The organism is Clostridium sp. BSD9I1 (assembly GCF_900185645.1).
Lineage (GTDB): Bacteria > Bacillota > Clostridia > Clostridiales > Clostridiaceae > Clostridium_AK.
In genome coordinates, this window is sequence record NZ_FYAM01000023.1 from 979679 (window position 1) to 1095021 (window position 115343).

A 115343-nucleotide genomic window follows, 5' to 3' on the forward strand; every position below is an offset into this window, starting at 1 on the left:
TCGTATACTGCTTTATTACATTTCATTTCTTTTATAAGCTCTTCATAAACATCCTGAACTACAATGGCTTCTTTTTCAGCTATACATGGCAGATTGTTATCAAAGCTACATCCAGCAATTATATCTCTTGCTGCTTTCTTGATATCTGCAGTTTTATCAACAACTACTGGAGGATTTCCCGCACCAGCTCCTATAGCCTTCTTTCCTGTAGAAAGGGCCAATTTAACTATAGCAGGTCCTCCTGTTGCAACTATCATCTTTATCTTTTTATGATTTAATAATATATCAGTATTTTCTAATATAGGTTTATTAACTGCTGTAATTAAATTATTTGGTCCGCCTGCGTCTTTTATGGCTTTGTTCAATTCCTTAATCATAGTTAATGATGCATTGAAAGCTCCTGGATGAGGTGAAAATACTACAGTATTTCCTCCTGCAAGCATTCCTATCGCATTGCAAGCAACTGTAGCTGCCGGATTTGTAGATGGTGTAATTGATCCTATAACACCAAAGGCACCATTTTCTACAAGTGTAAGTCCTTTATCACCTGAATAAGCAGTTGTATTTAAAACTTCAGTTCCTGGGGTTTTTTCTGCTGTCAGCTTTAGCTTTAAATATTTGTGATCAATCCTTCCCATGCCTGATTCATTAACGCAAAGTGTTGCAATGTTCATGGCATTATCAATTATCGCCTTTCTCATAGCATCTATTAATTTTTCTCGCTGTTCAATTGAGTACTCAGAATACTTTTTTTGTGCCTCATAAGCCGCTTCTATGGCTTCTTCCATGGTATCAAATATTCCATCACTTACATCACTTTTAATATCTCTTTTACTCATTTCCTTTAAGACTTTTTCTATTATAAGTGATAACTCGTTACTTTCTAATTCCACTTTTTACTACCTCCTCAAAAGCATTTAATCCACATTGGGCAATCAACATATCCTGCTCAACTGTACCGCCGCTAACCCCTATTGCACCAACTATTTCTTCATTTATTCTTAGAGGAAATCCGCCACCAAAAGCAATTATTTTCTTATTATTATCAATTCCATAAAGTTCTCCAGTTGGCAATGACAGTTCTCTTAAGTCACCTGTGGATATCTTAAGCACTGCAGCTGTATATGCTTTTTTTTCAGCTATTTCTATACTGGCTAAAAGAGAATTATCCATACGGGTAAGAAGTATAATACTTCCATTAAAATCTGTTACACAAATAACCATGGGTACTCCCACTTCATATGATTTTTGTATACACCTTTTAGTTACATATTCAGCGGTTTCTCTATTAATAGCAATTTTACTTATGGTAATTTCATTACTCTTTTGCGCCTCTGAATTATTCAATACTTTATTATTTTGTGTAAAGTTCTTTATATTTTCTTCTGTCTTTTTCATTATGTCTTTATAATCAAAATATCTAGCTATAGCATAAATAGTATCAGATAGTCTATTCACGTATTTCATTAAATTTTCATTAACATCATAGTGGGCAGTAAGCTCTGCTATATACCTCTCAGCTCTTCTTATATCTGTTCTTGCAACATCAAGATAAGCTGATTCCACAGTGCCTCCTGGAACTATAAATCCAGTTTGTGAAGGCTTAAGTTCATCCATGCTATCTATGGTCTCTTCAAGAAATCTTATATCTTCATCGCTTATTCTTGTTTTAAAATAATCCGTTCCTATAGAAGCAAGTTCAGCTCCAACTTCAAATAAAGTCTTTTGAATCTTTAGGAGTTTATCTAAAGTATTTTTTTCTTTAATATGAATTTTCGCCATGCCAATAGACGAATTTGCTTCATCTATACTTCCATAAGCCCATACTCTTAGATCATGCTTTTTTGTCCTATCTCCACCTACGAGACTTGTACTTCCTTTGTCTCCAGTTTTAGTGTATATCTTCATTTTCCCACCACCCTAATAACCTAAATCCCATTCAATAGAGTCTACAATCCCTATAATAGATGCATCAGCAGGTATTACCTTATCTGAGATATCTGTATATCTTGCACCGCTTCCAGTGACTACAATTACAGTATCATTTATTCCACCGCCTACTGTATCTATGGCAACTATAGGTTCTCCAATGGTTTTTTCATTTTCATCTATATGTTTAACTATCAATAGCTTGCTTCCAATAAACTTTGGATCCTTTTGTGTTGATACAACATTTCCAACAACTTTCGCTAAAAACATATCTGTACTCCTTTACTTTTGTTAACAATAGTTAACATTAATTCCATTGTTGTATATATAGTCCTTTGCCAGTGGAGTTAATAAAGAACCTTCTTTAACCCAAATTTCTTTTGAATTATTAGCGGCTAACATAATATCTTCTATAGTTAAAATTCCTGATAATTTTTTAATATTGCAGGTTTCTTCTTTATTTACAACAGTATTTTTTATTACACTTTCATGATTTAAGTTCTCGTTTGCATTGCTCATAATACTAAACCTTGCATTTATAGTTCTTTTTATGTCACCAGCATTTATAAACTTAACTCCAAAGCTTGTCAGTTTATCTTCATAGCCTAAAATAAGCTTATTATATGCTGCATTTTTGTTAAATCCTAAGCTTATATTTACTTGATTTTGAGGATCAAAACTATCTTTGACAGCAATAACCTCTTTGTTCATCATAATGGCCTCAGCTATTCCCGTTGTTACTAAGTTATCCTCAATGCCTGCAGCACATTTAGCTAAAGTGTTTCTGGTCATTATTGGAACTATTATTATGTCGTCTTCTCTCACTGCTTTAGTAAGCTCCACTTTGCAATCTATTAACTTACCATTCAAATTAGCAATATATTCTTCTGGTATAACCTTTTTAGATGCTTCTGTCATTACTATGTCATATTGAAGCATTTGCATAGAAGATAGTGTCTCAAAAATGCCTTTTAAATTTACAGCACCGCCAGATATAAATAAAAGTATTCTTTTATTCATCTTATTTACTATTTCAGCAATTATAGGCCTTAGTAAATCTTCAATATTCATTTACTCACCTCGCTTAATTGACACTGTTCATAGCTATTCCTATAGGAGTCACTAGAAGTGGATTATATGGTTTTATTGTTCTGATGCCTGTATATTTTTCAACTATCTTTTCCATATCCCTAAGGCAGCAGGTTCCTCCTACAAGATAGATATTATCTACATCATAGCCTTTTGTATGTTTTGAAATTATATCGGCCATTTTTTCTATTACCGGCCTAACTAAAGGAAATACCGTATTATAGTTACTATAAGCAATTTTAAATTTTTCCGCTTCTTCATACTCCATCCCTAAACTTCCAGCTATAACCAAACTCAAATGGTGTCCTCCTGTAGGTTCGTCAGCTGTATAAATCACTTTGCCATTTTTCAATATAGATATTCCCGTAGTACCTCCACCTATATCTACTACTGCACCATTTTGTATGTTCAAAACTGAAGATGCGGCAGTGGGTTCATCAATTACATTAGTTACATTAAAATCAGCTGCTTCTACTACATTACTTATAACCTTTATATTTCCCCTGCTTATTCCTGGTGGTATTGCTGTAGCCGCATAATTTAATGTCCTATTTAGTTTTATCTCTAATCTTTCCTTTAACTTCCTTACTATAGTTACAGCTTGTAAATATTCAACTACTATGCCGTCTTTAACAACACTTGCTGGATATATTTCTCCAGCTATTGGAATATTATTTTTATCTAATACTGTTATAACTATATTAGATGTACCCAAATCCACACCTACTTTAAGCTCTTCTTTTTCATGTATTTTAATTGGCTTTAAAATAGTATCTTCCATTTCTTTGATTAAAGCATTAGCCTCATTTAACATAACCATCACCTGCTCTTACCTAATATCTTAACAAATTCATTGTTTCTTACTTCACAAGCATTAGCTTCATCTGTATCCAAGTGAATTTCAAGGGCTGATTTACTATTAGCTCTTATAAGAACATTTTTCAGTATTATTCCTTTATCTCCGCATGTTTCTACATCCACTAGTTCCCCATCTTTCACACCATAGTTTTCTGATAGTTCTGGAGTCATGTGAATATGTCTCTTAGCACAGATAACCTTATTTTTAAAAATCAATATACCCTTGGGCCCAATAACAGAAAGACTTTCTGAATCCTCAAGCTCTCCTGAGTTTCTAGTAGGCGGCTTTATCCCTAAAGCAAATGCATCTGTTCTAGATATCTCAATTTGGCTGTATTTTCTTACAGGACCTAAAATTCTTACATTTTGAAAAGAACTTTTAGGCCCTGCAATAGTTACCGTTTCATTAGCTGCAAACTGCCCCGGCTGCTTTACAGCATTTTTTATCGTCAGCTGATATCCATTACCAAATAGGCATTCTAAGTCTTCTTGTGTAACATGAATATGTCTATTTGATATACCTATAGGTATTGAAAAGTCTCTATTTTTTATATCAGCTTTTCTCATAACATCTAATATAATATCCTTTATCAGGGTATCATTTATATCTATCATATATATCACCTTCAAATTTGTTTATGATGAATACATAAACCTCTTGATTGTCCTTTTCTTCTTGAACATTTTGGGTCATGGCATATATTACATATATCCTCATTTTCCTCATCTTCCATAAGTTCAAGTTCTTCTTTACTATCATCCTTATTATCTTCAAATGAGATACTTTCAACATGCTGTACACTTTCACTATCACATTCCTGAGTATCTTCAACGTTACTTTCAATATCATCTTTTACATTTTCTTTTACTTCGCTTTTATTAAGTTCAATTCCTATAGTCATATTAGATTCAATAATACTCTCTAAGCTTTTAGCTGGCCTTGGTATAACAACTGATGCATATACCTTATTGACTTTGCTCGAACTAATCTTTGCTGCTTCAATTGCTGCCTTAACTGCTCCTACATTTCCCTTTATCTTAATAGTTACAAGTCCAGAGCCTTTTGTTAGCTCGTATCCGATTAGTTCCACATTTGCTGATTTTACACAAGTATCCGCTGCCTCTATTGCCGCAGCCATTCCAATAACTTCAATAATGCCGAGGGCTTCTCCATTCATTAAAATCCCTCCCTATGAATTTCTATATCAAAGTTTTTCAAAACAGATATCACTGTCTCTGTAATTTTTTCTCTAAGTTTATCTTCTAAATTATCTATACCTTTAAGAGGCATTACTTTATATAGTCTTGCCGCATTGGCTCCTATTGTTCGTGCCTTTTCTTCTTTATCGTAGAAATTTAAATTTATATCTAAAAGCGGTTTTTCTTGTCTTAATTTATTATGCTGAAGTATTATTCTATTATTTATGATTGCAACAGCTATCCCTATTCTTGATTTTTGGGATGCTTCGTGTAAATACTTAAGTACACTACTTTCATTAAAAATTATATTTTTCACATCATAAGGAATGCCTTCTTCTTCTATCCCTGCAAGAAGTTCTTTTACAACTGCCTTTTCAGCATTATTCGTTATTACAAAGATAGCAGGCTTTTCTACATTACTTCCTATCATATGTTATTACCTCTCAAACTATTGTAATATGAAATTACAAGTCCTGTAGCAACAGCATTTCTAGGTCCTTCAATTCCCCTTATATTGCCGCCGCCGCAGACAACTCCATAATGAGATAATTCGTCTGATATCATTTCTGGAACTTCAAAATCTAATGCAGATCCCCCTACTAGCACAACAAAATCAATACTTCTCAAGTCATGATTAGGTGCAATATCCTTTAATGCTCTAATGGCATTTGTTACAAAAACCTTCCTTTTTGCTTCCCTTCTTACCATTCTTATCTTTTCTATAGCATGTTTAGTAGGAATTGGAATCATTTCATCTTTTTTTACCACTATGTTTCTTGCAAATAAATTTGAGTCTAAAGGCTGCTGAAAGAAACATACACTCCCATCTTCATATCTTATATTGAAAAGACTTTCTACTTTTGCAAGAGGAAACTTTTTAATATCTTCCGCTAAATTATAGTCCTCAAGACCTAATTCAGACTTTATAAGCATTGTAACCATTTCTCCTGCACCAGCATGATGGATGGACTTGACAGTATTATTTTTATCAATATAAGCTGAATCTGTGGAACCTCCTCCCATGTCTAATATGACAAGAGGTTTATCAGTTCCAGGGGTAGTTAAAGCTCCTAGTACTGCCATACCTGCTTCTACTCCACCTATTAAAACTTTTACGTTAGTTTCACTTTCTAATTTTTGAGCTATATTTTCCATAGGAAGTTTACTTGTCTTTACCATAGCTGCAAGAGCTACAGCATTTTCTAAGGCAAATTCCTCTGCTAATCCCCCTTGAACCTTTTGTGGTATAAATGTATCCACAGCTAAAACATCCTGAATTTTAATTTCTTCTGTATCCTGATTTGTAAGTTCACTCATTACTTGTCTTACTCTCTCTATCATTCCACCTACATTAGTACCGGGCTCTCCACTTACATCTTGTAAAGGCCATACCTTATCTAAACTGTTCATTATAGCTAAGGCCCCTTCTTCTATGCTGATCCTGCTTTGCTTAATTCCCATAAGAATAAGTTTACCTGCAGGTATAACCCTTTCCTTTACATCCCCCTCAGGGGTTCTTATAACAACAGCCGACCTGTTGCCAATAAGAGCCCTTGAAATTGGGATTATATGTTTTGTTTCTTCAGGTGAAAGTTTAAAGACAGTGGCAAGTCCATAAGGATTAGATAAAACCTTTATAGTCCTTCCTGGCGTTGCTACTTCTACTGCAGCAATCATGCCCATGGGAACTTTATCAATATAGGCTACTTCATCTACAATAGGAATTTGCTTAACTAGTCTATTTGATATTATTACTCCATCATCCCCCTGCGCTACTGCAGCAGTAATTTGTATATTTTTATTAAAGGCTTCATTTAATTTTTTAGCTGCTATTTCAAAATTTGTTGATTTTGGAATTATACAAATCACATCTTCATTACTATGAAGATATTCCAATTCATCCAGAAAAACCGTTCTCCCTATTCCTACTCCTATGCCTCCTGGAGTATCTGGATTATGTCCAATCATTGTAGATTCTGTAATTATGGTTTCAGTGATGGTTTCCATAGCTACATCACCAATAACTGGAGTTGCTTCATTAATGCAAATAACATCTAGGTTTTCTAGTGAAATATTTATATTTTTACATGCTTCCTTTAGTCCTAAAAGTACACCAGCAACATTGTCTGTTGTTCCTTTAATTCCAGTAGTTTTAACTATGCTGCTTGTAATGAAATTTAACTTATTACTAATATCTGCAATAGCAACTTCTGTAGTTGAATTTCCTATGTCTACTCCTGCCACAAGCTTCACTTGTCCCACCTACCTAAACTTTTAATCTACCTCTCTTTTCATATATCTCAGCTGCTTCTCTAACTAGTCTTGCATTCATTTTTGCATTATACTTGTTTTCTAATTCATCCACTATATCAAGAAGTTCTTGTTTTGTTGATCTATAAGGTCTTAGTGCATTATAGATTTCAAGAACTCTTGCATCTGGAACTGATGTTAACTCAGCAGCTCTTCTTAAATTTGTTGCAAATTGATTTCTTCCTACGGACTCTGCAATTTCAGCTTGATATAATAATACCTCTGGAGTTATTTTTATATCTTCTGGAGTCACACTTCCATTCAAAACTTCTTCAATAGTTATGCCTTCTAAACTTTTTCCTGTTTTTGTCTTTATAAGATCTTTTCTCTTTTGTCCCAAAGGATAATCACTTTGAGTAAGCTTTTTTTCACTTTTAGTTTGTTCAACTATAGTTTTAGCTTCCACCACTGACTTCTCCTTACAATTTCCCATAGTCTTTAATACTTGATTTACTATTTCTTCTATTAAAACATTATTATCCATAATTTCACCCCTATTCGAAAACTGCTTTTAATTCTATAGGTTTAGCATTTGCTACTACATGCTCAGTTTCTTTTATATGCAATACCGCTGCTTTAGCTTGATATTTTGGTCTTGCCATTTGATCATTTCTAACAGGCACTGGATCTGGAGATTCCCCTTTAGCGTACTTAGCTGCATTCTTACCTATAGCTCTAAAAGTCTCCCTGTCTATTAAAGGAGCCTGAGAAAATAACTCAAGGTTATTTAATGGTTCTAAGTCTTTTTGATGTATAACTGTTGTACCCTTTGACTGGATACCTATACCAATACCTGAACCACTTATTTTTGCAGCATCATGGCTCATAAATGCCACATCAGAAGTACGTAAAACCCTTATTACTCTTGGAGTAATTCCTTCTTCTTCTACACCAGCCATAACTTCTCTTAAAACATCATCATGAGGTATTCCAACTATAGTTTCTGTTTGATGTATTCCAAAGGAAGGTGCAAGTGCTATAACAACTTCATCACTTCTCTTTCCATACTCTGCAGTCCCTACTTCTTGTAAACTCATTCTTCCAACTTTTGAAACAGAATTACCATCTTTCACATCTTCACAACTATTATTTTTTGCTAATTGATTTAAAACCTGTTTTGTTATTAGTTCTATTAATTCCTCATTGGACATTGAATTAACCATATACTAATCACTCCCCGTTACATTTTGTCAGGATCTAAAGCATGAGTTATGTTCTTTATTTCTTCCCATCTCTCACCTTCAACTCTGTATCCTGTTCCAGGTCCCATGTAATCATTTCTATCATTAACACCGCTTACAACGTTAAAGTCTTTATCAAATATAGATGATGCATGAAGATAGTCTCCAACTATTCTTTGTTTCAACAATTTTAAAACTCTTTCCGCAACTTCTTTGAAGCCGCCTTTGTAAAGTGCTTTAACAATATCAAGGCCAGTAACCTCACGACTTAACAGTTCTTGGGCTGCCTTTAAATCTTCTACTACGTTTCTCTTTGGCATATCATTACTGCCATGAGCATAAGTTGCAGCTTCTACTTCTTCATCTGTAATAGCTGGTAGTCCTAGTTCTTTAAACACAGCTTGTAGAGCTCTTGCTGCTTTATTTCTTATAGATATAACATCCTCTTCTTTTACTGGTTTTAAGCCTCCATCTACTTTCAAGTCTCTTTGAAGAACTAAATAATCATCATAATCTTCAGCATCAAAGTTTGAGCCTGCAAACATGTTATCATAATTTGGTGTAGCACTATATCCTGAGAATATAAAATCAGTTCCCGGTAAGAATTGCATCATAGTTCTTGCAGTTCTTCTTATGTCAGAATGAGTAAAGGTTTGGTCGTTTCCTGATGCAACTTCCATATCCAGCATAGTGGTAATGAGATTTTCACCAAGTACCGCTCTTATACCTCCTGGTACTGCACCTGGAACGCCTATACAACTAATAGAACCATTTTGTAATCCTTGAACTCCTGCTCCCTTGGTTATCATGATACATCTTGCCTCAAGATAAAGCATTGATTTGCCATCTGCATATCCCATTTGAACTTCAGAGCCTGTACCTGATGTAAATCTCATCTTAAGACCTCTTGATGCATAAGCTGATGCCAAGAAGGATTTTGACCAAGGTGTGTCATCACCATCTACAAATACCTGCTCAGTTCCATATACAGAAATAGTTTCTGCATAGGCTGTATAAGCAAGCATTCCTAATCTAAGCTCTGTAGCTTCTTCTAATGCACACTGTGTTAATACTCCGCCTCTTCCAGTTTGAGCTCCTACTAAAAGTGAAAGAGCATTAAAAGGTGCATATCTTACTATACCTACTGTAGTTTCCATTTCATCAAAGCCTCTTAGAGCTGACTCTGCTGCATCTGCAGCAATCTGCACTGGATTATCACGTACATTAGTGACATGGCATTGATTTGATGGAGTTCTTCTTGCTCTCATCTTTTGAAGTGCCATCATCATTTCAACTACATTTAATTTGTCTACTATTTCTACAAGCTTTGCAGGAGTTAACGCAGTAGTTATATCTATAATGTCATCTCTTGAAACATTTATATCCGTAAGCATTCTAGCTATTTCAAGCGAATCCATAGCCATTGCTTTCTCTGTATTTTTTATATTAATGGAATGGTCTGCTAAGAATACATCTATAAAATCAAAGTCTTCCCTTTTCTTCCCATCCATTTCAACTATCTTTCCATTTTCAACCTTTACACTTGCCTTTGGGTCGCTAGGACTGTCTACAGCTATAAGCCCAACTTCTGGCCATTCCTTAACAAACCCATCGTTATGCACAGGTTTATTTTCTAATATTTCAAATCTCTTAGATCTTTTCACAGTAACACCACCTTCTGTTAAATATATGGCTTGGTATCAGTTTTAGGATCTTGTCCCATTGATCTTAAAATTGAAAGGCCCACTTCTCTAGCTGCTATTACAGATTGTCTTACAGCACCAGAATCTCCAGTAATAGTTATTATAACCTCATTAGAATGAGCTGTACCTGCATTAGGACTTGCATAGGTAACCATTTCTACGTTGGCTGTTTTCATTGCTGCATCTGCCATTACTACACCAATTCCAGCTGGAGCTCCTACAATTATTCCAAAAGCCTTCCCAATAGGTGCACCAAATGCTTTTTCTAGTGCTAAACTAGCTCTTGCAGTATATTGAAGTTCAAGATGTCCTACATCACATCCATAAACATCGCCAAAGGTTCTATCCAGTTGTGCTAGAGCTACTTCCACAGCCCTTCTAGCATCTGATACATCTTCAGCTGCTAGAATTATTAATGAGCCATGTCCTGCTCCACCTTTTGTATCTCTTGCAAGCTCTATGCTCACTACTTCAGTATTAGTAGCTTTTACAGCTTCATCTGCTGCCATTATTTGAGGACCTGCTCCTGTTCTTGAGCTAATTATTCCTATAGAACGATATTTTTTATCTAATTTCATACTTTCATGAAGACTGTAATCTACGTTAGCTATAACTAATCCAACGGTGTCTCCCCTTGCTGCTCCCACATATTCTGTTACTGCTGACGGTGCACTCATAACTTGTACCTCCTCTTTACCTTCTACAATACTATTTTCTTGACTTTCTCTACTAATTTCTTGCTCTATTATTTTTGAAGCTGTGGATTCAATAATTTTACTCATTTGCTCACTGTCTACATTTTGTAAATCTAAATGCTTTCTAATCTCAATTAAAACCTTTTCAATAATTTCATCATTCATATCAATTACCCCTTAAGCTTATTATTCTGATAACTTAGGTAATATTTTTTCTACATCTGTGTGTGGTCTTGGAATTACATGAATTGATATAACTTCTCCAACTCTCTTAGCTGAAGCAGCACCAGCATCCGTAGCAGCCTTTACTGCTCCTACGTCCCCTCTAACCATAACAGTAACTAATCCTGATCCTATTTTTTCATATCCTATAAGTGCAACATTGGCAGCCTTTACCATAGAATCAGCGGCTTCAATTGCAGCAACTAATCCCTTTGTCTCAACCATTCCCAACGCTTCTTGTCCCATAAAAATACCTCCTAAAATAAAAATTTATCTTACCAATATCTATTCTATAATATTATCAAAACAAATTTACAGAATATTTTGCTTGTTTTATGGTTTATATAACCCTTGTAAATATGTAATTTTTTAACTTATTTTTGTACTTTTTTTACATTCAGTAATATATCTTATTTACATTATTGTTAATAATTTGATTTAAATGATATAATTATTTTATGCTGATTATTAAGCTTATGGGGGTGATTTTATGGAAAATTTGAATCAATATACGTTAGATAAAATTATAGATATACCTTCTCTTCAGAATATACAGGATAAATTCTCCAAAATGACAGGCTTATCTTCTATAACAGTTGATAAGTTTGGAACTCCAGTAACAGCACCTAGTAATTTTTCAAAATTTTGCAATGTACTTAGGGATTCAAAAATAGGCTGCTCTAGATGCATTACCTGCGATGCAGAAGGCGGGTTGAGATCTATGTTATCAAAACAACCCATAATTTATACCTGTCATGCTGGGCTTACAGATTTATCTGCTCCAATCATTGTAAATAACACTTATTTTGGTTGCATGCTTTGTGGACAAGTAATGATCAAAGAAGGGAAAAATAAAAATTCTGTTAACATAAAAGAGCTTTCAGAGGTTACAAGTATTCCAATTGAAAAACTTCAAGATGCTTTAAATGAAGTGAAGGTTGTTGAGTATGATGCATTGATAGATTCTGCTGACTTTCTTTCCTTATTTGCTAATTTGATTACAGAAATGGGTGTTGCAACTATAACACATTTTCACCTACTTAAAGAAACAGAGGAAAAAATGAAATACCAGGAGTTAGCTAAGGATACTCAGTTCAAGGCCCTTCAATCTAAAGTTAATCCGCACTTTTTATTTAATACATTAAATACTATTGCTGGCATGGCTCTTATGGAAAATTCTCAAAACACAGCTGACCTTATATATGCTCTTTCTGATTTATTAAGATATGGCATTAAAAATTCTGAAGACATGGTTGAAATAGGCGCTGAATTAGAAAGTATAAGAAAATACTTATTTATTGAATCAGTAAGATATAGTGATAAACTTAGTTTTGATATAAAAATTTCTGATGAGATATTAAAATATAAAGTTCCAGTTATGACATTACAGCCTATTATTGAAAATGCTATCATACATGGTTTAGAACCTAAGAAAAACCCTGGCAAGATAACAATCTCCGGAAAGATATTACCAAACAAAGATGTTTTAATTAAAATAAGTGATGATGGAATTGGTATGAGCAGTGAAAATTTAAATACGCTAATTCAAAATATAAATTCCTCTTCCAGCAGAAATTGTATAGGTATGAAAATTGTTCAGGATAGATTAACATATTATTTTGGATCTAAATATAAAATTAAAATGGAGAGTTCTCTGGGCACTGGAACTACAGTTTATATTACAGTGCCTCTTATTAATTAATATATCGGGAGGCGTTTTAATTATGTATAAGCTATTAATTGCTGATGATGAAGCTTTTGAACGTAAAACCATGAGATTTATCCTTAAAAAAAGTTTTGCTAATTTAGAAATAATTGAAGATGCTAAAACTGGGGATGAAGCTGTACAGTTATCAAGAAAATGCAAGCCTCACATAATCATTATGGATATTAAAATGCCCGAAAAAAATGGATTAGAAGCGCAAAAATCAATTATTAAATTTCTACCAAATATAAAAACAATTATTTTAACTGCTTACGACAACTTTAGCTTTGCTCAAAGCGCTATTAAGCTTGGTGTAGTTGATTACATATTAAAGCCTGTTAAACCAGATGAACTTAAAGAATCTCTAAATAAAGCTATATACTTATTGAAAAATGAAGATGCAAATCTTAATTCTTTCAGTGATTCATCTAATGATAGAGATTCTATTCATGAGGCACTAAAATTTATAAATAAAAATTTTAGTGAAAATATTACTTTGGAATCCGTATCAGAACATGTTCATTTAACTTCCCATTATTTTAGCAGATATTTCAAAAATAGTACCGGTGTAAACTTTATAGAATACTTAACTAAGCTGCGCATAAAAGAAGCCAAACGGCTATTGGTGTCTACAAGTAAAAGTATAAGCAGAATTTCTCTTGATATTGGCTATGTAGATTCTGCATACTTTTCTAAAGTCTTTATGAAGTACGAAGGAGTTTCTCCCCATAAATATAGACTAAATGAAAAAAGGCATCCTCTTGATTTAGAAATGCCTTGATACTTAGTAATTGCCATTAAGTTTTAATCATATAATTTGTAATGTCATTTAGTAGAAATAAGACGGCTTATTTTTAATGTTGAACGGGTCCGTATGGAATTTCGCTTTGGCGAAAGTTCCTTTTAATAAATTGACACTTATCAAAGGGCTGGGAAACCCGCAGACCGATAGGTCGTAAACTATTAATTATTCTATTTTTTATCAGGAATCTTTTATTGTACTACCTTATCTTCAATTTATAAATTAAGTTGCTCATTTAATTTAGCATAAGTTCTTATAACGTTCCCAGGCTGCCGCCCTAAAAGATCTTTCTGTGTTAATTTCTAAAATATCTTAGAAATTCAGTTAGCTGAATTTCTTCCTTTAGCAGTTCACATGAAGAATTTTTTAATGCTCTGGAAGCATAGAATTTTCATCGTAGAAGGCATTGAATGAGCCTTAGAACGGCTTTATTTATAAATTTAAAATACCGTTAAGAGCCGTCTACTGTCTGAGCGACAGCGAGTTTAGGCGGCTTAGGGATTTTGAATTTATAAATATTAGCCGTTCTTGGCGAAATGAACGCCTTCTTAGATGAAAATTCCATACGATCCAGAGCATTAAAAACATCGGAATTTTCTTTATTTATGAAACTTGATCAAACTGCATATTGTAAAGATTCATGTATTCACCTTTTTTATTCATAAGTTCATCATGATTCCCTCTTTCTTTTACACCTTCATCAGTAAGAACAATTATCTCATCTGCATTCCTTATAGTACTTAATCTATGAGCAATTACAATAGTTGTACGATTCTTGGAAAGAAGTTCTAATGATCTTTGTATTAGTCTCTCACTCTCATTGTCAAGAGCAGATGTCGCCTCGTCCAATATTAGTATCTGAGGATTCTTTAAGAAAACTCTGGCTATTGATATTCTCTGCTTTTGTCCGCCAGATAGCTTGACTCCTCTCTCTCCTACATAAGTATCATATCCTTCTTCAAGTCCCATTATAAATTCATGTGCATTTGCCATTTTAGCTGCTTCAATTATTTGTTCATCAGTAGCATTCGTATCGCCATATGCAATGTTTTCCTTAATTGTTCCTGCAAACATATATACATCTTGTTGAACAATACCTATATTACTTCTAAGGGATTTTATCTTAATATCTCTAATATCAATACCGTCTATTTTTACTGACCCTTCATCTACTTCATAAAATCTTGGTATTATACTGCAAAAAGTAGTTTTACCACTTCCTGAAGGCCCTACAATCGCAACTGTTTTTCCTGCTTCCATAGATATATTAATATCTTTGAGAACTGAATTTCTATTATCGTAGCTAAAGGATACATTTTCAAGAATAATTTCTCCTTTTGGATTCTCTAACTCTATAGCATCCTTTTTGTCTATAATATCTGGGTGTGTGTTAATAACTTCTAAAAATCTTTCAAAGCCAGTTATTCCTTTCTGATATTGTTCTGTAAAGTTTACAAGCTTGTCTATAGGATTAAGGAAAATATTTATATATAGAATATAAACCATTAGATCTTTAGCTTGAAAACTTCCATTACTTATAAATATACCTCCAAAAATCACTACTGAAAGATATAGTATCCCTTGGAAAAATCCATTCATACTAAAGAATTTTCCCATAATAGTGTAACTATTCTCCTTTGTTTGTAAAAAAGCATCGTTTCCTATTTCAAATTTCTTATTTTCTATCTCTTCATTTGAGAATGACTTTACAACTCTTATACCTGAAAGGCTATCTTGAATTTGAGCATTTACATTTGCTATCTTTTCTTTATTACTCTTAAATACTGCTCTCATTTTTTTATTATAAAAAAGTGAAGAATATATCATAAATAGAGTTATAAATAATAATATAATTGTTATCCTTGCATCAATACTCATAAGTATCATAAAAGAACCGACAATTTTAAGCAAAGATATAAATAAATCCTCAGGTCCATGATGAGCAAGCTCTGATATATCAAATAAATCTGTAACTATTCTAGACATAAGTTTTCCTGTATTTGTATTATCATAATAAGAAAATGATAATCTCTGTAGGTGGCTGAATATATCGCTTCTCATATCAGCCTCCATTCTTGCACCCATAATATGTCCCCAAGAAGTTATATAGTATTGACAAAAATATCTCACTATATACATTAAAAGTAAGCCTGTACCAATTAAAGTTATATACTTTAATATCTCACTTCTTTCTTTTATATATACATTGTTTAGCATGAAGCTGACGATAATAGGGAACATTAAATCTATAAGCGATAACGTAAATGCACAAAGCATATCCATATAAAACATTTTTTTATATGGCTTATAGTAACTTATAAATTTCTTTAAAGTTTTCATTAATTATAATCTCCTTTCTTTACCTATAGTTTTACTCAAACACTATCATTGCTAAGGTTTATATAAAGAATATCTCATATAATCAAACTCTACATGAACCTAATAATCAATTGATATACAAACTAAGATAACATTTTATTTGCTATTTATCAACATAATATTCTACATATTTTTTATCTATAATTAATTTTTTCAATATTTAATTACAGATAAATTTGTACAATATTTACAAACTTATATTCAGTATATTACTTTATATTAAAGGTAAAAATATAATTAGCCTATCTTTGCATGATTTATAAAAATCTTTGATTTCTTATAAATCATTATATCTCAATTCATTGAGATTTTCCTGGCTTAATTTATAGAAATCTTTGATGGAGAAAGGATGGTGAATCCTGATTATTTCAGGAGATACTATGGATAATAATAAAAGCCATTTAAAAACCGATGTTAAAACCAATGCAGAACTTAGAAAAATGTATCCACGGGATGGAGCTAAAATCGGTATAGAAAATGGAGAAAAAATTGGAGCTCATTCTATTGGTAAAAAATACACAAAACGCTCTAAACTTTCTCATAATAATTAATAAAATGGGTGGTGGAGATCGGCTCCACTGCCCATTTTGTATTTATTTTATATTGAAATCACAATTTTTACATTTTCCATTGGCTCTCCAGTCTTTAATTTCATATCCTTCTCTTTTAATTACTAGCTCATTACACTTAGGACAATAAGTATTATTATTTATTCCAGGTACATTACCAATATACACATAGTTTAAATATTTATCTCCTACTTCTTTTGCCTTTAAAACTCTTTCAACAGGAGTTGGTTCTTCTTTAAATTGATATGAAGGAAAATATCTAGAAAAATGTACTGGAATATTTTTATCAACAGATGCTATCCATTTACATAACTCTTCAACTTCTTCTTCCGAATCATTATATCCATTTACAAGCAGTGTAGTTATTTCCACATGAGTTTTTTCACTGCAGAGCTTTATATTTTCTAGTACCTCCTTGATATTCCCCTTACAAACATCCTTATAATACTCATCCTTAAATGCTTTAAGGTCTATATTTATCGCAGATATATAAGGCAATAATTCATTTAATGGTTCTTTACTAATGTATCCATTACTTACAAGAACTATATCTATATTTTTATCTACAGCTTTCTTGCTTACATCCCATATATACTCATACCATATTGAAGGCTCATTATAAGTAAAAGCGATTCCTACGTTGTTTTTCTGCTCAAGGGCTAAATTTATCAAATCCTCAGGCTCCAAGTATCTAGTATCTACGTTATGTTGAGAAATACTATAGTTTTGACAAAACCCACATTTAAAATTACATCCAAAGCTTCCTACAGAAAGTATATAACTTCCTGATTTATAGTGATATAATGGCTTCTTTTCTATAGGATCCAAAGAAATAGAACTTATTTCTCCATAATTTGAATTGTATAGCTTTCCATCATGAACCTTTCTAGGCCCACATAGTCCTCTCCCTCCATCTTTTATATGACAGTTATGAGGACACAAATTACATATAACGTAATCATTATCTATTTTTTTATAAAACATAGCTTCCTTAAGCACGCTTTCTGCCCCCTTTACCTTTCAAAGATTACCTATACCTTAATACTTCAAATCTTTGCAGAGAGTATTGTTCCCCAGAATTTATGCCCGCTTTTTTGAGTACCACATCTAATTGCTCTTCCACAGTATCTATTCCCTCAAGGTCTGGAAGTAATAAAGCTCCCTTATATCCACTATTTACTATTACCCCATACTTTTTAGGATCTAAGTCTTCCCTCTTAGTATCCTCCGCAGGCATAAGCACATCAACAGAATATATAATTTCATCTAATTCCTTTTCTTGTAAGGGAGCAAATCTTGGATCTCCTACCGCTGCCTCCACTGCATTTTTTATTATCTCTTCTACTATATTATTTGTTGTAGGCGCTGTTGTACCAATACATCCCCTAAGATCTCCATTCTTTTTTAGAGAAATAAATACTCCTCTTTTTTCTTTTAACATTTCCTCAGGTAAATCTTCAGGAATCTCAATATATTTTTTATTTCTTATATACCCTTCAATGCTTTTTCTAGCAAGTTTTACATATTCACTTTCTCTATCCTTTATCTTCTTTAATTTTTCTTCTTTTTTTGTTTCTAATTCCTTTAGGATATCCCTTTCTTCATCCCCTACTGCTTCTATTTTCATTACTCCATACCCTATTCCAAAAGGTCCTTCGTAAGAAAGAAGTTTCCCTTGTATTTTTTTATCATACAATGTTCCAAGTAAAATATAAAAAGATCTAAGTCCACACTCTCCAGCAACTTCACACATATTGCTATTCAAATTGAAAATTTCTTTTACATCTCCACTTTCTAAAAGCGTTATTATTTTATCATCAAATTCTGGTCCTTCCTTTGCATATCCATAGGGACTCTCTTCGCTTAATTTATGAGATAAGTCACCTGAGGCTATTAAAACCGCATCTATGGAAGAACTCTCTACAGTACTTTTAATTATCTTACCTACTTTATAAAGTTCTTCTGAGGATAATAATCCATATGTTATATGTACTAATTTGTAATTTTTATAATTTTTATTTATAAAATACAGCGGAACCATAACACCATGGTCTAATTCTAATTCTATATCATATAAGCTAGAATTTATTTCATCTATAGCTACAGACATTATATCCTCATTACCCAAATTCTTTAATAGATTGTTTGATGTTTCTCTATCTATATTTACTTGAAAACTTACATTTGGGGTATTAAAATTCCTAAAGTCCCCTTCTATACTCTCTGAATTCATTATTGCCACAGCATCTCTAAAAAGCGGTCCATGAGGAGTAATTATAATTATAGTTTTAGGCTTTTTTTCTGCTATATCCTTTGAAATTTCAATACATGCATCTATGGTCTTTTGGATCTTTTTTTCTTCCCCTTTTCCTACCTCCGCTACAGCAATAGGTGGATGCGGCATTATGTAATGTGATAAAATTTTACCCATTTATATTCTCTCCTTAATATAAAATTCACTATGTACTAATATATTTCTCTAAACTACTCATATTTAAACACTATAATTTAATTCAAAAATATCTTAGAGAATTACAGTGTATTAATAATCATAATTTAACCATTATTTTTGCAAATCATGAATATTATACATACATAATAAATCTAATAAGACAAATGCTAACTTATGAAGACGTAACTTTTGAGGTGATTAAATGAAAAAATCTTTACTTGTATTTTCTGCCTTAATACTAACTTTGTTAAGTTTAATCATAAATGTCATTCATCCTGTTAATGCCCATTCCGCAAAACTAAAATCAAGTTCTACGCTTTTATATGATACAAATAATACACCTATAAGCACTACAAAGATAAATTACAAGGAAGATTATATTGAAGTGGATTTGAATATACCTACATTAAATAATTTAAAGGACAAAAATATTCAAGATAAAATAAATAAATATATATTAAATTCTATTTGTGATCTTAAAAATAAAACAGAAAAACTTGCTAAAACTGATATGAACAGTAGCATCTTAACTAACCCTTATACTGTACAAACAACTTATGATGTTCATTATGCAAATGCCTCATTCTTAAGCCTTACTATTATGTATTACGAATATACTGGCGGCGCTCACGGCATTTCATATAAACTACCTTATAATTTCAACTTAAAGACTAGTGAAAACATTACTTTAGGAAAATTATTTAAGCCAACCACAAATTACATTGACTTAATTAATAAGGAAATACAGCTTCAAATAAACAAAAAAAATTCTGTTCCTGGAGCTATTCCAATAACAGAATTTAAAACTATAAGTAATACTCAACCTTTTTATATTGATGGTAGTAACCTTGTAATTTACTTTCAACCTTATGAAATAGGTCCCTATGTATTAGGCATTCAAGAATTTCCAATTCCTCTAAGGAAATTACGATATTTTTAATGCTCTGGGTCGTATAGAATTTTTATCTAGGAAGGCGTTCATTTCGCCGAGAACCACTAATATTTATAAATTTAAAATCCCTAAGCCGCCTAAACTCGCTATTGCTCAGACAGTAGGTGGCTCTTAACGGTATTTTAAATTTATAAATAAAGTCGTTCTAAGGCTCATTCAATGCCTTCTACGATGAAAATTCTATGCTCCAGAGCATTAAAAAATTCTTGATGTAAACTACCGAAGGAAGAAATTCAGTCAACTGAATTTCTAAAACACTTTTAATAAAAAATAGAATGATTAATATTTTACGACCTATCGGTATGAGGGCCTACCAGCCCTTTGATAAGTGTTAATTTAAAAGGAACTTTCGCCAAAGCGAAATTTCCTCCTTTAGTTAGGTAAGCCTAAATGATATTTTTAATGTTGGACATAGAGTATGGGTTCTGCATTGTAGAAAGCATTGAGCAAGCATTAGAAGCTCTTTATTTCAGAATTTAAATCACCGTTAAGAACTTTTTACTGTCTGAGCGACAGCGAGTTTAAAAAGTTTAGGTGATTTAAATTCTGAAATATTAGAGCTTTTCTGCACAGCGAACCGCTTTCTTAAATGCAGAATCCATACGGTACGTTCAACATTAAAATGCCGTCTTATTTCTAATATGCGTAAACCATTTTACCTATCTTAGCTTTTACAGGCTTGGACAATAACCATTTACTTGTACAACTTGTATCATAAAAAAACAATGCACCATTACTTGGATCTTTTCCATATAAGGCTTCCTGTACTGCTTTTTTATTAGCATCTGTTGCAGGTTTATTAATTTGTCCATTTTGTACTGGTGTAAATTGATTGTTACTGTTTATAACTGCAGTTATCGTATTTGGAAACTTTGAGCTTTTAACTCTATTTATAACTACTGCTGCTACAGCCACCTGTGCACTATAAGATTCTCCCCCTGCTTCTGCTCTAACAAGTCTTGCAAGAAGATCTAACTCTTTTGCATTATATGATATAGCTGCCTTAAGATTTCCTCTACTTGCAGTAACCTTATTTGATGCTTTTGCCTTTGGTTGTGCTTTTGAAACTGTACTAACTGTTTTAGCATTCCTCTTATTTGAACTATTTACATTTTGCCCCTTATTCTTATCTACATTTCCAGATTCATCTGCATTATTAAATCTTACAGTTTTTAAATTTGTATTTTCCTTATCTTCATTAACTGCCTTATGCGTATTGTCTTCATTATTAGACAATGTTACCATTTCTTGATTTTGATATTTCTTCTCCTGACTATTAGCCATTTTATCATTAGTATTATAAATCACAACACTTAATCCTAAAACTAAAATCATAGATAAAGCAAATACCTTTAATTTTTTCATAATTTTATACCTCCATTTTGCCTCCGAGGTTAGTTGACGGGTTCGGGTTAGAGGTACCCTACTTTAAAAAGATTCACCCCATAGGATATCCCCCGTACTCCATAAAGGAGATTCGGCATCTTTGTAAGTTACATTTTATAGTCTATTATACAAGTTGTCTATATGAAATTACTGGTATACGGCCTTACCCCATTGATTTTACTGGTATTGTTTACAGTATATCTTCCTAATAAAATATATCCAAAAACTTAAATTTTATATAAGTTTTTTGCTAAAATAAAGAGACATTTACATAAATGCCTCTTTAAATAAATCATTCTTATTAAAATATAATATGGTATTTTAATAAAAAACTTATAATCAAAACCCACTGCATAATCATAAGAGTTGGAAAGCCGTATCTGAACTTATTATGCAAAGTTTTATGATGAAATATCTTCATTCCCAGGTACGCTCCAGTACCTCCAAATAAAAATGCCCATCCAAATAACACCTTTTCAGACACTCTCCATTTATCCTTTCTTGCACAGTACTTATCCCACCCCATAAGTGAGTGACTTATTATGTTTATGACTATAAAAATATAAATATAATACATATATATCTCCTTATATGATTTGAATATCTATTAGTAATCTTAATTTTTAGTATAAATCAGTAAACTATTAGAACGTCTCCTGTATCTATTTATAATTATATCACTTTTTATAAAAATATGTCTTAGTCCATTTAGAAGTTATCTGAATTTAAAATAATTTATAATTTTTTCTGAAATAAAGTGGCTGTCTCAAAATAAAATTTTGAGACAGCCACTTAGGAATTATGATAGTTTTTCAATTTTTGATTTTAATCTACTATTGGATTGCTCCATTGAATTAATTATTTTATCAAAACTAGATTTTACTTGTTTTTCATCCTTTGAATCCACAGCCTTTTCAAAGTCTTTCCACATAGCTTTCTTTTCTTCTCTCATCTTATCATGCTCTTTTTTCATTTCTTCTCGTTTTTCTTTATTTTCTTCTTTGCAGTCTTTTTTATTTTCTGCATTATCTTTTACCATATTTCCTTCCTTGTGCTTTTTAATTAACGGCTTAAATTGCTCCATTAATTCTTTTCTTTCCTTTATAGTCTTATCCCATTGTGCCTTTGTCCCTGGAACTATTTCATCTGCTTTTTCTACAAGCTTAGATTGTTTTTCTAAGCTTTTGTTTATTTTTTCTTCTCTCTTTTCAAAATCTTCTTTCTTATCTTGTTTCTTATCTTCCTTTTGGCTTTCTATTATATTATTGGGTGACTTTTGTTCATTTGAAGGTGTTTGTTTAGCCAAAACGGCTGAAGGCATCATAGATGCTGCAATAGTTAATGCAACTATAAACTTCTTAGATTTCAACATAATACATTCTCCTTTCCGTGTCATTTGTAAAACTCTTTCATGTTATTATAAGTTTACATACTTTGATTTTATGGTATGTTCTTTATTAGTATTGGGAAAAAAGGCGATATAAATTCAGTAAATAATTTCCATTTTACTCATATCTCAATGCATCTATAGGATCCATTTGGGCTGCTTTTTTTGCAGGGTATATTCCAAAAAAAATACCCACTGCCGAAGAAAACAATATTGTACTAGCTACAACTACCCAGGATACTTCCGGTACGATATTTGCAAAGGAACCTATTATATTTGCACCTATTACGCCCAAAAGCATTCCTATTATTCCTCCCACAACTGAAATTATCACAGATTCTGTTAAGAATTGAAGCAAGATTGTACCTGTGGTTGCACCTATTGCCTTCCTTATACCTATTTCTCTAGTTCTTTCAGTAACTGATACAAGCATAATATTCATAACGCCTATACCTCCAACCATGAGAGAAATAGCAGCTACCGCACCTATAAATGCAGTAAATATTCCTATTACCTTATTTATTTGTTCTAATTGTTTCATAAGTGCTTCTGCTTTATATATGTCTCTTCCTTTATTATTATGTCTGCTTTCAAGCATATTTAGAGCACTATTTCCAGCTGTTTCGCTTAGCTCCTTAGAAGTTGCACTTATAAGTATTGAATCTATTAAATTATCACTTCCATACAATTCTTGTACAAGTGTTACTGGTGCCATAACCATAGCAGGTATATTTTCATCATCTCCTCCAAACATCTCCATTTCACTTTTTATAACCCCTATGATTAAAGCTTGCTTAGGAGAATTTTTAGGGCCAACCTTTATTGTTTTGCCAACCACATCTTCATATCCAAAAAGCTTTCTAGCCGCTATTTCATCTACTACGATTACAGACTTTCCTTCTATGTGCTCTCTTTCACTAAAAAACCTACCATATACTATTTCTAAGTTTCTAACATACTGTAATTCTTCATTGCCTCCGGTAATATATGCCCTCTTAGACTCTTTATCTGATGTTATTACTCCCTGCTTTTGTAATGTAGGAGTTATATATTTTACAGAAGATATTTTATCTCTGATTTGATCTATGTCTTCCATAGTTATATAATCACTTTTATTTGCCTTTTGAACATCAACTCTTATGCTTACAGATGTAGAACCTATCTTTTCAAATTCTCCTGTAATGGTACTTTGACCACCCTGCCCTAAAGAAACTATTGTAATTACGGAACTTATACCAATTATTATACCGAGCATTGTTAAAAGTGACCTTAACTTATTAGCCCTTATGCTATCCAAAGCTATTTTAAAGTTTTCAAAAAAACTCATTTTATTCTCTCCTCAAATGACGCTCACACTATAAGCCTATTTTTTACAGCTTCATCAGATACTATTTCCCCATCTCTAAATCTTACAATTCTTTTTGTATATTTAGCTACATCTGGCTCATGGGTGACCATTATTATGGTAGACCCTTCATTGTTTAAATCTTGAAATATTTTGAGTATCTCAAAGGTAGACTTGCTATCTAAATTCCCCGTAGGTTCATCTGCCATAATAACAGAAGGATTATTAACTATTGCCCTTGCTATTGCCACTCTTTGCTTTTGCCCTCCTGATATTTCAGTAGGTTTATGTGTAATTCTATCAGATAGTCCAACCCTTTCTAATGCATCAAGTGCCTTTTCTATTCTTTCTTTTTTAGAAATTCCTGCATACACCATTGGTAGTTCTACATTTTCAAGTATTGTCATACGCGGAAGAAGATTAAAGGCCTGAAACACAAATCCTATTTCTGTATTTCTTATTTTAGCAAGTTCATTATCTTCTAAATCAGATATATTTTTATTATTTAATATATACATACCACTATCCATTTTATCAAGGCACCCTAAAATATTCATAAAAGTGGACTTACCAGAACCCGAAGGCCCCATAATGGATGTAAATTCTCCCTTATCTATACTTAAATTTATTCCCTTTAAAGCTGTAAATTTAAGCGCTCCTGTATCATAGGTTTTATAGACATCCTTTACTTCAATTATCATATCGTTTCTCCTTATACTACCCTAACCTTAGTTCCAGTTTTAAAATTTCCAGATGGATTTAATACAACCTTTTCCCCTTGAGCTAATCCTGATTTTATTTCAGCTTCCATATCTGACTGAAGCCCTAGTACTACTTCCTTTTCACTTAACACTTCATTTTCAACTACATACACAAAGTTTTTCCCACTTTTATCTGTTCTTATAGCCTCTGTTGGTATCTTTAATACCTTTTTTACTTCTCCAAGCAGTATATCTACATCTGCATCAAAATCTATCTTTAAATCTTGTGGATTTCCTAGAATATCTATATCACAATCCAAAGTTTTATCCACTGCATCTACTACGCCTACCCCCATAACATTTTGCCCCTTGCTTGCTGAAGGACTTATAAAAGAAACCTTACCCTCATATATTTTATCTCCATTTTTAATTATTGCACCTTGACCCAACTTAACCTTGAGTACATCGTATTTCCCTAAAGAAACCACTGCCTTTAGTGATTTTATATTCTCAAGAGCTGCTGCAGGTTGTGTTGGATTCCCCATGGAACCTTGTGATGCATTTAATGAAGTTATAACCCCATCAAAATCAGCTATTATTCCTTCTGAAGCAATGCTTAGCTTACTATATGCTGTATTAAGTGCAGTTTTAGCTAATGCAACTGAGTTATCTAAAAGCTGAAGCTGCTCATCAGATATGCTTTTAAAAGAATCCCTTTGCTGCTTAAGTGTTCCTAAAGTGATTTGATCCTGTGGATTTTTACTTTCCTCTAGTCTTTCAATTTCCACTTCTATATCTTTACGCTTGCTCTCCACCATCTCTCTTTGATTAACTGCATCTCTCTTTTGCAAAATAGCATTGTCATATTGAATTTGTGCCTGCCTAACTTGCGCATTTATGTCTGTTATATCATAATCTAAAATTTTATCTCCCTTTTTTAAATCGCTCCCTACTTTAACATAAACTTTATTTATTTTAAGTTGAGCTGCATAATAATCCTTGCTTTCTTTTGATTTAATTACTGCAGTAGTTGACAAATAAGACTTTATATCTCCCCGACTTATTGTAGCCACTTTCACTTCCTTAATCTTTGATTTTGCAATTCTCTGTCCTTGAAAATATATTCCGCCAACTAATAAAATTCCTATAATTAATAAAATAATTGCAGTTTTCTTTTTCATATTATTTCTCTCCTATATCAACTCTGCATTTTGAAAATTTTATAATATAGTATTTGAAATAATAATAAAATTAATACCAATAAAAAAAAGTTGCAAAGCAACTTTTTAGGTAATAGTTTAAAGCTAAAAATCAATCTTCTAAGAAGTCCACTGCAAACTGTGCATACAGTGCTGCTCCTCTTTTTAAAACATCTTCATCTACCGTAAATTTATCACTATGGTTAGAATATATTGCTCCTATAGCTTCGTTTTTACATCCTAAAAATCCATATACTCCAGGAACTACATCCATGAAGTATGCAAAATCTTCTGACCCCATAAGTCTATCCATTGAAACTAAGCTTTCTTCTCCATATAATTTTATTGATGCTTTCTTTGCTATTTCAGCAAGTTTTTCATCATTTATCACTGGGGATGGATAATATGAATATTCAAATTCCACTTCTGCATTTAAGGCCTTAGCTGTGTTTTCTATTATATTTCTTAAGTCCTTTTCTAAATATCCTCTAAGCTCCTTTGAAAAAGTTCTTATAGTTCCTTCCATTTCAACTTTATCTGCAATTATATTAAATCTATTTCCACCATGTATAGTTCCTATACTTATAACAAGAGGATTCAATGGATTGTTTTTTCTGCTCACATAAGTTTGAAGATTCATTATTATTGAAGCTGCTGCAACTACTGCATCTTCCCCTAAATGTGGTGCAGAACCATGGGCTGCCTTCCCCCTTACAGTTATTTTAAAGTTATCACAGGAAGCCATGCGTCCACCTGGCTCAAAGTTTATCTTAGGCGCATCTAATGTCCCCCATATGTGCATTCCAAATATAGCATCCACTCCTTCAAGAATTCCCTGCTCTACATAGTACTCTGCTGCATGGCAGGTTTCTTCTGCTGCTTGAAATATAAACTTTATATTTCCATTTAACTCTTCTTTAATTTCCGCAAGTATTTTTACAGCTCCTAAAAGCATGGCAGTATGACAATCATGACCGCAAGCATGCATATTTTTGTTAGTAGATTTAAAAGGTAACTCTGTATGTTCTTCTATGGGAAGTGCATCTATATCTGCTCTTAGAGCTATGGTTTTTCCAGATTTCCCACCTTCTAAGTACGCCACTACTCCAGTCTTACCCTCAAACCTTTCAGTTTTCAATCCAATATTCCTTAATTCTTTTTCAATTTTATCAGTTGTCCATTCTTCCTCCCAGCTTAATTCTGGATGCTGGTGAAATTCTCTTCTCATGCTTATAATATAATCATTATACTTCTCTGATAACGCTTTAATATCCATAAAAAATCTCCCTTCCAATAAATAAAATCCCTACTCTTTATTTATATTAAATGTAGGGATTAATTTATCCATCATATTGGATTATTTATATATTTTTTATTATTAAATGCACTTTTTAACCATAACATCTAATATAACACTATCAGTATGATCCATACCTTCATTAGAAACCCTGCCTAAATTTTGTATGGTTTTTTCTACTGATTCATCTAATATACCATTATTTGACGGTATAACTACATCATTAAGGGCAAGTTCGCTAGCATCTAAGGCAGAAGCTACGGATATAGCAAGCTTATAAGCACACCCTATCTTTGCTCCATCACATATCATTCCTGTAAGACCTGCAATCATGTTACTTATAGCACCCTCTATTTGTCTTGTGTTACCTCCTAAAAGATAAGTAAGTCCAGCACTAGATCCTACACCTGCTGCTACTCCACATCCGCATACTGGAGTTAAAGAACCTGTATAGCTTTTTACAAATATAGTAACTAAATGACTTAATGCAACTGCTCTTATTATTTTCTCTTCTTCTATTCCTTTTTCCTGCCCTATAAATGCAATTGGAAGTATTGCTACAAGTCCGTGATTTCCTGAGCCTGCACTACTCATTACAGGAAGTGGATATCCAGACATTCTAGCTTCAGATGCCGCTGCTGTTAGTGCCTTTGCCTTATTTTCTACTCCTTCTAATTTACTATAAAACTTTGCAATACCAATTCCACTTTCTCCTTTAAGTCCAACATTCCCCATTGCCATGTTCATTTGAATTCCATCATCTATAAATTTTATTTTTTCATAATCTATTTCATTAACAAACATAATCAAATCTGAAATTGTAAATTCTCTTATCCTATCTCTTAAATTTGAAGTATCTTCCTTCTTTTCTTCATTATCAGATAAAACTTCTTCTTTTTCAAATAATATCTCTTCATTTCTTGATACACTTACTAAATTCAAATGAGTATTTCTAATCTTTGATATAGATATATTTCCTATTCCCTTTGCTATAACTTCTATATATAATCCTGAAATATCATCTTTAAGATTTAATTTTATTACCTTTTCATTAACTATCTTAAATGCTTTTTGTATATCTTCCTCAGATATTCCTTTAAGCGCCTCCAATTTATATTCGGATTTTCCCATTACTAGTGAAAGTGCTGCCGCAAATATAATTCCCTTTTCCTTCGTTCCCGGTATTCCAACTTCCATACCATTTTTTAATATATTTTTATCTACTATAATTTCTAAAGATTTAACTTCCTCGTGAAGTGCTTCTTTAGCTACTGCCACCGCATAAGCCACCGCTCCTGGTTCTGTACATCCTAGAGCTGGTGTTACTTGATTTTTTAATATATTTAATAATAATTCCTCATTCATAAAATTTCCTCCCTTTATTTCTATCACTATTTATTCTTATCAATATTTATAAGCAATAACCATGCCAATAGCTAAAGTGCCCTCTTATTATACTTTATTTTAAATTTTCTTTTTATAATTCTCATATTTGATAAACATAAGTATGTAAACGTATAAACACTTGTGTTTATTCCTTATTTAAGGTATTATCAGAAATGAGAACTATATTATCATTTCTGATAACATAGTTCTATTATAGTTTAGTAAATTTTTTTCGATATTTTAATTATACTTGGAGTAAAATAAAGAGGAGATATATTATGTTAAATACCTTTCAAAAGGATCTGCAAGAAATTTGCGAAACCACTAAAGCCATAACTGGAATAGATATAACAATTGTAGATAAAAATCTTCAAAGAATATGCGGAACAGGGGAATTTAAAGAAAAAATAGGTGGATTTATTCCCCAAAATTCTGTTTACCATAAATCTCTTGAAACAGGAAAGAACTTTTTTATTACAGACCCTACTAAAGATTCCTTATGCCAAGGGTGCTATGCTCAGGGTACCTGCAAAGAACAAGCTGAACTCTGCATGCCTATAGTAGTTGATGAAAATATAGTTGGGATACTGGGAATGAGTATTTTCAACCACGATATAAAAGGTCTATTTGTAGATAAAAAAGATGATTATGAAGCCTTTGAAAATAGACTTAGCAATCTAATAGCCTCTAAAATACACGAAAGACTTTTAGGAAGTATGGCTGAATATAAGTTATCTGAATTCAATACTTTAATAGATTCTATAAAAAACGAAGGGGTTATCACTATAAACAATGATGGGCAAATAATAACGGTAAATAAATACCTGAAAGAAAAGTACTTAGATACCTTAAAAAATTCATCCGACATAACCTCTTTACTCTCTAAAAGCGCCATAAAAAGTTTAAAAGAAATAAATTTTAATGGTGAAATAGGCCCATTATCTATAGGCAAAAATTACTTTATAATAAACTCTTCTCCTATACTTGTAAAAGATAAACGTGAAGGAGCCGTATTGTTATTTTCAGACTTTAATAAAATGCAGAAATCCGTTTTTAAAGTAACTGAAAACCCAAATATAACTACCTTTGAAGATATACTTGGAGAAAGCGAAATCCTACTTAAAGCAAAGCTTCAAGCTATGCAAGTTGCCGAAAGTGATGTATCCGTACTTCTTTTAGGAGAAAGTGGTACTGGAAAAGAAGTTTTTGCAAGAGCTATTCACTGCTCTAGTAAACGTCGTGAAGATATATTTATGCCTATAAATTGTGGAGCAATTCCTGAATCTTTAATTGAAAGTGAACTTTTTGGATATGAAAAAGGCTCATTTACTGGCGGAAATCTTCAAGGAAAGCTGGGAAAGTTTGAAATAGCTAAAAATGGCACAGTATTTCTAGACGAGCTTGGCGATCTTCCTCAAGATTCTCAAGTAAAGCTTTTGAGAGTACTTGAAGAAAAGGAAATAATGAGAGTTGGCGGTCTTAAGACTATAAAAGTAAATCCAAGGATAATATCTGCCACAAATAAGGACTTACATAAGTTGGTAAGCGAAGATATCTTTAGAGAAGATTTATTTTATAGAATAAATGTAATTCCTATAAGAATACCTCCCCTACGTGAAAGAGGTTACGATATAATACTTTTGGCTAGATACTTTTTAAAGAAGTTTTGTACCATTTATGAAAAAGATATTAAAGGCTTTACAAACGAATGCGAGAAAGCCCTACTTTCATACTCTTTCCCAGGAAATATACGAGAGCTTAAAAATCTCATAGAATATGGAGTTAATTTTGCCACCGATAGTAATATATCTTTAGATGTGTTGGGCGCAAAACTCAAAAATGGGAACATAAAAACTGCTGAATCTTCCATGGATTTAAACCATATGGTGAAGGACTATCAAAAGGCATTGGTTTTAAATGCCCTAAATATTTACGGAAATGACCTAAACGGGAAAAAAGCCGCTGCAAAAGCCTTAGGCATAAGTATGGCAACACTTTATAGAATAATTAATGGCCAATAAATAATAGTTAAGGGAGAAATTCAATTTACTCTGAATTTCCCCCTTAATATTATTACCTGCTTTCTTACTACAGTAATTGATAACTATTCATATATACTGGCATATTAAGATTATTAAGTACGTTTTCTAGAAGTACTCCTTCTCTTTCTGGATAATCAAATCCATAACTTGCCTTTATTGCCGAATTTACAAATTGAACCGCCCTATCTATGGCTACAGGAATGCTTTCTCCATTTAAAAGACTTCCTACTATAACACTACTAAATATATCTCCTGTTCCTGGATAATGTGCAGGTATAAAAGCACAGCTAACTTTCCAATACTTATCATGCCTTTTGTCATAAGCAATTACACTTGTGAACTTTTCATCCTTATCTTCAGGCATACTTGTTCCTATAACTACTTCCGGACCCATATCAGACAATTCTTTTAACCATAACTTTAGTTCTTCTGTACTTATATTTCTATTATACTCCTTGTCTAAAAGCAGCGCCATTTCAGTAAAATTGGGAGTTATTATTTGTGCTTTTTTAATAAGTTGTCTCATGTTTTTTACCATTTCATCATTCATGGTGCTGTACAATTCTCCATTGTCCGCAAGTACTGGGTCGACTACTACTAATGTATCCTGTTTCTTAAATTTGTCTATAAAACCTTCTACAATTTCTATTTGCCTATTAGAGCCTAAAAACCCACTGTATATTGAGTCAAATTCTAAATTTAAATCCTTCCAGTGTTTTATATATGCCTCCATGGTATCTGTTAAATCTACAAAAGTATAATTATCAAATCCTCCAGTATGGGTAGACAATATAGCTGTAGGAAGGGGACATACTTGAATTCTCATAGTAGACAATATAGGTATTATTGCTGTAAGAGAGGTCTTACCAAAACCAGACATATCATGAATAGCTGCTACCCTTTTAATATGTTTTTCCATAGTATCCCGTCCTTTATATTAATCTAAAAGTTTTATAACCCTTATAATTAACTACTTCTACCTTACTATCTTCTTCTAATCCTTTTACTATATCATCTATATTTTCAGCATTTCTATCAGTTAAAAAGCTAATAATCTCATGCTGATTCATTGGATGTCTTTTTATTATATCAAGTATAGCCTTATAACTATCCTTTTCTTCACTATAAAAACTTCCTTCAGTTAAGGTATCTATCGCAATTCCTTCAAGTATCTCTGAAGCTTTTATCATTGTATCCTTAGATACTTGACCTGCATATCCTTCTGCTGGAGGTCTTACAGGGGTGTTTATATATAATCTATCATACCTTAAACCTTTTAAAAGCTCTCTTAATTTTTTAAGACTTTCTTCACTATCATTAAATCCCTTCACGAGCATAACTTCTACCCACAATTGTCCCTTATATTCTCTGCAAAATTTAGCCAATCCCTCATATATATTTTTAAAGTTAATTTTTTTAATTGGCCTATTTACCTTTATAAATTCTTCCTCGTCGCACGCATCAAAGGTAGGAAGTACTATATCTGCTTTCATTAAGTCTAGTCTAACCTCTTCCAAGTCAAAAAGTCCTCCATTTGCAATAACTGCTACAGGTTTCTCAGTTAAGGCTTTAAGCTTATCAATAAGCTCTCCAAGTCTTGAATAAAGAGTAGGTTCTCCTTCTCCTACCACTGTTACCACATCAAAATTATCATTGTTTTTTATGTACTCTTTAAATTCTTCTACTATACCTTCAAGAGGGAAATATTCGCGTCTTTCATTGGTCATTTTATCCGTTCTACCTAATTGACAATATATACAGGAATAGTTGCAAGTTTTTTTAGGTATAGGACTTACTCCTAAGGATAATCCCATTCTTCTAGATGGTATAGGTCCAAATATATATTTATATTCTTTCATTAATTTAACCCCCATGTTTCATGAATTAGTTTTATATTAAAGTAATTTATATTTTATTATTTCATATTTCTATAAATATGGCAATTGTACCGATACTTATAATGGCATAAAAAACAACAAGAATAACAAAATATTCTTGTTGTTTTTTAAAAAGTGTTTTATTTATAGGAATTTAAGTTAAACATATTTTAAATTAAATTTAATCGGTGCATCCTTAAAGTTTCATTATTATCTAGCTACACCGCCAACTTCTGATAACTCCTCATAGTAATCCACCACAACCTTACCATTTTCAAATTTAAGCACTGCTTTTGTAGATGGATACTGTTCATCATACTCTGAGTAACCTGACCAAGTAATATATAATTTATTACCTTGTACTTTTTTATCAATTATTTTGGATTTTGAAAGTTGAAAAGCCATGCCCGGCTCCCCAATTACTATATAATACTTGCCATTAACTTTTTCATAGTACAAACTATTTATCAACTTACTGCTATATTCCTTGGAAAAGTTCTTATTGAGTAAACTTAAAAGCCCTTCTCTAGTTGAATACTCATCTTTAAGTTCATGGTAGTAAGTATCATTTATTATTACTTCGTCATCATGCTTTAAAATATCCTTATTGAGCCCCACTGCAGACTTTATTATAAAGTTCCATCCATTTTCCACATAATTTTTTATTTCACTTTCACTTAAAGAAGCTAATATTTCTTGTGGTCTTGCTTTTTCCCCTATGGCATAGCTATATGCATCTTCACTTACACCGCTTAGTCCGCCTAATATAGTTATTTCTTTTAATCCATCATTATTTCCCTTTAAAAAATCATCTGTGGCTTTGCCTGGATTATCATTTAAAAGTACTAATGGAGTTTTATTTATAGCTGCAAGCATTGAACCTGAAAGGGCATCTGGAAAATTTTCTCCTGAAGCCAATATAGATTTAGATAAATCTAGTTCATCTCTAAAGTGATTTATTATATTTATATTGGTTTCATATCTAGTATTCCCATATAATCTTTCTACATTTGGAAGTTTATTTTTAACAGCATCCGTTATTACACCAGGACCACCTATTAAGTATACCTTATCTACATTATGATTTTTTATGAATTCCTCTGTTTCCTTAGGAATATTATTTTTATTTACTAAAAGTATAGGCATTGATTTCATAGCTGCAATAGGAGCTATAGATAATGCATCTGCAAATAACGAACTGGTTGTAACTACTACTTCATAGCTTTCATCCATTTTTTCTGCTATTTTTACTGAGGTTCCATACCTAGTTGTTCCACTAATTCTTTCTACTTCTATGTTTAAAGCCTTTATTTCATCCTCTACATTTTTGCTAACAGACCCATTTCCACCTATTATAAACACCTTTTTTACGTTTAGCTTAATAAGCCTTTCTTTAACATTAGAATTTAACTCATTCTTACTTGTAAGTAATATCGGTGCATTATACTTCTTTGCTAAAGGAGAAGTACAAAGTGCATCTGGGAAATTTTCTCCTGATACCATAAATGCAACCTCAGCATTATTTGCAAATTCGCTATCGCATATCTTTGCTGAAGTCTCATATCTATCCGATCCAAAAATTCTTTCCTTATTAACATTTGAAGCTAAAACTGCTGAGGTCAAAGAAAGGCTTAAGGCTAAAGTTAATGTACATATTGCTTTTTTATTCATATAGATTCCCCCTAAATTTTTTTCAGTAGTATTTATATGAATTTATGTCCAGTTTGTCTTTAAATATACCAAACAAATTTCATCAAATTAATTTATATCCTAATAAAAAACTTATATATTTATATAAATATATAAGTTTTTTGTCTACACTACTTTACTTCTTCCATTGGTCTTTCTTTATCACCCCATACATAATCAAGGGCATTTTGGCTTAATACAGCAGTTCCACCTAATACAAGAGTATCTTTTATATTTTCTTTATTCTGACTAATAAACTCATCAGTAAGACTGCCTGGTTTTTCGCTTAAAAGCATTAATGGTGCTTTATTTACCGCTGCAAGTATTGAACCTGAAAGAGCATCTGGAAAATTTGCTCCTGAAGCAATTACAAGTTTTGATAATTCTAATTCTTCCTTAAAATTATTTATTACATTTATATTTGTTTCATATCTTGTATTTCCATATAATCTTGTAGCATTAGGCAGTTGCCCCTTTACATTGTCACTTATTACTCCAGGTCCACCTATTAAGTACACCTTGCTTATATCATGGTTTGTAATAAAATCAGCCGTTTCCTTAGGTATCTCATTCTTGTCCACCAATAGTATAGGCATAGATTTCATTGCAGCAATAGGAGCAATGGATAATGCATCTGCAAAAGCAGAACTCGTTGTCACTACTATCTCATTACTTGCACTCATGTTTCCTGCTATTTTAGCTGAAGTTGCATATCTATTAAGTCCATATATTCTTTCAGTATACATTCCTAAAGCCTGTATCTCTTCTACAACATCCTCAGATATAACTCCAGTTCCCCCTACTACAAAAACCTTTTGAGCATTAAGACTTTGAAGCCTTTCTGTAACTTTAGGATCAAGCTTATTTTTTCCACTTAAAAGTATTGGTGCATTATACTTTTTAGCTAAAGGTGCCGTACATAATGCATCTGGAAAATTCTCTCCTGATACTATAAACACAACCTCACTACCCTTTGTAAATCCCTTTTCACTTATAGCAGCTGAAGTCTCGTATCTATTTAAGCCAAAAATTCTCTCTGTATTTACAGTAGCCGCTGCTACTATAGAAGATATTGAAAAACTTAATGTTAAAGCTAATGCACATATTCCCTTTTTATTCATGTGTATTCCCGTCCTTTACTCATTTTATTCTATTACTTAATCTATTCTCTTTATACTATAAAATTCCTTGTAGTATTTGTAAAGGGATTTAAAAAAATCAAGAATATTTTCAGACTTTGTATCCTAACCACTATATGGTAAAATGTTCATGAGAAACAACTTTCACAGGATAATAAGTCAAAATAAATATTAAGCTTTATGGCCAAAAGGGTACAGAGATATATACTGCAAACTAGAAAACTATATACGTAATTTAGTTAAAGGAGGTGCCAGTATGAAAAAGAAATTACTTGTTATATTCCTGTTATTAATTAGTGCTTTTATGACCTTTTGCTATAAGAATTCCATTTCATATAATGATATTAAAAACAATATAGCTCAGTATCAAATACCTAAAATCAAATATTTATTTAAAAAGCCTGTAAAAGTAGAAAAAGTGTCTGTAAATAATGACAAAGATAATGATGGAAAATTGGATTTAGAAGATATAGTAGAAGGCGCAAGACTTGATGCTAAAAATAAACCTATATATAAAAGTGTTTATTATCAAGGTGGTTATCCTCCAAGTACTGAAGGAGTATGCACCGATGTAGTATGGAGGGCACTTAAAAATGCTGGGTATAACTTAAAGGATATGGTGGATGAGGATATAAAAAACAATATAACCCTATATCCTCGAGTAGAGGGAAAGCCAGACACTAATATTGATTTTAGGCGCGTACCTAATTTACATATATTTTTTACAAGACATGCTGAAAGTTTGACTATAGAACTTAAGCCTGGGGATGTTGAAAATTTAAAACAGTGGCAGGGTGGGGATATTATAACCTTTGATAATCCTCAGCATATTGCTATAGTTTCAGATAAAAGAAGAAAGGACGGCGTACCCTTTATAATCCATAATTCAAGTCCTTACACTACTGAAGCTGATGTTTTAGATTATTGGTATCCCAAAATAACTGGCCACTTCAGATATACTAAAAATATAAATAATGATTAGCATCCAAATATAGAAAGTCCCTTTAAGGGACTTTCATTTAAAATTAATAATTTATTTATTATTCAATGTTGCCTTTATAAAATCTGTAAATAACGGATGAGGCTTATTAGGTCTTGATTTAAGTTCTGGATGAAATTGAGTTGCTACAAACCAAGGATGGTCTTGAACTTCTACAATTTCAACTAGCTTTTCATCTGGACTAACCCCTGTAATTTTAAGTCCTGCATCCGTAAGAATTTTTCTATACTCATTATTAAATTCATATCTATGTCTATGTCTTTCATAAATCACTGATTTACCATATGCCCTAAATGCATTAGACTCCTCTTCAAGCTTGCAAGGATACAATCCAAGTCTCATAGTTCCACCCTTTTCGTTTACATCCTTTTGATCTGACATTAAATCAATTACTGGATGAGTAGTATTTTCGTATATTTCTGAACTATTAGCATCTGTATATCTTAATACATTTCTTGAAAATTCTATAACTGAGCATTGCATTCCAAGGCATATTCCAAAAAATGGCACCCTATTTATTCTTGCATACTTTATAGCTTCAATTTTTCCTTCTATTCCCCTATCTCCAAAGCCTCCTGGAACCAATATTCCACTTACATCCTTTAAATAACTATCTACATTTTCAAAAGTAACATTTTCTGCATTGACCCATTTAATATTCACTTTAGAATTATTAGCAAAGCCTCCATGGCTTAAAGCTTCTACAACTGATATATATGCATCATGAAGTTCTACATATTTGCCAACAAGAGCTATCGTTGTATTTTCTTTTAAATTCTTGATTTTATTAATCATATTTAACCACTCTTCATTATGTATCTCATTTTCGGTACAATTTAGGTTTAATTTATCACAAACCAGTGTATCTAGTCCTTCATTATGCAGCATAATGGGAATTTCATAAAGATGCTCTGCATCTAAATTTTGAATTACCGCATTAGCATCCACATTACAAAACAAGCCTATTTTTTCTTTTACATCCTGTGAAAGTGGTTTTTCACTGCGGCATACTAGAATATCTGGCTGAATACCTATGCCCCTTAATTCTTTAACTGAATGCTGAGTTGGCTTAGTTTTAAGCTCTCCTGCCTTTCCTAAGTAAGGTATTAGCGTTACATGAATAAAACATACACTTTTACGTCCAACTTCGTACTTGATTTGTCTTATAGCTTCCAAAAAAGGTAATGATTCAATATCTCCAACAGTTCCACCTATTTCAGTTATAACCACATCTACATCTCTTTCTTTAGATATTCTATATACTCTATCCTTAAGCTCATTGGTTATATGAGGAATCACTTGAACTGTTCCACCTAAATAATCTCCACGTCTTTCTTTTTGTAGAACGGACCAATATACCCTGCCTGTTGTAACATTATTATTTTGACTTAAATTTTCATCTATAAATCTTTCATAATGTCCTAAATCTAAATCTGTTTCTGCACCATCATCTGTAACAAAAACTTCTCCATGTTGATATGGGCTCATAGTACCTGGGTCTATATTTAAATATGGATCCAGCTTTTGTATAGAAACCTTAAGTCCTCTATTCTTCAATAACCTTCCGAGTGAAGCTGCTGTTATTCCCTTTCCTAGCGAAGATACAACTCCTCCTGTTACAAATACATATTTAGTATTCATTTAAATTCCTCCTTACTTTATATTCATAGACTATTGACAAACTACAATTTTGTTATTATAATAGAAATTACCCTGTAAAATGGGTTATCTATATCATGTTTTAAAACATACTTAATATCATATCATATTTTCTCTAGCTATGCTAGGGCTTTTTGGCGTTGGTATCTTTTTGAATCATTTTATAATATTACTTTCTCCTAACAGAAAAGCATCCCATATATTGGGATGCTTTATAAATTACATTATCGAAATTATCAGTAAGTAGGGGTAGCCGGCAGACTTTCATCTAACCGGCATTGTGGGAAAGAAGATTTTTTATCTTCGTGAATATATAATTCTACACAAATTAATTTTTTCCTTCATACTTTGCAGATTTTTTTATTTATTTTAATACTTTACAATGATATTTTAATATTATTGTAAAGCACCGCTTCTTACTTCGCCAGATTTACTAAAGCTCTAACTGCTATCTTAATAATTTTCTTTTCAACTTCATTATAGAGCTTATCCTTTTCTTCTAGTGTAAGCTGATTTTTTTGAAGTATATTAGAATCAGTACCCACTATAGCACCCACCCTATAACCTCTTTTGGAACCCACAATAAACGCTGTAGCACATTCCATTTCAGATACTGCAACATCAGTGTTTGATAACTTTTCATTTAATTCAGTATCTTGCATATAATAAGCATCTCTCGTAAGGCTTGTGCCCATAAAAACTTCTTCCTTTAATTCGCAAGCAGCTTCCCTAAGCGCTAATGTTACATCAAAGTTTGCAATTGCAGGGTATATTTCTGGAAGGTACACTTTACTTGTTCCTTCAGCTCTTACTGCTGCATTTACTATAACAGAGCTTCCTATTTTTAAATCTTCTCTTCTCCCTCCAGCGGAGCCTACTCTAATAAAAGTATGGCATCCAATTTTTGCAAGTTCCTCCATTGCAATTGCTGTTGAAGGTCCACCTATTCCTGTAGAACACACAGTAAGCCTTACTCCATCCTTTTCTCCTGTATAAACTACATATTCCCTATTTTCTGCTATCTTTTCCACAGCATCAAAGGTTTCAGCAATTCTCCTTGCTCTACCAGGATCTCCTGGAATTAATACATAAGGTGCTACATCTCCCTGTTTACATCTTATATGTTTTTGCAAAGTTATATCGTAATTCATATATTATTCCTCCACTATTAAGTTTACTATTTTTGCATCTTTAACTTTTACAAGTCCCTTATCCGTTATTTTAAGCTCAGGACTTACAGGAAGTGAATTTGTACTAAAGGACATTACTGGATTGTAATGATTATATCCTAAATCTTTCATAGCTTCTTTTACCTTTGAAAGTTCAAGGCCAACTTCTTCTACTGACTTTTCTGAAAGTATTCCTGCCACATTAAGCTTAACGCTTGCTAGGATACTTTCATTTTCACAAACACAGTATCCTCCCTGATTTTCTATGATAAAGTTTGCAGCACATACTATATCTACTGGGCTTTTTCCTATCACAAGTAAGTTATGATGATCATGAGCGTAGGTTGTTGCAACTGCTCCTCTTTTAATGGTATCTCCTGAAGCTAATGCCAAGGTTACATTATCTGTACCCTTATGTCTCTCAAACACACCTATAAGAGCATAGGGTGAACTTTCCCAATCTATATATCCATTTACTACATCTAAATAATCAAATATCTCTTCTGTAAAAGTGCTTCCGTTTTTTACATTTATAATTCTGCACTTAACTTTTCCATTTTCTATATTTGCCTTTATTTTCAAGTCTTCTTTACTTATCTTTGCAAGTTTAACACTGTTATAAAAGTCATTTGGAAAATTATTTTCAGAGGATGTATATTCATATTTTTTACCATCTTCATAAACACATTCCCCATTTTTATATACTGAATTAATATTAAATTTCTCTACATTATCTAATATTATAAAATCTGCTATTTTACCTGGGGCAACGGCTCCTCTGTCCTTTAAATCCATTCTCAAAGCTGGGTTTAATGTACCAAAAGTTATTGCCCTTTCAGGTTTCATACCAAGCTTAATTGCCTTTTTAATGATGTTGTTTAAATGTCCTTCATTTATAAAGTTATCTGCCATTACGTCATCTGTTACAAAACAAAAATTATTATAAATATCATTTTCTTCAATGAACTTTATATTTTCCTCTGTTAATGACTTATCTTGAATTTCTACAAACATACCATTTAAAAATCTGTCTTCCATAGTTTCTGGAGTATGCTGAGTATGATCTGAATCCACTCCATTAAATATAAACTTATATAAATCTTCTCCCGCAATCCTTGGGCAGTGTCCTTCGATAATAAGCTTTGGATATTTGTTTTTTATATAACTTAAAAACTTGTTTATCTTACTTTCTGGATTTTTAATCACTTCCACATAATTCATAACTTCCCCAAGGCATATTACCTTAGGATTTTTTATAAGCTCTTCAAATTCTTCTATACCAATCTCCGCTCCTGAGGTTTCTAATTCTGTTGAAGGAACAGAACTTGGAATTCCATAAAAGATATCAGCAGTGCAGTTTTCATCCCTTTTTATCATTTCCTTTATTCCAACAATCCCAAATACATTAGCTATTTCATGAGGTTCTGCAACCACTGTAGTCACACCATTTTTGATAAGCTGGTGAGAAAAAGCTTCTGGCGTTACCATTGAGCTTTCTATATGAAGATGTATATCTATAAGGGAAGGAATTAAATACTTTCCTTCCCCTTCTATAATACTATTAGCCCTTATATTCTTTACATCCTTCAAAGTAGTGTATAAAAACTTTCCGTTCTTTACAACAACTGAAGACTTTATAAACTTTTTTGAATACACATTAAATACTTGTATATCCTTTATTATTAAATCCATCATATATTTAACCCTTCTTATTTTCCAGAGGATATTTCCTTATTCCAAGTATCTATCCACTGCTTATTTACCTCATTTACATATTGCCAATTTACAGACTTTAACTTTTTAATCATTTCTTCTCCATAAGTTTGACCTTTAGCTTCTTCTTCAGTTAATTTTACATTCTTATTTGATGGCGCTTCTACTTTAGCTTTACCAGTTGCAGTTTGAACTTCTTCACTTAATGTAAAATCTATAAACTTTTCAGCAAGCTCTTTGTTCTTTGATCCCTTAACTACATTTATTGTATTAAGCCCTACATAACTTCCTTCTGAAGGAGTTACAAATTTAGCTCCTGGGCATGCCTTTAATATATTTCCGTAAGCAAAGTCTTGAATAACTGCTACAGCTATTTCACCTTGATTAAACATATTTGCAAGCTCTGAGGATTTTCCATAATATTTAACAACACTTGGAGCAAGCTGTTTCATCTTATCAAAAGCTTTAGCTTCATTTCCCTTTATATCTACTCCAGCTTGATCACCTGCTACCATCATCATAAGTGGTCCTGCAGTTACCGTTATATCTGGAATTGCAATTTTTCCTTTAAGTTCTGGTTTCCAAAGATCTGCCCAGGATGTTATAGGAGTTTTAATAACTTCTGGATCATATACTATTCCAAGACTATTTATAGTGTATGCTGGTCCATATCCTTCTCCTTGAGGAGCTTTTGCTAAATCATATACATTGTTTAAGTTTGGAATATTTGCTGTATTTATCTTTTCAAATAATCCTTCTTTTATTCCCTGCATGGAATACAAATCTGCAAGATAAATTAAATCAATTCCTTCTTTCTTTTGCTTAAGTTTTGTAAGTCTTTCTCCATTGTTACCCTTTTCTAAAACTATTTTTACATTGTATTTTTTTTCAAATGGTTCATATATATTCTTCTTTAATAAATCCTCATTAAACCCCCAAGTGGAGATTGTGAGTGTTTTTGGTTCTTCCTTGGTATTTGTTGAAGCCTCTTTAGATCCACAACCTACTAAAAGTGTAGTTGCAGTAAGTACTGATGCAAGTAAAATACTTAATTTTTTCATTGATTTTTCCCCCTTAAACTAATATTAATTTATCTTTATTAAATTTAATATTTACCTTTTCACCATTTTTAAAGTTATTTTCAAAACTTGTATTTACAATATAATCACCAAGCTTAGTGCTTACTATATACTGAATTTGCTTTCCTAGGAATGTACTTATCCCAACAATTCCTTCTAGGGTATTTTCTGAATTTCTTCCATCAAATCTTTGAATTTCTATATCTTCCGGTCTTATAGTCCCTTTTACATCTGATCCCTTTACATAGCTTGTATAGAATATTCCGCTATTTTTTGCTTTATAAACTCCTTGACCATTTTCTTCACTTATAAGATTTAAGTCTATGAAGTTTTCAAATCCCACAAACTTTGCAGTAAATTCAGTTAGTGGATTATTATATATGTTAATTGGATTATCTAACTGCTCAATTATACCGCCATTCATTACTGCAACCTTGTCTGAAATGGAAAAACATTCTTCCTGGTCATGAGTTACATATATTGCAGTAATTCCAAGTCTTTGCTGAATCTTTCTTATTTCAACTCTCATTTTCACCCTAAGTTTTGCATCTAAGTTGCTTAAAGGTTCATCAAAGAGCAATAAGCCTGGTCTTATAACTAGCGCTCTAGCCAAAGCAACTCTTTGCTTTTGTCCTCCTGAAAGTTCATCTGGAAATCTCTTTTCAAATCCCTTAAGGTCTACTACCTCAAGCATTTCCATAACTCTTTTATTTATTTCTAAATTATCAACTTTTCTAAGCTTTAATCCAAATGCCACATTATCAAATATACTTAAATGAGGAAACAATGCATAGTTTTGAAATACATATCCAAAGTTTCTTTTATGCACAGGCACTTTAGTATAATCCTCACCGTCAAATATAAATTGCCCTTCTGTGCTGTTTAAAAAGCCTTGAACAAGTCTTAAAGTTGTTGTTTTTCCGCATCCGCTTGGCCCTAAAAGAGAAACAAGTTCTCCCTTTTCAACTTGGAAATTAAAGTTTTTAAGTATCATATTATCGCCATAACCTGCAGTTATATTTCTTAATTCAAGTAATGCCATATATTATCACTCCTATTTAGCAAAATAACTTAACCCTAAAGTCTTTTCTACAATTACCATTAAAACTATTGTAAATACCATAAGCGCAACAGATAACGCTGCAATAGTTGGGTCATAATTGTACTCTACATAACTTAGCATTTGTATAGGTAATGTGCTTACCCCTGGTCCCGATAAAAATACTGAAAGAGGTACATTATTAAAGGAATTTATAAATGCAAGTATAAATGCTGCTATTACTCCTGATTTAATATTAGGAAGTACCACCTTGAAGAATGTCCTTCCTTTACTTAACCCCAAACTCATAGCTGCTTCCTCTATAGAATAATCAAAATTACTAAGACTTGAAGAAACTACCCTTATAGCATAGGGAAAAAGTATTATAGCATGTCCGATAAACAAGCTTAAATAAACCGGAAAATCATTTTCTACCATTAAAAATTTTAATAATGCAAACCCTAAAACTATTCCCGGTATAAGTACAGGTGATACAAATATTCCATTGAGAACATTCTTACCCTTAAAGTTATATCTGTTTATAGCATAAGCTGCTGGAATTCCCATAATAAGTGCTACCATAGTAGCCAAAAAAGCAATTCCCAAACTAATTTTTAAAGTTTCCATAAACATTTCTACATTTAATATATTTTCAAACCATTTAAGAGAAAATCCCTTTGGAGGGAAAGCTAAAAAGTTTTCACTGCTGAAAGAAGCTCCGATTATTATAAGCAGTGGTCCTAGTAAGAAAATATATACCATTAAAGTGAATATCACCAAAAATTTATTCTTTTTCACCTTGTCCTACCCCCTTCTATTTAAAGCTTTAGCCCCTCTATTCATGATGGAAGTAACTATAATTGTTGTAATTATCATTATAACAGCTACAACAGATGCGCTATTCCAATCAGATAAAGTCATTGCATTTTGATATATCAATGTGGCTAAAACCCTTGTCTTAGTTCCTCCTAAAAGCTGTGGAGTGGTGTACGCAGTAAGGCATCCAGTAAATACAAGTACACTTCCTGTCATGAGTCCTGGCACGCTTAACGGAAATACCACTTTTAAAAACGCCTTAAACTTAGAAGCTCCAAGACTTTCTGCTGCAAGCATGTAGTCTTCTGTTATATTTTCCATTACACCTATAAGAGAAAGTATCATTAAAGGCAGGAACAATTGCACAAATCCCACTACAATAGAAAATTCATTATATAACATGCTAACTGGGCTATTGATTAAGTTAAGATTTAAAAGAATTGTGTTTAAAAGTCCTTTCTTACCAAGTATTACAATCCAACAAAAAGAACGAACAACTGGAGATGTAAGCATAGGAAACACTGCTAGCGCTATGTATAATCCTCTTCTTTTAACACCTATTTTAGATATGTAATATGCAGTAGGCAATCCTAAAACTGCACATATTATAGTACTTATTAAACTTAGTTTCATAGTTCTTATAAATACATCTTGAAAAAAAGAATCCCTAAGTATGTTGGTATAGACTTCTATAGATAATGTACCTTCAGCTTGAAATGTAGAAATACATATTTTAAATACCGGAATTATAGCAAACAAAGTCAAAAATATTGCAGCAGGTATCATTAAATAAAAGCCAGTTCTCTTTTTCATATTTGTCACCTCCTAAAATTTACACATTAACTACGATAATTCTTCATTTTACAATTGTATAGAAACCCGGATATCACGAACTAAATATTTATTTTTAAAACTATTATTCGTGTTTTACAAAATAATAATATCTCACTTTGTAAATATAGTCAATAGTTTATAAATAATAAATGGTGGTATAATAATATGTATCACTGAATACGGAGGTGTTTTTATGCAAACATTAAATTTTTTAGGAAGAGGTTCTGCTTTTAATACAGAAGAGGGAAATACTTCAGCTTATATAAAACGCGGTGATAAACTTCTCTTAATAGACTGTGGAGAAAGCATATTTGAAAGAATAAAACAAAAGAGGCTATTAGAAAATTCTAAAGAGATAACAATACTAATTACTCATTTACATTCTGACCATGTAGGAAGCCTTAGCAGCCTTATTTTTTACTGTTACTATATGCTAAATAAAAAGGTTTCTATAATATACCCCTCCTCTTATGCCTTAAAATCTCTTTTTAGCATAATGAACAATAAAGATAATATGTACAACTTAATAGAAAGCTATGAAAATACTCGTATTGCTTTAGGTGATATAGAAGTTATGCCCGTAAAAGCTTCTCATTCTAAAGAAATGTATTGCTATGGTTATTTTATTTACTATGATAATAAAACGATTTACTATAGTGGTGATTCTAATGCCATTGAGGAAAACACATTAAATCTCTTTAAGAACGGAAAAATTGATGAGTTATATCAAGATACCTGCTACCCTGACTATACGGGAAGTGGTCATTTATCCATTAGTAAACTGTCTAATTTGATTCCTGAAAATCTAAGAAAAAAAGTTTATTGTATGCATATAGATGGAAATGAACTTATTAAAGAGGCAACAAAGCTTGGCTTTAATATAGTAGAAATCAATATTTAAAGAAATTTCGTTAAACGAAATTTCCTCCTTTAGCAGGTAAGCATGAATAATATTTTTAATGTTGAACATAAGCAGGGAATTTGCATTGTAGAAAGCATTGAGCAAACAATTAAAATCTCTTTATTTCTTATTTTAAGGCGCCGTATAGAGTCTTCTACTGTTTGAGCTATAGGCGAGTTTAGAAGGCTTAGGCGCCTTAAAAGGAAGAAATATTAGAGCTTTTTCGTGCAGCGAACGCTTTCCTAAATGCAAATTTCCTGCGAGCGGTTCAACATTAAAAATGTCGTCTTATTTCTATATTTTTTTAAGAATGTTATTTATTCCTTCGCTTGCTTTTAAACGCTGTTCTTGAATCCATTCTTCGTCAAATTCCAAATGGAACAACTTTGAAAAAGAGTAATATAAATTTAATTTTTGGTAGTAAATCTCTAATTCATATAAGTCGTTAAACCTATATGAAGGCTTTGAAAGTTTTTCTTGTTTTGCTACAAACAATTCATCTACATAAGTTAAAAATGTGTGCATAAGATCTTTATCACTCACATCAAAAGGTACTTTCAAAAGCTTCCATTGGATTGATTCATCTAACTTATAAAATTTTAAGTTATCAAGTATAATTATATATTCATTTATATCCATCTTTCTGTAAAAAGATACTTTTTCTTCTCTTGTGCTCCATAATGCTAACTTTTCTCTTAAAGGTAAACTTTTTACCTTTAGTATTGCATCACTAGGCCCTATTACCCCTTCATTTATCTCCCTATCTTTTACCATAATCATCTCATCTATAAAGTCTTGGGTATGCCCATGGGATGCTACATATCCTATATCATATATACCCTTTCTACCTGCTCTTCCTGCAATTTGTTTCACCTCTTGAGAAGTTAAATATCTTACTTCACTGCCATCAAACTTTTTAACATCCATAAATACTATTCTCTTTATAGGCAAATTTACTCCCATACCAATTGCATCAGTAGTTATAAGTATAGAAGTTTCTTTATTTATAAATTGTTCATACTGCTTTCTTCTGACTTCTGGAGGTAAATCTCCATATATAAGACTTGCTTTTATGCCTAAATCAGCATAATGATATGCAAGATTTAAAACTCTCTTTTTAGAAAATACAACTAATGCATCTCCCTCTTGAATATCCTTATATGCAAAAGGATTTTCTTGTATCTCTAAAGGTATATCCCTTGTATATTCTCTAAACTCGTATTCATCTTCACAATCCTCTATTATTTCTATTAAAAGCTCTTTTGCATTTAACGCACCACACACATGAATTTCCTTACAATTTAACGCCAACATAGCTCTTGTCCATGCTGCTCCTCTTTGATCGTCATTTATCATTTGCACTTCATCTATTATTGCTAGGTCATAGTTTTCTCCTATATTCAACTTTTCTATAGTGCATGAAGTATGGGTTGCACCTTCTATGATTATCTCTTCTTCTCCTGTAAGTAAGTTGCACTTTACTCCTTCACTGTTAAGCCTTTCAAAATTTTCTAATGCTAGTATTCTTAAAGGTGATAAATATATTCCTTTAGTAACTTCTTTTAACCTTTGCATAGCGTTGTAAGTTTTTCCAGTATTCGTTTCTCCCAAGTGAAGATAAAACTTTCTTTTAAGTCTTCGTGCATCTTCATATTCATCCTTTGGATTTTTAGGAAATATTGTTTCAAATTCATGATATATAAGCTTTGGAATATGCTTAGTTATAAGTACACTCATAGCACCTGATTTTAAATAAGCGCCATAATTCCCCTTCACTATTTCGTCAAATCTATAACTTGTATGATTTTTTCTATTGTAATCCTCTATGAGTTTTTTAGATATGTACTCTAAAATTTCTGAATATCTTTCATGAACTACTCTAAACTCTTTATTATCAAGACCTTCAAACTCTTTTAATTGCTTTATTTTTTTACGAACTGATGCCTCGTGCTCCCAAAGCATATGTGGTTTAGTATGCCTTACTATTTGTTCTATTTGATTTATTTGACTTTTTATTTTTCTAAAATTTCTATCTACTGTGCTTTTACTGCTACCTCTTCCCATAGTAAAACTCCTTACATATGATATTTATAATTTACTATTATATCATTATTTCCCATTAAAAATGCCCCTCTTAGTAAAGCTTATATTTAGCTTTACCAGAGAGGAAAATTAAATGCTATATTTTATTAATATTATTATTTTTTATTCTACTTCTATTCCATCTTTAGTTACATATGGTCCTGTTTCTGGCATATTTTCAGCTATGCTTGTATCCGCTTCGTATAAGGAACCATCCGCTGTTGATGATACTAGAGACATAATAGCTTCTACAAAAGTTTTTGTTAGATATCCCGAAGATTTTTGTCCAAGACTCTGCATTTGTCCGCGCATTTCAATTAAAACACTTCCAGCTCCAGCTATACCGTAGGAATTTCTTGCTATTCCTTCATAAGCCCCGCCATCATATCTACTTACTTCTGCAAATCCAAAATGTTCTAGATCATTATATATAACTGAGCACATTTTCTTTGATAACTCTACTGCTTCAGGTTTTGCTTTTGGATCTGTAGGCCAAAGTATTGAAGTTTTAATCATATCTCCATCTTCTTCATTAAGATATGTGCCCTGATGATGTAAATCAATTATCCATTCAGGCTGAATAGCTTTAAATGTATTCAATACCGCTACTGATTCCTTAACAGGATTAGTTGGGAACGTCTTTCCATTATCCAATTTATAATACGGGCTGTCCTCCCAGTTTTGCCAATGCCAACGATTCATATCATATCCTACACCAGCACTTGAATAGCTAACCTTTGGTGCAGTTGGATCATCCGTATACCTTTGTTTCTTTTCTGTTCCATCAACATTTACCCTTGGCACAATATATAAAGTAACTTTGCTTAATATGTCTTCAATTTTACTATTATCTGTACTTAAATATTTTAATACGTTCAGTGCTGCCTCTGTTCCTAAGGGTTCATTCCCATGCTGTTGACTGATTACCATAACTTTTTTAGGGCCTGTCCCTATTTTCGCCAGATATATATCTCTACCTTGATTAGATTGTCCTATAGTTGAAAGCTGCATTTTGCCCTGAGATGATTTTTCAATTTGCTTCAACGTTTTTGATAATTCCTCATAGTCATGTAAGCCGCTTAAGCTTATGTTTTGAGTTTCAGTTACCCATGGACCGCTTGGCTTTAAGCTAGTACCACCTGCATAAATTGTTGATGATGCAGTAATTACTGATGCTAAAGCCAATGCTAAAGCAAGTGCACGTGATTTTCTCATAACATTCTCCTCCTATAAGTCTATTATTCTTTAATCATTTAGGTTTATTGCTTAACCTATTTTTATTATATACCCCCAAAATACCATTTTATGTCATAACATAGCATACGTGCTCAAGATATTTCCAACGATTTTACAACTTTTTTTCATATTTTCTTTTTTCTTTGCTAATCTTCTTATTTCCAAAATATTTATAAGCTAATTAAAACCTTGATTAAAGAAAAAAATATAGGATAAATTAAAGAATTATGTAATTATTTTTACTAAAAAAATTGCAATTAAAGTATATATGTTTAATAAAATAATAAAGTTCATTAAAGCAAAAGAAAAAGGCTTATTGAAAGAAAATAATAAGCTCTTTTCTTAAATTTATTACTATAAAAATTATAAAAAGTATACAATGATTTAAATCGCTGTATACTTTTTAATAACAAAGCTAAAATTTACTGTCATCCACACTCAAAAGTTCTTTCTTTATTTTATCTACTACTTCCCTTACAGTTCCATCTTCAAAAGGTGATTTAAGTCCTGCTTCGAATGCAAGTTTTAAGAAGGACTTACTTCCCCCAAGCTTACATAACTTAACATAGGATTTCCATGCCTTTTCTCTATTTTCCATGGACCATACATAGTATTGAAAAGCACATAACTGAGCTAAGGTATAATCTATATAATAAAAAGGTGATTCATAAATATGTCTTTGTTGCTGCCAATATCCACCTTTCTCAAGAAAGTCATTTTCTTCATAGGTTTTATGAGGAAGATACTTCTTTTCAATACCTCTCCAAGTATTTTTTCTCTCCTCAGGAGTCATATCAGGGTTTTCATAAATTTTCTCCTGAAACTCATCTACAGATACTCCATAAGGTATAAATAAAAGCGCATCTGCTAAATGAGAAAATTTATATTTTTCTGTTTCATCTTCAAAGAATAAATTCATCCAAGGATAAGTAAAGAATTCCATACTCATGGAATGAATTTCACAAGCTTCATAGGTTGGAAATTGGTATTCTGGTATTTCATAATCTCTACTGCTGTAAACTTGGAAAGCATGCCCCGCTTCATGAGTTAAAACATCTACATCGCCTGAAGTTCCATTAAAATTTGAGAATATAAATGGAGCCTTATACTCGCTTATATAAGTACAGTATCCTCCACTTGCTTTCCCTTTTTTAGCTACTAAATCCAAAAGCTCTCCATTTACCATAAAGTCAAAAAATTCTCCTGTTTCCTTGGAGAGCTCATTATACATGTTCTTTGCATTATTCACCATAAAATTTGCATCACCATGGGGTTTCGCATTCCCAGTTTTAAATTTAAAATCTAAATCATAATAACTCATATTAGATAAGCTAAGTCTTTTTCTTTGTTTTTCTACAAGTTCTTGGCATACAGGTACTATACTTTCCTCTACCTGTTTTCTAAAATTCTTCACCATATCCTTATTATAGTCTGTTCTAAGCATCCTGTCATAAGCAAGCTCTACAAAGTTGTTATAGCCTAGAGCTTTAGCTACTCTTGTCCTTATCTTCACAAGCCTATCATATATGTTATCAAATTCTTTTTCATGTTCCTCAAAGAACTTATACTTTGCCTCTGATGCCCTTTTTCTTACTTCTCTATCCTTTGATTGCATAAATGGAGCCATCTGAGCTAAATTTCTCTCTTCTCCTTCAAAAATTATCTTTGCTGATGCAAGAAGCTTTGTATATTCACTAGAAACCTTATTTTCTTCTTGAAGATCTGAAATCACTTCAGGAGAAAAGGTCTTAATTGAAAGCTCTGCTATATCGAATAGCTGAGTTCCCCATTTTGCTTCAAGCTCTTCCTTAAACTTAGAGGATGTAAGAGCTTTATAATAATCTGATATAACCTCTTCATATAATGGCATATTGATATCCAAGAAGTCCTGCTCCTCTTCATAAAACTTATCTGTAGTATCAATGGTATGTCTTATTTCAGCTATTTGAGCCATAGATTCAAATTCACTTCTTAATTTATTTATATCTTCCATAATTTTATTTTGTTTCTCTAAAGTATCACTGTTTTTAAATTCTTCAAGAAGAATATTAAACTTTCCCTTAATTTCTTTTATATTAGGTCTTTCATATTTAAATTCACTAAACTTCATAGTACTCCATCCCTTCAATGTGTATTATTTTCTTAGTATTTTCACTTTCACATGCAATTATATGCACCATAATTCATATAAATCAATAGTATTATACCATATTAAGGATTAATTTATATATTTTCGCAAATGTATTTTTCAACAATTGGATTGCCCTTAAAGCTAATATAATTATTAAAATCCAAGCCGTGATATTACTATTTATACACTTGACAATTAACTATTATAATTGAATAATATTAATTATTAAATATGATCTCTAAATGAAGTTGTTTAATAGTCATATAATATAATTCAAGAAAGATGGTGCTTTATTATGGATAAATTATTATTCGGACTATCTGGCCTGCCTATAGGCGAAGAAGGTATGAAATTTACTTATAAAACTGGCATAGAATACTTAAAAAACATAGGACTTGATGCAATGGAACTCCCCTTTGTGCGTTCTGTAAATATCACAGATAAAAATAAAGATGAAGTTTTAAATTCAAAACTTTTAAATGACTTTTATCTTTCTGCACATGGCTCTTATTATATAAATTTAAATGCTGATGAAGATGAAAAACAAGAAAAGTCTCTTGAGAGAATAATAAAAGGCGCTGAAGCTCTTTTAAAAGTACAAGGAAGAAGTTTGGTATTTCATCCTGGATTTTATTTAAAGGACAGTAAACAAGAAACCTTTAATACCATTAAAGAGAACCTATTAAAACTTCCTGACCTTGGAGTGGATTATAGACTTGAAACTACAGGAAAAGGCACCCAATTTGGAAGCCTTGAAGAAAATGTAGCTCTTTGTAAAGAAGTTAAAACCTGTAAACCTTGCATTGATTTTTCCCATTTACACGCAAGATATAACGGCAGCTTAAAGACTTATGATGACTTTGCAAAGGTACTTCAACATATAAAGAATGAACTTGGCTACGAAGCCTTAGAAGATATGCATATACATATATCAGGTATAAACTACGGAGAAAAAGGCGAAAAAAATCACCTTCCATTTTTAGAAAGTGATTTTAAATTTGAAGAATGTTTAAAGGCCTTTAAAACCTTTGATATTAAAGGTTGTGTAGTTTGTGAAAGCCCTATGCTTGAAAAAGATGCACTGCTTTTAAAGAATTTTTATGAAAGCCTTTAGAAATATTACGACATTCTTAATGTTAAATCTTCCGTATAGGTTCTGCATTTAAGAAAGCGTTCACTGCTCAAAGAAGCTCTAATATCTCTCAATTTAAATCACCTAAACTTTCTAAACTCGCTGTAGCTCAGACAGTAGAAAGTTCTTTACGGTGATTTAAATTGAGAGATAAAGAGCTTCTAATTGCTTGTTCAATACTTTCTACAATGCAGAACCTATACTAAATTTAACATTAAAAATGTCTTCATCCACACTGATGAAGGATGGAATTTCGCTTTTGCGAAAGTTTCTTTTAAATTGACGATTATCAAAGGGCTGATAAGCCCACAGACCGATAGGTCGTAAAATATTAATTATTCTATTTTTTATCATAAATCTTTTATTGTACTACCTTATCTTTAACTTATAAATTAAGTTTCTCATTTAATTTAGTATAAGTTCTTATAACGTTCCCAGGCTGCCGCCCTATAGAATTTTCATCGTAGAAGGCATTGAATGAGCCTTAGAACGGCTTTATTTATAAATTTAAAATATCGTATAGAGCCTTCTACTGTCTGAGCGACGGCGAGTTTAGGAGGCTTAGATATTTCAAATTTATAAATATTAGTCGTTCTTAGCGAAATGAACGCTTTCCTAGATGCAAATCTCATACGGTAGGTTCAACATTAAAACTGTAATTCCTTTAAATTTTCTGCTGCTTCTGTTATGTTTTCTTTTCCAAGTATTGCAGATATAACAGCCACTCCATCTATACTAGCTGGCTTTAACTTTGTTATATTATTTTCGCTTATTCCTCCAATAGCTACTACGGGAATGTTTAAACTTTTCTTTATATTTGAAAGTTCCTCTATGGTTACGCTATCTGCATCATCCTTTGTAGTAGTTGGAAATACTGCCCCAACTCCTACGTAATCTGCTCCATCTTCTTGTGCCTTTAAAGCTTCTTCAACATTGGATGTTGAAACCCCTATAATTTTTTCTGCACCTAATATGCTTCTTACTATACTGCAAGGCAAATCGCTTTGTCCAACATGAACGCCGTCAGCATCTACAGCTAATGCAATATCAACTCTATCGTTTATTATTAAAGGAACGTCATACTTTTTACATACTTTCTTTACCTTTAGAGCTTCTTTATAAAAATCTAATGAATCTACATCTTTTTCTCTTATCTGTACTAATGTTGCTCCACCAAGTATTGCTTCCTCTACAGCTTTATCTAAAGATTTATCTTTTATGAAACTTCTCTCTGTTACAAGATACAAAGTATAATTTACATTTTTCTTATTCATAATTGTTCTCCTTATTTTTCAGTTATCTTTGCATATTCATAAATTATTTCAGGAGTGATATTTGAAACGCTGTCAATTATAGCTGTCCTAAAACTTCCCGTTCCCAAATCCTTATCTGTTACAGCCTTGTATGCTCTTTCCCCGCTTATGCCCATAGTTAAAACTCCAAGTACTGTAGCTATATGCTTATCTTCTCCTGTTCCTAAAAATGCACCTATAAGAGAGGAGCACATGCAGCCAGTTCCCGTAACTTGTGATAACATAGGGTGTCCATTATATATTAAGTATGTTTTATCATTGTAGCTTATGGAGTCCACTTTTCCTGTTATAGCTATTACAGAATTTAGTTTTTTAGATAATTCTTCTCCTAGCTTCTTTCTTCCTTCTATTTCATCTTTTTCTTCTACATCTACATCTACATCTACGCCTCTAGTCTTTGAGCTTAGTCCTGCTAAAACTTTAATTTCTGAAAGATTTCCTCTTATAACATCAAATTGTATATTTTCTAGTAAAAGCTTTGCAGTTTTTGTTCTAAGACTAGTTGCTCCAACCCCCACAGGATCAAGTATTACAGGAACATTTAGTTCATTTGCCTTTTTCCCTGCAAGTATCATAGAATTTATAGTTCTGCTGTTTAATGTACCAATATTTATTACTAGTGCCGAAGCAATAGATACCATTTCCTCAACTTCAGCTTCATCATCTGCCATTACAGGGCTTCCACCTAGCGCAAGTACAATATTTGCACAATCGTTTACTGTAACGTAATTTGTTATGTGATGTACAAGAGGTGTCTTTTCCTTAACTTGTAAAAGAATACGATTAAGCTTTTCATTAATTCCCATAATAGTTTCCTCCAAACTTATATATAGATTTTTATTTCTATAGCATACCTGCATTTTTATACAGTGTGTAAAAATGATTAGTAGGACCTACACCATGGCCAATATCTAATGAGTGCTTAATTGCTTCTGTAATATATTCCTTAGCTCTTTTTATTGATTCTACTAAAGTATAACCCAATGCTAAATTAGAACATATTGCAGAAGATAAGGTACATCCTGTTCCATGAGTATTTTTAGTATGTATTCTTTCTCCTTCAAAATAATGAAATTCTTTTCCATCATATAATATATCTACAGCATCATCCGCTAAATGACCTCCCTTTAAAAGTACATTAGGGGCTCCTATGAAATGAATTATCTTTGCTGCAGTTTCCATTTGTTCTCTTGTTTCTATGGCCTTTAATGTTTCAGCTTCTTTTAACAATTCACTATACTCATGATTATCCGTATACATCTGTTTATAAGTTTCTATCATAGCCAATGCTTCAGGGATATTAGGAGTTATAATAGAGCTTAAAGGTATTAATTTTTCTATAAGTGCTTTTTTTGATTCAGGTTTAAGTAAATCAAATCCACTTTTTGAAATCATCACAGGATCTAAAACCATATTCTTAGGTTTATATTCATTTAACTTTTTACTGATTGCATCTATAGTTTCTATTTTTGAAACCATTCCTATTTTCACTCCATCTACCTCTATATCCTTAAATATTGCATCTATTTGAGCCTCTATAATTGAAGGTGATAAATCCTCCACTGCCCAAACACCTTGAGTATTTTGAGCCGTAATAGCAGTTATAACACTCATTCCAAAGGTTCCATTTGCAGAAAATGTCTTTAAATCAGCCTGAATACCTGCTCCTCCTGAACTGTCAGAACCTGCAATAGTTAATACTTTTTTCATTTACAAAACCTCCTCATTTAGTTTTTTCAATACTTTTTAATACTTTTCAATCAATTTCAATTAGCCTTAGTTTTATTGCTTATAAACCATGTTTATTATGTTTCTCTTTAATATAATAGTTAGTACCACATAAGCTATTAATGATCCTCCTAAACTGCTTATGGAAAAAGGTATTACATAAAATAGTGCTGCAACATCTTTTCCAAGTACTAATTTAGAAATTTGGTAACAAACAAGTGCTCCAATTACTCCCGTACCTATAACTTCTCCTAGAAAAGCATGTATAATTTTTTTGCCTCTTTTATAAAATAACGCTGCCAAAAATGCTCCTATCATGCTTCCAGGAAAAGCCATAATAGAACCTGTTCCTAAAATATTTCTTATAACTGATATACAAAAGGCAATACCTACTCCTATGTAAGAATTAAACATTACTGCAGAAAGTACATTAATAAAATGTTGTATAGGAAAACACCTTGAAGCTCCTATTGGAATATAAATTAAATTTGAAAGTAAAACTCCCATAGCTATAAGTAGTGCTGAAAAAGTTAATTTTTTTGTACCCATAAAATCACTCCTAAATTTAAATAATATAAATTTTTAGTACTATCCAGCAGAAAGTTAGAAGTATTTTAAAAGTAGTAGTTTTTAATTTTTCTATAATATAAAAAACAAAAGACATAAACTCCCACGAAGTTTATGTCTTAAATATCAAAACAATATCTACATCTAACTCCCTACGCCGGCATTATCCAGATCAGGTTAAAGGGTCTAAGAATGGATTTCTTACTCTCAGCTGGCCATTACCAACTCCCCTGTGTGATTACCTATATTATTAATTTTCATTAACATCATACTATATATAAAAAATTAAGTCAATTGATCCCTATGAAGTTCCTAAAAATTCAAGTTAGAACTGGCACATAGAAATAAAGTATTTGTGGAACTGAATATTTTCCGTAAGTTCAGGATGGAAAGATGTTACAAGGATATTATTTTGTTTAGCTGCTACTATATTCTCCTTTAACTTATGGAGTACTTCTACATCATCTCCCACACTAACAATAAATGGTGCTCTAATGAACACAAGTGGAATTGGGTTATCTGATACACTCTTAATAACATCCTCAGTGCTAAAACTATCTATTTGCCTTCCATATGCATTCCTTCTAACTTTTATATTCATTACAGAAATATGTGTTATGTCGTCATTTTCAATTTCCTTTGCAAGCAGTATCATGCCTGCACAAGTTCCCCATACTGGTAATCCTAATAGTATCTTCTCTCTAAGCTTGGCAAGCATTCCTGTTTCCCTTAAAATTTTGCCAATAGCAGTACTTTCTCCCCCTGGTAAAATTAATCCATTAATATCTTCAATATCCTTGAAAGTTTTAACTTCAACTGCATCAAAGCCTAATGCATTTATGCTTTTTATATGTTCTATAACTCCACCTTGAAGGGATAAAACTCCTATCTTCATCTTACCAGCCTCTTTCTGCATATCTATTAGTTAAATCTCTTAAGTCTATTCCACTCATCGGCTCCCCTAATTCCTCCGAAACCTCTGCAAGTCTCTTAGGATCATTATAATAGGTAGTTGCAAGTACTATTGCCTTTGCTCGTTTTTCTGGACTACCTGACTTAAATATTCCAGAGCCAACAAACACCCCTTCGGAACCAAGCTGCATCATAAGTGCGGCATCTGCTGGTGTTGCAATTCCACCTGCTGCAAAATTCACTACAGGAAGCTTTCCTTCCTTCCAAACAAATTTTATCAATTCGTATGGAGCTGACATTTCCTTTGCAATTGTCATAAGTTCTTGTTCTGGAGCATTTTTTATCTTTCTTATTTCATCCATCATGCATCTCATATGCCTTACAGCTTCAACAACGTTTCCTGTACCCGCTTCCCCCTTTGTTCTAATCATAGAAGCTCCCTCACCTATTCTTCTTAAAGCTTCCCCAAGATTTTTAGCACCACAAACAAAAGGAACTTTAAAATCCCATTTATTTATATGATAAGCTTCATCTGCAGGAGTTAAAACTTCACTTTCATCAACATAATCGATTTCCAAAGCTTGAAGTATTTGAGCTTCTACAAAGTGGCCAATTCTAACTTTGGCCATAACTGGTATTGAAACCGCTGATTTTATTTCTTTAATCATTTTAGGATCGGACATTCTAGCAACTCCACCTTGCTTCCTTATATCGGAAGGTACTCTTTCAAGAGCCATTACAGCACAAGCTCCAGCCTTCTCCGCTATTTCAGCTTCCTTTGGATTAACAACATCCATAATTACTCCACCTTTTAACATTTGAGCAAGGTTTTTGTTTAGTTCATAATTGTTCATAAAAATATTCCCCCAATAAAATCTAAATTTTCTTACATCCATATTATAAAACAACAACGTATTAGTACAAAATGTACCGATACAAATTGTACCGGTACATTTTAGATGTAAATTTGTAAATCTTATAAGACTCACTTGATAATTTGTATTGTAGGAAAATTTAATACTTTATTTATTACCCTAGAAATTTCCTCGCTTGTGACTTCACTTAAAATTTCGGGCATTTTATATATAATATCATTTGATGAATACATTATTTCGCTGCAAGCTAAATCCTTCGCTAATTGCACTGACTTCTCTGACCTCAATGCCGTTTTAAGTTCTATATTTTTTATAAGTTTTTTAATTAATTGCTCATTAAAAATATAAGTATCTTGTTTAATTTTTTCTATAGAGCTATCTATAAGTCTTACCGCTTTTTCAATATTTTCTCCTGATGTCCCCATAGAAATTTTAAATAATCTTATTCCTTTTTCTTCTTTTATACTACTTTCGATTTCGTAAGAAAGTCCATTTTGCGTTCTAATTGTATCATATAAAATACTAGAAGTTCCTTCTCCAAAATAATTATTAAATACCTTTAAGCAGCCAAGTTCCTTTAGGGATAAATTATGTATTGGATAAGCATATTGTATTTTAGAACCGTTTACGCCCTCTCTAAACTTTACAAACATACCTGCATTATTATTTTCGTAAAGATAATTATTACCTATGTCACTTCTATTAAGATACTTATCCTCTAAGCCACATGGCTTAATATTTTTTAAATTTTCCACATTCTCTTCTATCTCAAAAACATCAAAGCATTTTTCAACTACACTCATAGCTTCTTTCTCTGGAAATCCTGTAACCACAGTTACTACCATATTAGATGGCAAATAATATTTGTTATAAAAATCCTTTAGTGTATTTAAGGTAATTTTAGATATACTCTCATGGGTTCCTATTATTAAATCTTTTATTCTCCTATGCTGAAAAGCATTATGCAATAATTCATCCTCGCAAAACTGATATAAGTCTTCTGACCATTCATTAAGTTCTTGCTTAATTATATCCATTTCTTCTTTAAAGCCATTTTCAGGGAAGGTAGGCCTTAGAACTATATCAGAAAAAAGTCCTAATCCTTTTTCAAAATCCTCATTTAGAAGGCTGCCATAATAAACTACATAGGGGTAATTTGTCATAGCATTTTGAAATCCAAACAATTCATCACATAGCTTATTTATTTCTAGCTCAGTTTTATTTATTGTTCCTTTAAACACCATATGTTCTACAGCATGAGCTGTACCTAGTGGGAATCCCTCTTCTTTTATAGCCCCAGCATCTACTCCTATACAAAATGAGGTTATATTTCCTTGAACATATTTATATATAACTTTTAATCCATTTTTCAAGACTTCTTTTATCAAAATTATACACTCCCTGTAGAGCCAAATCCATTTGCCATTCTATCAGAATCATTTACTTCCTGAGCCTCAACGACTTTAACTTTTATCACAGGTTTTATTACCATTTGAGCAATTCTCATGCCTTTTTCTACTTTAAAATCACATTTCCCATGATTTATAAGTATTACTCCTATCTCTCCCCTGTAGCCTTCATCCACAGTTCCTGGGGAATTGAGAACAGTAATAGAATTTTTAAGTGCTAAGCCGCTTCTTGGTCTAACTTGTGCCTCTGTATCCTTTGGAAGTTCTATTACTATACCTGTTTTTATCAAAACTGTTTCACTAGGTTTTATTACCTTTTCCTCCACTGAGCAGAGATCCATTCCTGCATCACTCTCATGAGCATATCTTGGAAGTACTGCATCCTTATGTATTCTTTTTATTTTAAGTTCCATTTATATTCCTCCTTATCATTACCTCTATTTTATATTCTAAGTAAGTATTTAACAATACTATTATTCCATTTGCGTTTTTTGTCGGATGTGCTATAATATTAATTGAAATGTTATATCCGAGTATTTTACTTGGAAATAAGTGAAGAGGTGAAATTAATGAATCAGGTAGGATATGTTACACGTGTTAATGGTAATGCAGCTAATGTAATGTTTAAAAGAATGTCTGGTTGTGGTGATAACTGTGCATCTTGTGGGGGAAGCTGTGAGGTTCCACCTATGCTTTTAGAAATTGAAAATACAGCTTCTGCAAAGCCTGGAGATTCTGTAGAAGTACTTATTGAAGATAATACTTTTTTTAAGCTTACTTTTTTTGCTTATGTATTACCTCTTATATTTATGCTGTCAGGAATCGGAATTGGACATGTAGCTTTTAAAGATGATCTTATTTCAATATTTATGGGCTTTGGCTTTTTAGCAGTATCCTATGGAATACTTAGATTAGTTAATAACCATCATGTAAAAAATAGTAAGCCTTCAGTATCTATGGTAAGAATACTATCAGAAGAAGAGCTTGAAAAAATAGAACTCTTAAGAAAACAGGAAAGCTTTTAAGGAAATTGCATAGCAATTTCCTTTTATTTTGCCCATAACATGGATTTATTATTTGATTTATGCCATCCAGTATGTGCTGCCATTATATATTAGTCAATATCTAATCCACCTAAGCCATTTTACCAAGCTTTAATTCCTCTAAGACCTTTATGATTTCCTTTAAGCTTTTATCCATACTTATTTGCACCGCTCCAGTTATGGCTCCCTCTACCAAAGCTGTATCTATTATCTTAACTTTATGCTTTTTATCTTCTGATAAAAATTCCAATGCCATTTCTGCATTCATTAGTGCACTTCCAAGATCAAATAGTATTACAACTCCGTCATCAGAATATACATTATTTATACCTTCCAATATAATATCTATGTCTGTTCCAATACTCCCATCTTTAGTTCCTCCTGATGCTGCTATGGATACCTCTGGAGCCATTTGCAGTGCCAATTCCCTAACCCCTTCAGCAATTTTTTTACTATGAGATATTATAACCATTCCTACCATGTAGACACTCCTATCTTTTAAGTAATAACTAATAAAACAAATAATAATTTTAGTAAAATCTTATTTTATTAAAAAATGAAATTTAATCTTACTCCTTGTATATTGCTTTTTTATTATTATTTATAAAGTATTTGTATATTTCATTTAGCATAAAATAACTTGAAGTTGCTCCTGGATCTTGATGCCCTATGCTTCTTTCTCCTAAATATGCCGCCCTTCCCTTAGTTGCAACTATAGATTTTGTATATTCTAATCCTTTAAGTGCTTCATCCTTCATATTTTCTAAAGCTTTTTCGTCAATTAATCCATCATCCTTTGATTTCACAAGTGCATTTAATGCAGGTTCTATGGCGTCTATCATAGTCTTTTCCCCTGCCTGAGACTTTCCTCTAGACTTAATTCCTTCTAATGCAGCTTTTAACATATTTATGAGATCATAAATATCCATAAACTCCTTATCTATAGCCATTGAAGCTTTCATAAATGCAGTACCATATAAAGGACCAGATGCTCCACCTACATTTGAAACTAGTGTCATACCTGTAATTTTTAAAATCTCCGATATACTTTCAGTATTTGTTTCATTCAGTTTTTTTATTACTGCCTTAAAACCTTTAGACATATTTATACCATGATCTGCATCACCAATATTCGCATCAAGTTCTGTTAGAAATTCCTTATTTTTTTCTATTACTTTAGCAATATTTTTTATAGTTTCTTTGACTTCATTTACCCCTATCTTCAACCCATTCCCCCCCCCTTAAGTAACCACTAATTTGTACTACCTTTTATAGCAAATTATATTTATTAATCATTATTTAAATCCGATAGTATTGGCTGGAGCATCCAACAGTTTTTTAAGTTCATCATCAAGCTTTAACAGTGTTATAGAGCATCCTGCCATTTCTAATGATGTCATAAACTCTCCTACATAGGTCTTATATATATTTATTCCCTTTTCATTTAGTATTTTCTGAACTTTATTATTCACTATATACAATTCCATAAGTGGTGTTGCGCCAAGACCATTTATCATCACTGCAACTTCTTCTCCGAAAGAAACTTTTAAATTCTCTAGTATTTTATGGAGTAACTTTTCTGTTATTTCATCAGAGGTTTTCAAAGTTTCCCTGCAAATGCCTGGCTCACCATGTATCCCAACCCCTATTTCCATTTCATCATCTTTTAATGTAAATGTAGGCTTTTTAGCTTCAGGAACTATACAAGATGTAAGTGCAACTCCCATACTACCCAAGTTTTTTATAACTTTTTCCGCAATATTTTTTACTTCTTCAAGGCTTGCCCCTTCTTCTGCTTTTGCTCCTGCTATTTTATGAACAAATACCGTTCCTGCAATTCCTCTTCTTCCTATAGTATAAGTGCTATTCTCCACTGCCACATCATCATCTACTATAACACTTTCGACTTTAACGCCTTCCATTTCTGCCATATCCTTGGCCATTTCAAAATTCATTACGTCTCCGCTATAGTTTTTTATTATAAGTAAAACTCCCTTATCAGATTTCACAGCTTTTATAGCTTCATAAACCTTGTCTGGTGTTGGTGATGTAAATACTGAACCGCATACAGCAGCATCTAACATTCCATATCCCACATATCCAGCATGAGCTGGTTCATGTCCGCTTCCACCACCGCTTACTAAGGAAACCTTTTCATTACCAATTGTATTATATCTTATTATAATATTTTCTCCATCTAGTCTTTTAATATCTTTTGAATGAGCAGCTACCATACCATTTATCATTTCTTCTACAACCTGCTCGGAATTGTTTATTAACTTTTTCATATTTCCCCTCCCATATTCTAAATCTGATTTATAATTTTGTATTATGAAATTTCAACGTCATAATAAGATATCCTTTATTTTTACTATATATTACTAAAATTTTATAATATCCGTGTAACATTTTCCATTTACTGATACTATACTATACATGGAAAATAAATTATATAAATTTAAATTAATTTTTTTAAATTAATTTGATATTTCCCTGATTTAACTTTATTATACTCTTGTAATTTCTGAAATAAGTAACATACTAATAATAAGTATAATTCTTATATGTTAAATTAAGAATATTTTTAATTATATAAATTTCTTAAAAAACCTTATATTCTTTGTGAATATGTTATATAATTCATAATCGAACTATAAATTTATTAAAGTAAAGGGGGTTATTTATTTGGACATTAATTTGATTGGTGTACCACTATTTTATGGCTGCGATAAAAAAGGCGTAGAATTTGGTCCTAAAAAATTAAGAGAAAAAAATATAGCATCTGTATTAAACAAATATCATAACGTATACGATTTAGGCGATTTATATGTGCCGCAGGTATTGGAAGCTGCGAAGTATGAACATCATCCTAAAATGAAATATTTAAAACCTATTATCGAAGTAAATACTAATCTTGCACAACAGGTATATGCATCTTTAAGTTCCGGAAGTTTCCCCCTTGTTGTTGGTGGTGACCATTCATTAGGACTTGGAAGCATATCAGGTGTTAGTAAATATTATAAAAACTTTGGTGTTATATGGGTGGATGCCCACGGAGATATAAATTCTTATTTAACTTCTCCTTCAGGTAATATTCATGGAATGCCTCTTGCAGCTGCAATGGGAGAAGGTTTTGATGAACTAACTAATTTATATTTTCATGGAACAAAAGTTAAGCCTGAAAATGTTTTTATAATTGGTGCAAGAGATTTAGATAAAGGTGAATGTGAACTTATTGAAAAGCTAAACTTAAATGTGTATTCTACTTCTAGAGTTCGCGAAGAGGGTATAAATTCCATAATTCAAGATATTTTAGCTAAGCTAAAATCCCAAAACGTGGAAAATGTTCATTTAAGTTTTGATATAGATTGTATTGATTCTTTACTTGTGCCTGGGACAGGTACTCCAGTTGGAGATGGTATGACCATAGGCGAAGCTAAAACAGTATTAAAATGTCTTGGAGAAAGTAGATTAATAAAATCAATGGATTTTGTAGAGTTAAATCCAGAACTTGATAAAAATGATGCTACTGCAAACTTAAGTGTAGATTTATTAAATTGGGCATTTAAATATATTAAATAAAAATTGCAAAACAATTTTTAGTAACCAGTAACCATAGAAGTGCTGCTTTTTCTCAAAAGCCTCCATATACGGTTACTGGTTACTAGCTACTAACTATAAGCCCTAGACCTTGCCCCTAATTCCTACTAAATGTTTTGAACATACTTATTGGCTACCGTTTACCTCTTTGTTATAACCATATGACAACAGTCATCGCCATGAGATAACAATTCTGGAAACTCTAGTTTAAGCTCTGGGAAACAACTTACAATGCCAAAGTCTCCATAACTAGCTAATTTACAAAGTGTTTTTATTTCTTCTGGTGAACATCCAAGTTTTTTCCAAGCTTCTACAAGTGCACAATGTCTAAACTTTAATTCTCCTACTTTTTCTTCACTTTTTACTCTTTCCATAGCAAAAGCATAAAATCCTTGGCCTTCTGAAATCTTATCCACAAGTTCTCCTGGATTTTTTGCATCTGCCATTTTTCTGCCCTTTATTTTGCCAAACTCAGTTATAGCATCATAAGCCATTTTTTCTGTATCTACTCCTTGTTTCTCTCCAGCTTTAAGTAAAAGATAAAACCAAGTAGCTCTATCCTGTATTGCCAATCTCACAGCCTCAGTTAATTCACTTTGTGTATATATTTTTTCTTCCATAATAAACCCCACCTTTACTTTTTAAATTTAATATATAAATTTTTACCTATATCTTTAATATACATCTATACCCTAATTTACTTCATAGCCCTTTAACCTAGCACCTAGCATGAGCTTTCTCCTAAATACGCTTGTCTAACCATATCACTATCTAATAGATTCTTTGCGGTATCTGATAAAGCTATTTTACCTGTCTCAAGTACATAGCCCCTATCTGCAATCATAAGTGCCATTCTTGCATTTTGCTCAACTAACAAAATGGTTGTTCCCATTTTATTTATTTCTTTTATTAACTCAAATATATTTTGAACAATTATTGGTGCTAATCCTAAAGATGGTTCATCTAAAAGAAGTAGCTGTGGCTTCGCCATCATAGCTCTTCCTATAGCAAGCATTTGCTGCTCTCCACCAGATAATGTTCCAGCTATTTGTTTTGTTCTTTCCTTTAATCTTGGAAAAAGGGTAAATATCTTTTCAAGCCCTTCTTTTTCTTCTTCTTTAGTCCTTATAAAGCTACCCATCTCAAGATTTTCCAAAACAGTCATCCTAGGAAAAACTTGCCTCCCTTCTGGTGACATACTGATTCCCATTTTAACAATGTGATTTGTATTTTTATTTGTTATATTTTCATTTTTAAATTGAATTGTTCCTTCAGTGGCTTTAATTAAGCCACATATTGTTTTCATGGTAGTTGTTTTTCCAGCTCCGTTACTTCCTATTAAAGTTACTATTTCTCCCTTTTCTATATATAAATTAATTCCCTTTACTGCTTTTATATTTCCATAACTTACATGGACATTCTTAAGTTCTAAAATGGGCATATTTAAACCCCCTTTCCTAGGTAGGCTTCTATAACCTTTTCATTGCATTGAATATCCTTAGGAAATCCTTCAGCAATTTTTCGCCCATGATCTATAACATAAATTCTTTCGCATATATTCATAACAAGTTTCATATCATGTTCAATTAAAAGTACTGTATTCCCTAGCTTTTTAAGTCTCTTTATAAACTTTTTCAACTCTTCAGTTTCATTTTCATTCATCCCTGCAGCTGGCTCATCTAAAAGTAAAATTCCTGGATTGCTAGCCAGCGCCCTTGCTATTTCAAGCTTTCTTTGCTCACCATAGGGTAAATTTTTAGAGAGCTCCTCACTTTTATTTTTTAAATCAACCATTTCTAGTATTTCTAAAGCCTTTTTTATATTTTCTTTTTCTTCTATCTTATGCCTTTTAGTTCTTAATATAGCATCAAAAGTGTTACTTTTGCATCTACTGTGAAGACCAACAAGTACATTTTCTATTACAGTCATTTTCCCAAACAACCTTATGTTTTGAAAAGTTCTAGCAAGTCCACATTTAGTGATTGTATAAGGTTTTAATCCTGTTATATGATTTCCCTCGTAGATAACTTCACCAGTAGTTGGAGTGTACATTCCTGTAAGAAGATTAAATAACGTAGTCTTTCCTGCTCCGTTTGGCCCTATAAGCCCTATTATTTCATTATTATCTATATACATATCTATATTTTCTACTGCAACTAATCCACCAAATTTTTTAGTTATATTATTAATCTCTAATTTATGCATTCTTTCCTACCTCCTCTTCTTTATCATTTTTATTGGAGGTCATCTTATTGATTATCTTCGTAAGATTTATGTCCCCAAATAATCCTTGAGGTCTTACAAGCATCATGACAACTAGCACTATACCATAAAGCACCATCCTATATTCTTGAACACTTCTAAGTATTTCAGGTATAGATACTAACACCAGCGCTCCTATTATAGTTCCTGGTATGCTTCCCATTCCTCCAAGTATAACCATACTTAATATTTGAATTGATTCATCAAAAGTAAAGCTTTGTGGGTCAATAAAAGTTACATAGTGTGCATAAAAGCTTCCTGCAAGCCCTGCAAAGAAAGCTGATATAGTAAAGGCTAAAAGTTTATATTTAAATATGTTTATTCCCATAGCCTCTGCTGCTATATCATCTTCTCTAATAGCTATCATTGCTCTACCTGTTTTTGAGTTTATAATATTTTTAATAACAAATATTGTAATTACAATTAAAACCACAATTAAATAATAATAATCTCTATCCTTTTCTATGATAAATCGAAAAATCTTAGGACTTGGTATTCCTGGAATCCCTAAAGGCCCACGTGTTAAACCCATCCAATTTAATTCTATAATTCTTGCAATTTCACAAAATCCTAAGGTTACTATTGAAAGATAGGATCCTTGAAGTTTTAATGTAGGGGATCCCAGTAAAACTCCAAACATAGCAGCCATAATTCCCCCACAAGTTGCTGTTATTAAAAATGAGTACCCAAACTTTAAAGAAAGTAGTGCTGATGTATATGCCCCTATTCCATAAAAAGCAGCATGTCCTAGAGAAACCTGGCCTGTAAACCCAGTAAGTAAATTTAAGCTAAGTGCTAGTACTATATATATTCCACCTAATATAAGTATTCTCATAATATAGGAAGAAAAATTAAGCATCGGTATTGAAACTACTAGTAATATAAATAAAATCATACAAAACTTTTTATATTTTAAAATACGTTCTATAATTTTTCTCAAAGTAGATTTCACCTTTCTCACCTACACTTTCTTTGGAGCCTGTTTGCCCATGAGTCCAGTTGGCCTTATTATAAGAACTATTATAAGGATTGCAAAAGCTATGGCATCTCTATATCCTGCATGAATGTAAGCTGCCGCCAAGGTTTCAATAACTCCAATTATAATGCCTCCAAGCATTGCCCCTGGAAGTACCCCTATGCCTCCTAAAACTGCTGCTGCAAAAGCCTTCATCCCTACCATAAATCCCATCATAGGATCCACTGTTTGATAGTACATTCCAACCATTGTCCCAGCTACTGATGCAAGAGCTGAACCTATAAAAAATGTTAAAGATATTATCATATTTACATTAATGCCCATAAGCATTGAAGTTTCTGTATTTTGAGCAGTTGCTCTCATGGCCTTACCTATTTTAGTTTTATTTACAATAAACTGTAGGCCAGTCATTAAAAATATGCAAATACAAAATATAATTATTTGAAGATAGGTGAGTTTTGCATTTCCTAGATTTATGCCACCTAAATCTAAAATCATAGGGAAATTTTTTGTTTCAGATCCCCATATCATCATGATAAAATTTTGTAAAAATATAGATACACCTATAGTACTTATTAATGACGTAACTTTTGGTGCATCTTTTTTTCTTAAAGGATATAGCGCTATTTTATCAATTATTATTCCAAGTATTCCTGTAATAAGTATACTTAATGCAAAACTTAGGAAGAAATTCATATGAACTGAAGTTAAAAGCATCAGAGTTATAAATGCACCCGTCATATAAACAGAACCATGGGAAAAGTTAACTAATTCAAGTATTCCAAATACCATTGTGTATCCTATTGCAACTAGTGCATAGGTACTTCCTATTGTAAGCCCATTGATTAATTGTTGAAGTATCATCTACACTCCCCCATCACTTAGTGCTATGGCGTAAGGTACTAGGAATTAGGTGCCAGGAGGTACATAGATTTGCACAAGCAAAATCCTCTCCATTTCTAGCGCCTAACTCCTTTATCCTATTTCCTAGTTTTCAAGTTATTTCTTAATATCAATTAAATTAAACTTTCCATCTTTTACTTGTAAAAGTACCATAGTCTTTATTACATCTCTATTTTCATTGAAGTTTGTAACACCAGTTATTCCATCATAGTCTTTTATATTTTGAAGAGCATCCCTTAATTTTGCTCTGTCCGTTCCTGATACTTTTAGAGATTCGGAAATCATTCCTAGTGAGTCGTATGCTTGTGCTGCAAACTGATCTGCATCTGCTCCATAAGTATTTTTAAACTTTGTTAAGAAACCCTTAACCTTTTCACTTGGATCTCCTGGAAAGAAATTACTTGTAAGATACATTCCCTCTGCTGATTTTCCTGCAAGCTTTATTAGCTGTTCGTTATTTAATGAGCTTGTTCCAATCATCTGAATATCATAATTAAGTTGTTTTATTTGTTGAGTTATCATACCTGCTTCTGAATACATAGCTGCTAAAAATAATATATCTGGGTTTGTTCCTCTAATTTTAGTTATAGTAGGTGTAAAGTCCTTTGTTTGTCCCCCTATAAATGTTTCTTCTGCAACTATCTTACCACCAAACTTTTCAACCCCTTGCTTAAAGTAATCTTTTGCAGTAATCCCCCAGTCATTGTTTATATATATTATTGCTACATTCTTTTTACCTAAGAATTTCACAGCATATTCTGCAGCAATAGGGCCTTCAATTTCTTGGGTATTTACATTTCTAAACATGTAAGTTCCTTGTTTAGTAAATTGAGGATGTGAAGATGTAGGAGACAACTGAACTATTCCAGCCTTTTGATATATTGGAGCTCCTGCTAGGCATGCGGTACTTGCAAAGTTACCTACAACAGCTAAATAATCCTTATTGGAAGCTATCTTTTGAGCAATATTTGCAGCTTCCTTAGGATCATTCTTATCATCTAACATTTCTAGTTTTATTTTTACTCCATTAACTCCACCTGCATCATTAATTTCTTTAGCTTTCATTTCAGTTCCTCTTTTAAAAGCTTCTCCATACTGTGCATAATCACCTGTCATTGGCCCTACTACAGCTATCTTATACTCTGACACATTAGACCCTTGCTTTGCACCTTGATCCTTGTTTCCTCCACATCCCGTAAGCACTGCTGAGGTTATAATCGTCATCGCTGCTGCAATAGCTAATATTCTTTTAGTCCTTTTCATAAATACCCTCACTTTCCTTATTAATTATTTTCATAAAACTACAACTAAATATAAAAACTATTTCTCCCTATCTTTTTCGTGCACCTCCCAAATATAAACCCTATTTTAAAAATAATATGAGACTTTATATAACTTTATGATTACTACATTAATTCTTGCTTGCTTTATCAACCTTACTTCTAAATTTATATATATATTAGTAATATTTTATTATATTGAAAACCAGTACAAGCATACTATATAAAAAATAGACTATTAATAAAGTATTTAAGTATTTAAGGAGAAGGGAGAAGATTTAATATGATAATTGGATTACCTAAAGAAATAAAAAATAATGAAAATAGAGTTGCACTAACACCTTCCGGTGCAGGTATATTAGTTAAGAATGGTCATGCTGTTTTAGTAGAGACCTCTGCAGGTGTAGGCAGTGGTTTTGAAGATGACCAGTATATTTCATCGGGTGCTGAAATACTATGTGATAAAAAACAACTGTTTGATAACTCAGATATCATTGTTAAAGTAAAAGAACCACTTGATAGTGAATATAATCTTTTTAAGGAAGGCCAAAGTCTTTTCACCTATCTTCACTTAGCCCCAAATCCAATACTTACAAAAGCTTTACTAGATAAAAAGATTGCGGGCATAGCTTATGAAACCGTTCAGTTAAACAATGGCTTTTTACCTCTTCTAGTTCCTATGAGTGAGGTAGCGGGAAGGATGTCAATTCAAATAGGAGCAAATTTACTTCAAAAATATAATGGTGGAATGGGAATACTTCTTGGTGGTACAACAGGGGTAGCTCCTGCAGAAATAGTTATCATTGGTGGTGGAGTTGTTGGAACTAATGCCGCAAAGATGGCTATAGGTATTGGCGCTAGAGTAACAGTTCTTGATATAAATAGTCACCGTTTATCTTACCTTAGTGATATATTTGGCAGCAGAATTACTACTTTAATGTTTAATGAATACAATTTAGCCAGTGTAATAAAGAATGCAGATTTATTAATAGGTGCTGTTCTTGTCACTGGAGCCAGTGCACCAAAAACAGTAACAGAAGAAATGGTAAAAACCATGAAGAAAGGCTCTGTAATTGTAGATGTGGCCATAGATCAAGGAGGTTCTATTGAAACAATTGATAGAGTCACTACACACGATAATCCTTCTTATGAAAAGTATGGTGTCATTCATTATTCTGTAGCTAATATGCCTGGAGCCGTTCCTAGAACATCTACCTTAGCACTAGAATCTGCAACGCTCCCTTATTTAGTTCAAATAGCAAATAAAGGATTAAGAAAGAGTTTATTAGAAGACTCTTCTCTATTACTAGGCTTAAATACCTATAATGGATATATAACAAGTAAACCAGTAGCAGATAGTCTTAAAATGAAATATACAGATCCATTATCATTATTATAATTTTAAAAGCCATGTATTTTATGAATACATGGCTTTATAATTAATCTAAAAAATTCACATGTTAAATTACCGAGTTTTAGCGTATGGAAGTAAATTTTCTTTTTATTAACCAGTCAAAGCTTTACTCGCAGCTTTTTAAAGTATCTCCCATAACAAGCAGCATGATATTATTTCCCCTGCCTGCTCTATTTTGCGGCTTTGTAGAAGCTATATCTAACTTCGTTTCATTTTCATGCTTAGATATCAAATGTAATTCCTGCAGCTCATCATCTATCACAGCTCCAAATAAAACTTCATCACCATCTTTTAAACTTATACCTGTAACCCCAGAAGCAACTCTCCCCATAGGACTTACAGATTCTTTATCAAATCTTATACACATAGCTCTTTTAGTTATTATTATAATATCACTTTTTTCATCAGAACTAGCAAAATCTATAGCCAATAGTGCATCGTCTTCTGCCTTAAATTTATATGAAGTAGTTATGCTATAATCTTGGTTAAACTCCTGCAAAGAAGTTTTCTTTACTAGTCCCTTTTTAGTAAAGAAGAGTACTTCATCAAACTTTGTTTTTGAATTTAGAGCTATTACATTTAAAATATTTACCTCCTTCAGATTAAGCTGCATCATTTCAAGCAGGTTTATAGATTTATCTGGTATATTTTGAAGCATAAAAGCTGGTATTCTAATAACTTCTCCATTACTTAAAAATAAAAGAATTTTATCTAAAGAATTAGTACTTATTTTAAAATCATACTTTTTAATTCCATTCTTAAACTCTCTTAAATTACCATCCTTACCTAATAACAGTTGAAAGTTCTTAAATTCATAGCTTTCTACAACTTCTATTTCAACTACTTCATCTTGAGAACTTAAGTTAAACATTTGCTGAGGTAATATGTTTCTATCCACACTCTCAAGTTTTGGCTCTTCTAATGTAAAATTAAGGCCTAAAGCAGTTTTAACATGGATAAACTGTTCTTCTCTATCTCTATCTATTAAATATGTCTTAATTAATTTGTCCTCATTTTTAAGTTTAAGTGCCATAAGTTTAGAATAATTTGTACTAAATTTATCTAATGGAGTCTTTTTAATTCCTCCTGTATAAGTGATAAACATTATATCCTTTTGATAAGCAAAATTATCTATTCCATAAGCATCGATTATCTTTTCTTCTTCTAAATTTATTCCCTTTATGATGTCATCTATCTTTTCACCTTTTTCTTTCCACTTCATTTCAGGGAGAGCTATAGTTCTTATTTGATACATATTTCCTTTATCTGTAAACACTATAAGGGTATCCCTTGTATTTACAAATATTAAGAACTTATTATAATCTCCTTCCCTATACTCGATTTCATCCACATCAGTATTTGAACGATTATAGGTTTTAAGAGGAACTCTTTTTATAAAACCTTCATTAGACAAGGTTATAACTACGTCTTCCTCTACTATTATTTCTTCTATATCAATTTTAGCTTCTTCATCATCTTCCACTAAACTTGTTTTTCTATCATTTCCATACTTATCTCTTATTTCAATAAGCTCTTCTTTTACTACACTTAAAAGTTCTTTTTCACTTTCGAGTATCTTCTTTAACTTTTTAATTTTTTTATCAAGTTCTCTATATTCTTTTTCAAAGGCTGTTATTTCAAGACCTGTAAGTCTATAAAGCATAAGTTCAAGTATTGCTTCTGCTTGCATATCTGTGAATCCAAATTTATCTACAAGATTTTTTTGTGCATCCTTTTTAGATTTGGATGCTCTTATGGTCTCAATAATTTGATCCATTATACCTATTGCTTTAATAAAACCTTCTACTATATGAAATCTTTTTTCCGCTATTTCAAGTTCTCTCTTAGTTCTTCTTGTTATTACATCCTTTTGGTGATTTACATAGTGAGTTATTATACTCTTAAGTCCTAATGTTTCTGGCTTTCCATTTGCCAATGCTACCATATTAAAACTTAAGTTACTTTGCATGTCTGTTTTTTTATAAAGATATTTCAGAACCTTTTCTGCCATATCTTCATCTATAGATTTCTTAAATTCTATGACAGATCTTATTCCTGTTCTATCTGATTCATCTCTTATATCGCTAATAGGCTCTAGTGCCTTTGAATGTTTTTTATCTGCAGTCATAATAGATATGGTTTCCAAAAGCTTTGCTTTGTTTTTTCTATATGGAAACTCTGTTATAACTATTCCAAGTCTTCCATTTTCAAGTCTTTCAATTTTTGCCTTTACTCTTAAAGTTACCTTTCCAGTACCTGTTTCATATGCACTTTGTAATGAGTTTTTACCTATTAGTATACCTCCAGTAGGCAAATCTGGTCCTTTTATATACTTCATAAGTCCTTTAGTATCTATATTTGTATCATCTATGTAAGCTAAAGTACCATCTATAACTTCTTTTAAATTATGAGGTGGAATGTTAGTTGCAAGTCCTACAGCTATTCCAAAGGTTCCATTTACAAGAAGGTTTGGATATCTTGCTGGAAGCACTTCTGGTTCTTTTTCTGAATTCGAATAGTTATCCACCATGTTTACTACATCTTTATCTATATCTTTTATCATTTCCATGGCAATACTTGTCATTCTTGCTTCAGTATATCTCATTGCTGCTGCGCTGTCTCCATCTTGAGATCCCCAATTACCATGTCCATCAATTAATGGTTCTCTTGTTGCAAATTCTTGAGCAAGGATAACCATAGCATCATAAACTGAGGTGTCTCCATGCGGGTGATACTTACCTAGAATATCTCCAACAATTCTTGCTGATTTATAATAAGGCTTATCAGGAAATGCTGAAAGCTTATATGCTCCATATATTATTCTTCTATGTACAGGTTTCAATCCATCACGCACGTCAGGCAATGCTCTATCCTTTGCAACTTCCACAGCATAAGGAAGGTAGTTGTCTGGCATAGCTTCTTCAAGCGGCGCATTAATTATATTATTATCCTTAGGAATATCTATCTTTTTTGCCATACTCATCCCTCCTAAAATTCTGCGTACTTATACATATAATTTTTTCTGGGTTCTACCACATCCCCCATAAGTAAAGACACCATTTTTTCAGCCTTTGCAGCATCTTCTATGGTAATTCTTTGAAGCGTTCTTGTTTCAGGGTTTAATGTAGTCTCCCAAAGCTGATCTGGGTTCATTTCTCCAAGTCCCTTATATCTTTGAAGTAAATATCCCTTTCCAACTTCTTTTTTAACTTGTTCCAGTTCTTCATCACTATATGCATATTTTACTATGCTTTTCCCCTTGCTTTCCTTATATACCTTATACAACGGTGGCATAGCCATATAAAGATGTCCATTTGCAATTAAAGGCTTCATGTATCTATATATATATGTCATCCATAGTGTTCGAATATGATACCCGTCCACATCAGCATCTGACATTATTATTATCTTATCGTATTTCAAATCTTCTTCTCTATAATTATCAAGTACACCTGTACCTATAGCTATATTAAACATTTTAAGTTCTTCACTGCTTAATACATTTTCAAGCTTTTGCTTTTCTGTATTCATTATTTTACCCTTAGAAGGCATGATAGTTTGAAATCTTCTATCCCTGGCTTGCTTTGCAGAGCCTCCCGCAGAGTCTCCCTCAACCACAATAAATTCTGTAAAAGAAGGATCCTTTAAAGTACATACAGCAACTTTACCTGCCAGTGGTGCTGTACCTCTTCCTATCTTTTTCTTCTCTGCTTCATTTATCTTTTTAATTTTTTCTCTTCTAGCTGCTGCTTCTATAGCATTATTTATCATAATAGATGCAACATCTTTATTATCCTCTATCCACTCAGAAAACTTAGTATAGGTTAAATCATTCATCATAGTGTAGGCTTCATTATTACCTAATTTAGTTTTAGTTTGCCCTTCAAACACAGGATTTGAAATTTTTATTCTTATAATTGCAGTCATTCCTTCTCTTAGGTCATCTCCCTCAAATTCCTTATCCTTTTCTTTAAGCAAATTAAGCTTTTTAGCCCATTCTTTAAATGCTCTTGTCATACCTGTTTTAAATCCAGTCTCATGGGTTCCTGCTTCTGTAGTTGGAATGTTATTTACGTAGCTTGCTATGTTTTCTGTAGTAGAATCAGTAAATTGAATGCACACTTCCCCATACATATTAAGGTCATTTACTTCTCTTTCGCCTTCAAATAATATAGGCGGATTGTGAATGACAGTTTTACTTTCATTTAGGTAATCCATAAAATCCAAAAGTCCTCTTTCGGAATGATACACCTTTTCTATTACTTCTTCCTTCCTATTATCGACGAATTTTAAAGTTATTCCTTTATTTTGAAAGGCTAACTCTTGAAGCCTTTGATCTATTACATCAAATTTAAATTCTGTAGTTGAAAACACTTCTTTATCTGCTAAGAATGTAATTTTAGTACCTGTTTCCTTAGTACTTCCTATTACTTCAAGTTTAGTTACAGCTGTTCCTGGCATTTTTCTTTTTGACTGTTTATCATAGGCATATTCAAATCTTTGTTTATATATATTTCCATTTTGTTTCACTTCAACTTCAAGCCACTCTGAAAGCGCATTTACTACGGATGCTCCAACACCATGAAGTCCTCCTGAAGTTTTATATATAGAATTATTAAACTTACCTCCTGTATGAAGCTCTGTAAATACCATTTCTACACCAGATTTCTTCTTAACAGGGTGAATTCCTGTAGGTATTCCTCTTCCATTATCCTGAACACTAACAGTCTTATCTTTATTTAAAGTAATTATTGCTGTATCTCCATAACCATTTGATATTTCATCAATGGCATTATCTAAAATTTCCCATATACAATGATGTAATCCCTTTGTACCTGTAGATCCTATATACATTCCTGGTCTCACACGAACAGGCTCTAATTTTTCAAGTGAGGTAAGGGCTGTGACATCATATACTGAAGCATTTTCTATATTTTTTTCCACGCTAATTCCCCCTTGTAACATCTCAAGTTTAGATTATATCAAAATTTTAAAAATAAAACAAACGTTCCCATTAAAAAATGCAAAGCCTTTTCAGTTACCAGCCACCAGAATCCACCAATCAGTTTGCTAATAGCCAGAAACCAATAAAATTTCATTTTGCTATGCAAAATTTTCATAACTGGCTACTGGCTACTGATTATCAGTTATTGACTAATTATCACTAAAATTGTTCTGCAATTTTAACAGTTAATATTTCTTCTTACTCTATATCCATAGGCAATTTTTAATATTTCTGCATTTTCTAAGAGATAAGATATATCTTCTGAGGCTGCAAATTTTACTCCATTTAGCTCATAAATCTCGTCATCTTCCCTTTGCTCATCCAGAGCAACTCCAAGACTTGGCCCCCCTCAGCCATAGCCTGAAATTTTAATTCTCACCACTTCACTGTTTGATTTTTCTAGATCTAATTTAAGTGCATTTAAAACTTCTTCTGATGCCGATATTTTCATAATCTCACCCCAACTTTGTAGTTAGTATCTAATAATTAATATTTTAAGTTTTATTTGAGTTTTTATACTTTATTTAAAAATGGTAACTAGAATTGATGATGCAAAATGCTAATTGATAAACTTTAGCACTATTTTTTACAACAAATAAAATTTATTACTTAGGACCCTCCTTCTATTTTCACAATTACTTAAAATTTGCATATAAAAATACTAGGGAACTTAATTATTTCCTAGTAAGGAAAGGAGGCGAAATTTATGTCAAGTATCGTTCTTCAATATGTTCTTATAGTATTTCTTGTAGTTGGAATAGCTTACCTGGTATATATATTAAAAGACAAAGGAATAGGTATCAAAGATGACTACTTTGGCATAGCATCCTTTATACTCTCTACTCTATCACAAGATGAAGCTACTCCTGAAAATGTAAAAAAGATAATTCGTGCTGTAGGAAAAGCTGTTGAATATGTAGAGGTTAATTATAAAGATGAAGATAATGCTATGAAAGAAGATACAGCTATGGAACTTTCAAAAGAATCCCTTGCTGCATTAAATTTAACAAACCCACTGCCTGAGGATTCTATACGATATATAGTTCGTTTAGCTGCAGCATTACTTCCTAAAAAATAATTCATTTTAAGATAATGTTGAACTGACAGTATAAGATTTGCATATTTAATGATACATCTCAGTAGCTTGAGATGTGATGATTTATAACGAAATCACAGATTTCTATAAATCATGCAAGCATTCACTATGCAAAAGAGCTCTAATATTTCTGAATTTAAAACACCTAAGACTTCTAAACTCGATTTGCTCAGACAGTAGAAGTCTCTATACGATGTTTTAAATTCAGAAATAAAGCTAGCTGAATTTCAACAATAAATGTTAACTATTTATTATTAATCATTGGAAAAAAAGAATTCTTTAATTGGCCTGAGTTCCTTGTCTCTTTTCACATATTCTATAAATTTAGGATAGAGCTTAATTCCCTTTCTCATGTCTTCTGCTGCTTCTTCTAATCTTCCAACATTACAAAGAATACATGCTCTATTGTAATATAATGAGCATTCTTCTGGATTATATTTAATGCCATTACTTAATATTTCTATAGCTTTTTCATATTCTTTTTCCACTTTATATAAAAGTGCTAAGTTCAAATAACTATATCCATAAAATGGTTCAGACTCTATAGATTTTTCGTAATACTCCTTAGCTTTTGGAATATTTCCAAGCTTTTTATTTATAACTCCTGCATTAAATAATGCTAAATAATTATTACCATTTATGATTAAAGCCGTCTCTATTTCCTCTAGCGCTTCTTCATTATTATTAAGTTCTTCATATATGGATGCTAAATTTACATGTGCCCAAAAATCCATCGGTTGTATCTCTATAGCTTTAAGATAATTTTCTATTGCTACTTCCTTTTCTCCAAGCTCATCATAGGCATTTGCCATAAAAAAGTAGGCCTTCTCATAATCATTATCTATCTCAATGGCCTTTTTATATAAATTTATAGCTTCTGCTAAATCACCCATATTATCCTTAACTGTTCCAAGACCATAATATGCTCTTGCCTCTTTAGGATTTAAAATTATTACTTGATTATACATATTTTCTGATTTGTCTAATTCATCTACTTCATCATATAAAAGTGCCAGCTTTATCAAAAGTTCTACATCCTTTTTCCCAAAAGACTCATTATAAGCTTTTTCATAAAAACTTATAGATTTTAGGGTTTCCCCCTTTTCTTCAAACATAGATGCTATGTTTTTATAACTTCTATACTTATAATCGTTAATCATTTTCTCAACTCCTAGTACATTTTATCTGGCACCTGTTAACTACTCTTCTCTAAGTTCTGGTACACCATTTAAAAGCTCTCTTACTTCTTTCGATGTTCTTAAGTCATCTAATTTGTTAGCTAATCCCATGCACTTTTCAAACTTTAAATCATTTATTTCTTTTCTAATTTCTAGTATCGAAGATGCATTCATGCTGAACTCTCTTAGGCCCATTCCTAAAAGAAGCGGGATAAGCTCTTTTTTTCCGGCCATTTCACCGCACATGCCAACATATTTTCCCTTTTGATTTGCATTTCTTACTATAATATTAATAAGCCTCAAGACTGCTGGATTATAAAAGTCATATAAATATGATACCTTTTCATTCATTCTATCTACAGCTAATGTATACTGCATCAAGTCATTAGTTCCTATACTTAAAAAATCTACTTCTTCAGCTAAAATATCAGAAATTATTGCTGCTGAAGGCACTTCTATCATTATTCCTACTTGTACCTTATCATCATATTCTATATTTTCTCTTTTCAGTTCTTCTTTGCACTCTTCTAAAAGCTCTTTTGCTTCCCTTATCTCCTCAACATTACATATCATAGGAAACATTATTTTTAAATTCCCATAGTTCGATGCTTTAAGCAGTGCCCTAAGTTGAACTTTAAATATATCTTTTGTACCTAAACATAATCTTATAGCTCTATATCCAAGGAAAGGATTTAATTCATTATCAATCTTTAAATATGAAAGATTTTTATCCCCTCCTATGTCCAACGTTCTTATTATTACAGATTTTTTATTCATATTTTCTAATACTTCTTTATATACATTAAACTGCTCATCTTCAGTTGGCAGCTTGCCTTTAGACATATATAAAAACTCTGTTCTAAAAAGCCCTATGCCTTCAGCCCCATTTTCTAGTGCTGAATTTAAGTCTTCTATAGAACCTATATTACAAGATACCTCTACTTTTATTCCATCCATTGTTTTCGTATCAATATTTTTATATTTAATAAGCTCTTCCTTAAAAATTTGTTGATACCTTATCTTATCTTTATAATCTTTCAGTATACCTTCATCTGGATTTATTATTATCAATCCTTCATTTCCATCTAAAATTATCAAATCATTATTTTTTATATTAAGTAAACCTTTTTCTAATCCAACCACAGCTGGTACTCCTATAGTTCTTGCAATGATTGCTGAATGGGATGTAACTCCTCCAATTTCCGTGATAAATCCTAGTACATTTTCTTTATCTATTTGAGCTGTATCTGATGGAGTAAGGTCATGAGCTATTAAAATACACTTATCCTGTATATTACTAATGGAAATTGTTTTAATTTCCATTAGTATATTTATAAGTCTGATGCTTACATCTCTTACATCAGCAGCTCTTTCTTTCATATAGCTATCATCTAAAGTTTCAAATATAGCAGCTATATCTTCTGAAGTAACCTTTACTGCATACTCAGCATTTACATTTTCATATAAAATTTTAGATATTATAACTCCTATAAATTCAGGATCATCAAGCATAAGTAAATGTGCTTCAAATATTTTCACCTTTTCTTTGCCAAGCTTTTTTTCTGCATTTGTAATAATTATTTTCAGCTCTTCTTTTGCCTTTGTTACAGCATTTTCTAACCTTTGTTTTTCTGTTATGCTATCACTTACTATTTTTTTAAATATTTTATATTTATTCTCCTTCAATAACAACGCTCTTCCAATTGCAATACCTGGTGACGCACTTATTCCCCTAAACAAGATATCCCCCCTAAATTAGGTTTTTAACCAATCTTTTATTAATTTTACATCATATAAATTTGCCAAATTAAATTTTTAATAATTTTATTATATACATACTTCAGTGAATCTTTCAAATACTTACTTTATCTATAATTCGTCACAAAAAGTTTTTATCAAGAATACTATGATGTCTTATCATTCATTATCAACGACATTTGTTTTTACACAGAGTACACCAACTCTATTTGTACGCAATAGAGAGATAATATTGAATTTTACCACTATTTACTCTTATTTTACTTGAAATTTGCACTTCATGGGGTTTTTCCATAAATTGTAATGATGATATTATATATGTATAGGATAGGAAAACTAATGCATATATAATTATTTGAAAATTCCAACTAGTGTTGCAATCATTCAATCCTTTTACAATTCTGCAACTTATTATATTGTTTGCTATTTGGATTTATGAAATCCAGCAAAATATAATTATATTAAAAGGAGATTAAATCAATGAAAAAAGTAGGTCTTATTCCAAAACTAATCATTGCCATTGTACTTGGCATACTTATCGGTGCTTATGCTCCAACAATAATAGTAAGCATACTAGCAACATTTAACTCCATCTTTGGTAACTTTCTTGGATTTGTAATACCTCTAATCATCCTCGGATTCGTTGTGGCAGGTATTGCTGATCTTGGTGCCGGAGCTGGAAAACTTCTTGGAATTACTACTGCTTTAGCTTATGGCTCAACTTTAATAGCAGGATTTATGGCATACCTTACGGCAACTTCACTATTCCCAAGCTTTATTCACTCATCTAAAACTTTAGAAAATGCAGTTAATCCAGAAGAAAAATTACTTGCTCCACTTTTTAAAATAGATATGCCACCAGTAATGGGCGTTATGGCAGCACTTATACTAGCATTCATCTTAGGACTTGGAATTGCTGCAATTAAAAACGAAAAACTTGGAGATACTTTATATAAGATGTCGTTTGAATTTCAAAAAATAATCGAAAAAGTTATCTCAGGCATAATCATTCCACTGCTTCCTATTCACGTTGGTGGTATATTTGCTAACATGACACACGCTGGAGAAGTTTCCAGGGTTCTTTCGGTATTTTGGAAAGTATTTTTAGTAGTTATTACATTACACTTGATAATAATCTTATTTCAATTTACAGTCTCATGCACTATTAGAAAGAAAAATGTATTTGCATGCTTAAAAAATCAAATCCCTGGATATTTGACAGCCATTGGAACTCAATCCTCAGCAGCTACTATACCAGTTAATTTAAAATGTGCTGAAAATAATGGAGTTTCAAAAGCAATTAGAGAATTTGTTGTTCCATTATGTGCAACTATTCATCTATCAGGAAGTACAATAACCTTAACTTGCTGTTCCATAGCAGTTATGCTACTTAATAATGTTACATTTACGCTTCCACAAATGCTTGGATTCATAATGATGCTTGGCGTTACAATGGTTGCAGCACCTGGGGTTCCTGGAGGAGCTGTTATGGCAGCACTTGGAATACTTCAATCAATGCTTGGATTTACAGAAGCACAACTCGGTCTTATGATTGCGCTTTACATTACACAGGATAGCTTCGGAACAGCTTGTAATGTATCAGGAGATAATGCTATAGCTATTTTAGTTGATAAGATTTATAGTAAAGATATAAAACTACCTAACGATTCAAGTTTCTCAAAATAATATAAATTGCTCAAGGGAGGAAATCTATAATGCAACTTAAATTAAATCTTGACATGGTTAAAAAGGCACAAGAAAATATTAAAGGAGTTGCAAGAAAAACGCCCCTTTTCTACTCTAGTACCTTTTCCAATATCACTGGATATAATATATACTTAAAATGCGAAGACAAACAAAAAACTGGCTCATTTAAGTTAAGAGGTGCATATAACAAGGTATGCTGCTTAACTGAAGATGAAAAAAAATGTGGAGTTATTGCATCATCTGCTGGAAATCACGCACAAGGCGTTGCCTATGCTGCAACTGCATTTGGGGTGAAATCAACTATATTTATGCCAATAACTGCACCAATGGCTAAGGTTAATGCAACTAAAGGATATGGAGCTGAAGTTGTTCAGTTTGGAGAAGTTTATGATGATTGCTATAATAAGGCTATTGAAATGCAAAAAACTACTGGCGCAACATTTCTTCATCCATTTAATGATGATGAAGTTATGGCCGGACAAGGAACTATAGCGCTTGAAGTGTTTGAAGAACTTCCAGAGGTTGATACAATCATTGCTCCAATTGGAGGAGGCGGACTTATATCTGGCATAGCTGTAGCTGCAAAAGCCCTTAAGCCCTCAATTAAAATAATCGGAGTTCAAGCTGAAATAATAGCTTCTACTAAAGCTTCCCTTGAAGCTGGAAAGGTTACTACAGTTCCTGGTGCAAAATCACTTGCTGATGGTATATCAGTCATGACCCCTGGTGACAAAACTTTTGAATACATTAAAAAATATGTAGATGAAGTTGTAACAGTTACAGAAGATGAGATTGCACTTGCTATGTTCTCATTGATGGATAGGTCAAAGCTTATTGCTGAAGGAGCAGGTGCAACACCTCTTGCTGCACTTCTTGCTGGAAAAATTAAGGATGCTGGAAAAAATGTTGTTTCAATAATAAGCGGCGGAAATATTGATATAGCTATGGCCTCTAAGATAATAGAAAGAGAACTCACTAGACTTAGAAGAAGAATTTCCTTCGATGTTCAACTTGTAGATAAAGTTGGTCAGCTTGGTTCACTTATAACACTTATAAGCAAACTTGGCGGAAATATCATAAAAGTACGTCAAGAACAAAATTGGGATGAAGCCGGACTTGACTATGCTAATGTAAAGCTTGTAATAGCAACTGAATCAGATAGTCATTCTGATAAAATTTTAGATAATATTAAGAAAAATGGCTATAAATTAATATAGTAAAACCCAATCTTCTTTCCCCTAATTATACAAGGGGAATTTTTTTATGTCTTAAAAGGTTCAAATTATTATGTTATCTTCATATTTCCCTTTTAGCCTTTCAAATCCATTTTTGAATTCTATTTTTAAAAAATTTTATTTATTAGGTTGACAACTGTGTATAGTGTGTATATACTGTTAATATAATATATGTACAGTATATACACACTATACGCTTTTAAAGGAGTATGCTACATGAATATAATAATTTCTAATACTTCAGGAGAACCAATTTATGAACAAATAGTAAAACAAATAAAAAAGCTTATATTTATTGGTGAGTTAAATGAAGGAGATCCCCTTCCCTCCATAAGAAACTTAGCTCAAGAACTTAGGATAAGTGTAATTACTACAAAAAGAGCATATGAAGAACTTGAAAATGAAGGCTATATTGTTACCATGCAGGGTAAGGGCTCCTTTGTAGCTAGTCAGAATAAGGAACTTTTAAAAGAAAAAAGGCTTAGATTAATTGAAGAAAAGCTAGGTGAAGCAGTTAAGGAAAGCAGGCTTATAAGCTTATCTTTAGAAGAGTTAATCGACATACTTAGTATCTTATACAATGAAACATATCAAATTGATTAATAAATTTAGGAGGCTAATTTTATGAATAATATTTTAGAAGTTAATAACCTACGAAAGGAATATAATGATTTTACATTAAAGAATATAAGTTTCTCTTTAGAAAGAGGCTATATTATGGGTTTTATAGGCCCTAATGGTGCTGGGAAAAGTACAACTATAAAACTAATTATGAATCTTATAAAAAAGAACACAGGAGAAATTAAAATATTTGGATTAGATAATATAGCTCATGAAAAGGATATAAAACAAAAAATAGGATTTGTATATGATGAAAATTATTATTATGAAGAACTTACAATAAATGAAATGAAAAAAATAATTTCTCCCTTTTATATAAATTGGGATGAAAAAAGCTTTCAAAATTATATTAAACAATTTGATTTAAATCCTAAGAAAAAAATAAAAGAACTGTCCAAAGGGATGAAAATTAAATTTTCACTAGCCGTTGCCCTATCTCATGGTGCAGAGCTTATAATAATGGATGAGCCAACCTCTGGACTTGATCCTATTTTTCGAAGAGAAATATTAGATATTTTGTACAGTTTAATTCAGGATGAAAATAAGGGCATATTTTTTTCCACTCATATAACCACAGATTTAGAAAAAGTTGCAGATTATATAACCTTTATAAACAAAGGAGAAATAGTGTTTTCTATGCCAAAGGATATTATCCTTGATAAGTATGCCATTGTTAAAGGCAGTAAAGAGCTTTTAGATTGGGATACAAAAAAAGAATTTTTAAATATTAACGAAAATTCCTTTGGTTTTGAAGCCCTCACAGATAATACTACAAAAATACGAAGTTTATTTAAAAACAATGTTATTATAGAAAGACCTTCTTTAGAAGACATTATGGTTCATACAGTAAAAAAAGTAATATGAGGTGGAATATTATGATTAATCTTATAAAAAAAGATATATTAATTCAGAAAAAAATGCTCCCACTTTTATGTGTATTTATAATTATATTTGCACTAAATAGTCAAGTTAATTCTCGTGGATCTATATATATTCTTGGAGTTACAATAGGATATATGTTAACCATTGGAGCTTTAGCATATGATGAAACTTATAAGGGACATATATTAATAAATAGTTTACCCTTAACCCGTAAAAATGTAGTGGTTTCTAAATACCTAGCAATATTTTTCTTTACTGCATTCTCCCTTATATTTTTAACTTTAATGGCACTAATATTTAATTTCCTAGGTATTTCAGACCTTTCAATTAGGTATATTTCCTTTGCAGATATAAAGACAATAACATCAACCTTGATTATATTAAGCAGTATAATGATTCCTTTATTTTTGAAATTTGGAACTAAACTAGGCAAGCTTTTTAATTTTATAATTTTCTTTATGTTTTTTAGCATTAGTAATTTTATTATGCAAAATAAAGATGAGATACTTATTAAAAACATATTAAATTTTATTATAAATAATAATGGTGCAACTCTTACTATTATAAGTATTATAATTTTAGCTTGCATTTATATTTTATCCATGCATTTTTCTTTTAAAATATATGCTAATAAAGATTTTTAAAGTGGGTGTATTTATGATTAATTTAATTATCAAAGACTTAAAGCTTCAAAAGAAAATTTGTATTATTGGTATAACTTTTTATATATTCATGATATTTTCCCTTGGTTCTGCTAGTAAAGATATACCTGAGGGATTTAGTCCATTGGTATTCAACGGTTGTTATACACTTATGGCAGTTTACATGGTATGTCTTTCAGTACTATATTCAGATGCATATGATGAAAAGAATAAGTCTCACATTATATTAAATAGTTTGCCTATAAATAGGAGTATAATAGTTATATCAAAATATATATCTTTATTTATTTATCTGATGATTTACCTTATTTCAATATTCATGTTTTCAAATGTCTTAAAATTTGTATCTCCCAATTTAAATTCCTTAAACATTGTAGGAATATTATTATCCTTTATATTTATTGGAGTAACTTTCTCAATGTACTACCCCTTATACTTTAAAATAGGGAAAAAAATGTTTGGAGTATATAGAGTACTCATATGGTGTTCAATAGTAATATTTCCTACTATACTTAGTAAAACAATAAAAAAAGTACCTCTATCAGCGGTACAAAATATGTTAAATAATATAAAAGTTAATTATAAACTTTATCTTACCTCATTATCTATAATGGCCATTTGCCTTGTTACATTATCCTGTATGTTGTCAATAAAATTATATACTGCTAGGGATTTGGATTAATAGCTATTACAAATCTTAAAATTATGATTTATATTATAAAGAACTTTGGATTTCCAAGGTTTTTTATAATTTTTATTTAAAATATATCATCTAATTTTTTAGATTGTGATATTCATTACTCTGCCCCAGCACCTATGAATATTGAATCAACTTTATCTCTTTCAAAGTGAAATATTGTTCCATTATAAATCGATCCTATAACTGCTATATCTTGATTTCCAAAGCTATGCTCTTCATTTATTCTATCTTTATATTTATTAAGTACTTCTCTTCTAGTACTTCCTATCCCAATATCTTCTCTTGTTTTATAATTACATGGACTTGTTATTTTTATACTCCATACTTGCTGTTCCTTTTTATTTCTTATCATACCTACTTCAATACCTTTATCCTCATATTTCCATGTTTGATGTTCTAGTCCGTCTGATATCCATATAACTTCTTCAGATTTCAATTCAGGTTGTCCTATGTTTTTTATTAACACTTTATCACTAGTGCCTAAATCTAAAAATCCAATAGTTCCCTGTGCCTGAGTACCATTTAACATACATTGAGCATATTGGTTTATGCTACTTTGCTCTCGAATTAAAATAAAACTACAAATTCCCAATATTAAAATTAAAATAATAATTACACATGCACTTGATTTTTTCATAAACATGCTAACTTCCTTTCATAACTCCGCTAATATCACCTTAAGTATATTTTATTAAAATTTTTATGTCAATATTTTACACAAGCTGAATATCTCTCTATATAAACTTCTATTAAAATAAAAACAACTTTGCTATGTTTTACGATAAAAATAGGAAAGTGCTAGAGAAGATGTAACATTACAAATCAAAGTTACATTTATTAACTCTTAGCACATTAATCCTAATTCAAGATTTTTTATTCTATTATTTGCATGGTTTCTTCATCAAAAATCCAATTAGGGCAGTATCTAGCATAAGATTTATCCTTTTTCATTTCTGTTTCCATCACACCTTTGCCACTTTTAACGCCTTTAATTCCATAATGTATTTTATATTCCTCAAGTCTTTTATTTACTACATTCCAATTTATGTTTTGAAGAAATACGTCTATATATTTGCCCCTTCCAGTTGTAAAATCATAAAAATATGCATGTTCATATACATCAAGTACAAGTACTGGATGGCTTTTCCACACAGCACCTACATCATGAGCATCTGATCCTATTATATGAAGTTTTCCATCCAAGTGATCTATGGTAACTATTGCCCATCCTCTCATGCTTTGGCCAACTTTTTTTAAATAACTTAAAAAGTTATCATAACTTATAAAATCTCTCTTTATAAGTTGTAACATTTCTGCTGAAGGTCTTCCCTTATCTATACCTGTTATATTTTCAAAATAAAGTTCATGAAGTTTTACTCCATCTAATGCATAAGTTTCTCCTAGCTTTAAACTTCTCATAGAACTATAAGTAGTATTTGGATCTTCAAATTCATCCGCATCTTTTGTTATGTTCCATATTTCATTTAACTTATTTACGTATCCTTCATATAATTTATAGTGTTCTTCAAGCTGCTTTTGACTTATCCCCTTTACTGTTGAAAAATCAAATTTTTCCGCTATTACCATAGCAATCTCCTTAAAATTTTTTACCTATATATTATATGCAAGTAGATTTCTTTTGTTGAATGATTAAGATTTTAAATAAAATAAAACTAGAGTTTTAGCCCTAATTTTACTTGTAATGTTAAAATTTCTTACCCTGAATTATATGAATTGATTAGCAGCTTCATTATAGTGAAATCCAACTTTTTCAAGCTTATCTTTTATCTCATTTTCTTTAATATCATAAGTCTTGCACAAATCATCTAAATTTAAAAATTCATCTCTAAGCTTCATATTTATAACACTAAATAATATATACGAATCCATGTTTAAAAGCTTATCTTTATCTAAATCCATAATACTATCTCTCCTTGCATCCTTTGTATCATATATCTAATAATAAACTTATTATTCATTATTTATTTTTTATCATCTTTATCCTTTTTATCATTGTTGTCTTTCTTGTCATCCTTTCCTTTTTTATCACTTTTATCTTTTTTACTATCCTTACTATTATTACCACTTTTATTATCGTCATTATTATAATTATTATCTTCTTCAGGCCATTTTATAAGTATTATTGGTATAATTTGATTAGATGAAACAAAAAGTATGCCTTTGCTTATCCTATCTTCAATTTCATCAATTCCTCTTGCTCTTATGTACATTTGAATTACATCTTTGTCTCTAGTGCTTCTAGCATCTATAGATCCCCTTGAATCTAAATAATAAATAGCTGCAAGTATTTGAGATTTATTACACCCTATAATTTTATAAAATTGTCTTTGAATATCTCCGTAATTTTCTACTTTAAACAAATCATTATAAAGTTGAAATAGTATATTAAGCCTTAAAAGTTCATTTTGAGCAGGAATCATTTAAATCCCCCTTCTATTTATTACCCCCTAAGCCACTTATAAAAGGTTAGAGGGGACCATCCTGAAGGTGGTCTAGGCGGTCTTCCAGGTCTTAAAGGTTCCTCTGCAATAAGAGGTTTATCTGGTGCAAGAGGTCTTGGTTGAAATAATGGTTCTTCCTTAAAATAGCTTCCCCCGCCTAAAGAACTTATTGGAAATCTTGGACTCCAAGCCACTACTCTTCCTTGTCTATCAAAAAGTGTTAAATTATTTATAGATCCTATCCACTGTTCGTCTACATTCCATACATATCCATTAGCTATGTAAGCTATCCATCTTAAGTTTACATCAAATATATATTGATTATTTACAACCCATGCAACTAAGTTTCTGTATCTATCATACAAAGGCTCATAAGGTTCCATTAAGTTCTCCTCCTACATTTCATCAATTTGGCTCACCTACTCGTTCCAAAAGATCTCCATATAATTGAGATAAAAATAATTCTCCACCTTCAGAAAGTAAATCTTCTACTACATCTATGCCCGATCCCCGTATGTAAGCTGATACGGTTTTATCCTTCTCAATATTAAAAAAAATCCACCTTCTCTCAAACAGATAATAAAGTGCTGCTATTATTTCTATCCTATTACATTCTTGAACATTATAGTCTATGCTTATGCAAAATTCATATCCATAGGTAAAGAAGTCCTTGTATAGTTGTACAAGCAAACTATTCCTTAATAAATTTCTCCCTGCTAAAAATAACATATATTCTCCAACTCTTAAAATACTTACTATAATATAATATTCTTAATAGATTTTTAGTGCACATCTTACTAATAATATTTTTATTATTCCTTTATAGAAATATCAGTTTTAATTAACACTTTCTCTGCAATCTTCATACTATATTATTGGTAATCTTAAATAAGGAGAGTAAATCATGTATATTGATGATTTTGAAGATTTCTATAGGGCAGATGAAGGTGAATTCCCTGAAGAATTTGACAGTAGGGATAATTTCGATGAAGACGATACTTTCGATGAATTTGAAGAATTCACTGAATTTGAGGAGTTAGATGATTTTAGAAACGACAATATCCTTAGAGATTTTGATGATACCGATGATATTAATGAGTTTGACGAAATGAATGATCTTGATGATAGCAAATTTACATGTCAAGGGGTTTGTCCTTTTTATAGACAATTTCCATTTTTCCCTCCCACATCTGGACCTGATGGTCCTGGTGGACCTGGTAGACCTGGTAGACCTGGTAGACCTGGTGGGCCTGGACAAGGCAATAGACCTCCAAGCGGCCCTCCTCCATCTGTAGCCCCACAACAGCAACTATCTGCAGGCGGCCCTCAACTTTATGCAGTAGATCCAGGCTCTATACGAGGATGCAGGTTTAGATTTGTGTATATTTGGCCTAGACGCGGCAGAGGTTTTTGGATGTGGTTAACCTTTGTAGGAAGAAGATCTATAGCTGGCTGGCGCTGGAATGGATTTACATGGTTTTACTTTGGCATGGACTTAAGAAGAATAGAAAGCTTTAGATGCTATTAATTATAATATATATTCCTAGTAACCTTTTGATGTACGCTTTAAATTATTGATATTTTTTAGTTTTATTTTAAATAATGAAGTTTTCAGTTAACACTTTTCATATAATCCTCATACTATATTATTGTTAATCATAAAAAGGAGAATAATTTATGTATATTAACGATTTTAAAGATTTCTATAGAGCAGATGAAAGTGAATTCCCAGAAGATTTTGATACTCGAAATGAATTTGATGAAGATGATGAATTTGAAGAATTCACTGCATTTGAAGACTTAGATGATTTTAAAGATGATGATACTTTTAGGGGCTTCGATGATACTGATGATATTAATGAATTTGACGAAACATATGATCTAAATGATAATTCATTCATGTGCCCAGCAATGTGCCCATTCTATAGGCAGCTTTATAGGCAAATGCCACCTCCTGGATATGGAGGAACTAGGCAAATGGATAGACCTCCAAGTGGACCACCTCCATCTAGTACACCTGCAGAACCATTTTCAGCAACTGGAGGTGCTCAAACCTTTGTAGATTCTGGTTCTATAAGAATGTGCAGATTTAAATTTGCATATATTTGGCCCAGACGAGGAAGTAGCTTCTGGATGTGGATAACTTATGTAGGTCGCAGTTCCATAGCTGGCTGGAGATGGGATGGCAGAAGATGGTTCCGCTTTGGAATGGATTTAAGAGACATAAGAAGCTTTAGATGCTAGTAATAGAAAATTTACCACATTTTTAATATTGAGCTAATCGCATGAAATTTTCATCTAGTATGAAAATTTCATGCACTTTTCAATATTAAAATTATCCTTTCCTTGCACCTACCTCATAATACCTAAAGGAAATTGCTTCACAATTCTCCCTATGATATAATATTTTCGGTGATTATATGAATTTAATAGAAAAGGCAAATGCACTCCCTCATCATCCTGGTGTGTATATTATGAAAGATTCCTCTGATATAATAATATATGTAGGAAAATCTAAAAACCTAAAAAATAGGGTGAAACAATATTTTTATAATGGTAAAAAACCTTCTAACAAGGTTGAAAAATTAGTTAAGAACATAAGAGATTTTGAATTCATATTATGTGATACTGAATTTGAAGCGCTGCTTTTAGAAAATAAATTAATAAAAAAGTATAAGCCTCATTATAATAGGCTGCTTAAAAATTATGAAAAATATGGCTATATAAAAATTACTAGAGAAAAATTCCCCAAATTAGACGTATGTCTTAACATAGAGGATGATTCTCTTTACTTTGGTCCATATACAAATTATTATACTGCTTTAGATGCAGTTAATGCTATAAATGATAATATTCTAATACGTTCCTGCAAAGATAAAACATTTACTAAATCTTTTGAAGGGTGTTTGAATTTCCATTTAGGCAAATGCTTGGCTCCTTGTAGAAAATATATATCTAAAGATATATATGAAAAAGAACTATTTAAAGCTATAAACTTTTTATATAGTAAAGATGAATCTATCTTAAAAAGCATAGAAAAAAACATGGAGGAGGCATCCTTAGATTTAGATTTTGATAAGGCCATAAAATTTAGAGATAACTTAAAAGTATTAAATGTTATTTTAAGAGAAACTTCTTTCATTATAAACACTTTAAAGCATCAAAGAAAGGTACTTATTGAGGAGCTTGCAAATGGATACAAGCTATTCTTTATAATAGGTTATAAGGTGATACATAAAGAAATTGTAAGTTTAGAATTCGATATAATTAAGTACTATATAGAAAACAAATGGAGAACTCTATCTTGTGATGACTTGGATATTAAGGACTATATTCTTAAGGAAGAATTAGATGAAGCAGAAATAGTTCACTGTTACTTAAATAGAGAAGATAAGGTTGTATTTTAGTTTTAATGATCCATTTAAAAAGTATGCTAATTTAGTAATTTTAGCATACTTTTTTACATACTATTACCGCTTTAAGCTTAGTCATTTTTTCTATTTTTTAAGTTCATGGCTTATATAACGCTTGAGTTTTAGATATTATTTTGTTGTATATTTTCTTCATATGAGGTTCATTTGAGTATGTATCTATTTCTTCTATAGGTATCCATTTAACGCCGCTATTTTCATCAGGTTTAATAACAAGAGGTTCGTTCTCATCAGCCTCAACTAAATAAGCAATTGATATATGTAAATGTGGTGATACATACTTTCCCCTTTTTATATGTCCTGGTACATGTATAATATCCAATGATACAATATCCTCGCTAACAGGACAAATTTTTTTTACTCCTGCCTCTTCCTTAAGCTCTTTAATTGCAACAAGCAATAAATCTTCCTCTCCGTCTGTGTGTCCTCCTGTCCATGACCAAGAATTAAATATATTATGATGTATCATTAAGGTTTTATCTCTATTTTTATTTACTACAAATGCAGAGCTTGTCATATGTACTAACTCATTGTGTCTTGTTAAAACATCATCAAACATCCCTATACATTTTATAGTTATTTCTTTGTCCTTTTCTTCTTGAGCAGTGATAGGAACATATTTTTTTATTGATTCAATCCAATTCACTTTAATGTATGCCTCACTTTCTTTAATAAAATATTGTTGTAGTTTTATTTCCTACTTACTATTATACTTTACTTTTAAATTTATTATATAATTCTTTATAATCTATGGAATATAGATTTATTTTTTATTCTTTCAAGTGAATATTATATTAATAAACAAAAAAATTAGCGGTAGCACTAATTGTACTACCGTTTTACTTTTTTACTTATTATTAATTATTGATTTTATCATAGCTCGGTTATTTATCTCAAAAGCACGCTCTGGCTGAAGAGATCTACCCTCTTCATCCTGAAAATTCTTTTTAAACTCTTCAAAAATTGTATCTTCATCGAATCCTTCTTGAAATAATTCAAGCACAAAATTTTTGGCCCTATTTGCAGCTTCCATGCACTTTTCCCAATATGTAGGAACTTCATCTTCACTTACAAATCCCAAATGAGGAGATACAATATACTTTGCATTTGCTTCCTGGCATTTTTTAATAGAGTCTATTGTTTGGTCATAGCTGATTATAAATGAAGGGTAATTTTTTCCTGACTTACCCATAACCCCAGATGTTTCACTTGGAAAGATAACCTCATTATTAACTAAAAATGATAATGAACATTTAGTATGTCCAGGGGTTTCTAGTACAGTAATGATTGCACCGCCTAAATCCAGAAAATCACCTTCTGAGATCTTTTCGTCTACTTTCATTAAATTATCGTCATAATTTAACAATTGACCTTCTCCATAAAGTACAGCCGCTCCATTGCCAAGTTCTCTAATGGTTTTTAAAGCACTTTCCTTAGTTAAAACATTTTTTGCGTATTCTGCTGCCATAACTTTAACATCAGGCCATGCCCCTCTTAAGTAAGGAACAGATCCAATATGATCGTAATGAGAATGACTGAGAAGTATATAATCTAATTTTCTTCCATTATCAAGCACCTGCTGAATATTTTTAATAAGATTAGAGGCACAATAGGCCATTCCACAATCAATTAATGCTGTTTTATCTTCTCCAATTATCAAAAATGCGGTACTGCTACCTTCTCCACCTGTTACATTTATTATGTTGTCCATTAACTAACCACCCTCCAAAAAATATCTTACTATAATATAATTTAAAAATTAATTTCTAAATGATATAACTATATTATCATCTTCTGTAACAATATTCAAAACTGCTGATTTAATATATTTCAAAGATACATATTAAAAATAAAACTAGAGTAAAATACCCTAGTTAATAAACAATTAAATAATTCAGATTCATTCCCAAGTCATTATATTATCAATACCATTCAATTCTTCAACTGCCCATTCCACGGCATCTCTGCTGCTTATAAATTCCTGATTTGTACTGCTTACATAAGAATAACCCTCTTTGTCGTCCACGGTTTGAATAAATAACTCCTTTTCTCCATCATTGAAACTTATTTCACCCTTTGCCTCCAGTGTATCTATTAATTTGTCAATTATTATTTTTCCATCCATATGATAACCACTCTCCTATTTTATTTATAGAATTATGATTTATCAAATGACATTATTTTATAACATATTTTGAAAATATAATACGAATCCTTGCAAGTGATGATTACAAAAATACAAGTGGAGCTTAAAATTCCACTTGCTTCTGTAGTATTCGTTCTTTTTCTTTTATAGTTTTATTTTGCTTTGAAAGTATATACAGGAAATAAGAAGTGAGTACCACTCCCTTTAGTACACTGCTTATGCTTATACTCCACCACACTCCATTAAGTCCTAACATATTTGGCTTCGAAAGCCATATTGCGCCAGGTATTCTAAGAGCTGTAAATACTATTCCCACTACAGCTGGCGGAATGGTTCTTCCTAATCCATTGAATGCCCCAGCTGTAGTTATTTCATAACACATTAGAAGCTGAGAAAATCCTAAAATCCTTAAATAATCTGCTCCATATGGAATAACATCTGCTTCAGGTATGAATACTGCAAATAGTGCCCTTCCCCCTAGTATTAAAAGTAATGAAGTAGCTATACCTACAGTACTTATTCCAATCATAGCTGTAGTATATCCCTTGTTTATTCTATCCCATTTCTTTGCTCCAAAATTTTGCCCTATAAAAGCACCCATGGCTGTTGCAAATCCCTCTGCAGTCATCCAAGACAATGCTTCGATTTGAGAACCCACCTTTTGCACTGCAATTGCAGTGTCCCCAAAGGAAGCTACTATTCTTGCAATGAACATAGCAAATACGGTAAACAGAACATTTTGTAATGCTATAGGTAGCCCAAAATGGAATATCTTTTTCAAAAATTTCAAATCAAGTTTATCAAAAATGTGTACCTCATTAAATAAGTCTGTTTTCTTAAATATATTATATAAAAATATGATTGTTACTACAAATTGTCCCATCACTGTACCTATAGCTGCCCCTACTACTCCAAGGGCTGGAAAAGGCCCTATACCAAATATTATAAATGGGTCTACAACTATATTTATTAAAAGTCCTACAGTATTTATTTTAAAAGGAGTTTTACTATCTCCATATCCATTAAATATTCCTGTAAATACAGGATTTATAAAATAAAAGCTCATACCTAAAGAAATAACTGTAAGATAGGTTTCTGCCATATGGATTATGTTTTTATCTCCTAAATTAAAAAATCCTATAAGCTGCTTTCTAAATATTATAAGTACTAAGGCGTATATGATTCCTAAAATTATATCAAGCTGCAGTGTATTTTGTACATATTTCTTTGCATCTTGTATCTTTTTTCTTCCCATGGATTGAGATACACCAATTTCTGCCCCAGCTCTAGGTACAAATATTATACCTGTTGCTAGCCATGTAAAAAATCCTGCTGTTCCAACTGCTGCTACAGAGCTGCTGCTGAGTCTTCCTAAATATAACATATTAATAAGATTACAAGACATTTGAATAAATGACGTACCCATAATTGGCAATGATAGCTTCATAAGTATATTTAAAATATTGCCTTCTGTTAAATTCAATTTATTCTCCATAACATTACCTCTCGATTCCCGAAAATTAAGCCTGTACAATTATATCACTTATAAATACAATATAGAAGATGTGTTCTAAGTTATTTTAATAAAACTTTAATGACTTTATTCCTTGCAACTATGTATAATTATATAAGATATCCTTTATAATATTTTTAGAGGTGATTATAAATGCTTGATGTATGTTTATTAGGCTGCGGCGGCAGTATGCCTACCCCTTATAGATATCTTTCTTCATTACTCTTATCTTATAAAGGTCATAAAGTACTTATAGATTGTGGCGAAGGCGCCCAAGTTTCTATGAAGCTTTTAGGATGGGGATTTAAAGATATAGATGTTATATGTTTAACTCATTTCCATGCAGATCATGTTATAGGGCTTCCTGGACTGCTGCTTACCATTGGAAATTCAGGTAGAGAAACTCCTTTGACTATAATTGGCCCTGAAGGTTTATCTAAAGTCATAGATGGTCTTACTGTAGTATCTCCTTATTTACCATATTCTCTTGACCTTGTAGAACTTCCCTTTGATGAAAGTTGTTATGAAGATAAGCTATTTGAATTAGGAGATTTAGATATTTATGCTCTTCCCCTTCAGCATACTTCTCCATGTTTAGGGTACAGCATAACTGTAAATAGAAAGAATAAATTTAATAAAGAAAAAGCCACCCAATATAATGTTCCACTGAAGCTTTGGAATACTTTACAAAGAGGAGAAGATATAAAATTTGAAGGGAAAATATATACACCAGATATGGTACTTGGTGAAAGTAGAAAGGGCATAAAGATTAGTTATTTAACGGATAGTCGTCCTATACCTTCTATTATACCCTTTGTAAAAAATTCAGATTTATTTATATGTGAGGGGATGTATGGTGAAGATGATAAACTTTCAAAGGCAGAGGAAAACAACCATATGCTTTTTTCAGAAGCAGCTGCCTTATCCAAAGATGCAGAAGTAAAAGAGCTTTGGCTTACCCACTTTAGCCCATCACTTATGGAGCCCGAAAGCTTTTTAAATAATGCTAAAAATATATTTGAAAACACCTCTATTGGAGAAGATAGAAAGACCGTAACATTAAAATTTGAAGATTAGCTATTTCTTTTTTAATTTGCATACAAAAAAGCCTTCCATCTCTTCATTTGGTATTACCCTAAGTGCCCTCTTAATATTATCATTATATTTTTTATCCTTATATACATTTAACCCTTGTATGGAATTTTTTACATTTATGCTTAGATTCATAACTCTTAAACTTGGATATTTATTTAGAGCATAATCAACTACTTCTTCATTCTCCTCTGGGGAAATGGTACAGGTGGAATAAATAAGTATCCCTCCCTTTTTTAATGCCTTAATTCCACTTTCTAAAAGCTTTTTTTGAAGCTTTGAATTTTCACGTATAAATTTAGTACTCCATCCTTTATAGCTTTCACGTCTTTTAAGCTCAATTGTCCCCTCTCCTGAACAAGGTGCATCTAAAAGAACTCTATCAAATTTTTCTTGAAATGTATCTCCGAGTACTTTACCATCCATACCTATTACTTCTATACAGCTTGCTCCTTGCTTTTGCACATTATATTTAAGTCTTTCTCGTCTTATAATGTTTATTTCATTTGCTGTAATTTCTCCTTGATTATCTATAATTGATGCAATTTCAGTAGTTTTACCACCTGGAGCTGCACACATATCTAATATAGTTTGTCCCTTTTCTAAGTCCAAAAACATTGGCGGAAGCATACTTGAAAGATTTTGAATATATATACTTCCCTCCTTGTAGCAATTAAGTTTTGTAATTTGAGACTCTCGTGCTTTATTTAATATAAAAGCTTCTTTTAAAAAACTACTATTTGAAAAACCTATGCCATTACTCCGAAGCTCTCTTTGAACATCGTTGATAGTTGTTTTTAACTTATTTACCCTTAAGGTAGTTTTTCGCCCATCTATAAAACTTTTTAATATGGAATCTACCGTAACAGGAGAATAAATATTATAGAGAGTTTCTAAAAACTCTTTCGGAAGTTTATAAGCAGCATTTTTTATTTCCATGTAAACCACCTCCATATTTTGTGGTGTGTAATATTACATTTTATTAATGTGCTTTATTTTTTATACATAAAAGCTTGCATGTATCAAAACACCTTTTTAACATTCTATTTAAATGGTATAATTAGGTTAAAACTACTTTAACTTAGTTGTAAAGTCAATATTTATCATTTGGGGCAAACAATGAAGCCTGTATTTATAGTAAGCCCCTCTTCTGATAAAGGCTATGCCAAAAAATTAATTCCTGTTATATCTAAAGCATATATTTATGAAAATATAAATTATATTATTGAGCCCACCGAATATCCTATACATGCTACTGAAATTGCAACAAGCACTGTTTAAAAGAATATGAAGATAAATATAGATGATGAAATATTTAAAAATATCAATATAAACTTTGAAGTATCTACAAAAAATAAACTTCGTATTTATTAATTCATAAGAGGTGTAGAATATGAATACTAATGAGTCTTATGAAAATTTAAAGCATGACTATGAAACTTATCAAAATCTTGCCGAAAACGTTATACAAAACTTAAGCAGTAAAAATATATTGCTAGAAAAAAAGCTAGATTGCTTAGTTAATATGGTGGAAATTAGTAAATACATTAATTCTAATATATACAACAAAAATTTAATACAAATGATTAATGACATGATGATAGGAATACTTGGAGTAGCTTATTCCACAATTCTTACTAAAGAAAATAATGAGTTTATCATTAGATCTACTAATATGAATACAAATCAGTTACCGGAAAAATTATTATTTTATCCTCAATTATCAAAGGAGAAATTTTTTCTTTTAAATTGTAAGTGGCCCTTATCATATAAAAATTATGAAAGTAAAATTATTCGTTCCATTGTTGGAATTCCAATTTTCTTTAATAATAATTTTATAGGATACATTATAGTTGGGCACACATATCGTGACTTTTTTACAGGAGAACTTATATCTTTCATTACGTCTATCGCAAATCAAATTGGAATTGCTTTAGAAAACGCTTCCTTATATAACAAGCTTTTAGAATCCTCAAATAAAGATCCATTGCTTAATATTTATAATAGAAAATACTTTTTTGATACTTTAAATGAAAAGCTAAAGAAATCTCAGGATCCCTTTGCTACCGTAATAATTGACATAGATAATTTTAAAAAAGTAAACGATACCCATGGTCACTCTTTTGGAGATGAAGTATTAATTAAAACTTCTAACTTATTAAAAAAGTCTTTAAAAGGCAATATTTTAGCACGCTACGGTGGAGAAGAATTTATAGCTTGTGTTCATAAAGAAGACATATCAAATATATATAATCAAATAGAAGATATTCGTAATCAGATTACTGAAAATGTAATCAAGCTAAATAGTAAATTAATAAAAATTACTTGTAGTTTTGGAATTAGTTATTATCCTAACGACGGACAAACTGTCAGAGATCTTCTAGACAAAGCCGATGATAGATTATACTTAGCTAAAAATACAGGAAAAAATAAAGTTATAGATGCATAACATCATTTTAGTATCTAGTTAATGATTCTATACAAAATTATAAAAGGAGATGTTACAAAATGTATTTAGTAAGTTCATGTTTAGCTGGAGTTAATTGCAGATATGATGGGTATAACAATGAAAATAAAGATATATTAAACTTAGTTAAAGAAGGTAAAGCTATAGCAGTATGTCCAGAACAGTTAGCAGGATTATCTACTCCAAGAGTGCCTTGTGAAATTGTTGTAGGCAAAAATGGTAATAAAAAAATAGTTAATAAAGATGGAGAAGATTTAACTAAAGAATTTATGACTGGTGCAGAAAAGACTTTAGCAGTTGCAAAAGCTATAGGTATTAAAAAGGCAATATTAAAATCTAAAAGTCCTTCCTGTGGCTGTGGTTCTATATATGATGGTACATTTTCAGGCAAATTAATAAAAGGAAATGGTTTTACCACAGAGCTTTTAATTAAAAGCGGATTTGAAGTGTATACAGAAAATGATTTAGAAGCTGGACTATTTGAGAAGTGATAACTGCATTACATAACCTTATTGACAATTAAAGGATATTGCCACGTTTTTAATATTGAACCTATTGCATGGGATTTGTATAATTAATGAAACATCTCAGCACACTGAGATGCGCTAATTTATAACGAAATCATAGATTTCTATAAATTATGCAACCGTTCGCTACGCAAAAAAACTCTAATATTTCTTCCTTTTAAGGCGCCTAAGCCTTCTAAACTGGCCTACAGCTCAAACAGTAGAAGACTCTATACGGCGCCTTAAAATCAGAAATCTTTTATTGCACTACCTCATCTTTAACTTGTAAGTTTTTTGTTTATTTAGTGTAAGTTCTTGTAACATTAAGGACTGCCGTCCTAAAAGATTTTTATGCGCTAATTTCTAAAATATCTTAGAAATTCAGTTATTAGAAATTCATTTAGCTGAATTTCTTCCTACAGTAGTTCACATGAAGAACTTTTTAATACTCTGGGAGTATAGAATTTTCATCGTAGAAGACATTGAATAAGCTTTAAAACGGCTTTATTTATAAATTATGCTCCTACCTTATTAGATTCTAAAGTAGTCTTTTCTTCAGCATTCTTATTGCTAAATCCTCCAAAAACAAATCCTACTAAAGCGCCAACTAATGCTGGAACTATCCAACCAAGTCCCTTAGAATAAAGAGGTAGGCTGTTAAGTACATCAAACTTTAATCCAAATTGTCCTAACGCATCTAAAATGCTAACAACAGAAGTAAATATCATAGTAAATAAATACACATAAGTATTTCCCTTGAAGAAATCATTAGCAAATGCAAGTATCATAAGAACAATTGCCATTGGATATATTGCTGTTAATGCTGGGACTGAAAATTTAAGTATTTGTGTAAGCCCTACATTTGCAAACATCATACTGGATACTGCTAGTATTGTAACCCATGTTTTATATGAAACCTTTGGCATTAATTTTGTAAAATATTGGCTGCAAGATGTTAAAAGTCCCACAGATGTTGTTAAGCAAGCAAGTGAAAATATAAGTCCTAATATAACTGATCCATTTTGCCCAAATAAGTAAAATACTACATTTGTAAGTGTTTGAGCTCCATTTTCAGTTGCTCCAAATCTTGTCTGTGAAGTAGCTCCTAAATAGGCAAGCATTCCATATATTATTGTTAAAAACAGACCTGCTATAGCCCCTGCTTTTATTGTATTTGATACAATAGCTCTTTCTTGTGTTACCCCCATTTGCTGAAGAGCAATAGAAATTACTATACCAAAGTTAAGTGCTGCTATAGCATCCATTGTCATATATCCATCTAAAAATCCCTTAAGTAAAGGAAACTCAGCATAGTCACCACTTGGTGCTGAAAATGTTCCTATAGGCTTAAATAAACTAAAAACAAATATACTTGTTATTAAAACTAATAATGTAGGTGTTAAAATTTTTCCAAATCTATCTACAAGCTTTGATGGTGACATACATAACCAAAAGGCTATTCCAAAGTAAACTAAAGTATATATAAATAATGGCAATTTACTAGTAGTTAATGTACTTGATAAAAATGGTGAAATCCCCATTTCGAAAGCTAAACTTGCTGCTCTAGGTATTCCTAAAAAAGGTCCTATTGATAAGTAAATTAAAAGAGTAAATGCAAGTGCAAAAGTCGGATGCACACGACTTGCTAGTATATGAAGCCCACCTGCTTTAGCAACTACAGCAATTGCAAGTATTGGTAGTCCTACTGCTGAAATTAAAAACCCTCCCATTGATACCAGCATATTTGTTCCTGATAATTGTCCTAATTGTGGTGGAAATATTAAATTACCTGCTCCAAAAAACATTGAAAATATCATTAAACTTACAAATAATAAATTCTTTCTATCCATTTTTTCCATTTTAAAAACCCCCGATTTATATTTTTTAATTTATGATTACAGATTATAATATCAATATCACTTTCCATAATCATCCCCCCTTTTACTTCTTATTTTTAAAAAATAAAAAACTCGTCCCTATATAAGGGACGAGTTATACTCGCGCTACCACCCTAGTTCCATAAATTAATATATAACAATTAATTCATAACACTCATCAACGTACATTATAATACGTGTTCCTTTTAAAGGTGGACTACCTACATCGCTTACTAAATAACCTTCAGCTTTGCTTCTCAGAGATGATTTTCAACTATTCTTTGAACATTGGCTTTCAGCAAAATGCCAACTCTCTGTGGGACAATAAAATAGATTACTTTTTCTCTTCATAGAATTTACATGTGTATTTAATTGACTTACATATTTTATATCATATATGCTAAAGTCTGTCAATAATTAATTTTGTTAAAATAAAAACTTACTAATATCATTATTCACCTTAATCTCTGAAAAAGCGATATTAGTTATTGTTATGGCATATGATGATATTTCATCAATAAATTCTTCTATTTCACTTAAAGTTTTAACAGATAGCTTGATTAAAAAACAACTATTCCCAGCAATTCTATAACCCCATTCGCTTCTTTTATACTCTTTTATAAATGCCTTAAATCTTTCATATTCCCCGTTTTTCATAGTAACTTTTATTATACAATCAATAGTTAATCCAAGTTTTTTCTTATTTATTTTAATTGTATATCCTTCGATTATCCCATAATCCTCAAGTTTTTTCACCCTTTCAGTAACAGATGGCGGTGAAAGATTAATTCGTTTTGACAATTCTCTAATTGATAATCTACTATTTTTCTGTAATTCTGATAAGATTAACATATCAATTTCATCAAATTTCATTTGTAATCATTCCTTCTTATAATTGTTTCAATTGGTATATATACTTCTATATTATATATCATATGAAATACAATACAAATTTTATTTTATATATAATATATTATACAAAATAAAATTAATATTAATAAAGGAGATTTAATATGACAAGAATAGTTTTCTCACATGAAGGTTGTACACCATTTCAGCAATTACTAGGTCATAACAAAGATATATTAAAAAAATGGACTGATCTCGAAAATAGCATATTCAACTCCAATACTTTTAGTGCCGAGCTAAAAGAAGAGGTACGGCGTACTCTTGCATTTAATAATGGCTGTCAATATTGTATGGCAAAAGGTAGACCATCTAACAATATTTCTAATTTAAAAGTTTTAATAGCTGTTAAATTTGCAGATATGTTCTCTAAAAATATATCTTTTGATAATACACATTTTAGTGCATTAAAAGAAGAGTTTGATGACAAAGAAATCTCTGAGCTCTTTGCATTAATGTGCTTTATTACAGCTTCTCAAAAATTTGGAGCATTACTTGATTTACAGCCAAATTGTTCAATATAATATCTAATTTCTTGCTACTTCTCTGTTATATAGTTGTAAATTTACCTCATTTTAATCCTTTTATGAAATACTTTTAGGTAACACTTCATTAACATTTCCGTAATATACTACTATAAAGTAATAAATTTGTTTATTTTTATGCTTTAAACAAAATATCATATAAAAATGATAGATTTGCTAATTTAAAATGAGGTGAATTAATGTATATGGAAAATAACATTCAGCAAATATTGCCCTCTGAAAACCTTATCAAAAATATATCTTCTTTTTTTATTAAAAATTGTGGACAACTAGATAATAAGGTTAAGTATTATACTTCAAACGGAAATTTTTCTTGTTATCTTACTTCACAAGAAGCAATATTTAGCTTTGTTAAAATAGAACGTACTTCAGAGAATGAAGGAGATGTAGAAAATTTAGAAAACATCAAAGGTGTTGCTTTTTATTTAAAATTTTTAGATGCTAATGAGAATGTGGAAATACTATGTCAGTCTCAATGCAGCAGTAAAATTAATTATCTTAAAGGAAATACTCCAGATAAATGGTATAAAGAATTACCTACCTATGAAAAAATTATTTATAATAATTTATGGCCAAATATAGATTTAGTATTTTACAGTGTTAAAGGCGAGCTTAAGTATGAATTTGTACTTTATCCTAATGCTTCTTTAGATGATATTAAACTTCTATATCTTGGTGTTGATGGTGTTGCATTAGATAAACAAGGTAATATGATAATCTCAACTGCACTTGGTCCTGTACTTGACAAAAAACCTATAAGTTATCAATTTATTGAAGATACAAAGGTTATGATAGAAAGTAACTTTGTTTTAAAAGATAAAAGTATATTTAATTTCCAACTTGAGGATAGTTATGATAAAAACCATCTACTCGTTATTGATCCTGGGCTTCAATACTCAACTTATATTGGTGGTAATGGTGAAGATGTAGGCTTTGGTATAGATGTAGATAATAATGGCAATGCTTATGTAGTTGGAAAAACTCTTTCAACAGATTTCCAACCCACCCCTGGAGCTTTTACTGATACTGGTGGAATGGATGCATTTGTTATAAAAGTTAATACTAAAGCTTCTGGTCCTAATTCTCTTATTTATTTCACATATCTTGGTGGAGATCTTGAAGATGAGGCACGTGACATTGCTATAGATAATAATGGCTTTGCTTATATAACTGGACGAACTACATCAAGTAATTTCCCAACAATTTTGTCTACAGCTTATCAAGGTACAAGACCTGACCCTGTTGGTAACTCTAATGCTTTTATAACAAAACTTTCTGCTGATGGTTCAACACTATTATATTCTAGCTATCTTGGTGGAAATAATTACGATACTGGTATTGGCATTACAGTAGATGATGCTGGCAATGCTTATATAGCTGGAAATACTTTTTCTACAAACTTTCCAACGACACAAAATACAGCTTATCAACCTATAGATCCTAGTAATACAAGCTATGATTGCTTTATAACTAAAATTAATACTTTAGCATTATCAGGCCCTGCTTCATTTGTGTACTCGACTTATTTTGGTGGAAACGATAGTGATTTTATTTTTGGAATTGATATAGATGATGCTGGTAATGCTTATGTAACCGGAAACACTATGTCCACAATTTTTCCAATAACACAAACTACAGCTTATCAAAATACAAATCCTAGCCCTGGGTTTACTAATGGTTTTGTTTCTAAAATTAACACTTTAAAATCAGGACTTGCTTGTCTTGAGTATTCCACTTATCTCGGAGGAAATGATGGACCAAATAAAAATGATTTAGGTCAGGCAATTGCGGTAGATAATGCTGGTAATGTGTATATAACCGGAACTGCTAATTCTAGAAATTTTCCAACAACACAGGATACAGCTTATCAGCCAACACTTCCTCCAGGTAACAGTTCTGCTTTTGTTTCTAAAATTAATACTTTGAAAACAGGACTTAATTCTCTAGAATACTCAACTTATCTTGGGGGAAATAGCACTGATGTGGGCACAGGAATTGCAACAGATAATGAGGGTAACGCTTATGTGACTGGATACACAGTTTCTACAAATTTTCCAACAACATCCACAGCTTACCAGCCTCAAGATCCCAGCCCTGGAATCAGTGATGCTTTTATTTCTAAAATTAACACTTTAAAATCAGGACTTGCTTGTCTTGAGTATTCCACTTATCTTGGAGGAAACGGTAATGATTTGGGGCAAGGAATTTCAGTAGATAATGCTGGAAATGCCTATGTAACTGGAGAAACTTTATCTATGAATTTCCCAATGACACCATCAGGTTATCAACCCATAGATCCTAGTTCTGCTCCAAACACTAAAGATGCATTTTTAAGTAAGATTGCCACTCTCCCTACTCCTCCGCTAATAATTAATTGTCCTGGTGATATACTAGCTTCAAGTTATCCCGGCATCTGTGGTGCTGAAATAAACTTTAAAGTAACAGCTTCTGGAGGATGTGGAGAGATTACAATTGTTTGCAATCCCGAATCCGGTTCCTTATTTCCAGTTGGCGATACTTTAGTTACTTGTACAGCTACTGATCTATGTAGTAATGCTATTACTTGCAGCTTTACAATAATTGTACTTGATCTTCAGCCTCCAGTTATCACGTGCCCAGGTAATATGACGATAGTGATTCCCTCCGGTCAATCATCAACTGTTGTAAACTTTACCGTTACCGCTATAGATAACTGCGATGGTGATATTAATGTTATTTCTATCCCCCCATCTGGCTCATCATTCCCAGTTGGCATAACCGAAGTAACTTGTACAGCTACAGATTTATACGGAAATACTGAATCGTCTTCATTTAATATTACCATAGTAAATGAACAACCTAAACCCAGCAGAGGGCTGATAGTTGATAGCTTTTAGAAAAATTATATATCAACATTATTCTAAAAAATTTGTTTTATCTCAAAAGTTAAATAATCCGAGGAATTTTGATAAAGCGAAATTCCTCTCTTATACGTTCTGCAATGATGTCTATTCATCATTAAAAATGTGGCATTTGCCTATTTAAATGTTATCAAATTAACAACTGATTTATCATTGATTGCAAATCCATTTTTAACTTCTACTTCACCTGTGCTAAAAAATAAAATTTTCTTGCTATCCTGTGACCACTGTACAATATTAGACAAAGAGCTTGCTAAGTTTATATCCTTTTTTATAAGGACTCTGCTTGTAAAGGAATTACCATTTACCTTAGCTGCATAAAGATTCCAAACCTCTTTCCCATTTTCATTTGCTCTATTCATATATACAACCTTAGTTTTATCAGGAGATAAGTAACAAGGTGATGAAAAGGATCCTTCTTTGGAGTCTATATGAGTTATAGTCATATGAAATTCTTTCTTTTCCACATCATAAATATAAGTACCATCTACATCATCTAAAATCCCTTCAAATAATATCCTCTTTCCCTCATCTAATACATAATACTCAACTGAAGGTATGCAGTTTTCTTTATAATTTGATTTCCCAAATTTATTACTAGTTCTATCTACATAAGGAAGTATCATAACATCTTCAATTTTACCTGTATTTGAATTCACCTTATATATTCCTTGCCTTCTTGGGTCACCTTTGCCAAAACTCTTTTGTTTTTCTTCCCCTATAAAATATATTTCTTCCCCATTTTCACTATAAAAGCTTGGAATTGCGCTTATATACAAGTTATCACTTTTTACTTTTACTATTTTAGTTGTTCTCGTTTCAGTATTATAAAGTTCTAAGTCTCCATCCTTATAGCCCATAAAATACTTTGAATCCTGAGACCAATTGCCATGTTCCTCTTCTGCTATATTTACATCTTTTACAATCTGAAAATTATCTCTTGTTAAATTATAATTGTATACTTTAGATAAATCATGAAAGTTAAATTTTGTTCTATCTGGTGAAAGCCCTGCCATTACTAACCTATTAGATATCAATTTGTTATTTATCTTTATAGGAGTTTTTTCAAGAGTGTCTAAATTAATTTTGTATACTTTACCATACATATCTTCATAAGCATTGTCTTCTTCTTCCATTGTCATTTTATTAGAATCTTTTGTATACTTTTTATAAAACTCTTCCTTGTTTAACCCTATTCCTACCAAAGTTTCATTGTTACTTATAAATCCATAACTTTCTGACACACCTTGTATATTTCCATAGGATTTTTTATCTACAATTTCTAAAGGCTTATCATCTACTATTGAAATTTGAGAATTATTTTCTGAAATAACCTTTATACTATTTGTAAAATCTTCTGCCTTAGCATTAAACATATGCTCTAAAACAAACGCTCCTCCTATCAATGCTACCGGTATTGCCATTTTTAAAATAGTTCCTCTGAGATTTCCTTTCATTGTTAGCTCCTCCCTAATACTTTTGGCAATTTCATTGCTGTTATATATATCATATATACTTCTTTTTTCCAAACCGTTTCCTAGTTATTGTTAAGTTGTAAACAAATACTAAACCTTACTACATTTCAGAGGAATTTTTATAATAACTTCAGTTCCTTCGTTTAATTTGCTACTAATATCTATAGTTCCATGATGTTTATCCACTATATCTTTAACTATGGCAAGTCCCAATCCATTTCCTTCTCTATTTCTTGGCATATTTTTATTTGCTCTATAAAAAGGCTGAAATATTTTATTCAACTCTTCTTTAGGTATTCCTTTACCCCTGTCTTTTATAGTTACTAAAGCTTGATTGTTAGCTTTAGTAAGTAATACTTGTACACATGATTTTAATGCACCATATTTTATGGAATTGTCTAAAATATTTATTATCATTCTTCTAATTTCATCAGTACTCCCATAAACGTATATATCTCTTTCTAAGTTACTTTCAATTTTAATATCATACTTAGATGCCTTTAGTTTCATATCTTCACATACACTACCCATAAGAACTGATAAATTTATATTTTCATCATAGAAAATACTAGATTGAATTTTAGACATATCTAAAAGTTCTACTACCATACTGTGCATATTATCTGCTTCCTTCTTTATTCGCATGGTTGTTTTCTTAAATATTTTCTCATCTTCTCTTCCCTCATCCATAAGCATTTGTGTATATCCGCTTATTATTGTTAGAGGAGTTTTCATTTCATGAGTTGCATTATCAAAAAAGTACTTTCTATGCTTTTGTAGCTTTAATAAATTGTCCCTATCCTTTTCTATTGTTTTTATTTGCTGTTTTATTTTATCTTGCATGAAGTTAAAATTTTGAGAAAGTTCTCCTACTTCATCTGTTGTATTTATGTGAATTGGTGAATAATTCCCTAAAGCTATTTCCTTTGTTCTTTCACTTAATTTTTTTATTGGATTTATTATGCTACTTGCAAGAACAATTGAAAGTAAAAAAGTTACTATAAAAACTACTATCATAAATAGTTTTATATTGTTTAGAAGCTCCCTGCTCCAATTAAAAAGATTAGTGTAATCCTTTGAAAAGCTTATTATCCCTATAAACTTATTATCTAAATATAGGCTTCCAACAAACACAGCTTTATACTTATCCTCATCCTTTATAATACCGTACAAGGACTTATTTTTTTTAGCAGTTTTAATAAGCTTATCTACTTCCTCTGTATATGCATCATTTGACTTTTCCTCTCCATATTCCGTATCAAATAAAAACTCTCCTTTAGAATCATATATGCTTACTCTGCTTTCCAATTTAGAGGATACCTGTAGTGCCATGCTTTGAGCTTGTATCTTTATATTATCTCCCTTTACATCTAATTTATTTAGCTTAATATAACTTGTAAGATAAAAATATATATCTCTTTGTTTATCATAAAGCTCCGCTGCTATAACTTTTTCATTATTTTTAAAGGATGCTTTATTTAAAAAGAAACTTAATAAAGTAAAACTTATACAAAATATTATTAAAAGTCCAATTAAAAATTTATACTTTATAGAAAACTTCATTAGGCTATCTCCTTTATTTCATATTCTATTAACCTTTACTAAAGCATTTTATATCCTAATCCAAAAACTGTTTCTATTAAAGCATCTCCCTTTTCAATACCAAGCTTTTTTCTAATTCTTTGAATATGTACGTCCACAGTTCTACTTTCCCCCTCAAAATCAAATCCCCATACCTTTTCTAAAAGCTTGTTACGTGTAAATACTACTTTTCTATTTTCTGCAAGTATCAAAAGTAATTGAAATTCCTTAGGTTTTAATTTTATAGGATTGCAATCTTTATAAACTTCTCTGCTATTTATAAAAATCTCTATATCATATGGAAGTTTAATGGTTTCCTCACCCCTGTTTTTTATTTTGATAAAATCTTCCATTCGCCTCAATGCAACTTTTATTCTAACTAGCACTTCTCTTATATCAAAGGGTTTTGTAATATAATCATCTGCTCCAAGTTCCAGCCCTAGTATTTTATCAACTATATCATTTTTAGCAGTCAGCATTATTATAGGAATTTTATGTTTACTTGATATGCTCCTGCACACATCATACCCACTTATATCTGGAAGCATTAAATCTAGTAAAACTAAATCCATTCTTTTATCATTTATTAATTCAAGTGCCATTTCTCCACACTCTGCTTCAAAAACTTCGTACCCTTCCTTCTTCAAATAATGGGTCAATATGTCTCTTATTGCTTCTTCATCTTCTACAACAAGTATCTTTTCTCTCAATTTCTCTACCTCTTATCCTATATTAAATATCACTTTCTATATTATCAATTATTTATTGCCAAGTTGTAAACATAGATATATGATTCCATAAAATAACGATGCTAATATAATAAGATGATTTTTATTGGTATATTTACCACATAAAAAGTAAAAAATACATTTATGTTAATATACCTTTGGAGGGTTTAATTATGGCTGATTTGTATTTTAGTGATAATCATTTTAATAAAACACATAAAAAAAGAAGAAGAAAATTTATATTTTTACTTTCACTGGCACTCGTTATAAGCTCTTTAGCATTTTTTACTTTTTCATGCTCACCTAATTTACTTTCTAACAATAAAAATAATGATAATAATATGAGCGCTCAGCAGCCTCAATCTTCCTCTACTAATCCACCAAACTTTGCTGAACCAAAGGAAGCCCTATCTATTCCTGAGGTAGTTAAAAAAGTAAGCCCCGCAGTGGTTAGTGTTTCTACAAAAAGCATCGTACGTCAGTGGGGCCGAGATTTTGGAGTTCAAGAAGGTATAGGCTCAGGATTTATAATAAATAATGAGGGCTATATACTTACAAATTATCATGTAATTTCAGGTGCTCAAGAAGTAAGAATTATATTTAATGATAGTAAAGCAGTAAACGCCAAAATAATCAATTACGATTCAGTTCAAGATATAGCTGTGGTAAAAGTAGATGGAAATATAAAAGTTCCTGGAGTTGTTGAGCTTGGAGATTCGGATAAAGTACAGGTTGGAGAAAGTGTCGTTGCCATAGGTAATCCTTTAGGCAAGGAATTTATAGGTACTGTAACTCGTGGAATAATTAGTGCTACAAATCGCGGTGTTGAAGTTGAAAAAGGAAGAACTCAAAACTTTCTCCAAACAGATGCTGCTATAAATCCTGGCAACAGTGGCGGACCCCTTATAAATACTTTAGGTCAAGTTATTGGAATAAATACTGCAAAAATCACTGAACAAGGTGTAGAAGGAATAGGCTTTTCCATACCTATAAATACAGTAAAACAAAGGCTTACAGCCTTAACTAAACCAGTACTTAGAATAGGTATTGGCGCCATAGGTATAACGAATGAAATTTCTAAAAGTGAGGGCATTCCTACAGGAGTTTATGTTAAAGAAGTATATCCTGAGAGCCCTGCTTCTAAAGCAGGTATTACAGTAAATGATTTAATTACTAAATTTGATGGAAAACCCGTCACATCTATAGAAGAAATAAATTCTATAAAGGCAACTCATAAAGCTGGTGATGTAATTACAGTTGAAATTTTGAGAAATAAAAAAAATATAACGGCAAACCTCACTTTAAGTGAGTAAGTATTAAAATAAAAAAGTTGGCACTTAGCCAACTTTTTAAATTAGTATTGAACTTCTTTTAATGTTAGTCCTTTAGCTGATGCTTTCTGGCCTGCTTTTTCCCTACTTTTTTCCATTAATATAGTTTCTACATCCTCTGCCATAAGTTTTCCTTCACCAACTTCTATAAGTGTTCCAGCTATAATTCTTACCATATTTAATAAAAAACTGTTTGCGTTTACTTCTATTTCTATTAATCCATCATTCTTATTTATATTTATGTAATTTATTGTTCTAAGGGTTGATTTATTATGCTTAGCTTTTAAACTCGTAAAGCTTTTAAAATCATGAGTTCCTATTAGGTACTCCGCTGCTTTCTTCATATTTTCTATATCTAACTCATTAGGTATATGATTTGTAAAATCTCTAGTAAATACATTATTATATCTATTGTTATCAATTTTATAAACATAGGTTTTTGATTTAACATTGTATCTTGCATGGAATCTATCTTTTGCAATCTTTAGTTCCTTTATTACAATATCTTTGGGCAAATATTCCTCTAAATATTTCTCCATTTCATATGTTGGAAGCATACAATCAGTAAAAAAATTAGCTATATAGTTTTCCGCGTGAACTCCTGAGTCAGTTCTTCCACAACCGATAACATTTATCTCCTCTCCTGTCATCTTACTTAAAACATTTTCTATCTTTCCTTGTATGGTTTTAGCAGTGCTATCCTTTTGATTTTGCTTCTGCCACCCATTATATCTTGTTCCATCATACTGAATTATCATTTTTATATTTCTCATACTAATCTCCTTTTTCGCTTTTCGCAACATTATTATATCTACTATTCTGTGTCAATGCAAAATATCTTTTTCTTTCATAGCTAAAGTATACTATTAGATGAATCTAAAAGCCACCTGTTAATTTTTACCCATGCAGCTTTTATTACTAACTTTCTCTTTTTAAATAGTTGACAATAGTAATTATTATTCTTATAATTATAGATAAATAAAGTCTTTAATATCTGTTAAGGAGGTTTTACTTTGAAATATACAAAAGCTACAAACTACGCATTACATATAATTGCATATATGATTAGATATGATAAAAATGATAACTTGAGTTTACAGCCGCTAGCAAATCACTTCAATATATCTCCTACTTATCTTTCTAAGATTTTAACGCAGTTAGTAAAGGCTGGTTTAATTCAATCAACTCCAGGTGTAAACGGCGGTTATATTTTGAATAGAAAGAAAGAAGAAATTTCATTTATGGATGTAATCAGAGCAACCGAGGGCACTGGGGCATTATTTAATTGTGGCATAGAAGAAGAAGGTAAGTGTTGTATTAACACAGTAATGGCAGAAGCAGAAACTATGATGGAGACATATCTGCAGAATAAAAAGCTCTATGAAGTAGTTAAAAATTCATCAAATTATGAAATAGATAAGGAATAATTCTTCCACCTATTAAGCTATATTATATAGCTTTCAACGCCTTAATTATAGATATTAAATATCTGTAATACATGTAATCTAAAGATTTTGATTAGTTCTTTTAAGGAAACAGTGTATATTCTCAAAACTAACGTTAACAATATTCTAGCGAGCCATAAAATAAAACATAAAGGAGAGGTATATATGGGAGAATTTTGGGAAGCAAGTTTTATAGAAAAGCAAATGATGTGGGGACTGGAGCCTGCAGACTCTGCAATCTTGGCAAAGGACCTTTTTTTGGAGAAAAAAGTTAAGGATATATTGATTCCAGGTATTGGATACGGCAGAAATGCAAAGATCTTTATTGACAACGGAATTAATGTAACAGGTATTGAGATATCCCAAACAGCCATTGATTTAGGAAAACAGAATGGGCTTGACAGTAAAATCTATCATGGTTCAGTAACTGATATGCCTTTTGATGACAAACTTTATGACGGTATATTTTGCTATGCACTTATTCACTTATTGGATATTAATGAAAGAGAAAAATTAATTAAGGATTGTTATAATCAGCTAAAGCCAAATGGATATATGATTTTCACTGCAATTTCCAAGAAAGCACCAATGTTTGGAAAAGGTAAACAACTTAGTAAAGATCGATTTGAGATAATGGACGGTGTAAAAATTTTCTTTTATGATTCTGATTCAGTAAAGCAGGAATTTGGTAAATATGGATTAGTGGAATCTTCAGAAATCGACGAACCTAGTAAGAATATGAAAAATAAGCCTCCATTGAAATTTACAATTATAAAATGTAAAAAAGAACACTAAAGGTACGTTAACTTCAAATATTTATTGTTTTGACATAAAAAGAGCAGATATTGTTACAATATAATATCCAAAACGCAAATAGATTTTGTACAATATCTGTTGATGTTCTCTAGTTTCCACATTCTAATAAATATTTCATCTTTCATCGTCTATATTATTAGCAAATATCTTTGAATTTTTTTAAATCTTTCCAATTTGGTTCTAGTCCATATTGTCTGCATACTTGTAAGTATTTTTCTAGAATTTTAATACTCATTGAATCTCCTCCTTGATAAACATTGATAATCCTTTCGAGGAATGCTCCAATATACTTGGGAAGTATACTGGGGGCATACCTTAATGGATGTGCCTTTTTTATTTTTTCATTCTTTCTTATATGTAAACTCTTTGCTGTTATTTTACATGAAACGATTTTATTTATGTAATTTACCACACTAATATTATATCAATTTTTACATTATATGTAAATATATGGAATGCAATGTCGAACGATATTATATATTTTTATGTATATTATTTTTATATTTTATAAAATTAAAGAGTACACTAATTTATATGTAATACCAAAAACGACTTTAGGTTATAAAATAGCCAAAATAACTGTTTCTTGACTATCCTATAACCTTTTTATCCTCGAATAGAATATTGATTTATATTTGAGTTAATTGTATAAGTACTAAAAGAAACTCCATTTAAAAACATCTAGTTATATAAAGGTATTATTGGGTTATTATCTTCGATATATTTTTTGGGAGAAACGTGCAGTTCTTTTTCCATATTTATTGAAGCAAAAAAGACCTCTTCTACGCTATTTATACTAAGGTTAGCCAAGTGTTCTCTTAACCAATTCTCTGATAAATTAAGCTTTATTAAAGTATCATTATATAATATTCCATCAACTATTATTGGATAGGATAAAGAAGACTCTTTTTTATTTAAATTCATATCCTCAATAGTTACTTCAGCTTTATTGGGTTTTTTAAGTATTGAAATATTGCCATTAGCTTCTACAATTCCTAAGTACACCTCACTTATATCGAACACTTCTTTTTCTCTCAGCATTTGAAGAATATTATCTATTGAATACCGTATCTTCGTGAGGTTTGATACTAAAAACTTACCATCTTGTATAACAATCGTAGGTTCAAATGTAATTATATGTCCAAACCTTCTATATTTTATTTTTAGCCTAGATATAACCTTCTGAAAAATCCCCATTAAAACAATGGCAACAGCAGTATGTACGTGTTTAATATTGGGGTCTGCTATATCTGCTCCAACAACTGCGCCTAATATTACTATAACTAAGAAATCAAATACAGGAAGTTCTCCGATAGAGCGTTTTCCCATATATAGTGTTATTGCAAGCATAAGCGGAAAAATAGTAATAATTCTTCCAAAAAGAATAGCAAACTCTTTAACCATTTCCATAAGTCTTTTTCCTTTCTTACTTTCACTTTAATATTATAACTAAACTAACTATTGTGATGTACTAAATTAAATACTAGTTGTATAATGGAAAAATACTGTCTTTATTAGCTACATCGTTCTTTAGTGAAACATGAAGTTCTTTTTCTGTGTTAACAGACGCAAAAAATACTTCATCTGTACTTCCAATATTAAGGTTATTTAATTCCTTTTGCAACCAGATATCAGAAAGGCCAAGTTTTACCAATACATTCTTGTATACCTCACCATCGATTACTACAGGATAAGATAGTGAAGAACTCTTTTTTGATATATTCAAGTCTTCTATTGTAATTAAGGCTTTGTTATCTTGCTTTAATATAGATAGCTTACCGCTAGCTTCAACAATACCAATCTTTATATCCTTTACATCAAACACTCCTTGTTCTCTCAGCATTTGAAGAATATTATCTATAGAATAACGTAATCTTTTAAGATTGTGTGGAATAAACTTACCATTCTGAACAACTATGGTAGGCTCAAATGTAATAATATGACCTAATTTTCTATGTTTAATTATTAGTCTTGAAACTAATCGCTGCAAAAATCCAATTAGCACAATTGCCACTGCAGTATGGATATGAGGTATTTCAGGATCTGCTATATCTGCTCCTACTACTGCTCCTAAAGTGATTATTACTAAAAAATCAAAAACTGGAAGTTCACCTATAGAACGTTTTCCCATGTATAAGGTTATAATTAGCATTAAAGGCAAAATACTTATAATTCTGCCGCTAACTATTAAAAGTTCTTTCATTAAATGCATATAAAAACATCTCCCTTAACTATATACTCTCTGACATTAATATTCCCAATTATCATAAGAAACTTTCAAGAGTTTCTTATTTATACTAAATATATATATTTATCATACTATAATGTTCTCTTTTCATAATTCTCTAACATTTATAGGTCTATAAACTTTACTGACAACAAAAGTAGCTAGTATCTGTTCTAAATGAACTATGTATGCCATACTTGTTAAGGTACCTTAGCAGCCTTCTTAAAATAAAATATCTATTTTATAACAATAAAGGAGGTAGATTTCCTTCTACCCCTCTAATATCAACTATTACATTATACTTCTTACACTATTTTAGTTGTCCAATCCTCACAGTTCCATATTTCTGTCACTATATCTCTATAAAATTCTGGTTCGTGAGATACTAGTAAAATTGATCCTCTGTATTCTTTTAAGGCTCTCTTTAATTCATCCTTTGCATCTACATCTAAGTGGTTAGTAGGTTCGTCTAGAATTAAAATGT

Annotated in this window: 110 protein-coding genes, 2 riboswitches and 1 other annotated feature (2 of these 113 running past the window's edge); of the genes, 30 read left to right on the forward strand and 80 right to left on the reverse strand. The window is 31.4% G+C overall.

Going from position 1 to position 115343, the window contains the following annotated elements; all coding sequences use genetic code 11:
• The 14 genes from BSD9I1_RS12355 to pduA form a co-directional block, all read right to left on the reverse strand.
• A protein-coding gene (locus BSD9I1_RS12355) for an aldehyde dehydrogenase family protein (RefSeq protein ID WP_186430567.1) crosses the window boundary here: on the reverse strand, positions 1-893 show its 5' portion. 517 nt of this gene lie to the left of the window's left edge; 893 of the gene's 1410 nt are visible here — the first part of the coding sequence; it begins with the start codon at positions 891-893; its stop codon lies beyond the left edge, outside the window.
• Positions 877-1908, reverse strand: coding sequence for a cob(I)yrinic acid a,c-diamide adenosyltransferase (locus tag BSD9I1_RS12360; protein ID WP_186430568.1), 1032 nt, complete (start codon positions 1906-1908; stop codon positions 877-879). Before BSD9I1_RS12360 ends, BSD9I1_RS12355 begins: the two co-directional genes overlap by 17 nt.
• Positions 1909-1920: 12 nt before the next feature.
• The gene (locus BSD9I1_RS12365) at positions 1921-2199 is read right to left on the reverse strand and encodes a EutN/CcmL family microcompartment protein (RefSeq protein WP_186430569.1); all 279 of its coding nucleotides are present in this window, start codon (positions 2197-2199) and stop codon (positions 1921-1923) included.
• Positions 2200-2220: 21 nt separating this feature from the next.
• Positions 2221-3000 carry a flavoprotein gene (locus tag BSD9I1_RS12370; protein WP_186430570.1) on the reverse strand — a complete coding sequence of 260 codons (780 nt, stop codon included), beginning with the start codon at positions 2998-3000 and terminating at the stop codon, positions 2221-2223.
• 13 nt (positions 3001-3013) lie between these two features.
• A complete protein-coding gene (gene eutJ, locus BSD9I1_RS12375; RefSeq protein WP_186430571.1) occupies positions 3014-3838 on the reverse strand; it encodes an ethanolamine utilization protein EutJ in 825 nt (274 codons plus the stop codon).
• Positions 3838-4491 (reverse strand): phosphate propanoyltransferase, encoded by a 654-nt coding sequence (locus tag BSD9I1_RS12380; RefSeq protein ID WP_186430572.1) that lies wholly within the window; start codon positions 4489-4491, stop codon positions 3838-3840. Before BSD9I1_RS12380 ends, eutJ begins: the two co-directional genes overlap by 1 nt.
• Positions 4492-4502: 11 nt before the next feature.
• The gene (locus BSD9I1_RS19025; protein ID WP_186430573.1) at positions 4503-5054 is read right to left on the reverse strand and encodes a BMC domain-containing protein; all 552 of its coding nucleotides are present in this window, start codon (positions 5052-5054) and stop codon (positions 4503-4505) included.
• Entirely contained in the window at positions 5054-5506 is a 453-nt protein-coding gene (locus BSD9I1_RS12390) for a glycerol dehydratase reactivase beta/small subunit family protein (RefSeq protein WP_186430574.1), read from the reverse strand. Before BSD9I1_RS12390 ends, BSD9I1_RS19025 begins: the two co-directional genes overlap by 1 nt.
• Complete coding sequence (locus tag BSD9I1_RS12395) at positions 5503-7329, reverse strand: diol dehydratase reactivase subunit alpha (protein ID WP_186430575.1); 1827 nt, start codon at positions 7327-7329, stop codon at positions 5503-5505. The genes BSD9I1_RS12390 and BSD9I1_RS12395 overlap by 4 nt, the downstream gene beginning before the upstream one ends.
• A gap of 13 nt (positions 7330-7342) precedes the next feature.
• A complete protein-coding gene (locus tag BSD9I1_RS12400) occupies positions 7343-7870 on the reverse strand; it encodes a diol dehydratase small subunit (protein ID WP_186430576.1) in 528 nt (175 codons plus the stop codon).
• Positions 7871-7880: 10 nt separating this feature from the next.
• Positions 7881-8549, reverse strand: a complete 669-nt coding sequence (locus BSD9I1_RS12405) for a propanediol/glycerol family dehydratase medium subunit (protein ID WP_186430577.1) — start codon at positions 8547-8549, stop codon at positions 7881-7883.
• A gap of 17 nt (positions 8550-8566) precedes the next feature.
• Positions 8567-10231 (reverse strand): propanediol/glycerol family dehydratase large subunit, encoded by a 1665-nt coding sequence (locus tag BSD9I1_RS12410; protein WP_186430578.1) that lies wholly within the window; start codon positions 10229-10231, stop codon positions 8567-8569.
• Positions 10232-10248: 17 nt separating this feature from the next.
• Complete coding sequence (gene pduB, locus BSD9I1_RS12415; protein WP_186430776.1) at positions 10249-11052, reverse strand: propanediol utilization microcompartment protein PduB; 804 nt, start codon at positions 11050-11052, stop codon at positions 10249-10251.
• 99 nt (positions 11053-11151) lie between these two features.
• Positions 11152-11433 carry a propanediol utilization microcompartment protein PduA gene (pduA, locus tag BSD9I1_RS12420; RefSeq protein ID WP_035309034.1) on the reverse strand — a complete coding sequence of 94 codons (282 nt, stop codon included), beginning with the start codon at positions 11431-11433 and terminating at the stop codon, positions 11152-11154.
• Between the two features lie 244 nt (positions 11434-11677).
• On the opposite strand from pduA, the gene BSD9I1_RS12425 reads away from it, so the two are divergent.
• A complete protein-coding gene (locus tag BSD9I1_RS12425) occupies positions 11678-12889 on the forward strand; it encodes a PocR ligand-binding domain-containing protein (RefSeq protein WP_186430579.1) in 1212 nt (403 codons plus the stop codon).
• Positions 12890-12911: 22 nt separating this feature from the next.
• Positions 12912-13673 (forward strand): response regulator, encoded by a 762-nt coding sequence (locus BSD9I1_RS12430; protein ID WP_186430580.1) that lies wholly within the window; start codon positions 12912-12914, stop codon positions 13671-13673.
• Between the two features lie 624 nt (positions 13674-14297).
• Here BSD9I1_RS12430 and BSD9I1_RS12435 read toward each other — a convergent pair.
• Positions 14298-16034 carry an ABC transporter ATP-binding protein gene (locus BSD9I1_RS12435; RefSeq protein WP_186430581.1) on the reverse strand — a complete coding sequence of 579 codons (1737 nt, stop codon included), beginning with the start codon at positions 16032-16034 and terminating at the stop codon, positions 14298-14300.
• Between the two features lie 419 nt (positions 16035-16453).
• Here BSD9I1_RS12435 and BSD9I1_RS12440 point away from each other — a divergent pair, with 419 nt between their 5' ends.
• Positions 16454-16624 (forward strand): hypothetical protein, encoded by a 171-nt coding sequence (locus BSD9I1_RS12440; protein ID WP_186430582.1) that lies wholly within the window; start codon positions 16454-16456, stop codon positions 16622-16624.
• Between the two features lie 42 nt (positions 16625-16666).
• Here the strand turns inward: BSD9I1_RS12440 and amrS are convergent, their stop codons facing one another.
• On the reverse strand, positions 16667-17641 hold the full coding sequence (gene amrS / locus BSD9I1_RS12445) for an AmmeMemoRadiSam system radical SAM enzyme (RefSeq protein WP_207653903.1): 975 nt from the start codon (positions 17639-17641) through the stop codon (positions 16667-16669).
• Positions 17642-17669: 28 nt separating this feature from the next.
• Entirely contained in the window at positions 17670-19073 is a 1404-nt protein-coding gene (amrA, locus tag BSD9I1_RS12450) for an AmmeMemoRadiSam system protein A (RefSeq protein ID WP_186430583.1), read from the reverse strand.
• A gap of 223 nt (positions 19074-19296) precedes the next feature.
• On the opposite strand from amrA, the gene BSD9I1_RS12455 reads away from it, so the two are divergent.
• On the forward strand, positions 19297-20034 hold the full coding sequence (locus tag BSD9I1_RS12455) for a DUF3298 and DUF4163 domain-containing protein (protein WP_186430584.1): 738 nt from the start codon (positions 19297-19299) through the stop codon (positions 20032-20034).
• Between the two features lie 648 nt (positions 20035-20682).
• Here the strand turns inward: BSD9I1_RS12455 and BSD9I1_RS12460 are convergent.
• The 8 genes from BSD9I1_RS12460 to BSD9I1_RS12495 form a co-directional block, all read right to left on the reverse strand.
• A complete protein-coding gene (locus BSD9I1_RS12460; RefSeq protein WP_186430585.1) occupies positions 20683-21411 on the reverse strand; it encodes a cell wall hydrolase in 729 nt (242 codons plus the stop codon).
• A gap of 3 nt (positions 21412-21414) precedes the next feature.
• Positions 21415-21539: riboswitch (cyclic di-AMP (ydaO/yuaA leader) on the reverse strand.
• A gap of 194 nt (positions 21540-21733) precedes the next feature.
• On the reverse strand, positions 21734-22009 hold the full coding sequence (locus tag BSD9I1_RS12465; protein WP_186430586.1) for a DUF1294 domain-containing protein: 276 nt from the start codon (positions 22007-22009) through the stop codon (positions 21734-21736).
• Between the two features lie 222 nt (positions 22010-22231).
• Positions 22232-22804 carry a hypothetical protein gene (locus BSD9I1_RS12470; RefSeq protein WP_186430587.1) on the reverse strand — a complete coding sequence of 191 codons (573 nt, stop codon included), beginning with the start codon at positions 22802-22804 and terminating at the stop codon, positions 22232-22234.
• 133 nt (positions 22805-22937) lie between these two features.
• Positions 22938-24146 (reverse strand): ABC transporter permease, encoded by a 1209-nt coding sequence (locus tag BSD9I1_RS12475; protein WP_186430588.1) that lies wholly within the window; start codon positions 24144-24146, stop codon positions 22938-22940.
• Between the two features lie 23 nt (positions 24147-24169).
• Positions 24170-24862, reverse strand: a complete 693-nt coding sequence (locus tag BSD9I1_RS12480) for an ABC transporter ATP-binding protein (protein WP_035309367.1) — start codon at positions 24860-24862, stop codon at positions 24170-24172.
• A gap of 14 nt (positions 24863-24876) precedes the next feature.
• Positions 24877-26046: an efflux RND transporter periplasmic adaptor subunit gene (locus tag BSD9I1_RS12485; protein ID WP_186430589.1), complete on the reverse strand. Its 1170-nt coding sequence runs from the start codon at positions 26044-26046 to the stop codon at positions 24877-24879.
• 130 nt (positions 26047-26176) lie between these two features.
• Positions 26177-27340 (reverse strand): M20 family metallopeptidase, encoded by a 1164-nt coding sequence (locus tag BSD9I1_RS12490; protein WP_035309055.1) that lies wholly within the window; start codon positions 27338-27340, stop codon positions 26177-26179.
• 102 nt (positions 27341-27442) lie between these two features.
• Positions 27443-28726 carry a serine dehydratase subunit alpha family protein gene (locus BSD9I1_RS12495; RefSeq protein WP_186430590.1) on the reverse strand — a complete coding sequence of 428 codons (1284 nt, stop codon included), beginning with the start codon at positions 28724-28726 and terminating at the stop codon, positions 27443-27445.
• Positions 28727-29025: 299 nt separating this feature from the next.
• On the opposite strand from BSD9I1_RS12495, the gene BSD9I1_RS12500 reads away from it, so the two are divergent.
• Entirely contained in the window at positions 29026-30768 is a 1743-nt protein-coding gene (locus tag BSD9I1_RS12500) for a sigma 54-interacting transcriptional regulator (RefSeq protein ID WP_186430591.1), read from the forward strand.
• 67 nt (positions 30769-30835) lie between these two features.
• Here BSD9I1_RS12500 and BSD9I1_RS12505 read toward each other — a convergent pair whose 3' ends face one another.
• The 4 genes from BSD9I1_RS12505 to BSD9I1_RS12520 form a co-directional block, all read right to left on the reverse strand.
• Positions 30836-31708, reverse strand: a complete 873-nt coding sequence (locus tag BSD9I1_RS12505; RefSeq protein ID WP_186430592.1) for a pyridoxamine kinase — start codon at positions 31706-31708, stop codon at positions 30836-30838.
• 13 nt (positions 31709-31721) lie between these two features.
• Positions 31722-32648 (reverse strand): radical SAM protein, encoded by a 927-nt coding sequence (locus BSD9I1_RS12510; RefSeq protein WP_186430593.1) that lies wholly within the window; start codon positions 32646-32648, stop codon positions 31722-31724.
• 228 nt (positions 32649-32876) lie between these two features.
• Positions 32877-34337 carry a cell wall-binding repeat-containing protein gene (locus BSD9I1_RS12515; RefSeq protein WP_186430594.1) on the reverse strand — a complete coding sequence of 487 codons (1461 nt, stop codon included), beginning with the start codon at positions 34335-34337 and terminating at the stop codon, positions 32877-32879.
• Between the two features lie 149 nt (positions 34338-34486).
• Complete coding sequence (locus tag BSD9I1_RS12520; RefSeq protein ID WP_186430595.1) at positions 34487-35476, reverse strand: cell wall-binding repeat-containing protein; 990 nt, start codon at positions 35474-35476, stop codon at positions 34487-34489.
• A 274-nt stretch (positions 35477-35750) separates the two neighbouring features.
• Here BSD9I1_RS12520 and BSD9I1_RS12525 point away from each other — a divergent pair, with 274 nt between their 5' ends.
• Positions 35751-36476 (forward strand): DUF1287 domain-containing protein, encoded by a 726-nt coding sequence (locus tag BSD9I1_RS12525; RefSeq protein ID WP_186430596.1) that lies wholly within the window; start codon positions 35751-35753, stop codon positions 36474-36476.
• A 51-nt stretch (positions 36477-36527) separates the two neighbouring features.
• On the opposite strand, the gene BSD9I1_RS12530 is transcribed toward BSD9I1_RS12525, so the two are convergent.
• From BSD9I1_RS12530 to BSD9I1_RS12560, 7 genes are all read right to left on the reverse strand, one after another.
• On the reverse strand, positions 36528-38135 hold the full coding sequence (locus BSD9I1_RS12530) for a CTP synthase (protein WP_186430597.1): 1608 nt from the start codon (positions 38133-38135) through the stop codon (positions 36528-36530).
• 434 nt (positions 38136-38569) lie between these two features.
• Positions 38570-39304: a nucleoside phosphorylase gene (locus BSD9I1_RS12535; RefSeq protein WP_186430598.1), complete on the reverse strand. Its 735-nt coding sequence runs from the start codon at positions 39302-39304 to the stop codon at positions 38570-38572.
• 3 nt (positions 39305-39307) lie between these two features.
• Entirely contained in the window at positions 39308-41017 is a 1710-nt protein-coding gene (locus BSD9I1_RS12540; RefSeq protein WP_186430599.1) for an adenine deaminase, read from the reverse strand.
• Between the two features lie 14 nt (positions 41018-41031).
• Positions 41032-42096, reverse strand: coding sequence for a PotD/PotF family extracellular solute-binding protein (locus BSD9I1_RS12545; protein ID WP_186430600.1), 1065 nt, complete (start codon positions 42094-42096; stop codon positions 41032-41034).
• 13 nt (positions 42097-42109) lie between these two features.
• Positions 42110-43156, reverse strand: coding sequence for an ABC transporter ATP-binding protein (locus BSD9I1_RS12550; RefSeq protein ID WP_186430601.1), 1047 nt, complete (start codon positions 43154-43156; stop codon positions 42110-42112).
• Between the two features lie 12 nt (positions 43157-43168).
• Complete coding sequence (locus tag BSD9I1_RS12555) at positions 43169-43951, reverse strand: ABC transporter permease (RefSeq protein WP_207653904.1); 783 nt, start codon at positions 43949-43951, stop codon at positions 43169-43171.
• A 6-nt stretch (positions 43952-43957) separates the two neighbouring features.
• Positions 43958-44782, reverse strand: coding sequence for an ABC transporter permease (locus tag BSD9I1_RS12560; RefSeq protein WP_186430602.1), 825 nt, complete (start codon positions 44780-44782; stop codon positions 43958-43960).
• 214 nt (positions 44783-44996) lie between these two features.
• Here BSD9I1_RS12560 and BSD9I1_RS12565 point away from each other — a divergent pair, with 214 nt between their 5' ends.
• Positions 44997-45704 carry an MBL fold metallo-hydrolase gene (locus BSD9I1_RS12565; protein ID WP_186430603.1) on the forward strand — a complete coding sequence of 236 codons (708 nt, stop codon included), beginning with the start codon at positions 44997-44999 and terminating at the stop codon, positions 45702-45704.
• Between the two features lie 294 nt (positions 45705-45998).
• Here the strand turns inward: BSD9I1_RS12565 and BSD9I1_RS12570 are convergent, their stop codons facing one another.
• From BSD9I1_RS12570 to BSD9I1_RS12580, 3 genes are all read right to left on the reverse strand, one after another.
• Positions 45999-47768 (reverse strand): helicase-related protein, encoded by a 1770-nt coding sequence (locus BSD9I1_RS12570; RefSeq protein ID WP_186430604.1) that lies wholly within the window; start codon positions 47766-47768, stop codon positions 45999-46001.
• 141 nt (positions 47769-47909) lie between these two features.
• The gene (locus BSD9I1_RS12575) at positions 47910-49001 is read right to left on the reverse strand and encodes a M14 family metallopeptidase (RefSeq protein ID WP_052085743.1); all 1092 of its coding nucleotides are present in this window, start codon (positions 48999-49001) and stop codon (positions 47910-47912) included.
• A 436-nt stretch (positions 49002-49437) separates the two neighbouring features.
• Positions 49438-51132 (reverse strand): M3 family oligoendopeptidase, encoded by a 1695-nt coding sequence (locus BSD9I1_RS12580; protein WP_035309084.1) that lies wholly within the window; start codon positions 51130-51132, stop codon positions 49438-49440.
• A gap of 316 nt (positions 51133-51448) precedes the next feature.
• On the opposite strand from BSD9I1_RS12580, the gene BSD9I1_RS12585 reads away from it, so the two are divergent.
• A complete protein-coding gene (locus BSD9I1_RS12585; RefSeq protein ID WP_186430605.1) occupies positions 51449-52267 on the forward strand; it encodes a TIM barrel protein in 819 nt (272 codons plus the stop codon).
• 665 nt (positions 52268-52932) lie between these two features.
• Here BSD9I1_RS12585 and thiE read toward each other — a convergent pair.
• From thiE to dut, 8 genes are all read right to left on the reverse strand, one after another.
• A complete protein-coding gene (gene thiE, locus BSD9I1_RS12590; protein WP_186430606.1) occupies positions 52933-53559 on the reverse strand; it encodes a thiamine phosphate synthase in 627 nt (208 codons plus the stop codon).
• 11 nt (positions 53560-53570) lie between these two features.
• Positions 53571-54404 carry a hydroxyethylthiazole kinase gene (gene thiM / locus BSD9I1_RS12595; RefSeq protein ID WP_186430607.1) on the reverse strand — a complete coding sequence of 278 codons (834 nt, stop codon included), beginning with the start codon at positions 54402-54404 and terminating at the stop codon, positions 53571-53573.
• Positions 54405-54441: 37 nt separating this feature from the next.
• Positions 54442-55308 (reverse strand): hydroxymethylpyrimidine/phosphomethylpyrimidine kinase, encoded by an 867-nt coding sequence (locus tag BSD9I1_RS12600; RefSeq protein WP_186430608.1) that lies wholly within the window; start codon positions 55306-55308, stop codon positions 54442-54444.
• 72 nt (positions 55309-55380) lie between these two features.
• Positions 55381-55875, reverse strand: a complete 495-nt coding sequence (gene thiW / locus BSD9I1_RS12605) for an energy coupling factor transporter S component ThiW (RefSeq protein WP_186430609.1) — start codon at positions 55873-55875, stop codon at positions 55381-55383.
• Positions 55876-56025: 150 nt separating this feature from the next.
• Positions 56026-56135: riboswitch (TPP riboswitch) on the reverse strand.
• 83 nt (positions 56136-56218) lie between these two features.
• Complete coding sequence (pdxT, locus tag BSD9I1_RS12610) at positions 56219-56788, reverse strand: pyridoxal 5'-phosphate synthase glutaminase subunit PdxT (RefSeq protein ID WP_186430610.1); 570 nt, start codon at positions 56786-56788, stop codon at positions 56219-56221.
• Position 56789: 1 nt separating this feature from the next.
• Entirely contained in the window at positions 56790-57659 is an 870-nt protein-coding gene (gene pdxS, locus BSD9I1_RS12615) for a pyridoxal 5'-phosphate synthase lyase subunit PdxS (protein WP_207653905.1), read from the reverse strand.
• A 131-nt stretch (positions 57660-57790) separates the two neighbouring features.
• The gene (locus BSD9I1_RS12620; RefSeq protein WP_186430611.1) at positions 57791-59068 is read right to left on the reverse strand and encodes a pitrilysin family protein; all 1278 of its coding nucleotides are present in this window, start codon (positions 59066-59068) and stop codon (positions 57791-57793) included.
• Positions 59069-59070: 2 nt separating this feature from the next.
• The gene (gene dut / locus BSD9I1_RS12625; RefSeq protein ID WP_186430612.1) at positions 59071-59502 is read right to left on the reverse strand and encodes a dUTP diphosphatase; all 432 of its coding nucleotides are present in this window, start codon (positions 59500-59502) and stop codon (positions 59071-59073) included.
• Positions 59503-59658: 156 nt separating this feature from the next.
• Between dut and BSD9I1_RS12630 the strand changes: the two genes are divergently transcribed.
• Entirely contained in the window at positions 59659-60114 is a 456-nt protein-coding gene (locus tag BSD9I1_RS12630; RefSeq protein ID WP_186430613.1) for a SoxR reducing system RseC family protein, read from the forward strand.
• Positions 60115-60223: 109 nt separating this feature from the next.
• Here the strand turns inward: BSD9I1_RS12630 and dhaM are convergent, their stop codons facing one another.
• From dhaM to dhaK, 3 genes are all read right to left on the reverse strand, one after another.
• A complete protein-coding gene (dhaM, locus tag BSD9I1_RS12635) occupies positions 60224-60613 on the reverse strand; it encodes a dihydroxyacetone kinase phosphoryl donor subunit DhaM (RefSeq protein WP_035309103.1) in 390 nt (129 codons plus the stop codon).
• An 88-nt stretch (positions 60614-60701) separates the two neighbouring features.
• Entirely contained in the window at positions 60702-61358 is a 657-nt protein-coding gene (dhaL, locus tag BSD9I1_RS12640; RefSeq protein WP_186430614.1) for a dihydroxyacetone kinase subunit DhaL, read from the reverse strand.
• Positions 61359-61427: 69 nt separating this feature from the next.
• The gene (dhaK, locus tag BSD9I1_RS12645) at positions 61428-62420 is read right to left on the reverse strand and encodes a dihydroxyacetone kinase subunit DhaK (RefSeq protein ID WP_186430615.1); all 993 of its coding nucleotides are present in this window, start codon (positions 62418-62420) and stop codon (positions 61428-61430) included.
• A gap of 397 nt (positions 62421-62817) precedes the next feature.
• Here dhaK and rocF point away from each other — a divergent pair, with 397 nt between their 5' ends.
• Positions 62818-63714 carry an arginase gene (rocF, locus tag BSD9I1_RS12650; RefSeq protein WP_035309109.1) on the forward strand — a complete coding sequence of 299 codons (897 nt, stop codon included), beginning with the start codon at positions 62818-62820 and terminating at the stop codon, positions 63712-63714.
• Between the two features lie 158 nt (positions 63715-63872).
• Here rocF and BSD9I1_RS12655 read toward each other — a convergent pair whose 3' ends face one another.
• The 6 genes from BSD9I1_RS12655 to BSD9I1_RS12680 form a co-directional block, all read right to left on the reverse strand.
• Positions 63873-64352: an L-2-amino-thiazoline-4-carboxylic acid hydrolase gene (locus BSD9I1_RS12655; RefSeq protein WP_186430616.1), complete on the reverse strand. Its 480-nt coding sequence runs from the start codon at positions 64350-64352 to the stop codon at positions 63873-63875.
• A gap of 104 nt (positions 64353-64456) precedes the next feature.
• Positions 64457-65167 (reverse strand): ABC transporter ATP-binding protein, encoded by a 711-nt coding sequence (locus tag BSD9I1_RS12660; protein WP_186430780.1) that lies wholly within the window; start codon positions 65165-65167, stop codon positions 64457-64459.
• Between the two features lie 8 nt (positions 65168-65175).
• On the reverse strand, positions 65176-65937 hold the full coding sequence (locus BSD9I1_RS12665; protein ID WP_186430617.1) for an ABC transporter ATP-binding protein: 762 nt from the start codon (positions 65935-65937) through the stop codon (positions 65176-65178).
• Positions 65930-66934, reverse strand: coding sequence for a branched-chain amino acid ABC transporter permease (locus BSD9I1_RS12670; protein ID WP_186430618.1), 1005 nt, complete (start codon positions 66932-66934; stop codon positions 65930-65932). Before BSD9I1_RS12670 ends, BSD9I1_RS12665 begins: the two co-directional genes overlap by 8 nt.
• A 21-nt stretch (positions 66935-66955) precedes the next feature.
• The gene (locus BSD9I1_RS12675) at positions 66956-67834 is read right to left on the reverse strand and encodes a branched-chain amino acid ABC transporter permease (RefSeq protein WP_207653906.1); all 879 of its coding nucleotides are present in this window, start codon (positions 67832-67834) and stop codon (positions 66956-66958) included.
• Positions 67835-67969: 135 nt separating this feature from the next.
• Positions 67970-69136, reverse strand: coding sequence for an ABC transporter substrate-binding protein (locus BSD9I1_RS12680; RefSeq protein ID WP_035309115.1), 1167 nt, complete (start codon positions 69134-69136; stop codon positions 67970-67972).
• 300 nt (positions 69137-69436) lie between these two features.
• Between BSD9I1_RS12680 and ald the strand changes: the two genes are divergently transcribed.
• Positions 69437-70552, forward strand: coding sequence for an alanine dehydrogenase (gene ald / locus BSD9I1_RS12685; protein WP_186430619.1), 1116 nt, complete (start codon positions 69437-69439; stop codon positions 70550-70552).
• A gap of 121 nt (positions 70553-70673) precedes the next feature.
• On the opposite strand, the gene BSD9I1_RS12690 is transcribed toward ald, so the two are convergent.
• Together BSD9I1_RS12690 and BSD9I1_RS12695 are read right to left on the reverse strand one after the other, a co-directional pair.
• Positions 70674-73544: a DNA topoisomerase IV subunit A gene (locus tag BSD9I1_RS12690; RefSeq protein ID WP_186430620.1), complete on the reverse strand. Its 2871-nt coding sequence runs from the start codon at positions 73542-73544 to the stop codon at positions 70674-70676.
• An 11-nt stretch (positions 73545-73555) separates the two neighbouring features.
• Positions 73556-75511, reverse strand: a complete 1956-nt coding sequence (locus BSD9I1_RS12695) for a type IIA DNA topoisomerase subunit B (RefSeq protein ID WP_242966468.1) — start codon at positions 75509-75511, stop codon at positions 73556-73558.
• Between the two features lie 767 nt (positions 75512-76278).
• Here BSD9I1_RS12695 and BSD9I1_RS12700 point away from each other — a divergent pair.
• Complete coding sequence (locus tag BSD9I1_RS12700) at positions 76279-76650, forward strand: hypothetical protein (protein WP_035309124.1); 372 nt, start codon at positions 76279-76281, stop codon at positions 76648-76650.
• A gap of 272 nt (positions 76651-76922) precedes the next feature.
• Here the strand turns inward: BSD9I1_RS12700 and BSD9I1_RS12705 are convergent, their stop codons facing one another.
• Positions 76923-77828, reverse strand: coding sequence for a tetratricopeptide repeat protein (locus BSD9I1_RS12705; protein WP_186430621.1), 906 nt, complete (start codon positions 77826-77828; stop codon positions 76923-76925).
• A gap of 39 nt (positions 77829-77867) precedes the next feature.
• A complete protein-coding gene (gene ptsP / locus BSD9I1_RS12710) occupies positions 77868-79586 on the reverse strand; it encodes a phosphoenolpyruvate--protein phosphotransferase (protein WP_186430622.1) in 1719 nt (572 codons plus the stop codon).
• A 498-nt stretch (positions 79587-80084) separates the two neighbouring features.
• Here ptsP and BSD9I1_RS12715 point away from each other — a divergent pair, with 498 nt between their 5' ends.
• From BSD9I1_RS12715 to BSD9I1_RS12740, 6 genes are all read left to right on the forward strand, one after another.
• Entirely contained in the window at positions 80085-81290 is a 1206-nt protein-coding gene (locus BSD9I1_RS12715) for a dicarboxylate/amino acid:cation symporter (protein ID WP_186430623.1), read from the forward strand.
• Positions 81291-81319: 29 nt separating this feature from the next.
• Positions 81320-82528: a threonine ammonia-lyase gene (ilvA, locus tag BSD9I1_RS12720; RefSeq protein WP_186430624.1), complete on the forward strand. Its 1209-nt coding sequence runs from the start codon at positions 81320-81322 to the stop codon at positions 82526-82528.
• A gap of 234 nt (positions 82529-82762) precedes the next feature.
• Positions 82763-83149, forward strand: a complete 387-nt coding sequence (locus tag BSD9I1_RS12725) for a GntR family transcriptional regulator (RefSeq protein WP_035309134.1) — start codon at positions 82763-82765, stop codon at positions 83147-83149.
• Positions 83150-83170: 21 nt separating this feature from the next.
• Entirely contained in the window at positions 83171-84031 is an 861-nt protein-coding gene (locus BSD9I1_RS12730) for an ABC transporter ATP-binding protein (protein WP_186430625.1), read from the forward strand.
• Positions 84032-84042: 11 nt separating this feature from the next.
• Complete coding sequence (locus BSD9I1_RS12735) at positions 84043-84693, forward strand: ABC-2 transporter permease (RefSeq protein WP_186430626.1); 651 nt, start codon at positions 84043-84045, stop codon at positions 84691-84693.
• Between the two features lie 13 nt (positions 84694-84706).
• On the forward strand, positions 84707-85393 hold the full coding sequence (locus BSD9I1_RS12740) for an ABC-2 transporter permease (RefSeq protein WP_186430627.1): 687 nt from the start codon (positions 84707-84709) through the stop codon (positions 85391-85393).
• A 115-nt stretch (positions 85394-85508) separates the two neighbouring features.
• On the opposite strand, the gene BSD9I1_RS12745 is transcribed toward BSD9I1_RS12740, so the two are convergent.
• The 6 genes from BSD9I1_RS12745 to BSD9I1_RS12770 all read right to left on the reverse strand — a co-directional run bounded on the left by BSD9I1_RS12745 (position 85509) and on the right by BSD9I1_RS12770 (position 88602).
• Positions 85509-86048 (reverse strand): hypothetical protein, encoded by a 540-nt coding sequence (locus BSD9I1_RS12745; RefSeq protein ID WP_186430628.1) that lies wholly within the window; start codon positions 86046-86048, stop codon positions 85509-85511.
• A 236-nt stretch (positions 86049-86284) separates the two neighbouring features.
• Positions 86285-86998, reverse strand: coding sequence for a superoxide dismutase (locus BSD9I1_RS12750; protein WP_052085746.1), 714 nt, complete (start codon positions 86996-86998; stop codon positions 86285-86287).
• A 138-nt stretch (positions 86999-87136) separates the two neighbouring features.
• Positions 87137-87331, reverse strand: coding sequence for a DUF4250 domain-containing protein (locus BSD9I1_RS12755; protein ID WP_186430629.1), 195 nt, complete (start codon positions 87329-87331; stop codon positions 87137-87139).
• Between the two features lie 62 nt (positions 87332-87393).
• Positions 87394-87852 (reverse strand): hypothetical protein, encoded by a 459-nt coding sequence (locus tag BSD9I1_RS12760; protein WP_186430630.1) that lies wholly within the window; start codon positions 87850-87852, stop codon positions 87394-87396.
• Positions 87853-87872: 20 nt separating this feature from the next.
• Positions 87873-88256 (reverse strand): 4-fold beta flower protein, encoded by a 384-nt coding sequence (locus tag BSD9I1_RS12765; RefSeq protein ID WP_186430631.1) that lies wholly within the window; start codon positions 88254-88256, stop codon positions 87873-87875.
• 22 nt (positions 88257-88278) lie between these two features.
• Complete coding sequence (locus BSD9I1_RS12770; protein ID WP_035309150.1) at positions 88279-88602, reverse strand: hypothetical protein; 324 nt, start codon at positions 88600-88602, stop codon at positions 88279-88281.
• A gap of 175 nt (positions 88603-88777) precedes the next feature.
• Between BSD9I1_RS12770 and BSD9I1_RS12775 the strand changes: the two genes are divergently transcribed.
• The 3 genes from BSD9I1_RS12775 (at position 88778) to BSD9I1_RS12785 (ending at position 91280) form a co-directional block, all read left to right on the forward strand.
• On the forward strand, positions 88778-89401 hold the full coding sequence (locus tag BSD9I1_RS12775; RefSeq protein WP_242966469.1) for a hypothetical protein: 624 nt from the start codon (positions 88778-88780) through the stop codon (positions 89399-89401).
• A 149-nt stretch (positions 89402-89550) separates the two neighbouring features.
• Complete coding sequence (locus BSD9I1_RS18940) at positions 89551-90117, forward strand: hypothetical protein (protein ID WP_052085747.1); 567 nt, start codon at positions 89551-89553, stop codon at positions 90115-90117.
• 176 nt (positions 90118-90293) lie between these two features.
• A complete protein-coding gene (locus BSD9I1_RS12785) occupies positions 90294-91280 on the forward strand; it encodes a GIY-YIG nuclease family protein (RefSeq protein ID WP_186430632.1) in 987 nt (328 codons plus the stop codon).
• 103 nt (positions 91281-91383) lie between these two features.
• Here BSD9I1_RS12785 and BSD9I1_RS12790 read toward each other — a convergent pair whose 3' ends face one another.
• From BSD9I1_RS12790 to BSD9I1_RS12805, 4 genes are all read right to left on the reverse strand, one after another.
• Positions 91384-91950: an NUDIX hydrolase gene (locus BSD9I1_RS12790; protein ID WP_186430633.1), complete on the reverse strand. Its 567-nt coding sequence runs from the start codon at positions 91948-91950 to the stop codon at positions 91384-91386.
• Positions 91951-92151: 201 nt separating this feature from the next.
• Complete coding sequence (locus tag BSD9I1_RS12795) at positions 92152-93015, reverse strand: MBL fold metallo-hydrolase (RefSeq protein ID WP_186430634.1); 864 nt, start codon at positions 93013-93015, stop codon at positions 92152-92154.
• A gap of 189 nt (positions 93016-93204) precedes the next feature.
• Entirely contained in the window at positions 93205-93429 is a 225-nt protein-coding gene (locus BSD9I1_RS12800) for a hypothetical protein (RefSeq protein WP_186430635.1), read from the reverse strand.
• Between the two features lie 124 nt (positions 93430-93553).
• The gene (locus BSD9I1_RS12805) at positions 93554-94945 is read right to left on the reverse strand and encodes an MATE family efflux transporter (RefSeq protein ID WP_186430636.1); all 1392 of its coding nucleotides are present in this window, start codon (positions 94943-94945) and stop codon (positions 93554-93556) included.
• Positions 94946-95116: 171 nt separating this feature from the next.
• On the opposite strand from BSD9I1_RS12805, the gene BSD9I1_RS12810 reads away from it, so the two are divergent.
• Positions 95117-96040, forward strand: a complete 924-nt coding sequence (locus tag BSD9I1_RS12810; protein WP_186430637.1) for a ribonuclease Z — start codon at positions 95117-95119, stop codon at positions 96038-96040.
• On the opposite strand, the gene BSD9I1_RS12815 is transcribed toward BSD9I1_RS12810, so the two are convergent.
• Positions 96041-96994, reverse strand: a complete 954-nt coding sequence (locus tag BSD9I1_RS12815) for an RsmB/NOP family class I SAM-dependent RNA methyltransferase (RefSeq protein WP_186430638.1) — start codon at positions 96992-96994, stop codon at positions 96041-96043.
• Positions 96995-97174: 180 nt separating this feature from the next.
• On the opposite strand from BSD9I1_RS12815, the gene BSD9I1_RS12820 reads away from it, so the two are divergent.
• The 3 genes from BSD9I1_RS12820 (at position 97175) to BSD9I1_RS12830 (ending at position 99013) form a co-directional block, all read left to right on the forward strand.
• Complete coding sequence (locus BSD9I1_RS12820) at positions 97175-97336, forward strand: hypothetical protein (protein ID WP_186430639.1); 162 nt, start codon at positions 97175-97177, stop codon at positions 97334-97336.
• Positions 97337-97448: 112 nt separating this feature from the next.
• Positions 97449-98504 (forward strand): sensor domain-containing diguanylate cyclase, encoded by a 1056-nt coding sequence (locus BSD9I1_RS12825; RefSeq protein ID WP_186430640.1) that lies wholly within the window; start codon positions 97449-97451, stop codon positions 98502-98504.
• A 59-nt stretch (positions 98505-98563) separates the two neighbouring features.
• On the forward strand, positions 98564-99013 hold the full coding sequence (locus tag BSD9I1_RS12830) for a DUF523 domain-containing protein (protein WP_186430641.1): 450 nt from the start codon (positions 98564-98566) through the stop codon (positions 99011-99013).
• Positions 99014-99543: 530 nt separating this feature from the next.
• Here BSD9I1_RS12830 and brnQ read toward each other — a convergent pair.
• Entirely contained in the window at positions 99544-100887 is a 1344-nt protein-coding gene (gene brnQ, locus BSD9I1_RS12835; protein ID WP_186430642.1) for a branched-chain amino acid transport system II carrier protein, read from the reverse strand.
• A 121-nt stretch (positions 100888-101008) separates the two neighbouring features.
• Positions 101009-101265, reverse strand: a binding site (T-box leader).
• 66 nt (positions 101266-101331) lie between these two features.
• Positions 101332-101778 carry an Lrp/AsnC family transcriptional regulator gene (locus BSD9I1_RS12840; protein WP_186430643.1) on the reverse strand — a complete coding sequence of 149 codons (447 nt, stop codon included), beginning with the start codon at positions 101776-101778 and terminating at the stop codon, positions 101332-101334.
• Between the two features lie 140 nt (positions 101779-101918).
• Here BSD9I1_RS12840 and BSD9I1_RS12845 point away from each other — a divergent pair, with 140 nt between their 5' ends.
• On the forward strand, positions 101919-102335 hold the full coding sequence (locus BSD9I1_RS12845; RefSeq protein ID WP_035309173.1) for a carboxymuconolactone decarboxylase family protein: 417 nt from the start codon (positions 101919-101921) through the stop codon (positions 102333-102335).
• A 206-nt stretch (positions 102336-102541) separates the two neighbouring features.
• Positions 102542-105232: an SBBP repeat-containing protein gene (locus tag BSD9I1_RS12850; RefSeq protein ID WP_186430644.1), complete on the forward strand. Its 2691-nt coding sequence runs from the start codon at positions 102542-102544 to the stop codon at positions 105230-105232.
• A gap of 140 nt (positions 105233-105372) precedes the next feature.
• Here the strand turns inward: BSD9I1_RS12850 and BSD9I1_RS12855 are convergent, their stop codons facing one another.
• The 3 genes from BSD9I1_RS12855 to BSD9I1_RS12865 all read right to left on the reverse strand — a co-directional run bounded on the left by BSD9I1_RS12855 (position 105373) and on the right by BSD9I1_RS12865 (position 109022).
• The gene (locus BSD9I1_RS12855) at positions 105373-106713 is read right to left on the reverse strand and encodes a hypothetical protein (protein ID WP_186430645.1); all 1341 of its coding nucleotides are present in this window, start codon (positions 106711-106713) and stop codon (positions 105373-105375) included.
• 108 nt (positions 106714-106821) lie between these two features.
• Positions 106822-108294, reverse strand: coding sequence for a HAMP domain-containing sensor histidine kinase (locus BSD9I1_RS12860; RefSeq protein WP_186430646.1), 1473 nt, complete (start codon positions 108292-108294; stop codon positions 106822-106824).
• A 38-nt stretch (positions 108295-108332) separates the two neighbouring features.
• Positions 108333-109022, reverse strand: a complete 690-nt coding sequence (locus BSD9I1_RS12865) for a response regulator transcription factor (protein ID WP_186430647.1) — start codon at positions 109020-109022, stop codon at positions 108333-108335.
• Between the two features lie 191 nt (positions 109023-109213).
• Between BSD9I1_RS12865 and BSD9I1_RS12870 the strand changes: the two genes are divergently transcribed.
• Complete coding sequence (locus BSD9I1_RS12870; RefSeq protein ID WP_186430648.1) at positions 109214-110353, forward strand: S1C family serine protease; 1140 nt, start codon at positions 109214-109216, stop codon at positions 110351-110353.
• 41 nt (positions 110354-110394) lie between these two features.
• Here the strand turns inward: BSD9I1_RS12870 and truA are convergent, their stop codons facing one another.
• Positions 110395-111144, reverse strand: coding sequence for a tRNA pseudouridine(38-40) synthase TruA (gene truA / locus BSD9I1_RS12875; RefSeq protein ID WP_035309178.1), 750 nt, complete (start codon positions 111142-111144; stop codon positions 110395-110397).
• 240 nt (positions 111145-111384) lie between these two features.
• Between truA and BSD9I1_RS12880 the strand changes: the two genes are divergently transcribed.
• Positions 111385-111798, forward strand: a complete 414-nt coding sequence (locus BSD9I1_RS12880) for an Rrf2 family transcriptional regulator (protein WP_186430649.1) — start codon at positions 111385-111387, stop codon at positions 111796-111798.
• A 183-nt stretch (positions 111799-111981) separates the two neighbouring features.
• Entirely contained in the window at positions 111982-112611 is a 630-nt protein-coding gene (locus tag BSD9I1_RS12885; RefSeq protein WP_186430650.1) for a bifunctional 2-polyprenyl-6-hydroxyphenol methylase/3-demethylubiquinol 3-O-methyltransferase UbiG, read from the forward strand.
• Between the two features lie 702 nt (positions 112612-113313).
• On the opposite strand, the gene BSD9I1_RS12890 is transcribed toward BSD9I1_RS12885, so the two are convergent.
• The 3 genes from BSD9I1_RS12890 to BSD9I1_RS12900 form a co-directional block, all read right to left on the reverse strand.
• Positions 113314-114042, reverse strand: coding sequence for a DUF421 domain-containing protein (locus BSD9I1_RS12890; RefSeq protein ID WP_186430651.1), 729 nt, complete (start codon positions 114040-114042; stop codon positions 113314-113316).
• Positions 114043-114115: 73 nt separating this feature from the next.
• Positions 114116-114844, reverse strand: a complete 729-nt coding sequence (locus BSD9I1_RS12895) for a DUF421 domain-containing protein (RefSeq protein ID WP_186430652.1) — start codon at positions 114842-114844, stop codon at positions 114116-114118.
• A gap of 320 nt (positions 114845-115164) precedes the next feature.
• On the reverse strand, positions 115165-115343 hold the end of the coding sequence (locus BSD9I1_RS12900) for an ABC-F family ATP-binding cassette domain-containing protein (RefSeq protein ID WP_186430653.1). Its footprint extends 1378 nt past the window's final position; 179 of the gene's 1557 nt are visible here — the last part of the coding sequence; its start codon lies off the right edge, out of view; the stop codon is at positions 115165-115167.

Coding starts and splice junctions, on each gene's coding strand:
- BSD9I1_RS12365 (WP_186430569.1), bottom strand. CDS start 2,199: ATGTTTTTAGCGAAAGTTGTTGGAAATGTTGTATCAACACAAAAGGAT.
- BSD9I1_RS12565 (WP_186430603.1), top strand. CDS start 44,997: ATGCAAACATTAAATTTTTTAGGAAGAGGTTCTGCTTTTAATACAGAA.
- BSD9I1_RS12380 (WP_186430572.1), bottom strand. CDS start 4,491: ATGATAGATATAAATGATACCCTGATAAAGGATATTATATTAGATGTT.
- BSD9I1_RS12515 (WP_186430594.1), bottom strand. CDS start 34,337: ATGAATAAAAAAGCAATATGTACATTAACTTTAGCCTTAAGCCTTTCT.
- ilvA (WP_186430624.1), top strand. CDS start 81,320: ATGCAACTTAAATTAAATCTTGACATGGTTAAAAAGGCACAAGAAAAT.
- BSD9I1_RS12730 (WP_186430625.1), top strand. CDS start 83,171: ATGAATAATATTTTAGAAGTTAATAACCTACGAAAGGAATATAATGAT.
- BSD9I1_RS12740 (WP_186430627.1), top strand. CDS start 84,707: ATGATTAATTTAATTATCAAAGACTTAAAGCTTCAAAAGAAAATTTGT.
- BSD9I1_RS12765 (WP_186430631.1), bottom strand. CDS start 88,256: ATGGAACCTTATGAGCCTTTGTATGATAGATACAGAAACTTAGTTGCA.
- BSD9I1_RS12845 (WP_035309173.1), top strand. CDS start 101,919: ATGACAAGAATAGTTTTCTCACATGAAGGTTGTACACCATTTCAGCAA.
- BSD9I1_RS12400 (WP_186430576.1), bottom strand. CDS start 7,870: ATGGATAATAATGTTTTAATAGAAGAAATAGTAAATCAAGTATTAAAG.
- BSD9I1_RS12390 (WP_186430574.1), bottom strand. CDS start 5,506: ATGATAGGAAGTAATGTAGAAAAGCCTGCTATCTTTGTAATAACGAAT.
- BSD9I1_RS12870 (WP_186430648.1), top strand. CDS start 109,214: ATGGCTGATTTGTATTTTAGTGATAATCATTTTAATAAAACACATAAA.
- BSD9I1_RS12560 (WP_186430602.1), bottom strand. CDS start 44,782: ATGAAAAAGAGAACTGGCTTTTATTTAATGATACCTGCTGCAATATTT.
- BSD9I1_RS12430 (WP_186430580.1), top strand. CDS start 12,912: ATGTATAAGCTATTAATTGCTGATGATGAAGCTTTTGAACGTAAAACC.
- BSD9I1_RS12545 (WP_186430600.1), bottom strand. CDS start 42,096: ATGAAAAAATTAAGTATTTTACTTGCATCAGTACTTACTGCAACTACA.
- BSD9I1_RS12580 (WP_035309084.1), bottom strand. CDS start 51,132: ATGAAGTTTAGTGAATTTAAATATGAAAGACCTAATATAAAAGAAATT.
- dhaM (WP_035309103.1), bottom strand. CDS start 60,613: ATGGTAGGAATGGTTATAATATCTCATAGTAAAAAAATTGCTGAAGGG.
- BSD9I1_RS12830 (WP_186430641.1), top strand. CDS start 98,564: ATGTATTTAGTAAGTTCATGTTTAGCTGGAGTTAATTGCAGATATGAT.
- BSD9I1_RS12495 (WP_186430590.1), bottom strand. CDS start 28,726: ATGAATGAGGAATTATTATTAAATATATTAAAAAATCAAGTAACACCA.
- BSD9I1_RS12540 (WP_186430599.1), bottom strand. CDS start 41,017: ATGATGGATTTAATAATAAAGGATATACAAGTATTTAATGTGTATTCA.
- pduB (WP_186430776.1), bottom strand. CDS start 11,052: ATGAGTAAAATTATTGAATCCACAGCTTCAAAAATAATAGAGCAAGAA.
- BSD9I1_RS12425 (WP_186430579.1), top strand. CDS start 11,678: ATGGAAAATTTGAATCAATATACGTTAGATAAAATTATAGATATACCT.
- BSD9I1_RS12405 (WP_186430577.1), bottom strand. CDS start 8,549: ATGGTTAATTCAATGTCCAATGAGGAATTAATAGAACTAATAACAAAA.
- BSD9I1_RS12455 (WP_186430584.1), top strand. CDS start 19,297: ATGAAAAAATCTTTACTTGTATTTTCTGCCTTAATACTAACTTTGTTA.
- BSD9I1_RS12505 (WP_186430592.1), bottom strand. CDS start 31,708: ATGGAAAAACATATTAAAAGGGTAGCAGCTATTCATGATATGTCTGGT.
- dut (WP_186430612.1), bottom strand. CDS start 59,502: ATGGAACTTAAAATAAAAAGAATACATAAGGATGCAGTACTTCCAAGA.
- BSD9I1_RS12775 (WP_242966469.1), top strand. CDS start 88,778: ATGTATATTGATGATTTTGAAGATTTCTATAGGGCAGATGAAGGTGAA.
- BSD9I1_RS12770 (WP_035309150.1), bottom strand. CDS start 88,602: ATGTTATTTTTAGCAGGGAGAAATTTATTAAGGAATAGTTTGCTTGTA.
- BSD9I1_RS12755 (WP_186430629.1), bottom strand. CDS start 87,331: ATGGATTTAGATAAAGATAAGCTTTTAAACATGGATTCGTATATATTA.
- BSD9I1_RS12820 (WP_186430639.1), top strand. CDS start 97,175: ATGAAGCCTGTATTTATAGTAAGCCCCTCTTCTGATAAAGGCTATGCC.
- BSD9I1_RS12700 (WP_035309124.1), top strand. CDS start 76,279: ATGTCAAGTATCGTTCTTCAATATGTTCTTATAGTATTTCTTGTAGTT.
- BSD9I1_RS12680 (WP_035309115.1), bottom strand. CDS start 69,136: ATGAAAAGGACTAAAAGAATATTAGCTATTGCAGCAGCGATGACGATT.
- BSD9I1_RS12600 (WP_186430608.1), bottom strand. CDS start 55,308: ATGAAAAAAGTATTAACTATTGCAGGTTCTGACAGTTCAGGAGGAGCA.
- thiW (WP_186430609.1), bottom strand. CDS start 55,875: ATGGGTACAAAAAAATTAACTTTTTCAGCACTACTTATAGCTATGGGA.
- BSD9I1_RS12460 (WP_186430585.1), bottom strand. CDS start 21,411: ATGAAAAAATTAAAGGTATTTGCTTTATCTATGATTTTAGTTTTAGGA.
- BSD9I1_RS12440 (WP_186430582.1), top strand. CDS start 16,454: ATGGATAATAATAAAAGCCATTTAAAAACCGATGTTAAAACCAATGCA.
- BSD9I1_RS12825 (WP_186430640.1), top strand. CDS start 97,449: ATGAATACTAATGAGTCTTATGAAAATTTAAAGCATGACTATGAAACT.
- pdxS (WP_207653905.1), bottom strand. CDS start 57,659: ATGAACAATTATGAACTAAACAAAAACCTTGCTCAAATGTTAAAAGGT.
- BSD9I1_RS12520 (WP_186430595.1), bottom strand. CDS start 35,476: ATGAATAAAAAGGGAATATGTGCATTAGCTTTAACATTAAGTTTTTCA.
- pduA (WP_035309034.1), bottom strand. CDS start 11,433: ATGGGACAAGAAGCGTTGGGAATGGTTGAGACAAAGGGATTAGTTGCT.
- BSD9I1_RS12525 (WP_186430596.1), top strand. CDS start 35,751: ATGAAAAAGAAATTACTTGTTATATTCCTGTTATTAATTAGTGCTTTT.
- BSD9I1_RS12840 (WP_186430643.1), bottom strand. CDS start 101,778: ATGAAATTTGATGAAATTGATATGTTAATCTTATCAGAATTACAGAAA.
- BSD9I1_RS12785 (WP_186430632.1), top strand. CDS start 90,294: ATGAATTTAATAGAAAAGGCAAATGCACTCCCTCATCATCCTGGTGTG.
- BSD9I1_RS12890 (WP_186430651.1), bottom strand. CDS start 114,042: ATGGAAATGGTTAAAGAGTTTGCTATTCTTTTTGGAAGAATTATTACT.
- BSD9I1_RS12735 (WP_186430626.1), top strand. CDS start 84,043: ATGATTAATCTTATAAAAAAAGATATATTAATTCAGAAAAAAATGCTC.
- BSD9I1_RS12470 (WP_186430587.1), bottom strand. CDS start 22,804: ATGTTGAAATCTAAGAAGTTTATAGTTGCATTAACTATTGCAGCATCT.
- BSD9I1_RS19025 (WP_186430573.1), bottom strand. CDS start 5,054: ATGAATGGAGAAGCCCTCGGCATTATTGAAGTTATTGGAATGGCTGCG.
- amrA (WP_186430583.1), bottom strand. CDS start 19,073: ATGGGTAAAATTTTATCACATTACATAATGCCGCATCCACCTATTGCT.
- BSD9I1_RS12475 (WP_186430588.1), bottom strand. CDS start 24,146: ATGAGTTTTTTTGAAAACTTTAAAATAGCTTTGGATAGCATAAGGGCT.
- BSD9I1_RS12805 (WP_186430636.1), bottom strand. CDS start 94,945: ATGGAGAATAAATTGAATTTAACAGAAGGCAATATTTTAAATATACTT.
- BSD9I1_RS18940 (WP_052085747.1), top strand. CDS start 89,551: ATGTATATTAACGATTTTAAAGATTTCTATAGAGCAGATGAAAGTGAA.
- BSD9I1_RS12895 (WP_186430652.1), bottom strand. CDS start 114,844: ATGCATTTAATGAAAGAACTTTTAATAGTTAGCGGCAGAATTATAAGT.
- brnQ (WP_186430642.1), bottom strand. CDS start 100,887: ATGGAAAAAATGGATAGAAAGAATTTATTATTTGTAAGTTTAATGATA.
- BSD9I1_RS12585 (WP_186430605.1), top strand. CDS start 51,449: ATGGATAAATTATTATTCGGACTATCTGGCCTGCCTATAGGCGAAGAA.
- thiE (WP_186430606.1), bottom strand. CDS start 53,559: ATGAATAAGAAAAATGTAAATTATACTTTGTATCTTGTAACAGAGAGA.
- BSD9I1_RS12675 (WP_207653906.1), bottom strand. CDS start 67,834: ATGATACTTCAACAATTAATCAATGGGCTTACAATAGGAAGTACCTAT.
- BSD9I1_RS12630 (WP_186430613.1), top strand. CDS start 59,659: ATGAATCAGGTAGGATATGTTACACGTGTTAATGGTAATGCAGCTAAT.
- BSD9I1_RS12705 (WP_186430621.1), bottom strand. CDS start 77,828: ATGATTAACGATTATAAGTATAGAAGTTATAAAAACATAGCATCTATG.
- BSD9I1_RS12535 (WP_186430598.1), bottom strand. CDS start 39,304: ATGAATTACGATATAACTTTGCAAAAACATATAAGATGTAAACAGGGA.
- BSD9I1_RS12760 (WP_186430630.1), bottom strand. CDS start 87,852: ATGATTCCTGCTCAAAATGAACTTTTAAGGCTTAATATACTATTTCAA.
- pdxT (WP_186430610.1), bottom strand. CDS start 56,788: ATGAAGATAGGAGTTTTATCCCTTCAAGGTGGAGTTATAGAACATATA.
- BSD9I1_RS12465 (WP_186430586.1), bottom strand. CDS start 22,009: ATGTATTATATTTATATTTTTATAGTCATAAACATAATAAGTCACTCA.
- BSD9I1_RS12745 (WP_186430628.1), bottom strand. CDS start 86,048: ATGAAAAAATCAAGTGCATGTGTAATTATTATTTTAATTTTAATATTG.
- BSD9I1_RS12370 (WP_186430570.1), bottom strand. CDS start 3,000: ATGAATATTGAAGATTTACTAAGGCCTATAATTGCTGAAATAGTAAAT.
- BSD9I1_RS12815 (WP_186430638.1), bottom strand. CDS start 96,994: ATGGAAATAAAAAATGCTGCTTATAAACTTCCGAAAGAGTTTTTAGAA.
- BSD9I1_RS12500 (WP_186430591.1), top strand. CDS start 29,026: ATGTTAAATACCTTTCAAAAGGATCTGCAAGAAATTTGCGAAACCACT.
- BSD9I1_RS12510 (WP_186430593.1), bottom strand. CDS start 32,648: ATGAAAGAATATAAATATATATTTGGACCTATACCATCTAGAAGAATG.
- thiM (WP_186430607.1), bottom strand. CDS start 54,404: ATGGGAATTAATGAAAAGCTTAATCGTATTCTTTTACAAGTTAAGGAA.
- BSD9I1_RS12800 (WP_186430635.1), bottom strand. CDS start 93,429: ATGGATGGAAAAATAATAATTGACAAATTAATAGATACACTGGAGGCA.
- BSD9I1_RS12715 (WP_186430623.1), top strand. CDS start 80,085: ATGAAAAAAGTAGGTCTTATTCCAAAACTAATCATTGCCATTGTACTT.
- BSD9I1_RS12550 (WP_186430601.1), bottom strand. CDS start 43,156: ATGGCATTACTTGAATTAAGAAATATAACTGCAGGTTATGGCGATAAT.
- ald (WP_186430619.1), top strand. CDS start 69,437: ATGATAATTGGATTACCTAAAGAAATAAAAAATAATGAAAATAGAGTT.
- BSD9I1_RS12885 (WP_186430650.1), top strand. CDS start 111,982: ATGGGAGAATTTTGGGAAGCAAGTTTTATAGAAAAGCAAATGATGTGG.
- BSD9I1_RS12860 (WP_186430646.1), bottom strand. CDS start 108,294: ATGAAGTTTTCTATAAAGTATAAATTTTTAATTGGACTTTTAATAATA.
- BSD9I1_RS12570 (WP_186430604.1), bottom strand. CDS start 47,768: ATGGGAAGAGGTAGCAGTAAAAGCACAGTAGATAGAAATTTTAGAAAA.
- BSD9I1_RS12360 (WP_186430568.1), bottom strand. CDS start 1,908: ATGAAGATATACACTAAAACTGGAGACAAAGGAAGTACAAGTCTCGTA.
- BSD9I1_RS12690 (WP_186430620.1), bottom strand. CDS start 73,544: ATGGCAAAAAAGATAGATATTCCTAAGGATAATAATATAATTAATGCG.
- BSD9I1_RS12795 (WP_186430634.1), bottom strand. CDS start 93,015: ATGGACAACATAATAAATGTAACAGGTGGAGAAGGTAGCAGTACCGCA.
- BSD9I1_RS12855 (WP_186430645.1), bottom strand. CDS start 106,713: ATGAAAGGAAATCTCAGAGGAACTATTTTAAAAATGGCAATACCGGTA.
- BSD9I1_RS12655 (WP_186430616.1), bottom strand. CDS start 64,352: ATGGAAGAAAAAATATATACACAAAGTGAATTAACTGAGGCTGTGAGA.
- BSD9I1_RS12575 (WP_052085743.1), bottom strand. CDS start 49,001: ATGAGAAAATCACGTGCACTTGCTTTAGCATTGGCTTTAGCATCAGTA.
- dhaK (WP_186430615.1), bottom strand. CDS start 62,420: ATGAAAAAGTTAATAAACAATTCCGAGCAGGTTGTAGAAGAAATGATA.
- BSD9I1_RS12850 (WP_186430644.1), top strand. CDS start 102,542: ATGGAAAATAACATTCAGCAAATATTGCCCTCTGAAAACCTTATCAAA.
- BSD9I1_RS12665 (WP_186430617.1), bottom strand. CDS start 65,937: ATGCATAAATTAGAGATTAATAATATAACTAAAAAATTTGGTGGATTA.
- BSD9I1_RS12530 (WP_186430597.1), bottom strand. CDS start 38,135: ATGAATACTAAATATGTATTTGTAACAGGAGGAGTTGTATCTTCGCTA.
- BSD9I1_RS12435 (WP_186430581.1), bottom strand. CDS start 16,034: ATGAAAACTTTAAAGAAATTTATAAGTTACTATAAGCCATATAAAAAA.
- BSD9I1_RS12485 (WP_186430589.1), bottom strand. CDS start 26,046: ATGAAAAAGAAAACTGCAATTATTTTATTAATTATAGGAATTTTATTA.
- BSD9I1_RS12750 (WP_052085746.1), bottom strand. CDS start 86,998: ATGGTAATAGCGGAAAAATTTGATTTTTCAACAGTAAAGGGGATAAGT.
- BSD9I1_RS12725 (WP_035309134.1), top strand. CDS start 82,763: ATGAATATAATAATTTCTAATACTTCAGGAGAACCAATTTATGAACAA.
- truA (WP_035309178.1), bottom strand. CDS start 111,144: ATGAGAAATATAAAAATGATAATTCAGTATGATGGAACAAGATATAAT.
- BSD9I1_RS12490 (WP_035309055.1), bottom strand. CDS start 27,340: ATGGATATTAAAGCGTTATCAGAGAAGTATAATGATTATATTATAAGC.
- eutJ (WP_186430571.1), bottom strand. CDS start 3,838: ATGGTTATGTTAAATGAGGCTAATGCTTTAATCAAAGAAATGGAAGAT.
- BSD9I1_RS12810 (WP_186430637.1), top strand. CDS start 95,117: ATGCTTGATGTATGTTTATTAGGCTGCGGCGGCAGTATGCCTACCCCT.